Origin of the sequence: Bradyrhizobium sp. SZCCHNS1022, from assembly GCF_032484835.1 — a bacterium.
GTDB lineage: Bacteria > Pseudomonadota > Alphaproteobacteria > Rhizobiales > Xanthobacteraceae > Bradyrhizobium.
Window position 1 is genome coordinate 1 of the sequence record NZ_JAUETT010000004.1, and the last position, 115,049, is coordinate 115,049.

The window sequence follows — 115,049 nt, forward strand, 5'->3', positions numbered from 1 at the left end:
GTCTGCCATCCCCTGTTCGAATCACGGCGGATTCCAACACTCAAGCATAAACTTAACGCCTATGGGGAAGGCCGGGCATCGGCTGATGCCCGTGGCCCCCGTGCGTGAGAAAAGCACGGGGCAGGAACCACAGGTTCAGCCGGAGTGCTCCGGCCTTCCCTGCGCGATGGCTTACGGCTTATACGTGATCTCCTCGGCGCGCCGGGCTGTTTGGCCACCGTGTCGCGACGACGCGCAAAGCGCGTCGCGCTGGATACCAGCGTCGGGGTATCAGGACCACACGATTTCGCCGTCCGCGTTTGTGCCAGTCGTCGGCTGTCACTCACACGTCCACCGCATCCCGCACTCCACGTATCGTGACGACGCGTACGCCCCTCTTCGATGAGGCGGGATGCGCGAGATCATCGTCGTGATTTGCCCGACGCGGCAAGCCCGGCGCGCTGCGACACGTTAACGCGACGGGCAGTCACACAAGGGATCACAGTACGTCGGGGGGCACTTGGGGTGGGCTGCTAGCCGAAGCCAAACAAACAACAGATGTCGTCCCGGCGAACGCCGGGACCCATACCGCGGAATCTCTTTTAGGCCCGCGTGGCTGAGATGAAGCGCTGCAACATCGCACGGTGAGTATGGGTCTCGGCTCAAGGCCGGCACGACAGCGGAGATCTTATCGGCTTCTGTTCACTTCACGCCCGACTCGCGCTCGTGCCGGACGATGCCTCGCGTTGCGGGAAGTTCGTTTGACTAGGACGGGGGTTGATCACATAGCACGGTGCCTCATCGCCGTCATTGCGAGGAGCGGAGCGACGAAGCAATCCAGAATCTTGCCTGCAGGGCTGGATTGCTTCGCTTCGCTCGCAATGACGGATGCTGCAAGCGAACAAATTTGCGCAAGGCGACCTAACGGTACGTCGCGACGATGTCGCTGACGGCGCGCTCGAGCTGTTGGGCCGTGGCACATTGGCGCACGACGTTGCAGAAGGTTTGGTAGCGCGGCATCTCGGAATCGCCCCAGCCCCAGGTCATGCGCCCTTCCGGATTGAGCCAGACCACGCGCTTGGCGCGTTCGGCGATGCGCTTCAAGATGTCGGCGCGCGGATCGAGATTGTTGCTGCGGGCGTCACCAAGCACGATCACCGTGGTCTGCGGCGTCACCGAGGCCATGAACGCCTTCTCGAAATCGGCGAGCGAGGTGCCATAGTCGGAAGAGCCGAAGCCGACCTTGCTCATGATCTCGGCCATCGCTTCCTCGGCCGGCTTGCCATTGAGGATTTCGCTGACCTCGATCAGGTGGCCGGAGAAGGCGAAAGAGCGCACGTCGCTCACCACCTCATGGAGGCTGTGGATCAGCAGCAGGAAGAAGTCGGAGACGCGGGCCACTGAACCCGACACGTCGCAGAGCGCGACGATCTTGGGCTTGTCGCGATGGCGGCGTTTCCAGGCGGTGAGGAACGGAACGCCGCCCCAGGCCGCATTACGGCGGAGCGTTCGGCGCACGTCGAGATGGCCGCGGCGTTGCCGCTTGCGCGGCTTCGAATAGCGCTCGCGCAGGCGACGCGCGATCTGCCGGATCAGGGCCCGCATCTCCGCGATCTGGCGCGGTTCGATCCGGGACAGCGGCGCATTGCGCAGCACGTCATGCCGCAGGTTCTCCGCTTCCTCACGGCCGTAAAGCGCGAGCGCCTGCGCCACCGTCTCTCGCACGGTCTCGCGCAGGGCTTCGGTCGCGTCCTGCAGCCGCTCGGCTAGCGCCGGATTCTGCTCAGCGAGGGCGTCCAGATCATCGCGCAGCCGCTGGATCCCCATCAGGTCGAGCATGCGGCTGGAGAACAGGCCGCGCTGGGTGAAGTAGCGAATCCCGGACAGGCCGGCCGCGGCCGAGGCGTTGGCGAACGCCGCCGACATTTCGGCGCGGTCTTGCGACAGCAGCATCTGGGCCAACGATCCCAGGGCCTGGCTTGTTGCCTCGTCAGCGCCTGCTGAAGGCTGCGGGATTGCATCTAGGCTCTTGTCGTTCGCTTGACCCTGGCTCTCCGGCTGCGATGGCTGAGGCTCGGCAAAGAACAGATCGAAACAGGCGCCGAGCGCCTTCTTCTCGTCCTCGCTCTTGGCGAGCGTCAGCAGCAGGCAGTCGCGTAGCACCGCGCGATCGGCAAGGCCGACGCTCGCGACAGCCCGCATCGCATCGATGCTCTCGGCGGGCGAGACGTGCACGCCGGCGCCGCGCGCGGCGCGAAAGAAGCGATGCAGGTTCTCCTGCATCGGATTTTAGAACGCGTGCTGGCGCTGGGCCTTGGCGACGAAGTTCGTCACCTGCGGCAGCGCCACCTCGATGTCGGACTCGTATTTCAGCAGCACGTTGAGCGTGTCCTTCACCATCTCGTGGCCGAGTTCGGCGGCCTGCAGCAGCACCAGCACCCGCGCCCAGTCGATGGCCTCGCTGACCGACGGCTGCTTCTTCAGGTCCAGCGTCCGGATGTCGTGGATGAAGGCGACGAGCTGGCGGCGCAATGTCTGCGAAATGCCCGGCACGCGGCTCTCGACGATGCGTTCCTCGAGCCTCTGTTCGGGGAAACCGATATGCAGATGCAGGCAGCGCCGCTTCAAGGCGTCGCCGAGATTGCGTTCGCTGTTCGAGGTCAGGATCACGGTCGGCGGCGCGGCCGCGGCGACGGTGCCGAGCTCGGGGATGGTGACCTGGAAGTCGGAGAGGATTTCGAGCAGCAGCGATTCGAACTCGGCGTCGGACTTGTCGATCTCGTCGATCAGCAGCACGCAGCCTTCAGGCTGCAGCAGGGCCTGCAACAGCGGCCGCGGCTCGACGAATTCCTTGGAAAAGAACACATCGCCGAAGCTATGCAGCTGCTCGAGCGCAGCAGGCAGGGTTTGCGCGCCGCCCAGCACCTCGCCGAGCTTGTCCTTCAGGATCTGGGTGTAGAGCAGCTGCTTGGCGTATTTCCACTCGTAGAGCGCCTTGGCCTCGTCCAGGCCCTCATAGCATTGCAGCCGGATCATCTTCAGGCCACGCCAGGCGGCGATCGCCTTGGCCAGCTCGGTCTTGCCGACGCCGGCGGGGCCCTCGACCAGGATCGGCTTCTCGATGGCCTGGCTGAGGTAGACGGCGGTCGCGATCTGGCGGCTGGCGATATAGCCCTGGGCGGCGAGGCCGGATTCGACGGCTTCGATCGAGGCGACGGCGTGGGAGGCGGGCCGGGGATCAGCCAGGGAATTAACCAATGAATGCGCTCCGATCTTACGGGCGAAGCGGCGATCTCTGCGTTTCCGGCCCATGGAATTGCCGACCGCAAGCCGTGGTATTAATGCCCTGGCATGACCGGTCTTTGTGTTATCTCCTGGCTACGCGCCTCGGGCTGGAATGTCCAGCGCACGCGGGGCGCGGGTGCCGGATGTCGCATCACGCCGAGTGGAACATCACGTCGAGTGGAATATGAAACGATCCATCCTGCCTCTCATCGTCCTGTTGGTCCTCGTGGTCGGGGGAGGGTGGATCATCGGCGCGTCCAACCTGCCGGGCCCCTGGTACGGCTCGTTGGACAAGCCGCCGTTCACGCCGCCGAACCGGTTGTTTCCGGTCGCCTGGACCGTGCTCTATGTGCTGATCGCGATCGCAGGCTGGCGGACCTACGAGCGGGTCGGCAGCGGCGTCGTCATGCAGGTCTGGTGGGCGCAGCTGCTCCTCAACTTCGCCTGGTCGCCGATCTTCTTCACCGCGCATCTGATGTGGGTGGCGCTCGGCGTGATCGTGGCGATGTTCGCGCTGATCGTCGCGTTCATCGTGATGTCGTGGCGGGAGGATCGGATTGCGGCGCTGTTGTTCGTGCCCTACGCCCTGTGGGTGGCCTTTGCGTCGGTGCTGAACGCGTCGCTGAACGTGATGAATTTGAGATGAGGGACAATCTGCAGCCGCGATGCGTAGGGTGGGCAAAGGCGCGCAGCGCCGTGCCCACCGGCTTTCGGAATGCAGAACGACCGTGGGCACGCTTCGCTTTGCCCACCCTACGAACTCAAAACCCGCTGTCGTCCCAGCGAACGCCGGGACCCATACTGCTGATAGTCAATGGCTGGAAAAGGCTCGGGGTCGTCCTTCTTAGTCGACAACGGGCGCCGGGGGCTATGGGTCCCCGCTTTCGCGGGGACGACAGTTCGGGGCGTCGCTCGCAGCTGTGCGAGATCACGCCTGATGTCCGGGCCTCACGCCCATGAACCTCAGGCAGCTCGAATATTTCGTGCAGGTTGCCGAGCTCGGCTCGTTCAGCAAGGCGGCTTCCGTGCTCGAGGTGGCGCAGCCGGCGCTGTCGCGGCAGGTGCGGGCGTTGGAGTCCGAATTGAAGCAGCAGCTGTTCGCGCGCAACGGCCGCGGCGTCGCGCTGACCGAGGCGGGCAAGCGGCTGTTCGATCACAGTGTCGCGGTGCTGCAACTGGTCTCGCATGCCCGTGAGGATCTCGGCGCCAGCCGCGATGCGCCGGTCGGGCGGGTGACGATCGGGCTGCCGCCGAGCATCGCCCGGCAACTGACGCTGCCCTTGATCGATCGCTTCAAGCGCGAATTTCCGGCGGCGCGCCTTGCGGTGGTCGAGGGGCTGTCGACCCACATCGTCGAGTGGGTGACGACCGGCCGGATCGATGTCGGCATGGTCTATAATCCGGAGGCGCAGCCGGGCATCGAGATCACGCCGGTGCTGCAGGAGGCGCTCGCGCTGGTCAGCCACGCGCCGAAGGGCAAGCGCCGCGTCAGCGCGCCGCTGCCGATGAAGGAGCTGTCGCGCTATCCGCTGATCGTGCCGGAGCGGGTGCATGCGATGCGCCGGCTGCTGGAGACGCAGGCCGCACTCGCCGGCGTCAAGCTCGACATCGCCTGGGAGGTGTCGAGCGTGCCTTCGATCATCGATCTCGTCTGCGCCGGCTACGGCCATGCGGTGCTGACGCCGAGCGGGGTCGCCGCGTCCGGCCGGGCCGGCGAACTCGCGATCCGGCCGCTGACCGATCCGACGCCGACCAGCGTGCTCTGCCTGGTCACCTCCGCGCACAAGCGCCCGACGCCGCTCGCCCAGAGCACCATGAAGCTCGCCTCGGCGCTGATCCGCAAGCTGCCGCGGTAGCCGCCGGATCTGGCTCGGCTTGGAAGGTGCCACCCGCCCCTGGAGGGCAGGGCGGTTGCATATGGCGTCAAGCAGAGGAGGGGCCTCATGGTTCGAGACGCGTGGCTTTGCCGGCCTTGCCTTGGATTGGAGCCATTCCAATTCCAGCATGGCTTGTGGAAATATTATACCATTTTGGAATATCTGATATAGGCGCCCGGCGCTGGCGCCGGCTTCCGCGCTGCGTCACATACCCCGGTAATCACACATCCGGGCGGAGCCGCCGCGACCTGCGCTCGCCGGATCGAAGAAATTTTTCGAAATCAATCCCAAGGAAGCGCACGACGATGCCTGCGACCAGCCGAGTCGATGTTCAAACCTTTCTCGACGAGCACCCGTTCTCGCCGTTCCAGTGGCTGATCTTCGGCCTGTGCTTCGTGATCGTGCTGCTGGACGGTTTCGACACCGCGGCGATCGGCTTCATCGCCCCGTCGCTGCTCAAGGAGTGGGGCGTCGAGAAGTCGGCGCTCGGCCCGGTGCTCAGCGCCGCGCTGTTCGGACTCGCCGCCGGCGCGCTGTTCTCGGGGCCGCTCGCCGACCGTCTCGGCCGCAAGGTCGTCCTGGTCGGCTCGGTGCTCGTGTTCAGCATCGCCTGCCTCGCCTCCGCCTTTGCGACCAATCTGACCGAGCTCACCGTCCTGCGTTGCGTCACCGGCATCGGCCTTGGCGCCGCGATGCCCAACGCGGTGACGCTGCTGAGCGAATATTGTCCGCAGCGGCTGCGCGCCACCATGACCAACCTGATGTTCTGCGGCTTTCCGCTCGGCGCCGCCTTCGGCGGCTTCCTCGCGGCCTGGATGATCCCGCAATGGGGCTGGCGCAGCGTGCTGCTGCTCGGCGGCGTCACGCCGCTGATCCTGACCGTGGGGCTGGTCGTGATCCTGCCGGAATCGGTCCACTATCTGTTGTCGCGCGGCGCCTCCGTCGAGCGCGTCCGCAACGTGATGCGGAAGATCTCGGAGGCGGCATCAAAGGTCAGCCAGTTCGTGATGCTGGAGCCGGAGCATGCCGAGGTGACCAAGCGGGTCAATGCCAGCGGCATCGGCATGGTGTTGTCGCCGGTGCTGCGCGCGGGCTCGCTGATGCTGTGGATCGCCTATTTCATGGGGCTCGTGATCTTCTACGCGCTGATCAACTGGATGCCGATCCTGTTCAAGGATGCCGGCCTCAATCCGCAGACCGCGACCCTGATCTCGGCGCTGTTCCCGCTCGGCGGGGTCGGCGCGGTGTTCTTCGGCTGGCTGATGGACCGCTTCAACGCCAATCTCATCATCGCCGTGGGCTATGCCCTGACCGCGGTCTCGATCTTCTTCATCGGCCAGGCAGCGGGCCAGGTTGGCCTGCTGATGGCCGCGGTGTTCCTGGCCGGCGTGCTGATGAATACGGCGCAGTCCTCGATGCCGGCGCTGGCGGCGGCGTTCTATCCGACGCAAGGGCGCGCCACCGGCGTGTCCTGGATGCTCGGCATCGGCCGGTTCGGCGGCATCGCCGGTTCCTTCCTGGTCGCCGAGATGACGGCGCGGCAGCTCTCCTTCAGCCAGATTTTCGCGGTGATGGCCATTCCCGGCGCCATCGCGGCGGTCGCGCTTGTGGTAAAGCAGTTCGTGGGACCGGGACGGTCGAGCGACAAGGGGATCGGCGCTGCGGTCGCAGCCCATTGAAACGGCGCGCCTGCCACGCGTTAAAAGGTTAGGGAGAGACTGACGTGATCATCGACGTGCACGGCCATTACACCACGGCTCCGAAGGCGCTGGAGGAGTGGCGCAACCGGCAGATCGCGGGCATCAAGGACCCGTCCGTTGCGCCTAAGGTCAGCGAGCTCAAGATCAGCGACGACGAGCTGCGCGAGAGCATCGAGGCCAACCAGCTGAAGAAGATGAAGGAGCGCGGCAGCGATCTCACCATCTTCTCGCCGCGGGCGAGCTTCATGGCGCATCATATCGGCGACTTCCAGGTGTCCTCGACCTGGGCCGCGATCTGCAACGAGCTGTGCTATCGCGTCAGCAAGCTGTTCCCGGACAATTTCATCGGCGCGGCGATGCTGCCGCAATCGCCGGGCGTGGATCCCAAGACCTGCATTCCCGAGCTGGAGAAGTGCATCAAGGAGTACGGCTTCGTCGGCATCAACCTGAACCCCGATCCCTCGGGCGGGCATTGGACCTCGCCGCCGCTGTCGGACCGGCACTGGTATCCGATCTATGAGAAGATGGTCGAATTGGACATCCCCGCGATGATCCATGTCTCGACCAGCTGCAACGCCTGCTTCCACACCACCGGCGCGCATTACCTGAACGCCGACACCACCGCGTTCATGCAGTGCCTGACGTCGGACCTGTTCAAGGACTTCCCGACCTTGAAGTTCCTGATTCCGCATGGTGGCGGCGCGGTGCCGTATCACTGGGGCCGCTTCCGCGGCCTCGCCCAGGAGCTGAAGAAGCCGCTGCTGAAGGATCACCTGCTCAACAACATCTTCTTCGACACCTGCGTCTATCATCAGCCCGGCATCGACCTGCTCACGGGCGTGATCCCGGTCGACAACATCCTGTTCGCCTCGGAGATGATCGGGGCGGTCAGGGGCATCGATCCCGAGACCGGCTTCTATTACGACGACACCAAGCGCTATATCGAGGGCGCGAAGCTCACGGCCGAGCAGCGCCACCAGATCTACGAAGGCAATGCGCGGCGGGTGTTCCCGCGGCTCGACGCCGCGTTGAAGGCCAAAGGCAAGTAAGTTAGGGACCGCGGATATGAGCACTCCCATGAACAATCTCGGCATCGTCAAGAAGACCATCACCCGCGCCGACAAGGCGGCGGTGGAGAAGCTGTCGCAGTTCGGCGTCGCCACCATCCACGAGGCGATGGGCCGCGTCGGCCTGATGCAATGCTACATGCGGCCGATCTATCCCACCGCCAAGATGTGCGGCACGGCGGTGACCGTGCTGCTGCAGCCCGGCGACAATTGGATGCTGCATGTGGCGGCCGAGCAGATCCAGCCCGGCGACGTCGTGGTCGCGGCCTGCACGGTCGAGAACACCGACGGCTTCTTCGGCGATCTCTTGGCGACCAGCTTCCGCGCCCGCGGCGCCAAGGGCCTCGTGATCGACGGCGGCGTGCGTGACGTGGCAGATCTCACCGAGATGCAGTTCCCGGTGTTCTCGCGGGCGATCTCGGCGCGCGGCACCGTCAAGGCGACGCTCGGTTCGGTCAACATCCCGGTGGTCTGCGCCGGCGTCGCGGTCAATCCTGGCGACGTGATCGTCGCTGATGTCGACGGCATCGTGGTGGTGCCGGCCGCGGTGGCGCATCAGGCGGCGGATGCCGCCGCTGCGCGCGAGGCCAACGAGGCCGACAAGCGCGAGAAGCTCGCCTCCGGCGTGCTCGGGCTCGACATGTACAAGATGCGCGAGCCGCTGGCGAAGGCGGGACTCAAATATATCGATTGAGCACCATGACCAGCGCCTCCAACCCGAGTCCTTCAAACCGATGGCATGTGGGGATCGTCGGTTACGGCGAGGTCGGCAAGATCCTCGCCGAGGACCTGCGCAAGGACGGCGTGCGCGTCTCGGCCTATGACGTCAAGCTGCGCGACGAGCGCGGGAATGCCATGCGCGAGCACGCCGCGCGCATCGGTGTGACGCTGGCGGCCTCGCACGCCGAGCTGGCGGCGCAAGCCGATTTCATCGTCTCGGCGGTGACCGCGAGCCAGGCGGTGCCGGTGGCGCAGGCTTGCGCCGATACGGTGAAGCAGGGGGCCTGGTTCCTCGACTTCAACTCGGCCTCGCCCGGCGCCAAGCAGCGCGCGGCCGTGCTGATCGACGGCTCCGGCGGGCGTTATGTCGAGGGTGCGGTGATGACCTCGGTGCCGCCCTATCGTATCAAGGTGCCGCTGCTGCTCGGCGGCCCCGGCGCGCGCGAGCTGGCACCGCTGCTCAACGATCTCGGCTTCGCCGCCAAGCCCGCTAGCGACAAGCTCGGGGTTGCCTCGGCCACCAAGATGTGCCGCAGCATCATGATCAAGGGATTGGAAGCCATGGTCATCGAAAGCTTCACCACCGCACGCGCCTACGGCGTCGAGGATGCGGTGCTGGCCTCGCTCCAGGAGACGTTTCCCGGCATCGACTGGGAGAAGCAGGGCGCCTATTTCTTCCAGCGCGTGATCGAGCACGGCCGCCGTCGTGCCGAGGAGGTGAGGGAGGTCGCGGAGACCGTGCGCGAGGCCGGGCTGACGCCGTGGTCGGCGCAGGGCACCGCCGAGCGTCAGGCCTGGGTCGCCGATCTCGCCGACGAAGGCCTGTTCGGCGAACGCGGCACGAAAGAGTTCGCCCGCAGCCCCGACTGGCGTACCGAGGCCGACCGCATTCTCACAGACATCAAGTCCAAGGAGTAATGGACGTTATGGAGTTTCAGAAAACCCCGGGTTGGCTGGACTGGTACCAAGGTCCGTCGAAGCCGCATTTTAAGGTGCCGGCAGGCGCGGTCGATGCACATTGCCACGTGTTCGGCCCCGGCGCGGAATTTCCCTATGCGCCCGAGCGCAAATATACGCCGTGCGATGCTTCCAAGCATCAGCTCTACGCGTTGCGCGACCACCTCGGCTTCGAGCGTAACGTCGTGGTGCAGGCGACCTGCCACGGCGCCGACAACCGCGCCATGGTCGATGCGCTCGTGCATGCCAACGGCAAGGCGCGCGGCGTCGCCACGGTCAAGCGCAGCGTCACCGACGACGAGCTGAAGGCGATGCACGAGGCCGGCGTGCGCGGCGTCCGCTTCAACTTCGTCAAGCGGCTGGTCGATTTCACGCCCAAGGACGAGCTCAATGAGATCGCCGGGCGCATCAGTAAGCTCGGCTGGCATGTCGTGATCTATTTCGAGGCGGTCGATCTGCCGGAGCTGTGGGACTTCTTCACCGCGCTGCCGACCACCGTCGTGGTCGACCACATGGGACGCCCTGACGTCACCAAGCCGGTCGATGGTCCGGAGTTCGAGCTGTTCGTGAAATTCATGCGCGAGCACCAGAATGTCTGGTCCAAGGTGAGCTGCCCGGAGCGGCTGTCGGTGAAGGGACCGCCGGCGCTGGACGGCGAACAGAACGCCTATCGCGACGTGGTGCCGTTCGCGAAACGCATCGTCGAGACCTTCCCGGATCGCGTGTTGTGGGGCACCGACTGGCCGCATCCGAATTTGAAGGGTCACATGCCCGACGATGGCCTGCTGGTCGATTTCATTCCGCATATCGCGGTGACGCCGGAGCTGCAGAAGAAGCTCCTGGTCGACAACCCGATGCGGCTCTATTGGCCCGAAGAATCCTAGCGCGAAGAATCCTAACGAGGAGACGATCGATGTCGCTCGACAAACCCTATACCGACGTTCCCGGCACGACCATCTTCGACGCCGACATGTCGCGGATGGGCTATCACCTCAATCAGTTCTGCATGTCCTTGATGAAGGCGGACAACCGCGCCCGCTTCAAGGCCAATGAGCGCGCCTATCTCGACGAATGGCCGATGACGGAAGAGCAGAAGCAGGCGGTGCTGGATCGCGATCTCAACCGCTGCATTGCGCTCGGCGGCAACATCTACTTCCTTGCCAAGATCGGCGCCACCGACGGCAAGAGCTTCCAGCAGATGGCCGGCAGCATGACCGGCATGACCGAAGACCAATACCGCGACATGATGGTGAAGGGCGGTCGCTCGATCGAAGGCAATCGCTACACCAAGGAGAAGAAGTGATGGCCCATATCTCGGCTAGCGTCTACACCTCGCACGTGCCGGCGATCGGCGCAGCGCTCGACCTCGGCAAGACCGGCGAGGACTATTGGAAGCCGGTGTTCCAGGGCTACGACTTCACCAAGCAATGGGAGAAGGAGCAGAAGCCGGACGTCGTGTTCCTGGTCTTCAACGATCACGCCACCGCCTTCAGCCTGGAGATGATCCCGACCTTCGCGATCGGCACCGCCGCGGAATACCAGCCGGCCGACGAGGGCTGGGGTCCGCGTCCGGTGCCGAAGGTGATGGGCCATCCGAAGCTCGCGGCGCACATCGCGCAGTCGGTGATCCAGGACGATTTCGATCTCACCATCGTCAACAAGATGGATGTCGATCACGGCCTCACCGTGCCGCTCAGTCTGGTGTTCGGGCAGGTCGATGCCTGGCCGTGCCCGGTGATCCCGTTCGCCGTCAATGTCGTGCAATATCCGGTGCCGTCGGGGCGCCGCTGCTTCATGCTCGGCAAGGCGATCCGCAAGGCGATCGAGACCTATGACGAGCCGCTCAACGTGCAGATCTGGGGCACCGGCGGCATGAGCCATCAGCTGCAGGGCCCGCGCGCCGGCCTGATCAACCGTGAATGGGACAACAAGTTCCTGGACCGGCTGATCAGCGATCCCGAGGGGCTCTCGAAGGTGCCGCACATCGAATATGTTCGCGAGGCCGGCAGCGAGGGCATCGAGCTCGTGATGTGGCTGATCGCGCGCGGCGCCATGAGCGATGTCAGCGACACCAACAAGGGCAAGGCGCCGACCGTGCGCCACCGTTTCTATCATGTGCCGGCGAGCAACACCGCTGTCGGCCATCTGATCCTGGAGAACAACTGATATGGCCAAGACGATCAAGGTCGCGCTGGCCGGCGCCGGTGCGTTCGGCATCAAGCACCTCGACGGCATCAAGAACATCGCCGATGTCGAGGTGGTCTCCCTGGTCGGTCGCCGGTTCGACCAGACCAAGGAAGTCGCCGACAAATACGGCATCAAGCATGTCGCGACCGAACTGGCCGACAGCCTGAAGCTGCCGGAGGTCGACGCCGTGATCCTCTGCACGCCGACCCAGATGCATGCGGCGCAGGCGATCGAATGCATGAAGGCCGGCAAGCATGTGCAGGTCGAAATTCCGCTGGCGGACTCGCTGAAGGACGCCCAGGCGGTGGTCGAGTTGCAGAAGAAGTCCGGGCTGGTCGCGATGTGCGGGCACACCCGGCGCTTCAACCCCAGCCATCAATGGGTGCACAAGAAGATCAAGGCCGGCGAATTCCACATCCAGCAGATGGATGTGCAGACCTACTTCTTCCGCCGCACCAACATGAACGCGCTCGGCCAGCCGCGCAGCTGGACCGATCATCTGCTCTGGCATCATGCCGCGCACACGGTCGATCTGTTCGCCTATCAGGCGGGGGCGCCGATCGTGAAGGCCAATGCGGTGCAGGGGCCGATCAACCCGACGCTCGGCATTGCCATGGACATGTCGATCCAGCTCAAGGCCGCCAACGGCGCGATCTGCACGCTGTCGCTGTCCTTCAACAATGACGGCCCGCTCGGCACCTTCTTCCGCTACATCGGCGACACCGGCACCTACATTGCCCGCTACGATGATCTCGTGAACGGCAAGGAGGAGAAGATCGACGTTTCCAAGGTCGATGTCTCCATGAACGGCATCGAGCTGCAGGACCGCGAGTTCTTCGCCGCCATCCGCGAAGGCCGCGAGCCGAACGCGAGCGTGGCCCAGGTGCTGCCGTGCTATCAGGTGCTGCACGATCTCGACGAGCAGCTCGCGCAGGGCTGAGCTGTCAATGGCATGAGGTCATCGCGCTGTTCCGGCGCTGGAAGTGCGCTCCCTCCCCCCTTGCGGGGGGAGGGTTGGGGAGGGAGGTACCGCAGGCATCGCTGGTTGTGGCTCACCCCCACCCCCCCTCCCCGCAAGGGGGAGGGGAGAAGAACGGACTCGCTGCGACGGTGATGATCCTCAGACCATCCTGGTATGTAACTACGTAGGGTGGGCAAAGCGTAAGCGTGCCCACCATTTTTCGTGATGACGCGAGACAGCAGGCGCGCGCCGCTGACAGCCGCACCTTCGTCCATTTTACGCCATCTGTCGCTTCGACCCGGGCGGTTCCGGCTGCGCCGACAACAACAAGATCGGACGATGTGGAGGAAGTGAATGCGAATCGCCTCGGCGGTGTTGACCGTCTTGACGCTTGTGTCCGCTCCGATCGTGAGGGCGGAGCCAATGAAAGTCACCCTGCTCGGTACGGGCACTCCGACCCCGCGAGCGAGCAGTTTCAGTGCGGCGACGTTGATCGAGGCTGGTCCCGAAAAGCTGTTGTTCGATTTCGGCCGCGGTTCAACGATCAGGCTCTTTCAGAAGCGCGTCCCTCTGGGGGCTATTACCGCGCACTTCATCACGCACCTGCACTCCGATCACGTGGTCGGCCTCCCGGACATGTGGCTGAGCGGTTGGATCGGCACCCCCTGGGCCTCGCGCAAATCTCCCATGATCGTTTTCGGCCCCAAGGGGACCGTGGCGATGACCGAGAACCTGACCAAAGCTTTCGCCGAGGACATCCGGATTCGGGAGGATGACGAGCATCTTCCTCCGGAGGGCGTCGCCTTCGCGGCCAAGGATATCGAGCCGGGACTGGTCTACGACAAGAACGGCGTCAGGGTAACGGCGATCGAGGTCAACCACGGAGAGAAGATCAAGCCCTCGTTCGGCTATGTGGTCGAGTACGATGGCAAAAAGGTCGTTCTTTCCGGGGACACCAAATATGATGAGCGGGTCGCGAATGCCGCAAAGGGCGCCGACCTCCTCATTCATGAGGTGGCCGTGATCGAGCCGGAACTGTCGAAGAGCTATCCGTCCTATCGCGACATCGAGGCTCACCACTCTTCACCGGAGGAGGCCGGCAAGATATTCTCGATGGCCGGCCCGAAGCTTGCGATTTACTCGCACATCGTGTTCGCAACCTTGAAGCCGGTGCAGGACGTCCCCGAGGACATGCTGATCGCCCGCACCCGAACGACGTATCGCGGCCCGCTCATTATCGGCCACGATCTTGATTCGTTTACGATCGACGATGCCGTGCACGCTTTCGGTCCCAAGGACCAGCCGATCGAGCCGCTGCTCGCGGACAAGTAGCCGGACTATGCGAGCAGGACGCACAGACATCGTGGGGTCGCGAAGCATAGGCGTGCTACCGCAATGTCGGGTCGTTGCGAGGAGTCAACGGGTCCGCGCAAAGCGCGGCTGACGGCGGCTCTGCAACAAAGCAATCTAGACTTCCTCTGGGGCTCTGGATTGCTTCGCTGCGCTCGCAATGACGGACTAAAATTAGTTGCGTATCTTGCTCGGTAAGCTGCGCGTGACAGCCGCTTCGCGCTCAGCGCCCGCTCCGCGCCAGGCGCCGATCGAACGCCTGCCGTGCCGTCTCGACCTCCGGCAGCTTGGCGATGGTCCAGGCATAGAGCGCGCGAAACGGCGGCTGCAGGGTGCGCCCGAGCGGCGTGATCTCGTACTGGACTGCCACAGGCGAGTCCGCGATCACTTGGCGCGACACCAGGCCGTTGCGCTCCAGCCGGCGCAGGCATTGGGTGAGCGCCTTCTGGGTGACGCCCTCGAGTTGCTTCTTGATGGCGTTGAACCGCAACGGTCCCGCATCGAGCACCGCCAGCACCATCATCGACCATTTGTCGGCGATCTGGTCGATCAGCACGCGGCTCGGACACTCCGACGAGAAGTGCTGCGGCTTGCAGTTCAGCATCATGCGTGGTGTCCTCGCGTATACCTGAGCGACTTGGAGTGCCTTATTGACAGAAGGTTTACGAAGTATACTTGGTTCGCTCCGTTTTCAATGGAGCTCTTTCGAATGTCCGACCTCGATACCAGCGTTCTGTTTCGGCCCTTTCGTCTGAAAACGCTGGAGCTGAAGAACCGCATCGTCATGGCGCCGATGACGCGCAACGCGGCGCCGAACGGGATCCCGGGCGACGCCAATGTCGCCTATTACCGCCGTCGCGCCGAGGGCGAAGTCGGGCTGATCCTCTCCGAAGGCACCGTGGTCGATCGTCCGGCCTCCAGGAATGAGCCGGGCATCCCCTTCTTCCATGGCGAGGCGGCTCTCGCGGGCTGGCAGCGCGTCGCTGCCGCCGTTCATGCTGCGGGCGGCCGCATGGGTCCGCAGATCTGGCACACCGGCTCGACCAAGGGCATGAGCGGCTGGCAGCCGGACGCGCCGGTGGAAAGCCCATCCGGACTGTTCGCGCCGGACAAGCCGCGCGGCCAGGCGATGACCGAACAGGACATCGCCGACACCGTTGCGGCCTTCGCGAAGGCCGCCGCTGATGCCAAGCGCGTCGGGTTCGATACGGTCGAGATTCACGGCGCGCACGGCTATCTGATCGACGAGTTCTTCTGGTCCGGCACCAACAAGCGCGAGGACCGCTATGGTGGCGCGACGATCAAGGAGCGGTCGCGCTTTGCCGGTGAGGTCGTGGCCGCCATTCGTGCCGCCGTCGGCCCCGATTTTCCGATCATCCTGCGCGTCAGTCAGTGGAAGCAGCAGGACTATGCCGCGCGCCTCGCTGAGACGCCGGAGCGTATGGCGGACTGGCTGCAGCCGTTGGTCGATGCGGGCGTCGATATCCTGCACTGCTCGCAGCGCCGCTTCTGGGAGCCGGAGTTTCCGGAGATCGATGGCGAGAAGGGCCTGAACTTCGCCGGCTGGGCCAAGAAGATCACGGGGGCCGCCACCATCAGCGTCGGCTCGGTCGGCCTCTCCGGCGACTTCTTCGGCGCCTTCGCGGGTAAGCCGTCCACGACCGCCGATCTCGACAATCTGCTCGAGCGGATGGCGCGCAACGAGTTCGATCTCATCGCGGTCGGCCGCGCCCTGATCAGCGATGCCGGATGGGTCGCCAAGATCAAGTCCGGCGACAAGGCGGACCTCAAGGGGTTCGATGCGGCGGATCTGAGGGAGCTGGCCTGAACGGCAAGTCTGGGTGGTGGGCCAGTTCGGCCCGCCCCCTTCGTTCAATCGCGATTGGTCGCGCTGCGGCCAACGCTCGGGGGTGCAAGCGGACCGCGGAGATGGAGTTCGCTGGGGCTCACCCGCCTTTCACCACCTTCTCGCGAAAGCTCCGCGGTGAAAGTCCCGTCGCGCCGGCAAACACCCGGCTGAAATAGGCGGGGTCGTTGAAGCCGAGTTCATACGCGATCGTCGACACCGAGAGGTTGGTGTAGACCAGATTGCGCCGCGCCTCGCGCACGATGCGCTCCTGGATCAGCTCGGAGGCGGCATGTCCGGTTGCCGCCTTCGTCAGCCGGCTGAGATGGGTGGCCGTGATCGAAAGCGCTTTGGCGTAATCTGCCACCGACCAGTGATCGAGAAAGTGCCGCTCCAAGAGAGTCTCGAAGCGCCTGAACAGGTCCGTGCTTCCCGCGCTGTGCGTGGTGCTCTCATCGGCCAGCTCACGTGCAACGAGCCCGAGGAGCGCTGCCGACAGCGCGCGCAACATGTGCGCGCGTGCGAAATGCCGCGCGCTATATTCTTTGTAGATCTGGCGCATCAGGTCGCGCATCTGCGTTGAGGCCCGGATCACGGTGGAGTCCGCAAGCGCACGTCGCAGGCCTTCCGCCGGGGTCAGCGCCTCGTCGAGCATCTCCACCGCAATGGTCAGCACAAAGCCCTGCATGCCCGGCGTGAAGGAGAAGCCGTGGACGTGGCCGCTCGGAACATTGACGGCCCGCATCGCCTTCAATGGATGGGCGCGGCCGTCCAACGTGGCCTGCCCATTGCCTTTCTCGACCAAGAGGATTTGATGCAGCCGCGCATGCCGGTGGGGGGCGAACTCCCATTCATGCAGCTGCGAACGTGCGGCAATGGTTTCGCAATGCACAACGTCCGGCAGGTCGCCGGCTTCGCCGAACAGGTTATAGGTGCGGATCGAGGCCGGATGGGGCAGCCGACGGGTCATGTTCGATTTGTACAAGACAAAGCGAGTTTGATCCATTCAATCCAGCGAAAAACTGGATCAATTTGTCCAAGAGCAAACAACAGCAGCAGGAGGAGACAATGAAGGTCCAGGTGTGCATCATCGGCGGCGGGCCGTCCGGCCTCATGCTGTCGCAGCTTCTGCATCTGCAGGGCATCGACACCATCGTCCTCGAGAAATCCAGCCGCGAGCACGTGCTGTCGCGCATTCGCGCCGGCGTGCTCGAGCACGGCTTTGCCAAGCTGATGCGCGAGGCGCAATGCGGCGAGCGGATGGACCGGGAGGGCGAGATCCATCACGGCTTCTTCATCGCTCACGACGGGATGCTCGACCGCGTCGACCTGCACAAATATTCGGGCGGCAATTCGGTGATGGTGTATGGCCAGACCGAGCTGACCCGCGATCTCTATGAGGCGCGCGACCGGCTCGGCGGCAAGGTTGTGCACAATGCCGCCGACGTGACGCCGCATGACATCGCCTCCGACCACCCCTACGTGACCTATCGCGTCGGCGACGAGACCATTCGGGTCGACTGCGATTACATCATCGGCGCCGACGGGTTCCATGGCGTCAGCCGCAAGTCGATCCCGAAGGACAAGCTGACCGAATATGAGCGGGTCTATCCGTTCGGGTGGCTCGGCGTGCTGTCCCGCACCAAGCCGGTGTCGCCGGAGTTGATCTATGCCAAGCATGAGCGCGGCTTCGCGCTGTGCTCGCTGCGCTCCCAGGTGCTGAGCCGCTACTACATTCAGGTGCCGCTCTCCGACACGGTCGAAGGCTGGAGCGACGATGCGTTCTGGGAGGAGCTGAAGCGCCGCCTGCCGCCGGAAGTGGCCGCAAAGCTGATCACCGGGCCGTCGATCGAGAAGAGCATCGCGCCGTTGCGCAGCTTCGTCGCCGAGCCGATGCGCTATGGCCGCCTCTTCCTGGCCGGCGATGCCGCCCATATCGTGCCGCCCACCGGTGCGCGCGGTTTGAACTCGGCCGCCTCCGACATCTACTACCTCTATCACGCGCTGGTCGATCACTACAAAAAGGGCGACGACAAGGGCATCGACGGCTATTCTCAGCGGGCCCTAGCGCGGATCTGGAAGGCGCAACGCTTCTCCTGGTGGATGACGATGCTGTTGCATCGCTTCCCCGACCGTCTGCCCTACGACGACAAGCTGCAGGACACCGACGTCGCCTATCTCTTCTCCTCGGAAGCGGCGCAACGATCGCTGGCGGAGAATTATGTCGGTCTGCCGTTCTGAGTTTGTGCTTCGAACGCTAAATCTCTAAATTGCTGATGCTGGCCTCATGGTTCGAGAGGCGTCGCGAATGCGACGCCCCTCGCCATGAGGTTTGGCATGTCGACGAAGTCCCATCCTGAGAAGCCCGCCGAACGTGGGTCGTCCCAAGGATGGGCAAGATATCACTGCCACTGCGAGCCAGTGACAAATGCCCGACGATCGATCGGACAAACAGGGGAAGGAAACGAGATGATACGGATGAGCGCGCCGCGCGCATGCGGCGCAGCATTGATGCTGTCTGTGGCGGTCTCACCGGTGAAGGCCGATGGTTTCGTCGGCGATGCGGCTGCGACCTGCAGCGGGCTTGCTGCTCCGGCACAGGGATCTGTGCATATCGACTCCGCGTCCATGCAAGCGCCGTCGACGTTGTCGGTGGCAGAGAAGGCCGGCTCGCCTGCGGCGCGCATCTCTCCAGCCAATCCCGCCTTCTGCAAGGTGCTCGGTCACATTGCCCCGCGCGACGCCAATGCGCCGCCAATCAAGTTCGAGGTCAATCTGCCTGCCGATTGGAACGGGCGCTCGCTGCAATATGGCGGCGGCGGCTTCAACGGGGTGCTGATCTCGGGCCTTGGCCTGCCGCCTGCCTATCCGTTTGACAAGTCCTCCCCACTGGCGCGAGGCTTTGTCACCTACGGCACCGATTCCGGTCACGAGGCCAAGCCGGGTGAGCCGCCGCAGACCTTTGCGCTCAACGACGAAGCCTTCGAGAATTTCGCGCACGCCGCCTACAAGAAGGTGCGGGACGCTGCCGTCGATCTAATGCAGCGGGCCTACGGCAAGCGGCCTACCAAGATGTACTTCATGGGCTCCTCGGAAGGCGGCCGCGAGGCGCTGACCATGGCGCAGCGTTATCCCGACGATTTCGACGGCATCTTCGCGCGCGTGCCCGTGATCAACTGGGTCGGCCTGCAACATGCGGGAACGCGCAGCGGCCTGGTGACCATGGGGGAGGGCTGGATCAACCCGGCTCAGGTGAAGCTCGTTGCCGCAGCCGTGCTGAAGGCCTGCGACAAGGCGGACGGCGCGGAAGACGGACTGGTCGCGAACGCGGTGGCCTGCAAGGCAAGCTTCAAGCCCGAGACCCTGCGCTGCGCCGTGGGGCAGAGCGGAGACCAATGCCTCAACGACGCGCAGATCAAGGCCATCGACACGCTGCATGACGTCTACCAGTTTCCGTTCGCGCTCGCCAATGGTCTCGACGACTATCCCGGCTGGGGCGTTTCGGGCGAGGGCACACCGCCTGCGGCCTCGGCCGGCGGTTGGATGGCGTGGTGGCTCGGGACGGCGGCACCGACGCAGCCACCGACCCCGGCGAACGGCATCGCCTGGATCTTCGGCGCCGGCGGCATGCAATATGTCTTCGCCCGCGATCCTAAGCTGGATGTGACCACCTACAGACCGGAGGATCACAAGGCGCGGCTGCTCGAAGTCTCCAGCCTGATGGACTCCACCAATCCAGATATCAGTGCCTTCCGCGCGCATGGCGGCAAGCTCATCATGCTCGAGCACATGGCGGATTATGCGCAGAGCCCTTACGCCGGCATCCGCTATTTCGAGAGCGTGGAACGAAAGCTGGGAAAGGCCGAGACCGCGGAGTTCGCCCGACTCTATACCGCGCCGGGCGTCGATCATGTCGGCAGCGGTGCGCCGGCCAATGTCGACATGCTGAGCGTGCTGGTCGATTGGGTCGAGAACGGCAAGGCGCCGGATAACCTCGAAGTGGTCGAACAGAAGATCGAGGCGCCGGCCTTTGCCACCACGCGCGGCCTGCCGCTATGCCGCTGGCCGGCGTGGCCGCACTACACGTCCGGTCCGACCGAAGCGGCGAGCAGCTTTAGCTGCGCGCCCTAAACGGGCCGCAACCAAAGCAATCAAGAGCGATCGATTGAAAGGCGCGGTGGGGCTCCCACCGCGCCTTTTCCTTTGGTCGCTGCTCGGCGGCTGCGTTCGCGCGAACCTCAAAAATGAGTTGCGTACCTCAAATTTCTGGATAAGGTCATCAACCAGAGGGAGAGGCATGAACGCGCCGCTGACATTGCGGGACATTGCGCGGCAGGCAGGGGTCAGCTTGGCCACCGTCGATCGCGTGCTGCACAACCGACCGGGGGTCCGGCCCGACACGGTGCGACGGGTGCGCGACGCCATGGAACGCAGCGCGTTCCACCCCCATGCTGCGGCTTCCGAACTCGCACGGGCCCGCGCCCGGCGCTTTGCCCTCGTGATGCCGTCCGGCGCCAACCTCTTCATGCAGCAGATTTTGTCGCATCTCGGCGAGATGACCGGCTGGGTGGCGGCGCGGCGCTTGACCATCGATACCGTCCTGACCGACGTGTTCGATCCCGCGGTGCTGGCCGCAAAGCTCGAGAGCCTGATCGGGCAGGTCGACGGCGTCGCCCTGGTCGCGCTCGACCATCCGAGTGTGCGCGCGGCGGTCAACGATCTGGTCGATTCCGGCGTCAAGGTGGTGACGCTGGTGTCGGACGTGCCGTCGTCGCGGCGGCATCATTATGTCGGGATCGACAACATCGCCGCGGGCCGCACCGCCGGTGCGCTGGTCGGCCGCTTCATCGGCGGACGCAAGGGCCGCGTCGCCATCGTCGCGGGATCGCAGGGGCTGCGCGACCATGCCGAGCGCATCTTCGGCTTCAGCCAAGTCATGGCATCGGAATTTTTGCAACTCGAAGTATTGCCGGTCGTTGAGGGGCATGATGACGATGACCGCTCAGAACGCATCACGACGAGGCTGCTGAAGGAGTATCCCGATATGATCGGCCTGTACAATGTCGGGGCCGGCACGCCGGGCGTGGCAAAGGCGCTGGCCGATTCCGGGCGAGCCGGCGAGGTGGTGTTCGTCGGCCATGACGTCACCATCGTGACGCGGCGGCTGCTGTTAAACGGCGTGATGGACGCCGCGATCTCGCAAAACCCCGGCCATGAGGCGCGGTCGGCGTTGCGCGTGCTGCTCGCGCTGGCGCGCGGCGAACCGATCTTGAGCGAACAGGAGAAGATCCGCATCGACATCGTGATGCGGGACAATCTGCCGTGAACCGTTGAGGCCCGCGGCCACTTCGGTCGCGCCAAGCGGGGCAGGGCAGGCGAGAAAAAGGCAGGCGAGAAAGTCGAGGCAAGGCGACAGAGATCGCCGGTGACGAACGGATGGCGTGGGAGGAGTTGCGTGTATCTCGGATTGGACGTCGGCACATCCGGCGTGAAAGCCGTGCTGGAGGACGAGACGGGCGCGCTGGTCGCCACCGCCTCGCGGCCGCTTGCGCTGTCACATCCGAAGCCGCTGTGGTCCGAGCAGAATCCGGAAAGCTGGGTCGATGCCGCAATCGGTGCTGTCGACGATCTCGTGCGCGCGCATCCGCGCGAGACGGCAGCGGTGCGCGGCATCGGATTGTCCGGACAGATGCACGGGGCGACGTTGCTTGGCGCCGATGGTCATCCGCTGCGGCCGGCCATTCTCTGGAATGATGGCCGCTCACACGCCGAATGCGCCGAGCTCGAGCGGCGCTGTCCCGAGCTGCACGCTATCGCCGGCAATCTCGCAATGCCCGGCTTCACCGCGCCCAAGCTGTTGTGGGTCGCGCATCACGAGCCGGAGGTCTTTGCAAGAGTAGCGAAGGTGCTGCTGCCGAAGGCCTATGTGCGCTATCGCTTGAGCGGTGAAATGGTCGAGGACATGTCGGACGCGGCCGGCACGCTGTGGCTCGATGTCGGTCATCGCCGCTGGTCGGAAACGCTTCTCGCCGCGACCGGCCTCGATCTCAGTCATATGCCGCGGCTGGTCGAAGGCAACGAGCCCTGCGCGGTGCTTTCTCCTGATCTGGCGCGGCGCTGGGGCATGAGCTCTGGCGTGGTCATCGCCGGCGGCGCCGGGGACAACGCGGCGAGCGCGATCGGCCTCGGCGCGATCGCGCCCGGTGATGCGTTCCTCTCGCTCGGGACTTCGGGCGTGCTGTTCCGTGTCACCGATCGCTTCGCTCCGGCACCGGCTTTGGCGGTACATGCTTTCTGCCACGCGCTCGCCGGGCTCTGGCACCAGATGGGCGTGATGCTGTCGGCCGCGGCGTCGCTGGGCTGGCTCGCGCGTATTCTGGATAGCTCCGAGGCCGATCTTCTGGCGCCGCTCGGCGACGCCGTCACGCGGCCGAGCCAAGTACAGTTCCTGCCCTATCTCGATGGCGAGCGGACCCCGCACAATGACGCGACTGCCGCAGGTGCCTTCGTCGGCCTGCGTAGCGCGGCCGGACGAAACGAGCTGGTGCAGGCGGTGCTCGAAGGCGTTGCCTTTGCGGCGCGCGACATGCTGGTGGCGCTCGGCGACGGCGGACGGCCGATCACGGAGCTGGATTTCGTCGGCGGCGGCTCGCGCTCGCCGCTGTGGGCGCAGATCGCCGCCGATGTGCTCGGCGTGGTCGTGCACCGGGTCGAGGAGGGCGAGGTCGGCGCCGCGGTGGGCGCTGCGCGGCTCGGCCGCCTCGCTGCAACCGGCGCTGATCCCGCCGAGGTCTGCCGACGACCCCTGCGGCTGGCAAGCTACGTCCCGCGCGCGCCGCTCGTTGCCGCCTATGACGACGCCTATGCGCAATGGCGCAAGCTTTATCCTGCCTTGAAGGAGTGTGCCTCGTGAACATCTCTGCTCCATTCTTTCAGACCGGCACGACGGTCTCCTATGGCGGCGCGGATGCGCGCAGTCCGCTGGCGTTCCGCTGGTACGACAAGGACCGTCTGGTCGGCGGCAAGCGCTTGGAAGACCAGCTGCGCTTTGCCGTCTGCTACTGGCACTCGTTCTGCTGGCCGGGCAGCGATCCGTTCGGCGGCGAAACATTCCTGCGACCCTGGCAGCATGGCGATGACGCGATGGCGATGGCGCGCGCCAAGGCCGATGTCGCCTTCGAGCTCTTCCGCCTGCTCGACGTGCCGTTCTTCACATTCCACGATGTCGATGCGGCGCCGGAAGGGGCGACGCTCAAGGAGTCCGTGGTAAACCTGAACGCGATCGCCGATCTGTTCGAGCAGAAGATGGCGTCCGCCAAGGTGCGGCTGCTGTGGGGCACCGCCAACCTGTTCTCGCATCGCCGCTACATGGCGGGCGCCGCGACCAATCCGGATCCGGAGGTGTTCACCTATGCCGCCGGCCAGGTGCGTGCAGCCCTCGAAGTCACGCACCGGCTCGGCGGACAGAACTACGTGTTGTGGGGCGGCCGCGAGGGCTATGAGACGCTGCTCAACACCGACATCAGGCGCGAGCTCGACCAGCTCGGCCGCTTCGTCTCGCTGGTCGTCGAGCACAAGCACAAGGTCGGATTCAAGGGGCCGATCCTGATCGAGCCGAAGCCGAAGGAGCCGACCAAGCATCAATACGATTTCGACGTCGCGACCTGCTACGGCTTCCTGGAACGTTACGATCTGCTCGACGACGTCAAGCTCAACATCGAGCAGAACCACGCCATCCTCGCCGGCCACTCGTTCCAGCACGAGATCGCGCTGGCGCAGGCGCTGGGCGTGTTCGGCTCGATCGACATCAACCGCGGCGACGACCTGTTGGGCTGGGACACGGACCAGTTCGCGATGAACGTTCCCGAACTTGCGCTTGCGTTCCACGAGATCATCAAAGGCGGCGGCTTCACCACCGGCGGGCTCAATTTCGACGCCAAGATCAGGCGGCAATCGATCGACCCCGATGACCTGATCCACGCCCATGTCGGCTCGATGGATGCCTGCGCGCGCGCGTTCCTGGCGGCTGCCGATATGCTCGATGCCGGCGCGCTGACCGCCCCGCTCGCTGAGCGTTACGCCGGTTGGCAGAGCGAGGAGGGGTGCGCCATTCTCACCGGCCAGCGCTCGCTCGCCGATCTGGCCGATCGCGCTGTTGGCTCCGGCCTTGATCCGAAGCCGCGCTCGGGCCGGCAGGAATATCTGGAAGGTGTGGTGAACCGTTACGTCTGACGACCAGAACGACAGCCGAACGTCTGCAATAGACAAACAAAACAACAAATAATCCATGGGAGGACCGCCATGAACACGGCGGCGACCGGACAACCGGTTCTGGAGCTGAAGGGAATCGGCAAGCAGTTCGGCGCGATCCGCGCGCTGCAGGGCGTCGATCTCGACGTCCGTCCCGGCGAAGTCGTCGGACTGATGGGCGATAACGGCGCCGGCAAGTCGACCCTGGTGCGGATCATCGCCGGCAATTTTCCACCGAGCCACGGCGATATCCACTTCGACGGCAAGCGCGTGCATTTCTACCGGCCGGTGGATTCGCGCAGCGTCGGCATCGAGGTCGTCTATCAGGACCTCGCACTCGCCGACAATCTCACCGCCGCCGCGAACGTCTTTCTCGGCCGCGAGCTGAAGCGCAAATTCGGCCCGCTCGCGCTGCTCGACCACAAGGCGATGGAGGCGCGCGCGCTGGAGCTGTTTCGCGAACTGCGCTCGGAGACGCGGCCGCATGATCTCGTCAAGGACATGTCGGGCGGCCAGCGCCAGGCGGTGGCGATCGCGCGCACCCGCCTGTCGAATGCCAAGCTCGTCATGATGGACGAGCCGACCGCGGCGATCTCGGTACGGCAGGTCGAGCAGGTGCTGAGCCTGATCCACCGGCTGAAGGAGCAGGGCATCGCCGTGATGCTGATCTCGCACCGCATGCCCGACATCTTCGCGGTGTGCGACCGCGTCGTTGTGATGCGCCGCGGCGAGAAGAGGGCCGACAAGCCGATCGCCGACACCAGTCCCGAAGAAATCACCGCGCTGATCACCGGCGCCAAGGAGGCTGCGTGATGTCCGTGCCATCAGATGCCCAGATCTCCTTCACCAATATCGGTCCCGTCAGGTGGTGGCACCGCGGCCTGTTCGCCTCGCAGACCGCCTATGTCACCCTGGCGCTGCTGATCCTCATCGTGGTGATGAATTTCGCCAGCCCGTATTTCTTCACCGAGGGCAATCTGCAGAACGTCGCCAAGAACTTCTCGTTCATCGCGATCGCGACCCTCGGCATCACCTTCGTCATCATTACCGGCGGCATCGACCTCTCGGTCGGTTCGATGATGTGCTTTGCCGCGATGATCACCTCGATGGTGATGACGGCGCTGTCCACTCCGGGCGAGCCGCTCGCGTCGTGGTTCGTGCATCTCGCCGCCGACGGCAAGACGGTGGTCGCCAATGTGCCGGGGCTGATCCTGCTGATCTCGGTATTGTGCGGGCTTGCGGTGTCGCTGATCGTCGGCCTCATCAACGGCGTCTGCATCGCGATCCTCGGCCTGTCGCCGTTCGTCACCACGCTCGGCATGCTCTCGATCGTGCGCGGACTGGGATACGTGATCTCGAACGGCAAGGGCAGCTTCCCGGGCGGCCCGGACGCGGACTATTTCTACGCGCTCACCCAAGGCGACGTGTACGGCCTGCCGATCCCCTTCATCTATCTCATGGTGCTCGCAGCGCTGATGGGGCTGGTGCTGCACCACACGAGCTTCGGTCGCCACGTATTTGCGATCGGCGGCAATGAGAAGGCGGCTGAGCTCACCGGCGTCGCGGTGCGGCGGGTCAAGATCGAGGTCTATGTGATCGGCGCGCTGGCGGCCGGGCTGCAGGGCATCATCATCTCCGGCTGGCTGGGCTCGGCGCCGGCGAACATGGCAACCTCCTACGAGCTCAACGTGATCGCCGCCGCCGTCATCGGCGGCGCCAATCTCGCCGGCGGCATCGGCGGGCCGCTCGGCGCTATCGTCGGCTGCGTACTGCTCGAAGTGATCCGCAACGGGCTCGTGCTCGCGCAGGTCAGCTCGTACTGGCAGCAGGCCTTGGTCGGCGTGATCATCATCGCTGCGGTGCTGGTCGATCGCCTGCGCTCGCGGCTGCTGTGACCCCAATACTGGCCGGGATGTGAATGTCAGTCTATCCGCGCCCGGCCAGACAATCACAGGGATAGACATGGAGGGAAGGCTATGAGGAAACTGCTCTATGCGGCTGCAGCGCTCGCAGTCATGCTGGCCCCGGCGCATGCGGAAACAAAATACCGCTTCGTGATCGTGCCGAAGGCCATGAACAATCCGTTCTTCGACGTCGCCCGCGACGGTTGCGAGAAGCGCGCCAAGGAGCTTGGCAATGTCGAGTGTATTTACAAGGGGCCGGTCGAGCACGAGCCCGCGACCCAGGCCCAGATCATCCAAGACTTCATCACCCAGAAGGTGGATGGTCTCGCGATCTCGGTGGCCGATGTCGCCGCGATGACCAAGTCGATCGACGAAGCGACCGCGGCGGGCATTCCCGTCATCACCTTCGATTCCGATGCGCCGGGGTCCAAGCGCATCGCCTATATCGGCACCAACAACAAGGATTTCGGTGTCGCGCTCGGCAAGCAGCTGCTGCAGCTGAAGCCGGAAGGCGGTAAATACGCCATGGTCTCCGGCGGTCCCGGCGCCAAGAACCTTGCGGAGCGTGTCGACGGCGTGCGCGAAGCCTTGAAGGGCTCCAAGTGGGGCGAGGTCGCGGGTTCTCCGACCTTCTGCAACGACGATCCGGCGCTCGCGGTCCAGCAGATGACCGATCTTCGCACGGCCACGCCTGATCTTGCGGCGATCATTCCGGTCGGCGGCTGGCCGATGTTCGCGCCGGAGGGTTACAAGGCCTTCGTCAACCAGAACCGCAAGGACATCAATGCCGGCAAGCTGACGCTCGTGGTCGCGGATACGCTGAAGATGCAGCTCGAATTGCTGCGCGACGGCTATTCCAACGCGCTCACGGGACAGCGGCCGTTCGAGATGGGCGAGAAGGCGATGGACACGCTGCTCGCGATCAAGAAAGGCCAGAAGGTGCCGGAGATCATCTACACCGGCCTCGACCTCGTGACCAAGGACAACGTCGCGCAGCTCTTACACTGAATATTGTTCTAACGCGTTTTCTTTGGGCGAACCGGTAACCACTTCGCTTGAAAACGCTTTGGTTCCTCCCGGGGAAAACTGGCGGCCCTCGCTTCGGCTTTGGTCGATGCTTGGGTCGCCTCTTTTTCTGATGGGCCAGCCGAACCAACCAAGGCTCGTGCTAGACCGCGCGGAGGTGCGCGGCAGGGGGGCAATGAGTCCGGACCAAGACTCAAAGCTCAATTGCGGCCCGCGGGCACCAGGCCAGGCCACTGCGCCAGGAATGGCTGCGAGAGTTGCGGCCCGGTTTCGGGAGCGCGCATTGCCCGTCTGACACGATGAGTCCTGTGAGGCCGGCCGATCGAGCTGGTCGCGTCGCGGGCTATTTCGATACGCGCGATCTGCTGGCGCATGTCGCCGGTGCTCGCGCGCAGTTCGTCGATGCCGATCTGATTGTTCGCCGCAGTCGCCTGGAGGCTGCCCAGCTGGCCCGCAGTGTCTTCCTGTGCCGTGCGCAGGCGGATCGTCAGGCGCTTCAGCATCGCGATATTGGATTCGATCTTATCGGCGGTGTCGCGGCGGCGCACCTCGCTCTCGTCGGCGGCCGTGCGCAGCGTGGCGAGGCCGGTCTCGGCACCGCTGAGGCTGGCGCGGAGCTGGAGGAGCTCTCCGGAGGTGTCGTCTTGACGCTCGCGCAGCTTGGCCGTCTCGGCCTTGAGTTCGCTGAGTTCCGACGTCAGGGCGGCAACGCGCGTCTCGAGGGTGGGCGCCTCGTCGCGTGCGGAGGAGAAATCCTTGGCTCCGCCGGTGCTCCACCACACTGCTCCAGCGCTCACGGCGAGTGCCAGACTCATGACGATTCGTGATGAGGCCGCACCGCGGCTCGGCGGAAGCTGCGGCGTCTTGGCGGGTTTGCGCATCGACAGGTCTCCGGGATTCGATTGAGAGCATTATGATCAAATTAAGGTTGCCAATGTTCTAAGCGTGCCCGGCCAGCGGAGCATTTTCTCCACGTAGATTTGCAGGAGAGCACGTGCTTGGCAGCGCAGCTACAGAGACGTAGCTCGGCGGATATTGGAGGAGTAAATCACTGCCAGAGGTTGAGTTTTCTGTTCGAATAGCCGACGGCTCGTTGAAGGCGGGCGCGGCGAGCTGATGCTGGCGTGCCCATTCCGGGCTCCCGGAAAAAACTCGCACCTCCTCCGGATCATGTTCTAAAATCCGACCATGACCGACACCCCGACACCTGCCGTACCGTCGGCTTTCGACGAACTCGCCGAGGCGATCAGGCACCGCCGCTCGGTCTACGGCCATATCAGCGGCCTGAGGATGGACCGCTTCGCGCCCGGCGAAGCCTGGTCGACCTTGCCTTATCGCCCGGTGTTCGTCGGTGACAGCGACACCGGCGTGATCCATGGCGGCGTCGTCACCGCAATGCTCGACGAGAGCTGCGGCATGGCGGTTCAGCTCGCGCTGGACGGCACGCGCGCGATCGCCACGCTGGATCTGCGCATCGATTATCAAAAGCCGGCAACGCCGGGGTTCGACATCAAGGCGCATGCCGTTTGCTTTCGCGTCACGCGCTCGATCGCCTTCGTACGTGCAACGGCCTATCAGGGGGAGGAGAGCGCGCCGGTTGCCACCGCGACCGCCTGTTTCATGATCGGCGCCAACCGTACCAACATGCTCACCGACCGGCCGGCCTTCACCGGCGCGCCGCCGCCGCTCGAGGCGCCGGAGGATGCGACGTCGCCGTTCGCCACCAGCCCGTTCGCGCGCTGCCTCGGCATCCGTCTCGCCGAGAACGAGACGCTCATCATGCCGTTCTCTCAGCAGATCATCGGCAATCCCGTGCTGCCTGCGATCCATGGCGGCATGACCGGCGCGTTCCTCGAGACAGCTGCGATCGTCACGGTGATGCGCGAGCTCGATACCGCCGCGCTACCAAAGCCGATCGACCTGACCATCAACTATCTTCGCTCGGGGCGGGCGCTCGACAGCGTTGCGTCAGCGTCGATCGTCAAGCAAGGCCGCCGCGTGGTCGCCTTCGAGGCCCGGTCCTGGCAGGACGATCCGGCCAAGCCGATCGCAACCGCATTCGGCCATTTCATGCTGCGGCAGACGCCGGGACAGGATCAGGACTGACGACATCCGCATGAGGCATCGCGGCGCCGGGCCGGAAGTGCCGGCTGCGCTGCCTTCATTTGACCGGCAGGACCCGTCCTTCATGGACGGTGCCCCAGACCGGAATGTCCTTGATCTTCGCTGGATCCACGGTCAGCGGGCTTTCGCCGAGGATCGTGAAATTCGCGAGCTTGCCCGGGACGATGCTTCCAACTTCATTTTCCAGTCGCAGCGCGTAGGCGGCTTCGAGCGTGACCGCCTTGAGCGCGGACAGGCGGCTAATGCGCTGATCGGGTCCTGCCACGCGGCCGGATACGGTGGTCCGGTTGACGGCGCAGTGCATCAGGAATAGCGGCTGGCCGGGGGCCATGGGCATGTCCGAGTGGAGAGAATAGGAGATGCCGGCCCGTTCGACGTCGCCGAGGCGGACCATGTTATCGGCCCGCTCGGGACCGAGCCCTTCCTTGGCGTACACATCCGCCAGTGCGGTCACGTAATAGGGGTTGCCGCTGACGATGGCGCCGAGCCGCTTGATCCGCTCGATCTGATCCTGCTGTGAAATCGCGAAGTGGACTGCGACGGTACGGTGGTCATAACGCGGATGACGGCGCATGTTGGCCTCGAGATTGTCGAGGACCAAGTCCAGGCCTGCATCGCCCGTCGCATGGATGTGGATCTGATAGCCGGCCTCCCAGTAGACCTGGAACGCCCTGGCGAAGAGCTTGGGATCCATGATCCATTGGCCGGGATGCCGATCGAGATAGGGTTCGCGGACCTGCATGGCCAGGGAATAGACAGCGCCGTCGGCGAACAGCTTGATCGCCGTGGGTATCATGACAGTCATGCCCTGGCCCCAGCCGAGCACCTTCTCTGTCTCGCTGATGGCGGTGTCCGGGAAGGCCGCAATGATCGATTTCCCATCAGGGATGAAATAGAAGCGGAAGGGGCTTTCCGGTCGGGATAGGACCGCATTCTGGGCATCCTGCATCCGCTTCGAGTACAGGCCGCCGGGTTCGCAGGCGAGGGTGACGCCGTTGGCGTGGTAATACCGCATGACGAATTCGAGTCCGTGCTGAACCCGTTCGGGAGTCGCAATGGCCGGAAGCAGCTTGGGGACGACCCCGAACATGCCGCCTTCCCAGAAGTGACCTTCGTCCAGATTGGATTGTTTCTGGGCTTCCGTTGACATGGCTCCGACGAACGCCGCATCGATGCCATAGGTTTCGAGCGTCTTGGTGTTCACGATGAACTCGTGGGCGGACCGGTGCCAGACGATGATGGGCCGCGTGCCGCTGAGCTTGTCGAGATCCGAGCGGGTCAGATCACCGTGGAAGCTGGGATCATAGCCCCAGGTGACCAGCAGCTCGTTCGGGTCCTTCAGCTTTGCGTTCGCTTCCGCAAGCCTCTTGCGATAGTCGTTCTGGTTCTGCGCGGCAGGTATGGTGCCGGAAGGCAGCACCCAGTCTTCGATGGCGATGATCTCCGACATCATCGTCAGGCCGGTCAAAAGCGGATGGTCGTGCTGAGCGAGGAAGCCGGGCGCAATCACTTTGTCGGCGAATGTGTCGTCGATGATGTAGGGCTGGCCACCGGCCGCGGCTTTCAGTTCCTCGAGCGAGCCGACCGCGAGAATACGGTCGCCTAGCACCGCGACAGCGGTCGCCGACGGCCGCGCCGGGTCAAGGGTAATGATCTCCTTGGCGCGAAAGATCGTAGCCACCGGCAGCTTTTTCGGATCGAGCTGATCGAGCATATCCTGAAAGGATGCTGTCTCGGCCAGTGCTGCGCCCGATCCAACCGCCTCACATAACAGGGCTCCGGTCGTCATCGTCGCCGCAGATTTCAGGATCTGCCGGCGTGACGACAACGAGATCGTCCGAAGTCCCTCGGCAAATGCCGAATTGCACATGATGCACATGGCGATTTGACCTTCTGGGCTGCTGCAAGTCGGTGGCGAGTGACACGCGAACTATGCCCCGCCTCTGCGAAGGAGGAGATTGATCCATCTCAAAGGCACCTCGGTTGGGGAACTGTCGTCAGGCGCCTAGCTGCTGCCCCGCCCGTAGCCTGCGTCCGTCGTGCACTGCATGCAGTGCGCCTCAGCGTATCGGTGGCGCGAATACTGTGCTATAAGTGCGTTGATCGTAACTTTAGCCGGCAGCGATACTACGCACTGTTGTCGCCGTGACAAAGCTGAGGCTTCTCGAGGGCATCGATGGCCTCGACCTGAAGGGAAAGAAGCCGCGAGACCGATATCACATCCGATGTTCTGCCGGAACCGGACATGGTTGCGGCAATCGGATTGTTCTTGCTGTCCAATGGCGGACAAATCGAGTTTCCCTATGGCAGATCAATCGGTCTCGGCAACCATTGGCGGACTTAGGCTGGAGGGGGCCGATGCCAGAAGACACATCGCTTCTTGATAAACGACAGAGCGCCTTGCTTGCGGAAATCGTGACGGACGAGAAGCGCTACCTTCGCTTTGCAAGATCAAACTATTTCTCGGCGCAAGGATTACTCTGGGCCTCGCTGATTGCTGGGAGTCTAGCCGCGCTTTTTGGGCTCGTTCCATCATTGTCCGACGAGGTCGAGAAATGGCAGCTGGGTTTGGTTTCAGCGTTATCCGTGGCATTCACCACCTTCAGTCGCCAGGTGGGATTTCAGCAAAAGGCGAATTGGCACTATCGGAAAGCGGATGGACTCCGGGCATTGAGGAGGCGGCTCCAATACGAACTTCCAGCCTCGCCAACAGCAGATAACATAGCCGCCGTCTCAAATTCACTGTCGACGATGGATTTGCAGATGTCCAAGGATTGGGAGGACATGAAGTCGGAGCCAGCGGCAGAGAAGCCCCTAAAGCAAACAAGTTGATTGGTGAAGAAGATCCTGAGCGACATATGAGGATGAGGGGGCTGTCGTTGTGGCTGATCTTGCTTGCGACGTTCAATGTCGCGCACGCCGATGACACCGCCTTCAAGGTTGGTGTCACTAAGCGCGATGTCAGACCGGCCGAGCCTTACGACTGGCGAGGGGCCAAGACGCACGTCCTCCGCGCGATGATCTGGTATCCGGCCGAGGCCGATGTGCAAGAGGAGCCGCAATGGATCGGCCCGCCTTTCGTTCCATACTTCAGCGCCGGGCGGGCTGCCCCTGACGCGGTGCCTGCGGCCGGGTTGAAGCGTCCGCTCATTTTGCTCTCTCACGGCGCCGGCGGGACCGCGGCGGGGATCGGCTGGCTCGGCACGGCGCTCGCCGCCCACGGCTTTATCGCGGTCGCAGTCGATCATCCCGGCAACAACGCCCGGGAGAATACCGTCGACGGCTTTTCGCTGTGGTGGCTGAGGGCCGTCGATCTCAGCGTGACTCTTGATGCTATGCTCGATGATAAGACCTTTGGCAGTCGGATCGATCCCGCTCGCATCGGCGCCGCCGGTCATTCCGCCGGCGGCTACACTGTCATCGCGATCGGGGGCGGCATCACCGATCCGGCGGAGTTCCAGGCGTTCTGTCGCTCGCCGCGCGCCGACGAATCGTGCAAGCCGCCGCCGGAATCGTCCGACCTGCAAAAAAGAAGGTTGGTGCGCCTGAACTCGGATCCCGAATTCCGCCAACGCTACGCCGGTGCCACCCGATCCTATCGCGATGAACGTATTCGTGCCGCCTTCGTCATGGCACCGGGGCTGGTGCCGATGTTCACGCCGGAGAGCCTCGGTCGGATCTCGCTTCCAGTTGCGATCATCAGCGGCGATGCCGACGAGATCGTGCCGCCGGCATCCAATGCCTCGGCTCTCGCCAAAGAGATCCCACATGCGACGCTGAAGCTCGTCCCGCACGCCGGCCACTATGTGTTCTTTGGCACGTGCACCCTGGCGGGACGCGTGATGCTCCGAGCTGCCTGCCGCGACCCGGAGGGTGTCGACCGCGAGGCGGTCCACGCCGAAACGGTGCGATCGGCGATCGATTTCTTCACGGCGCATCTACGCTGAGCGTGGAAAGCCAAATTCTCTTCCATTAGCCGTGCACCGCACTTCTGAACGCCGCCGACAGCGCCGCCAACGCATGGCCCCGTCCGTCCTTCGCTCGCGTGTGAAGCAGCACCGGCAGGCGCGGCAGATCGGCCAGCCCGAGCTTGGGCCTGACATCGACAGCGCCGAACGGTAACGTCTGCGGAGCCAGGGCAGCAAACGCCGAGCCCCGCCATGACGGCCGCGGCCTCGCGTTGTCCGCATGGCGTCAGCCGCGAGCGTGAAGCTGCCAGGCTCGGCGATACGGACGAAAACCCGGACGGCATCCAGGTCGAGGGGCGGTTCAGTCATCTTGAAGCGTTATCACTGAAATCAATATCGATAACGTACCAAAATAGTCGGCATCCGACTAACGTGCGGGAACAAGAAAGGACCCGCGATGCCGCTCATTCACATATCTCTCCGCGCCGGCAAGCCGGACGCCTACCGGCAGGCGATCTTCGACAGCCTTTACCGCGCGATGCGCGATGCGCTTGATGTGCCTGAAGACGATCAGTTCATGACGATCACCGAGCATGAGCCTGCGAACTTTCGCTACGGCTCGGCCTTCGGCGTCGCCCGCAGCGACGATCTCGTGTTCATCCGGATCACTGTGCTCGACACCCGCACCGTGGAGCAGAAGAAAGCCCTGTTCCGGCGCATCGCGGAACTGCTTGGTGAAAGCCCCGGCATTCGGCCGGAGGATGTATTCGTGAACGTTCTCGACGCTCCAACAGAGAACTGGTCTGTCGGTCACGGACTTGCCCAATTCGCGTGAGGGTCGTTCAGGGCGCGCGTTCACGCCATCGCCGGCATGTACTCCGCGGCGGCCGCAAGGCACGGCGCCACCACGAGCTCAAGCTGCTGGCGAAGCCAGCGATGCATCGGGTCGTCCTGATGGCGCAAGTGCCAGACCATGTACATCGGCATGTCGGGGCATGCGACCGGCACCGGCGCCACGGCGAGCCCGCGCAGCAGATGCGCACGCAAAAGGCTCGGTAGTGTCGCGATCATCCGGTTGCCGCGCAGGAACGGCCCGACGCCGCCGAAGCCGGGCACTTGTGCGACGAAGCGCCTGATGATGCCTTGCTCGGCGAGCACGTCGTCGATATCGAGGCGGCGCTGCGGCTCGTACAGCACGGTGACGTGATCCGCAGCGAGATAGTCCTCCAGCGTCGTGGGCGCCTCGCGCTGTGTGGCGTCGTAAAACACGCGGTAGATATCCGTAAATAGCCGCTTCTGCAGAATGTCGCTGCCCGCCGGCGGCCGCGGCGTGATGATCAGCTCGCAGTGCTCCTCGCGCAGCAGCTCCGGCGCCGGCGCGCCTGAGCGGATCACGCGCAGCCGCAGGCCCGGCGCCTGCGCGCGCACATAGCGCAGGAAGGACGGCAGCAGGAGATCGCGCTGCAGATCGTTGGCCGCGATTGTCACGGCTTGGGAGATCCGGGCCGGGTCGAACACCGAGGCGTGCGAGAAGCTCCTGAGGTCGTCGAGCAGGGCGCGGGCGCGAACCGCCAGCAATTGCGCATGCGCCGTCGGCACGATGCCGCGGCCGGATTTGACGAACAACGGATCGCCGGTAATCGCGCGCAGCTTGTCGAGCAGGTGGCTCACGGCCGACTGGGTGACGCCGAGCCGCAGCGCGGCACGCGTCACCGAGCCTTCCTCGATGACGGCAAGCAGCAACTGCAGCAGATGGCCGTCGAGGTCCAAATGATCGAATTGGCTCATGGATCAGATCGAAGGCGGCGCCTTTATTCGGGGAGGTCCGGTCGGAATAGTGCAGGGACGAGCGGCGCGGCGTTTGATCCAGCTCAAATCGCGCGTGCCACCATGCGATCAAGGGAGAGGACGATGCCCACACCGAGCGCCCGGCAGCCCGTGCCCGGCACCACCATCTTCGACGGCGAGCAGGCTCGCAAAGGCTATGCGCTGAACAAGATGTGCTACTCGTTCAACGAGGCCGCCAACCGCCGCGCCTTTGTCGAAGACGAAGACGGCTATTGCGCCAAATACGGCCTGAACCCGCAGCAGCGCGAGGCGATCAGGAACCGCAACGTGCTTCAGCTGATCGAGGCCGGCGGCAATGCATATTACCTCGCCAAGTTCGCCGGTATTTTCGGGCTCGACATGCAGGACATCGGCGCGCAGCAGACCGGTCTCACCAAGGAACAGTTCAAGGCCAAGCTCTTGGCGGCAAGGGGATAGGGGGCTCACATGGCCAAGATCGTAGGATGCATCACCACCTCGCACGTGCCTGCCATTGGCGGTGCGATCGCCAAGGGTCTGCAACAGGATCCCTATTGGAAGCCGTTCTTCGACGGCTTTCCGCACGTGCGCGAATGGCTCGGCAAGGTGAAGCCGGATGTCGTCGTGCTCGTGTATAACGACCACGGGCTGAACTTCTTCCTGGACAAGATGCCGACCTTTGCGGTCGGCGCCGCCGATGAATATCGCAACGCCGACGAAGGCTGGGGCATTCCGCAGACGGCGCCGTTCAAGGGCGATTCCGAACTGTCCTGGCACCTGATCGAGCATCTGGTGGCGGAGGATTTCGACCTCACGACCTGCCAGGAGATGGTGGTCGATCACGCTTTCACGCTGCCGATGGCGCTGTGCTGGCCGGACCAGAAATGGCCGGTGCGCGTCGTGCCGGTCGTGGTCAACACGGTGCAGGCGCCGCTGCCGTCGGCGGCGCGCTGCTACAAGCTCGGGCAGGCGCTGGCGCGGGCGATCGAGTCCTGGCCTGGGGATGAGCGCGTCGTCATCATGGGTACCGGCGGGCTGTCGCATCAGCTCGACGGCGAGCGCGCCGGCTTCATCAACAAGGATTTCGACCTGAAGTTCATGGACAGCATGGTCAACGATCCGGCCTGGGCGACGAAATATTCGACCACCGAGCTGGTCGAGCTGTCCGGCACGCAAGGCGTCGAACTGCTGAACTGGATGGTCGCGCGCGGCGCGTTGCCCGAGAAGGTGCGCAAGGAGCATGCGAACTACCACATCCCGATCTCGAATACCGCGACCGGACTGATGGTGCTGGAGCCCGCGTGACGTTCTTCCTCTTCCCGTCTGCGGCATGGCCACGGCGTATGAGGACTTAAGCTTATGGTCATCTGTCTCCGCGTCGTCATGCCCGGGACAAGCCCGGGCATGACGAGTAACTAATTGATATGCTTGTTTATGAGGGAGGCGAGCGCACCCATTCGCCTCGGACCGATGTGGCCCGAGCGCTAGACTAGATCGCCTGGTCGCCGCCGCCTTCCGTCTCGCCCTCGATCTCGGCGAGGGCGCGGTTGAGAATGTCGCTGACGCGCTTGGTCTCGTCCTCGCTCCAGCCGGAAGCATGGAAGGCGAGCGCCATCTTCAGGGTCTGCATGGCCTGGAAGACTTGTTCCGGCGGCCGCATGCCGCCCATGGTCCGCGCCATGATGCGCAAACGGCTCAACAGGCCTTCGATCGCCGCGGCGTCATCCTTCAAGACTTGCCGCCCGGCCTCGGTGATCGCGAACAGCTTCTTGCCGCCGTCGCTCGGCGTCGCTTCGATCTGGCCGAGATCTTCGAGCAGGCTGAGGATCGGATAGACCGATCCGGGGCTCGGCGAATAGGCGCCGCCGACGAGCTGCTCGACCGCCTTGATCAGGTCGTAGCCGTGGCGCGGCTTCTGGCCGATCAGCCAGAGCAGGAGGGCGCGCAGATCGCCGGGTCCGAAGAAGCGCCCGCCGCCGCCGCGGCCGAACTCCTCGCGCGGACCACGGCCGCCGCGTCCAAAGAAGCCAGGGCCGCGATGTCGGCCAGCGCCGGGGCCGCGCTCGCCGAGCCTCGCTTCGTCGGCGCCGTGGTGACAGCCGTGACCATGTCGGCCCTGGTACTCCCAGCCTCGGTCGTCGCGCTCGTCATGTCGGCTGCCGTACCGGAAACCCCAGTGATGGCGATGATGTCTCATGTGAGATAGCCTCCGTTATACACAAACGATATATCGTTTAACGGCTTCATTTGTCAATGCCATCGGAGAGGATTTGCCGAGATATACTCCAAGTCTTTGAAGTAAATGACAAAATAAAAGGGGCGCCTGCTGGGCGCCCCTTTTGATGCTGGTTGGATCAGGTCGTCCGCAAAGCGCCGCTTAATGCGTCGCGCCCGCTGGCAGAGCCTCGGCATGGGCCTCGGTGTGCGCGCCGCGCCGGGCGATCAGTGCGTAGGCGACCGGCACCACGAACAGCGTGAACAGGGTGCCGATGGCGAGTCCGGTCGCGATGACGAGGCCCATATTGTAGCGCGACACTGCGCCGGCCCCGCTCGCCGTGATCAGCGGGATCACGCCGAGCACCATCGCCGCCGTTGTCATCAGGATCGGCCGCAGCCGGATCGACGCGGCCTCGATGATGGCCTCGTTGCGATCCTTGCCTGCTGCGCGCAGCTCGTTGGCGACCTCGACCATCAGGATGCCGTGCTTGCTCACCAGCCCCATCAGCGTCACCAGGCCGACCTGGGTGTAGATGTTGATGCTGGCGCCGCCGATGCCGAGGCTGATGAACATCAGCGCGCCCGCCAGCGACATCGGCACCGAGACCAGGATGATCACGGGATCGACGAAGCTGTTGAACAGGGCAGCCAGCGCCAGGAAAATGATGATCAGCGCGAACACGAAGGTGGTAACGAAGCCGCCGGATTCCTGCTCGAGCTGCCGCGACGCCCCGCCATAGTCGATCGAGTAGCCCACCGGCAGCGACTTCGCGAGACCCTTCAAGGTCGCCAGCGCGTCGCCCATCGCAACACCGGGCATCGCCACGCCGGAGATCGTTGCCGCGTTGATCTGCTGGAAGTGGTTTCGCGATTCCGGAATGGTCTTGTGTTCGAGATGCGCGACCGTCGAGAGCGGCACCATCGAATTGTCGCTGGCGCGGATGTAGTAGTTGAGCAGCTGATCGGTGGTGAGGCGGTCGTTCTGCTTCACCTGCGCGATCACCTTGTAGGAGCGGCCGTCCAGGCTGAAGTAGTCAATGTAATTGCCGCCCAGCATGGTGGCGAGCGCACCGCCGAGATCGCTCATCTTCAGGCCGAGATCGGCGGCTTTTTCGCGGTCGAACACGACCGTGGTCTGCGGCTTGTCGATCTTGAGGTCGTTGTCGAGGAAGATGAACTGGCCGCTCGCCAGCGCCTTGGCCATGAAGTCGCGTGCGACATCGTTGAGCTCGTCGAACGAGCCGGTGGTGCCGATGACGAACTGGATCGGCAGGCCGTTGCTGCCGGGCAGGGGCGCCGGCTGGAACGCGACCGAGCGGGTGCCGGCAATGGTGTTGAGCAGCTGCTGGAACTCCGGCTGCAAGGTCTTGGTGGTCGCCGTGCGCTGATCCCATGGCTTGAGCACCCAGCCGCCAATCACCTGGGTGGAGGTATCGATCTGGAAGACGGTCTTGGTTTCGGGGCGATTGGCGATGAGATCATTCAGCTGCTGATCGTAGAACAGGCGCTGCTCCAGCGTCGCCGATGGAGAGGCGTAAGTCAGAGAGAGCACGACGCCCTGATCCTCATCGGGCGCGAGCTCGCTGGTCGAACTCGAATAGAGCCAGGGGATCATGGCGAGCAGCAGCAGGGCAAACACGGCCACCACCGGTTTCATCCGGAACATCGCCTCGAGACGACGGCGATAGGCGCCGGCGAGCCATTCCATCACGTGATCGATGGCGCGCACCAGGCGGGCTTCGAGATTGGTCGCGTCACGCTCGGTCCGCCGCAACAGCCAGGCGCAATTCATCGGCGACAGCGTCAATGCGATCACCGCCGAGACCGTCACGGCGCCGGCCAGCGTGAACGCGAATTCCGTGAACAGCGCGCCGGTCAGGCCGCCCTGGAAGCCGACCGGGACATAGACGGCGATCAGCACCACGGTCATGGCGATGATCGGGCTCGCCAGGGCGCGCGCCGATTGGATCGCGGCCTCGACCGGCGTTTCGCCCTCGTCGATCAGGCGGTGCACGCTTTCCACCACGATGATGGCGTCGTCGACCACGAGGCCGATCGCGAGCACCAAAGCGAGCAGGGTGAGCAGGTTGATGGAAAAGCCCATCAAGAGCATCAGCGCGAAGGTGCCGATCAGGGACAGCGGGATCGCAATGATCGGGATCAGCACCGAGCGCCACGAGCCGAGGAACAGGAAGACCACGACGATGACGATGCCGATGGCTTCCGCCAACGTATGGACCACTTCACTGATCGAAGAGTTCACGAAATCGGTGGAGTCGTAGATGATCTCGCTGTTGATGCCGTTCGGCAGCTGCTTCTGCAGGTCCGGAAACACCGCCTTCACGCCGTTGACGACGTCGAGCAGGTTGGCGGTCGGCGCCACCTGGATGCCGATATAGACCGCGGTCTTGCCGTTGAAGCGGGTGGCGGAATCATAATCATCATTGCCGAGCGTGACGCGGGCGACGTCCTGCAGACGGATGATGGCGCCGTTGACCTGCTTGACGACGAGATTGCGGTATTGCTCCAGCGAATGCAGATTGGTCGCCGCGGCCAGATCGACCTGCACCAGCCGGCCCCGCGTCGTTCCGAGACCGGAGATGTAGTCGTTGCCCGACAGCGCGGCTGAGACGTCGCTCGCGGTCAGGCCATAGGCGGCGAGCTTGTCCGGATCGAGCCAGGCGCGCAGCGCGAATTTCTTGGCCCCGAGCAGCTCGGCGGTCTGCACGCCCGCGACTGCCTGCAGCTTGGGCTGCACCACGCGGGTTAGGTAGTCGGTGACCTGGTTCGGCGCCAGCACGTCGCTGGCAAATCCGATATACATCGCGTCGATGGTCTGGCCGACCTTCAACGTCAATGTCGGCTGCTGCGTGCCGGAGGGCAGCTGGTTGAGCACCGAGTTCACCTTGGCGTTGATCTCGGTCATCGCCTTGCCGGAGTCGTAGTTCAGCCGCAGGTTCACGGTGATGGTGCTGGCGCCGGTCACGCTGGTCGACGTCATGTAGTCGATGCCGTTGGCCTGGGCGATCGCGTTTTCGAGCGGCGTGGTGATGAAGCCGGCGATGATGTCGGAATCCGCGCCAGCATAGGTGGTCGAGACCGTGACGATGGCGTTCTGGGTACGCGGATATTGCAGGATGGGCAGCGTCGTCATCGAGCGCAGCCCGAGCACGACGATCAGGGCGCTGACCACGAGCGCCAGCACGGGCCGGCGGATGAAGATGTCAGTAAAGCGCATAACGGGGGCTCTCAATCCGTCGCTTGGGAGACGATGCCGGTCTTATTGATCGACGATATCAGGCGCGGTCTCCGCGACCGGCACGTGGGAATTGTCGACCTTGACCGGACTGCCGTTGCGCAGCTTGAGCTGACCCGCGATCACCACCGTCTCGCCCGCTTTCACGCCTTCGGTCACGACGATGTGGTCACCTTTGGCCGGCTTGGTCTTGACGAACATCTGCCGCGCGATGCCCTGGCCGTCCTTCAGATTGTCGACGACATAGACGAGATCGCCATAGGGGTTGTTGACGACAGCAGTCAGCGGCACGGTGACGAGCTGTTCCGGTTTGCCGACGGCAATCTCGACCTTGGCGAACATGCCGGGCAGCAGGCGGGCGGGGTCGTTGTGTAACGTCGCGCGCACCTGCACATTGCGGCTGGTCGAATCCACTTTCGAGTTGATGGCGCTGATCTGTCCGGTGAAGCGCTCACCGGGATAAGCATCGACCTTCGTCGTGACATCCTCGCCGATCTTGATGACTTCGAGCGCCTGCTGCGGCAGGTAGAAATCGACATAGATCGGGTCGAGGCTCTGCAGCGTGACGATGCTGGTGCCGGCGCTCAGATACTGCCCGAGGTCGACGGCGCGAATGCCGAGCCGGCCGGCGAAGGGAGCTTTCAGCGTCTTCTGCTCCACGATCGCCTTCTGCTGCTCGACCAGCGCCTGGGCATTCTTCAGATTTGCCTTGTCGCTGTCGAGCGTCGCCTGGCTCACCGCGCTGAACTTGATCTGCTCTTGGTCGCGCTTGAGCACGATCGCGTAATTCTCGGCGGTCGCCTCCAGCGACTGCAGCTTGGCGATGTCGTCGGTCGCGACGAGCTGCAACAGCGGCTGGCCTGCTGCGACCGTATCACCGGAGTTGAACTGGATGTTCTGCACGATGCCGGAGGCTTGTAGCGCAAGATCCGCGCCGTTGACGGCGCGCAGGGATCCGACGGCGGTCAAGGAGGACTGCCAGGGCGCCGTGGCGGCGACGACAGTGGAGACGGTTTGCGGTGGGTTGGCCATGGCACCAATCGCCTTCTTGATCATGACGCCTTTGAAGACCTGGAAGCCGTAGAGGCCGCCGAACAAGAGGCCCATCACGGCGAGCATGATTGTCATGCGTTTGATCATCGCATTGCTTCCTGGGAATTGCGGTCGGGACCTGAGAAATAGCCGGGGTTTGCGCGCGGCACGGAATCCGGCGTCTGATCGTTGCGTTTCCACCAGCCGCCGCCGAGCGACTGGAACAGCGCCGCGGTGTCGGTGAAGCGCGTCGCCTGGGCCTTGATTCGGGTCACGCGCGCGTTGAGATAGTTCTGTTGGGCGGTGATGACGTTGGCGTAAGGAATCGCACCGGTCTTGAACTGCTCGATCGACATCGCAAGGCTGTCGGCGGTGGCTTTCTCCGCGGCGGCATCGGCCTTCAGCGCCTCGGCGTCGTATTGGACGGCACGCAGTGAGTCCGCGACGTTCTGGAACGCGGTGATCACAGTGCTCTTGTACAACGACAGATCCTGCTCGAAGGTCGCGACATCCGCTTCCTTGGTGTGATAGAGCGTGCCGCCGTCGAACAGCTTCTGCGTGACGCTCGAGGCCGCGCTCCAGACGATCGTGGTCGGCGTGAACAGCCGCTCCGGCGCGTTCGCGCCGTAGCTGCCGGACAGTGTGACCTGCGGCAAGAGGTCGGCGACACCGACGCCGACCGTGGCGGTCGCCTTGTGCAGCGTCGACTCGGCCTGGCGGATATCGGGTCGCTGCCGGACCAGCGAGGAGGGCAGCGAGACCGGAAGCCGGCCGGGCAGACGCAACTCGGCGAGGGTCACGTGCTCGCCGCGGTCCTGGCTCGGCAGCCGACCGAGATAGGCCATCAGCTGATTGCGCTGCTGGGCCAATTGTTTCTGCAGCGGCGCCAGCGTGGCTTTGGCCTGCGCCAGCGTCGATTCCTGCGACAGCACGTCGGCCTTGGTCACCGCACCGACATCGAACTGGCGCTGGATGCGGGTCAGCTGATCGGTCTCGGCCTTGATGATGTCTTCCGTCGCGGCGATCTGATCGCGCAGAGATGCGTCGGTGATCGCTGATGTCACCACATTGGCGGTCAGCGCCAGATAAGTCGCTTCGAGCGTGAAGGCCTGGTAGTCGGCTTGCGCCTGAAGCGATTCGACTTGGCGTCGCGTGCCGCCCCAGAGATCGAGCGTGTAGGATACGCTGACCGAGGCGTTGTAGAGGGTGTAGTTGGATGTCTGACCCGGCCACGCGCCCTGCTGTGTGGTCGAGCTCTGATCATGTTCCGCCGACCCGGTGGCCGAAATCTGCGGAAACAGTGATCCCTGCTGCGACAACGCGTTTTCGCGCGCCGCGCGCAGTGCGAACTGGGCGGCCCGAACGTCCGGATGATTGCGAATGGCTTCTTCGACAAAGGCATTGATTTGTCGGGAGCGAAGCAGCGTCCACCAATGCCCGGGCAGATCGGCGCCCGGCGCAAAGCCCTGCGCGTTGCCGCCCGGCGTCGCCGCGCTTGCTGTCGTCGGCAGACGACGCTCGCTGACATAGCCGGTGACATCGGGCGCCGCCGGTGCAACGAAGTCCGGACCGACTGCGCATGACGCCAGCAGCATCCCAGGCAGCAGGATGCCGGCCGAGCGGCCGCATCTGCGCATGCGGTCGGTGCGCCATACCACACAGGGTTGAGGTGGAGCAGTCATAAAACTAAACCGTTTTGTTTCTGTTGCGGCAACATGCGTTGTGGCCTAAGTGGAGTCAAGTCACAAGGGTGCCAGGAGGAACATGCCCACATCCAAGCTCCAAGCAGCAGCCTCGCAACGCGTGGCGGACGAGCCCGATACCGTCGAGACGACACGCGCCGATCGCAAGCACCGCCAGATTCTCGACAGCGCGCGCACGCTGTTTCTCGCGCATGGATTCGATCCGACCAGTGTGGATGCGATCGCGCGCCACGCGCGCGTTTCGAAAGCGACGCTCTACTCGCACTTTCAGGACAAGGAGACATTGCTGCTTGCGCTTGTCGAGGACGAGTGCCGGAACGTCGGCGGACCCTTGTGGAAGCCCCATGACGGCCCGATCGAACTGGAGAAGGAGCTGCGTGCGATCGCGCGAAGCTTCCTGTCCTTCTTCATGGACGGCCGGGGCCTGGCGATGCACCGACTGATCATGTCCTGCGCGTCACGATATCCCGAGATTGCCGATGTCTTCATGAAGGTTGGCCCGGACCGCTGCGATGCAGAGGTTGCGGCCTTCTTGCGCGCGGCGCAGGCGCAAGGCCTGTTGCACATTCCCGACATCGCGCTCGCCGCGATGCAGTTTCTGTCACTCATCCAGGGCCGGCTGATTCTGAAATGGTCGCTGTCAATGCAGTCGCCGAGCCCCGCCGAATACCGCATGCTGGTCGATGGAGGCATCAAGGTCTTTCTTGCAGCCTATAGAGCGGCTGATCGCAAGCCGCATGCGTGCGCCACCCGAACACGGCGGCAATGAACGCCGCCCCTTAACTAATGGCTGATTCGCAAAGCCAGCGCATCCGGGTTCGCCCGGAGCGCTGTTCGCGTCAGGTGATGGACGATGCGATCGCTGATCGTACAGGCAGATCGCGCTGACGATTCGGCCGCCGCAGCCGGCGGCGGCTCCAGATCAGGACACCGGTGACGAGCAGGGCGAGCAGCGCCAGCGAGATCAACAGGTTGGCGGCGCTGCCGATCAGCGACCAATTGCCTTCGTGCAACAGCCGTGGCCAGTTGCGCGGCAGGGCTGTCATGCCGTCCGCGGTCACGGCGTAGTTGCGCAATTCATCGCCTTCGATGACTCGCGCCATAATCCGTCCGCCGCGGTTGCCGATCGAGTTGACCGCTGCGAGATCATGGTCTCGGGCGACGATCGCAACGGCCTCCGGCAGAGAGATGCGTGTGCCCGGCGCCGCTGCGCCGCCGCTCTGGAACGTCAGCCCGAACGCCATGCACAGGCCGGTGAGCGGACTCAGCAGGATCAGCGGCAGGGTGAACCAGGCGATGCCCTTGTGCCAGCCGGACAGCGTTTTGCGCAGCCTCGGCAGTCCCATCAAGATGCCGATCAGCATCACGATGGCCATGGCGGCGGTGGAAGCGATCACCAGCCAGGACATCGCGATCAGATGCTCGTGCATCATGCGCGCCCATCTGAACAGGCTCGACGTCATCGGCTTCGACGTCAAGCCGCCGTTGGTCAGATCGATTTCGGCGCCCGGGGTGCCCTGCAAGGTCAGATGCTGTGCCGCTGCGTCGATGGTGATGCCGCGCGCCTTGCCGTCAGGATCATACTGCCGGATCAGGTCGATCACGCGTGTCGCATCGATCGCTTGCGGTTTCACCGCTGCGACCTGGACCATCGGCTCGAATGACAGGATCAGGCCGGTCGTAATGATCAGGAGCAGTGGCACTGCGAACGTCAGGCTGATCCAGCGGTGCAGCTTGAGCAGAAATTGCTTGTTCATCGTCGTCTCCCGAAGGATCGTCGCCATCCTGCGACGCGATCGTGCTGCCCTGCTGCGCGCTTCCTCCCCGCCTGTTTGTGTAGCCGCCGTTTCTGTTCGTGTCTGTTAGTTGTGACCGGCTGGCACAGCGACTCGATTGCTGTGCCACAGAACTAGTGGAGCGACGGCGGCTGGAGAAGAACAAAGATATTAATTTTGCGTCATGCGCCGCTTGATCTGCATCATGTCCGATGCAGTTGCGATCCGTCCTATTAAGCGAGAACGATTCTCAATTCGTCGCAGCCGGCACCTCGCCGGCGTTGAGCACCCGCTTGAGGCGCTCGTGATCGAGCGCATTCTCCCAGCGCGCGATGACCACGGTGGCGACCGCATTGCCGATCAGGTTGGTCGGCGTCAGGCCCTGCGACATCAGCCGGTGGATGCCGAGCACCAGCGCGACGCTCGCAACCGGTATCGTGCCGGTGGCGGCGAGCGTTGCGGCGAGCACGACGAAGGCGGCGCCAGCGATGCCGGCAGCGCCCTTGGATGTGACCAGCAGGATGATCAACAGGCCGATCTGGTGCTCGATATCAAGATGCGTGTTGGTGGCCTGCGCCAGGAACACGGCTGCCGTCGCGAGGTAGAGGCAGGTGCCGTCGAGATTGAATGAATAGCCGGTCGGGATCACGAGTCCGACGATGCTGCGTTCGCAGCCCAATGCTTCCATCTTGGCGAGCATGCGCGGCAGCACGGTCTCGGACGAGGTGGTGGCGATGCAGACCAGGATCTCGTCCCTGATGTAGCGGATCAGCTTCCACAGGCTGAAGCCGGAGAGAGCGGCGATCGGCCCGAGCACGACCGCGATGAAGAGGATGCAGGTCACGTAGAAGCCACCGAGCAGGCGGCCGAGGGAGGAAAGTGATCCGAGTCCGAACTTGCCGACGGTGAAGGCGATCGCGCCGAAGGCGCCGAGCGGGGCCGCCCACATCACGATCCGTACGATGCCGAAGATCATCTGTCCGCCGACGTCGATCACGTCGGTGACGACCTTGGCGCGCTCGCCGAGCCAGATCAGCGCGAAGCCGCAGAGAACGGAGATGAACAGCACCTGCAGGATGTTGCCTTCGGCGAAGGCGCCGACGAAGCTGTGCGGAATGATGTTGAGCAGGAACGGCACCAGGCCGACCGCCGCCGTCTGCTTCACATAGGGCTCGACCACGCTGGCGTTTATGGTGGCGGGGTCGATATTCATGCCGGCGCCGGGCTGCCACAGGTTCACCGCTGCAAGCCCGATGATCAATGCGAAGGTCGTGATCACCTCGAAATAGATCAGCGCCTTGACAGCGACGCGGCCGACCCTGGCCATGTCGGCCATATGCGCGATGCCGTTGACCACGGTGCAGAAGATGATCGGCGCGATCAGCATCCGGATCGCCTTGATGAAGGCATCGCCCAGCGGCTGCATCTGAGCCCCGAGCTCGGGCCTGACAGCGCCGAGCACGATGCCGGCGGCCATCGCGATCAGCACCTGGATCCACAGCTCCTTCCACCAGGCGCGGCGCGGACTGCTTTTGCTCTCGGCAGCCAGGGTCGATGCGGTCATCACCAGTTCTCGTCAGGGTTTGCTTGTCGCCATGCGCCGACACCGCGCTGCGGGTGGGCCAGCCTTCATTAAAGCTTCGGGCAGGGGCGTCAAATCCGATGCACGATCCGGCCGAGGGACGCCGGTTCCGAAAGCGGAGGGCAGCCGGCAAGCGTGGCGGCGCCGGGAAAGGACAATGGAACGAGCCCCGTGCGTTACGGTTGGCATTGCAGCGGAGACGCTCGTTTGCGAGTCTCAGGTGTAAGTTTTGGGGGTGAACCTTGGGCCCCGGTCGCGCCGCATGTCGAGAATGATACAATCACAGGGACATTCCGCTTTTTTAAAGGTCGCTGAGATTGTGTTTTGGAGCGAAAGTCTTTCCTACCGTCCGGATGGTGGTCGGGCGTCTTGATCGCGCGATAACCTTTGCGGGATGAAGAAGGAATTCGTGCTTGTTCGCTGGAAAATAGCGGGTTATGGCCTCAGATGAGGCCGATCCATAGAATAAATGGCTGCTCGTGCTGTCGACATTCGCACACATCATCGATCGCAAGGGGCCTAACCGGTTTGTGACCAGGCTGCGCGCGCTGCTGCGCAGCAACGAGTTTTACCTGATTCCGTTGGCGCTGGTGATCGGGGTTGCGACGGGGGCCACCGTGACGGTGATCACTCTGCTCGCGCAGTTTGCCCATGTGTTCATCTTCGGCATTCCGATCGACGTCCGCCTGAGCGCCAACTCCTGGGTCAATCCCGTGATTGCAGTGATTGCGCCTGCCTGCGGCGGCTTGGTGCTCGGTATCATGGAATGGCTGCGCCGGCGCTGGAAGCTCGGCGCCGCCGTCGACCCGGTCGAGGCCAACGCGCTGCGTGGCGGACGGCTGTCCATGCGCGACAGCGTGGTGGTGACCGGCCAGACGCTGGTCTCCAATGGCTCCGGCGCATCTGTCGGCCTCGAGGCCGGCTACGCCCAGATCGGCGCCGGCCTAGCGTCGCTGCTTGGACAATATCTGACGCTCCGGCGCAATGACATGCGCCTGATTGTCGGCTGTGGCGCGGCGGCTGCGATCGCCGCGGCCTTCGGCGCGCCGATCACCGGCGCCTTCTATGCCTGCGAGCTGATCGTCGGCGTCTATGCCGTCGGCAGCGCGGCGCCGATCCTGGCCGCTTCGCTATCCGGCGCACTGACCTCGCAATATCTCGCCGGCGCACCCTATTCGTTGGAGATCGCCAAGGTTGGCTCGGTCGGGCTCGAGCAATATCTGGCCTTCATCGTGCTGGCCCTGATCGTCAGCGGCATCGGCATCGTCGTGATGCGCTCCTCGCCGGCGGTCGAACGGTTGTTCGTACGGATTCCGGTCTGGCTGAGGCCCGCGATCGGCGGCGTCTGCGTCGGCGCGATGGCGATCGTCACGCCGCAGGTGTTGGCGGCCGGTCACGGCGCCATGCTACTCGACCTGCATCGCGAGATGGCGGCCGGCATGATCGCCACCATCATCGTGCTCAAGCTCGCGGCCTGCCTGATCTCGCTGGCCTCCGGCTTTCGCGGCGGCCTGTTCTTCGCCTCGCTGTTCATCGGCAGCCTGCTCGGCAAATTGTTCGCCGCGCTGCTCGCCATCGTCCTTCCAAGCTTCGCCGTCGATCCCATGGTGGCGATGCTGACCGGCATGGCGACGCTGGGCGTGGCGATCGTCGGCGGTCCGCTGACCATGTCGTTCCTGGTGCTGGAGATGACGCGCAGCGTCGACGTCACCGCGGTGGTTTTGGCCGCCTGCATCGTCACCAGCATCTGCGTCCGCTTCATGTTCGGGCATTCGTTCTCGACTTGGCGCCTGCATCTGCGCGGCGAGACCATCCGCAGCGCCAACGATGTCGGCTGGCTGCGCAACCTGACGGTCGAGCGCCTGATGCGCACCGACGTCGCCAAATGTCCGACCTCCACCACGATCGCGGCTGCGCGGCGCGAATTCGTGCTCGGCTCGCGCCAGGCGATCATTGTCGTCAACAACAGTGACGATTATTGCGGGCTGGTGTCGTTGCCGGACCTGTTCTCCGGGGAGCTTGATTCGATCGCGGACGACATCCAGGTGGTCGAACTCGCCAAATATATCGATGTCGCGTTGCTGCCCGAAATGAATGTCAAGACCGCGATGAAGATCTTCGACGACGAGGGCGCAGAGGTGCTCGCGGTGCTGGAATCCGAGAACAGCCGCAAGGTGATCGGATTCCTCACCGAATCCTTCGCGCGCCGCCGCTATGTCGAGGAGATCGACCAGGCGACGCGTGGCGTGCTGGGTGCGCTGTCGTAAGGGCGTCACGCGCGCAATATGTGATCTCGTCAGCAGGAACATTGGCGGCAACCGCGGCTTGAGGGGCGATGACGCGCAACGACGATATGGTGGGATGTGTTCGGGCTTTGGTTGCAGCGGCAGTTGCCGGGCTGACGATCGCCGCAGCCGCAGCCGAGCCCGCCGTGCTCAAGGGCAAGGATGCGTTCGGCAGCTGGCAGAACGATGTACCCGGCACCATCCGCCTGATCCGCCCCGAGGACCTGCCAAAGCCCGGCGCCACGCCATCGGCTGCCAATGTTTCGCGCGTGGTGGCGCGGCCGGCTTCTGCCACACCGCAGGCCCCGGAAGGATTCAAAGTCGCGCTGTTCGCCGAAGGTCTGAGTGGACCGCGCATCATGCGCGTGGCGCCCAACGGGGATGTCTTCGTCGCCGAGACGCGTGCGAACCGTATCCGCGTGCTGCGCCCGAGCGACGACGGATCGAAGCCGGCTTCCAGCGAGATCTTCGCCGACAGGCTCAATCACCCGTTCGGCATCGCATTCTTTCCAGCAAAGGACCCGCAATGGGTTTACGTCGCCAACACCGGCAGTGTGGTGCGCTTTCCCTATCACGCGGGCGACATGAAGGCCTCCGGCGCGCCGGAGACGGTGGTTGCCAATCTGCCGGCCGGTTATGGCCATTCCACCCGTGACATCGTGTTCACGCCGGACGGCAAGCGCATGCTGGTGTCGGTCGGCTCCGTCGGCAATGCAGGGGAAGGGATGGGCGAGCCGCCGGGCGGCCTCGCGGCATGGAGCAGCGCGCATACGCTCGGCGCCGCCTGGGGCGAAGAGACCAACCGCGCCGCCGTCCTTGCCTTCGATCCGGACGGCAAGAATCAGACGCTTTACGCCGCTGGCATCCGCAACTGCGTCGGCCTCGCGATCCAGCCCGCGACCGGCGCGCCCTGGTGCTCGACCAATGAGCGCGACGGGCTCGGCGACAATCTCGTGCCTGATTATGTGACCAGCGTGAAGGAGGGCGGGTTCTACGGCTGGCCCTGGTACTATATCGGCGACAATCTGGACACGCGGCATGAGGGGGCGCGGCCCGATCTGAAGGGCAAGATCACCGTTCCCGACGTGCTGCTACAGGCGCACTCGGCCTCGCTCGGCCTGACCTTCTACGACGCCAGCCTGTTTCCCCCCGACTATCGCGGCGATGCCTTTGCCGCCGAGCACGGCTCCTGGAACAGGTCCAAGCGCACCGGCTACAAGGTGATCCGCATCCGCCTGAAGGATGGCAAGCCGACCGGTGAATATGAGGATTTCGTCACCGGCTTTGTCATCAATGACCGCGAGGTCTGGGGCAGGCCGGTCGGCGTCGCGGTCGCGCGCGACGGCAGCCTTTTGATCTCCGAGGACGGCAACGGCACGATCTGGCGCGTGAGCCGCTGATCCTGATCACGCTCAAATCTCGCGCGCCTGTTTGCGTACCTCGTTTGCGATCGGGCGCAAGGATTCGGCCGGCGCCTGGCCGACCAGGCTATAGCCGATGCCGGCATCGGCCCAGACCAGGCCGCCGACATCGCCCCTCGATTGCGCCATCATCGGCGCGTTCTGATCGGTCTTGTTCATCGGCCGCGTCAGCATCACCAGCCTGTCGCCATGGTCATCGTCGTACATGAACATCGCGGCGGGGCCATGCGACGTCGGGACCAGACGTCCGCCCATCAGCCGGTAACCCGCAGCGGCGAGGTCCGGCACCTTCACCGGCTGGTGCAGACGGTCGGAGACCCATCGCGTCAGTTGCGCGGTGTCGGAGGCGCGAAGCTCCACCGGACGCAGATGGTCGGGCGCATAGACGTGATAGGAATCGGTGGCCTCCTGCGCGAGCGCGATCAGCCCGCCAGGGGCAGGCTGCAGCGAGTTGCGCGCCACCCAGCCGCCGATGCCGCCGATGCACAGCAGCAGTACCGCGGCGGCGGCCCATTGCAGTGGCAAGCGGCGGCGCCGGCGCGCTTCGATCATGCGCGCGAGATTGAGCGTGGCGGGCAGCGGCTCGTCGGCCACTGGCGCCAGCGCCGCGCGCAGCCGTTCGCGCTGGTCGGCATAGCCGAGAATGCGCTTGGCGATGTCGGGGTGGTCCTCCAGATAGGCTGCGACCTCGGCGCGCCGTTCCGGCGCAAGCGCATGATCGACATAGGCGTGGAGGTCATCTTCCGCGATCGGACGCTGGTTCATTTCACGCTCCGAAGTGGCACGACATTGCCGGACAGAGACGCCGTTCCCTCGATCTCCCGCTGCAGCCGCTCCCGCGCGCGCGACAGCCGCGACATCACGGTGCCGACGGGGATGTTGAGGACCTTGGCAGCCTCGGCATAGGACAGATCCTCCACCGCAACCAACAGTAGTACCGCGCGCTGATCGTCCGGCAGGTTGGCGAGCTTGTTGAGCACGTCCTGGTACATCAGGTTCTGATCCTGCGTGGCTGCGGCGCCGAACTCGCCCTCAAGCGTCTCTTCAAGCGCAATATGGACCCCTCGCGTCTTCGTTTGGCGGAAGCGATCGATCGCGAGATGATGCAGGATCGTGAACAACCACGAGCGGACCTCGCCATCGCGCCGTTGCGACCAGCGGCTGATGGCCCGCTCCAGGCAGTCCTGCACCAGATCGTCGGCGCTGGCGCGGTCGCGCATCAGCGCCCTGGCGTAGCGGCGGAGCGCCGGGATCAGCGGCTCGACCTCTCGTAGCATCTGTTCCATCGAACTCAGCTCCGCCGCCTTGATCCGCTCACTCGGCCTGGATCTGCACCACGGCGCCCGGCGTCGCCGGCTCGCCCGATGCGATCACCAGATAGCGCCGCTCGGCACCCCGCGGCTGCGCCACGATCTGGCGGATCGGACCGGCCGCATTCACGATCGCCGATCCCGCCGGATTTGTCATGAAGGAAGACAGCGGTTGCAGCGATCCAGTGCCGTCGGCGCGCTCGGCGAGCGCCAACACGTATTTCTGCTTCGGCTGCAGCCCCGTCACCGAAGCCTGCAGGATCTGGATCAGGCCCTGATCGAACAGCGACACGCTGGTTGCTCCGCTGCCCTCCTTGACGCGCTCCTTCGGCGCGAGCGTCAGATGCGCGACCTGACCGGCGACGCCGATCGGCTGCAGATTCTGGCGATCGTCCGCATTCGGTGCGGCGTTGGAGACATAGGCGATGGCCTGTGGCGCCTGTCCGATCGGGACGTTCGCGATCACCGTGTTGGTCGCGGTGTCGATCGCCGCGAGCGCGTCGGCATTTTCCAGCCCGACATAGATGCGACTGCCGTCGCCGGACGGCCACACGCCATGCGGCAGATTGCCGACCGGGATGGTCGCGACTTGCGAGAAGTCATCGGTGCGGAACACCTTGACTTGGTTCAGCCCACCGACGGTGACATAGGCGAACGTGCCCTTGGGCGTATGGGCGAAGTTGACGTGGTTGGTGATCGGACCGGTGTCGATGGTCTTGAGCAGGTTGAACGGCGGCTTGGCATCGAACACTTGGGTGCGGCCGACATCCTTGAGCGTGAACCAGACCTGGTTGCCGTCCGGCGTCGCGGCGATGTTCGGGCAGAACGGGCTCTCTTGTTTCACCTTGGCGACGATCTTGTGCTCGGCGACCGAGATCACCGCCGTCTCCGGGGTGAAGGACGAGCAGACATAGCCGTATTTGCCGTCGGGTGAGAAGATCTGCATGCCGGGACCGTTCGCCATCTTGATACGCGCCTTCTCCTCGAACGTCTTGGCGTCGATCACGGAGACGTAGTCCTCGCCGCGAACGGTGACCCAGACCTCGCGTCCGTCGGGCGTGTAGAACGCTTCGTGCGGGGAGCGCCCGACATAAGTGATGTGCTTGACCGCGTTGGTCGCCGTGTCGATGAAGGTCACGGAATTGGAGCCGATCGACACCACCGCGAGCGTGCGGTGATCGGGCGCATACCCCATGCCGTGCACGAGCACCTGGCCCTTGTAGAGCGGGCTGAAATTACCAGGCTGCGGATCGCCCAGTTTGATGACGCCGAGCAGCTTGTTGTCGACGGGATCGGTCACGGAGACCGTGTTGGAGAACTGTTCCGCGGCATAGACGCGGTCGTGATGGCTGATCGGAACCTCGGACGCGGCGAGGGTGCCAGGGGCTTGTCCGGCCCACGCGGCGGGACACAGCGCAAGCACGGTGCCGGCCAGAAAGACGGTCTTCAGGGCGTTCATGATGGACTCCTATTTCATGTCTGGCGACATGGTCATTGGCATGCCGTTATGGTGGCCGGAGGAAGCGGTGGGGATTGAGGCCGGCGCCGGTTGGGTGGGCGCTGGCGTTGCGGTGGTCACGGCTTCGCCGATCGCAAGCTTCATGGCGTCGATTTCCTGCAACTGATCGACGATGATCTCCTGCGCGATGCGCCTGAGCTGCTCGTTCTTGCCATAGCGCAACTCGATCACCGCCATGTCGATCGCGCCCTGGTGATGCGGGATCATCATCGCGGTGAAGTCCCGATCGATGTCGCCGAATGGCTTGGCCGCCATGTCGTTCATCATCTTGGTCATGGCGGCGTCATTTTCGTCGAGGAATGCGCGTTCTTCGGTCGAGGCGGCGATCGCGTGGCCGGGATGCGCTTCATGCGCAAAGACGAGGGGAGGCAGCGCAAATGCGATCAGCACGCGCGCGGCAAAGATGGCCTTGGCAGAAGTTGGTCTGAGACAACGCCACATGGATCAGCTCCAGGACGGCTTCAGGTGGACCGGCGCGGACCGCGCGCTGCGGGGGCATGCCAGATGCGGAACGGGGTGGGGCATCTCAAACTCCATGTCGGATGGCACGGATGATGACGCTGGCGGTCCGCTTCTATTCCGTCCGTCACGCCATTTTTCCGCGGCTATCGTCCGAGCGGAGGTGCGGCCGGGGGCGCAACCGGAAGATTGCAGCAGGCTCAAACGGATAGAGCGGGCGGCAGCCCCTCCCGGGAGCGGCCAGTCAGTCGATGACAAGGCGCATAGGAACCAGCCGTGCGCCACAACGTTTGTCGCCAGGGGCCGCCGTGGGAATTGACGGGCGCATGAACATCTTTGATCCGCAAGGACCGATCGCCGCGGCCGAAAAGATCCTCCTGATCGACTCGGTCGCGATCATGCTCGCGATCATCATCCCGACGATCATTGCGATCTTCGTGTTCGCCTTCTGGTATCGCGCGTCCAATGCCAGGGCGAGCTACATGCCGAACTTTGCCTATTCGGGCCGCATCGAGATGGTGGTCTGGTTCATCCCGACGCTCACCATCATCCTGCTCGGTGGCGTTGCCTGGATCGGTTCGCATGAGCTCGATCCCGGCAAACCGGTGCCCGGCACCGGCGTGCCGATCCGTATCCAGGTTGTCTCGCTCGATTGGAAATGGCTGTTATCTATCCGGATCAGCGGATCGCAACCGTCAATCACCTGACCGTGCCTGTCGGGGCACCGCTGCGCTTCGAGCTCACGTCGGGAAGCGTCATGACCGCCTTCTTCATCCCGCAGCTCGGCAGCATGATCTACACCATGAACGGCATGGTCACGCGGCTCGAGCTGCGTGCGGACGAGGAGGGGACCTACAAGGGCCTGGCTGCGCAATTCAGCGGCGACGGCTTTCCCGAGATGATGTTCGACACCCAGGTGATGTCGCAGGTGGCGTTCGACGACTGGGCTCAGTCGACGGCGCGTAGTACCGAGGTGCTCGACGAGACCGCCTACAAGAAGCTTGCACAGCAATCGATCGAGAAGACGAAGACCTATCGCCTCGATGATCCCGAATTGTTCGGCAAGATCGCAACCCAGAAGATTGCTCCGGCACCAGGACCGCAGATGAGCGCGAACGAGGTGAGGCCGGAGGGCGGAGCCCGCAATGTCAGGTGAGCTTGTTCAGATCCCGCTATCTCGCCCGTTTTCTGCATTTCGGCGCGGCTGGGCAGGAGATGCATCATGGCGATGACGGCAACTGCGGCGGTCAGCGTTGGAGCCAATGCCGACCCGCATCAGTTGCGCGTCACCGAGCATGGAGGGCCGGCACCGAAGCGGATCGTGACCGGATTCGGCTTCTGGATATTCCTGCTCTCCGACATCGTGATGTTCTCCTGCTTCTTCGCCAGCTACGCGGTGCTGGTGGGGCAGACGGCCGGCGGTCCCGGCGGAGCGGAGCTGTTCGACCAGAGAAGCGTCGCGATCGAAACCATCTTGCTGCTGCTGTCGAGCTTTACCTGCGGCATGGCGAGCATCGCCGCCGACATGCGCAACGCGCTGTGGTTTCAGATCGCGATGGCGGTGACCGCCGTGCTCGGTGCCGGCTTCCTGTTGCTCGAGGCACGCGAGTTCACAAATCTGGTGGCGCACGGCAACGGTCCGAGCCGCAGCGCCTTTCTGACCGCCTTCTTCACGCTGGTGGGCTGCCATGGCCTGCACGTCAGCGCCGGCATCCTCTGGCTCTTGACCATGATGGCCCAGGTGGTCGCCAAAGGATTCCGCGCCGACATCCAGCGCCGCATCCTCTGCTTTGCGCTGTTCTGGCACGCGCTGGACATCATCTGGGTCGCCGTCTTTTCCGTCGTCTATCTCATGGGGACCGCGGCATGAGCGAGCATTTGGACTACGAGCCCCTCGGCCATCATGGCGACCTCGCACCGGGTGAAGAGGAGCCCATGAGCTTAGGCTCGCGCCTGCTCGGCTATGTCGTCGGCCTCGCGCTTGCGCTGTTACTCACCGCCACGTCGTTCTTCATTGCCAATACGGACCTGGTCTGGCAGCCGTCGATACCGGTTGCGTTGATCGTGCTCGCGATCGCACAGATGGGCGTGCACCTCGTGTTCTTCCTGCACATCACGACCGGGCCCGACAACACCAACAACGTGCTGGCGCTGGCGGTCGGGCTCCTGATCGTGTTTCTGGTCGTCGGTGGTTTGTTCTGGATCATGTCGCATCTGAACCACAACATGATGCCGATGGATCAGCTGATGCAGATGCAAAGATAGGGACTGAGTTTACTTGCTCTTTGGCTCCCTGCAGTTGAAGGCACGCCGGAAGCCGGCAGCGCGGGCGTCATCCTCCGAGCAGAACCAGCGATCGGGCTCGGCCAGAGCGGGATAGCTCGGGCACCCCTGCAGATGGTAGACGCCGACATTGCCGGTGAACCGCGCCCGCACCGCGAACTTGGCCTTGATGCTGCAGCCCGGCGGCATGGCCGGCGCGTCCGGAAACAGCACGGCACGAATCTCGCGGTCGCGGTCGGCGCGGCAGGAGGCGCCGAGCAGCGGGCCGTCCTTCTTATCGCTGCGGAATTCGCTTGGGGTAACGAAGCAGCCCTTCCAGATGCCGCGCCCGCCGTCCTTGGCTGTGGCCACGTCGTCCTTGACGTGAACCTTCGCGGCTGGTTCGGCACTGACGGCGAAGCCAGCGCGCGCGATCTGCTGATTGAGGCTCACGGCATCACTCTCGATGAAGCAGGCGCCGATGCGACGGCCCTTGCGCGCCTTATCCGGACCGAGATCATCGCAGCGCACGGGGCGGCCGCCGATCAGCTTGGCGAGTTGGTCCCGCGCCTCGATGCCGCAGGTCCATGAATCAGCGTGATCGTCGATGCAGAGCTGGTCGAATTCAGGCGCATCAACGCCGTCGAGCCGAAACACGGTGTTCCCAAGCTGGATGGTGTCTCCATCTTTCACGATGGCGCTTGCGGCCGCTGCCGGGCCGCTCGCTTCGAGCAAAATAAAAATCAACGAAAATGCAAAAAGCCGGCTCGGCGCGCGCATGCCTTCCCCCTTGGTCCATGCCGGTCACACGCTAGCACATCAGAGCGTCGCAGAACCAATCGCTGCGTCATGACGGTTGCATCGGCACCGAGGGAGCGAGTGCGTTTCGAATCTCGGGTCATAGTTGCGCGAGTAGCCCCGAAATCCGGAACTGAGTGGGCAAGCGGGCACGCATGTGTGCGCCACGTTAGGCGCGCGGCGTTGGAGCGCAGAGCGCCATGAGCGAATTGCATTCGGTTCGCAACGGATTTGTTTACGAATCTGTCTAAAGAAAGCGGCACGACCGGACCATCCATCGAGGCCCGGCGGGGGGTTAAATGATGCAAACCGACGATCGTTCGTTGATGCGCGCAAAGTTTGCGCCGCCGGCGGAGAAGCCGAAACACGCCGGCATGTCACGCCGGAGCCTGCTCGCAACGGCTGCGTTGCTGATTACGACATCCGGGGCGACCGCCAAGGTCGTCACCAAGGTGCTGCCCTGGCGGCCGAACGAAGTCTATCCGGTGACGCCGGTGGTGCCCGGCGGCTGGCTGTTCTTCACCGCGGATGAAGCCGCTGTCGTCGACGCCATCGTCGACCGCCTGATTCCGACCGACGAACTCGGGCCTGGCGCCAAGGATGCGGGCGTTACCACCTTCATCGACCGTCAGCTGACCGGCCCCTATGGCGGTCATGACTGGCTCTATATGCAGGGACCGTTCTCGTCCAATCCGCTGCCGACGCAAGGCCTGCAATCGCCGCTCACGCCGCGCCAGCAATATCGCCAGGGGCTTGCAGCGCTCGCGGCCTATTGCAAGGCGAACTACGCAGGTCGCGGCTTCATCGACCTCACCAATGAGGAGAAGGAGAAGCTGCTCTCCGGTATGGAAAAGGGCGATGTGAAGTTCGAGGGCTTCTCCAGCCGCATGCTGTTCAGCACCGTTTATGCCAATACCATGGAAGGCTTCTTCGCCGATCCGATCTATGGCGGCAACAAGGACATGGCGGGCTGGAAGCTGATCGGCTTCCCCGGTGTCCGCTACGACTATCGCGATGTGATCGACAATCCGAACAAACCGTACACGCTGCCTCCGGTCAGCATGCAGGGCCGTCAGGCCTGGGGAGAACGCTGACATGGCCCGCCGTCTTCCACACAAGGACGTTGTCATCGTCGGTCTCGGCTGGACCGGATCGATCTTGGCGCTCGAGCTCGCCCGCTCCGGCCTCAATGTCGTCGCCATCGAGCGCGGCCCCTGGCGCGACACTGCCACCGACTTCAACATCGGCACCGCACCGGATGAGCTGCGCTACGCCGTCCGTCACGACATCTTCCTGCGCCCGCGGCAGGAAACACTGACCATGCGCAACAACTCGTCGCAGACCGCGCTGCCGATTCGGCGCTGGGGCAGCTTCCTGCCGGGCAATGGCGTCGGCGGCGCCGGCTCGCACTGGAACGGCCACACCTGGCGCTTCCTCCCCGATGATTTCCGCATCCGCAGCCACATGATCGAGCGCTACGGCGAGAAGATCATGCCAGAGGGGCACCAGATTCAGGACTGGCCGATGAGCTACGATGAGCTCGAGCCGTTCTATGACAGGTTCGAATATACGCTTGGCATCTCGGGCAAGGCCGGCAATCTCAAGGGCGCGGTCCAGCCCGGCGGCAATCCGTTCGAGGGTGTGCGCACCCGCGAATATCCGACGCCCCCGCTGAAGCAGGGCTATGCCCAGGACCTGTTCACGAAGGCGGCGAGCGGGATGGGCCTGCATCCGTTCCCGCGTCCGTCCGCGAACATCTCGACCGCCTACACCAATCCGTATGGCTGCAGCATGGCGCCTTGCACCTATTGCGGCTTCTGCGAGCGCTTCGGCTGCGCCAACTACTCGAAATCATCGCCGCAGACCTGCGTGCTGCCGGCGCTGGTGCGCGAGCCGAACTTCGAGGCGCGTACCGAATGCGAGGTGATGAAGGTCAACCTCAGCGGCGACGGCAAGACCGCCAAGGGCGTCACCTATGTCGACGCCAATGGCCAGGAGTGGGAGCAGCCCGCCGATCTGGTGTTGCTCTGCGCCTACGGCCTGTTCAACGTGCGGCTGCTGCTGCTGTCCGGCATCGGCAAGCCCTATGACGCGGCGAGCGGCGAGGGTGTGGTCGGCCGAAACTACGCTTATCAGACCGGCTCCGGCTCGACGGCGTTCTTCGAGAACGTCAACTTCAATCCGTTCGCTGCCGCCGGCTCGCTCGGCGCGGCGATCGACGACTACAACAGCGACAATTTCGACCACGGCCCGCATGGCTTCGTTGGCGGCGCCAACATCACCTGTGGCTACACCAACGGCCGTCCGATCATGTACCACCCGACACCGCGCGGCACCCCGACCTGGGGCTCCGCCTGGAAGAAGACGGTGCGCGAGACCTATCAGCGGGTCGTCAGCCTCGGCGCGCAGGGCAGCGTGATGAGCTACCGCGCCAACTATCTCGACCTCGATCCGACCTACAAGGATCAGTTCGGCCGGCCATTGATGCGCATGACGTTCGACTTCCAGCCGAACGAGATCAAGATGGCCAATTGGATGGCCGAGCGCTGCGACGAGATCGCCAAGGCGATGGGAGCCAAGACGACGCAGGTCAACCACCTGCGCACGCCGTGGAACGTCGTGCCCTATCAGAGCACGCATAACACCGGCGGCGCGGTGGCGGGCGCCGATCCCAAGACCAGCGTGCTGAACCGCTACCTGCAGTCCTGGGACGTGCCGAACGTGTTCGTCATGGGCGCCTGCACGTTCCCGCAGAACGCGGGCTACAACCCGACCGGCACCGTCGGCGCGCTGACCTATTGGGCGCTCGATGCCATCCAGAACAAATATCTGAAATCGCCTGGGGCACTGGTGTAGCAAATGAGCTCGATCGTGAAGCAACAACACACAGGCCATTTGGGCCGCCTGCGCCCATGGCTTGCCTTGGCCATGCTGGCGCTTCCAAGCGCTGTGCTCGCGGACCCCGACAACTCCGTCGAGCTTGCGCGCGGCAAGGCGCTGGTCACGGCCGGCGACTGCGTCGCCTGCCACACCGCGCCGGGCGGCATGCCGTTCGCGGGCGGGCTCGCTCTGCAGACTCCGTTCGGCGCCATCATGACGCCGAACATCACGCCTGATAATCCGACCGGCATCGGCAGTTGGACTGCCGACGATTTCGCGCACGCCATGCACGAGGGCAAACGCCCGAACGGAACGCGGCTCTATCCCGCGTTTCCCTACACCGCCTACACCAAGGTGACGCGGGCGGATTCGGATGCGATCTTCGCCTATTTGCGCTCGCTGGAGCCGGTGTCGAACAGCGTCAACCGCAGCACGCTGCCGTTCCCGTTCAATATCCGCAGCTCGATGGCGGTCTGGAACGGGCTGTTCTTCACGCCCGGCGAGTTCAAGCCCGATCCGACCAAGTCGGAGGAGTACAATCGCGGCGCCTATCTGGTCGACGGCCTCGGCCATTGCGGTGCTTGCCACACTCCCTTGAACGCTTTCGGCGCCAACAAGGCTGACCGTTATCTGCAGGGCGGCGTGGTCGACAATTGGACCGCGCCCAACATCACCAACGATGCGCAGGCGGGGCTCGGCAAGTGGTCGGTCGATGAGGTCGTGCAATATCTGAAGACCGGGCAGGCGCGCGGTGTGATCGCCTCGGGGCCGATGAAGGATGTGGTCGAGAACTCGACCGCCAAGATGCCGGACGCCGACCTGAAGGCCATGGCGGTGTATCTCAAGGAGCGCGGCGCGGTCGGCCCGTCGGCCCCGAGCCCGCTGGCGGCGAGCGACAGCCGGATGAAGGTGGGCGAGGCGATTTTCATCGACACCTGCGCGGCCTGTCACGTCCGCAGTGGCGATGGCATTCCGCACGTCTTCCCGAAGCTCGCGGGCGCCACGATCGCGACCCAGGAGGATCCGGCCTCGCTGGTCCATATCGTGGTCACCGGCGGCCAGGCGGCGGCGACGGATACGCATCCGACCGCTCCCACCATGCCCTCGTTCGGCTATCGGCTGAGCGATGAGCAGATCGCAGCCGTCGTCACCTATGTCCGCAACAGCTGGGGCAATGCGGCTTCGCCGGTGACGGCCGATACGGTCAAGGGCATTCGCGCCAAAGTGACCGGCGCGGCGGACTGATCCGCTACGCCGCGCGTAACGATCGATCCATCACGGCGAACGAGATCGCCGTGATGGATTTTTTATTTGGAGGCGCCGCCGCGGGCCACTCAGGCCGCCGCAAAGGCGAGATCATCGCTCCGGGTGACGCGCGAGATGCGCGGGAAGATATGGCGCACGGCCAGCTGATGCAGCTCTGCCGACACGCTGGTGCAGAGATCTTCCGGGATGACGACAGCATAGCCGTGCTCCCAGGCCAGGCGCGCCGTGGACTCCACGCCGAAATTGGTCGCGATGCCGCCAAGCACGATCGTCTTCACGCCTCGGCGGCGCAGCTGCAGATCGAGCTCAGTGCCGTAGAACGCGCCCCATTGTCGTTTGACGATGGTGAGGTCTCCCGCCTGCTTGAGATCATCGACCAATGTGCCCCAGTTTTCCGGCAGGCCGCCTTCAGGCCGGGCCATCGGCTGATCGACCGGCTGCGACGGTGCGTCGGCGAAATCGTGTGCAAAGTCCACGCCGACCAGCACGACCGCTGATCCGGCGCTGCGGAAGCGACGGGCCACTTCGCGGCCGCGTTGCGCGACCTCCGTGCCGGGACGGGGAGCGAGGGGCAGGCCGACGATGCCGTTCTGAAGATCGATCAAGACCAGTGCGGTGGTTTGGGGATCGAGCGTGATCATGAGGAACGGCTTTCAGTTCACCCGGCGATCGAAGGAGGTGACCGCCGGGGCGGATAGGCTATATTTGAGGAGCCCCTCAAATAGGGATAGTTGAGGATGTCCTCGCAAAAGTCAAGAGAGGTCCCAGCGGCCGCTCAGCCCACGCGACAGCGGGGCCATTTGCGCGTCGCCGCCATCTTGGACGCCGCAACCGCGCTATTCGCGGCGCGGGATTACGACGCCGTGACCATGACCGAGATCGCGGCGCGCTCGGCGACTGCGATCGGTTCGCTCTACCGCTTCTTTCCGACCAAGGAGCTGCTGGCCGATGCGCTGCTCGCGCGCTATGGCGAGCGCCTCGAAGCCGAGCTGGCTGAATTGGCCGAGCGGGCAGGTCGCCTTTCCGCGGCGGAGTTGGCGGCCGGCATCTGCGACACGATCGAGGCGCGCGCAATCGAACGCTCCGCAGCGGTGACCTTGGTGGAGGCGCGCAGCAACACCGGTGCTCAGCGCGCCCGCATCCGCACGCTGATGCTGGACCGCCTGCGCTCGATCGTCAGCGCTGCCAATCCTGAGCTGTCGATCGGAGATTTGGAGGTGAGGGCGAAGGTGCTGCTCGGTCTCGTCAAGGTGATCACCATCAATGCCGAATGGGCCGACGACGATGTGCGCGCCGAAACCCGACGGCTGATCGAGGTGTATATCGCTGCACGCATCATGCGGTCGTGACCGAACTGTGCTCTTGCGCTGTCTCGGCTTGCTACCCATCTGACGTGGCGAAGGAAATTTCGCCATGTTGGACTTTACCTCTGATTTTCCCGGCGACGGCGTGTCTCCGGCGCAAGCGTCTGACGCGTCGCCCGCCAACGATCAGGCGCTGCTGGACGCCTATTCAAACGCCGTCATCGATGTCACCGAGCGTGTCGGCCCTGCGGTCGTGCGCGTCGAGACCGGGCCCAAAGCAGGGACGACTGCCGGCAGTCGCGGCGAGCGCGGTGGGCTTGGCTCGGGCATCGTGATCTCGCCTGATGGTCTCGTGCTGACCAACAGCCATGTGGTCGGCAACTCCAAGGTCATCCGGCTGCGAGACACCGAAGGTGTGGTCACCGATGCGCAGGTGCTCGGGGTCGATCCCGACACGGACCTTGCGCTGTTGCGTGCCAACCATGCGCGTGACCTCCGCTATGCGGCACTCGGCAATTCCAAGAAGCTCCGCCGCGGCCAGCTCGTGGTCGCGATCGGCAATCCGCTCGGCTTCGAATCGACGGTGACCGCGGGCGTCGTCTCGGCGCTGGGCCGCTCGATCCGCTCGGTCTCGGGGCGCATGATCGAGGATGTGATCCAGACCGACGCCGCGCTCAACCCCGGTAATTCGGGCGGCGCGCTGGTGTCGTCTGCGGCCGAGGTGATCGGCATCAACACCGCCATCATCTCCGGCGCCCAGGGCATCTGCTTTGCAGTCGCCAGCAACACCGCGCAGTTCGTGCTGTCGGAGATCATCCGCCACGGCTACGTGCGCCGCGCCTATATCGGCGTCTCCGGGCAGACCGCGCCGATCCCGCGCCGGCATGCGGTGCTGGCTGGTGTCGAGAACAAGATGGGCGCGCTCTTGATGCAGATCGAGCCGGACAGTCCGGCGGCCCGCGCCGGCCTCTTGCCGGGGGACGTTGTGATCAAGCTCGACGGCGTCGAGATCAACGGCGTCGACGACCTGATCCGCGTGCTCGACCGTGATCGCATCGGCCGGACCTTGGCGATGGACGTGCTGCGGCTCGGACGGCTGCGCGGCATCGACATCCACCCCGTCGAGCGCAAGCCGGCCGCGCGGCAGCCGCTCGCCTCGTGATGTCTCCTTGCGGACGTGGTGATTGCCACGCGATGGCATGGCGCTTGCTTCGTTGAGGCCTTATTCTCTCGCTCTCGCAGGGGGATTTTCGGCCATGACGGATTACGCGCCATCAGCCACGGCAACTGTTATCGCCGAGCCGGAGCCGATCAATCTCGACTGGCCGAAGACCGCCCTTCTAATCATCGACATGCAGCGCGACTTCATGGAGCCCGGCGGCTTCGGCGAGACGCTCGGCAATGACGTTTCCCTGCTTGGCCGCGCGGTGCAGCCGATCGCCAAGCTGCTCGATGCCGCCCGCGACATGCGCATGCTGGTCATCCATACCCGCGAGGGCCATCTGCCCGATCTCTCCGACGCGCCGCCGGCCAAGGTCGAGCGCGGCGCGCCGTCCTTGCGGATCGGCGATCCCGGTCCGATGGGCCGCATTCTCATTCGCGGCGAGCCGGGTCACGACATCATTCCCGAGCTCTATCCGTTTCCGGGAGAAGTCGTGATCGACAAGCCGGGCAAGGGCGCGTTCTACGCCACCGAGCTCGGCGACGTGTTGAAGCAGCACGAAATCCGCAACCTCCTGGTATGCGGCGTGACCACCGAGGTCTGCGTCAACACCACCGTGCGCGAGGCCAATGACCGCGGCTATCGCTGCGTCGTCATCGCGGACGGTTGCGCCTCGTACTTCCCCGAATTTCACGACATGGGCCTGAAGATGATCAAGGCCCAGGGCGGCATCTTCGGCTGGGTCGCGGAGTCCGGCGACGTTCTGCACGCGATGACGTCCTGATCGCGATGGCTTCGGAGCTGCGATCTCAAGCCGGCTGATCGAGATAGTAGCGGAGCAGGGCCTGACCGGGTGCCGACAGCCATTCCGGAGCACCCGTGATGTAGCCCTCGATCAGACCGCCGGTCCCGATCAGATAGGTGATCGGCATCGCCGTCAGCACGAAAGTGGATGCGTCGGGATTGGCCGGATCTGTTGCCGACGCATCCGGGTCGGCAAAGGAGAGGCGGGGCATTGCGACCTCCTGGGCATAGCGTCGGATGGTCCTGAAGTCGCGCTGGTCGGTGCAGACGGCCCAGACGTCGAGCCGCGGCAACTGCATGTGGTCGAGCTTGGCGAGCATCGGCAGATCGGTCTTGCAGGCCGCGCACCACGTCGCCCACAGATTGACGAGCGTGACGTGTCCCGGTTTCGGCGCGAGCACCATGGCCTTGCCGTTCAGGTCCTGAAGCCGGAGGGGCGCAAGAGGCTTGCGGGGCCGGACGATGATGAACTGGCTGCGCGCGGTGCCGAACACCGGCGGGTTCGGCTCCTCCGCGCGCACGCGCCCGGCGAGCAGCAGGGCGAGGCCGATCCCGGCGCCGTCCAGCAGCAGCTGCCGCCGTGCCCGGCCCATCGCCAGCGATGCGAGCTGATCAGCCATGGATGTAGGCCCAGCCCTTCATCTGCAGTTCGGCGACGCGGCCGATTCCGAATGGCACCAGCTGCGCGCCTTCGATCAGCTGGATGGTCATGTTCTCCTTGGCCTCCGCAATCGCTTTCGATGATGCGCACATGCTGAAGGCGATGTTGGGATACATCTGGCGCACGGCCGCCAGCGGCTCCTTGAGCTGCGACTTGTCGGCGCGAAACACGTCGATGCCTGAGCCATTGGCGACGACCTCGATCGGCAGTCTCTGTCGCTTGCTGGCAAAATGCTTGGAAAGATTGGCGGAGTAGCTGATGGCGTGCCCCATCACATGCGGATCGTTGCTGTCGATCAAGATGACGATCCCGGAGCCTGCGCGACGAGGAGCGAGGACGGGGACGGTTGGCGCTGCCGTCCCGATCGCCGCCGGTGCTCCGGCCAGGAAGCCGCGTCGTGAAAGATCGCTTGTCGGGTCACTCATCGAAACGGGTCTCGTCGTGAGAAATGGCCGACGATGGCGGGTCGTCGTCGGCACGCCTTGGCGCGGAGATCTTGAGATCATGATGCGATCAGAAAGAATCGCATCACGATCTCATCTCTTTGATTGAGCATGATCTTTTCGGAAAACCGGTTTCCACTTTTCCGGATCATGCTCTAGCTTCGCGGTTGAACGGGCGCCTTGCGGCTGCGTCCCCACAGTACGAACAGCGACAGCCCGAGCAACACCAGATTGAGCGGCGTGACTGCAGCTTCGCCCCGCGAGACGTGGAAGACGATCGCAAAGCACTGCAAGGTCGCGCAGCCCAAGGCTGCGAGCACCGTGAGCCCAGGCATGATGCGGGTCAGCGCGGGCAGCAGGATGCCAATGCCGCCGGCCAGGTCGATCAAGCCCATCAGCCGCACGAAACTCTCGGAGTGATCGCCGGCCCAGGGGATCATCGCCGCAAGCTGCGGAATCGGCGTCAGCAGCTTCATCAGACCGGCTGAGCCGAACAGCAGGAAGATCAGGGTTTGGGCGATCCACAGGCCGATGCGCAAGGCAAGGGAAGGCTGGACCGGGGTAAGATCGGTGGTCGCGGTGCTGGACATGATCGGTCTCCAGAAGGGATTGCAATGTTGGACCAAGATTGATGATTTCTTCTGGTTTAATCATTATGCTAACGGTTGAGTGATCGTTTCCTATTGGTTGATGATAGATGGATACACTGGTCAGCATCCGGGTGTTCTGCCAAGTCGTCGAGCTCAAGAGCTTTGCGGCGGCCGCCGACCGACTGGGACTGTCACCGGCGATGGCTTCCAAGCATGTGATGCAGCTCGAACGACGGCTGTCGACGCGGCTGCTCAACCGGACCAGCCGGCGCGTCGGCCTGACCGAAGCGGGCATGGTCTATTTCGAGCAAGTCCGTCAGATGCTGGACTCGCTCGACGAAGTCGAAGCGGTCGTGAGCAGGGCCACCGTGATTCCGCGTGGGAGCCTGAAGCTGAGTGCTCCCGTGTGGTTCGCCAATCCGCATTTCGCGCGTGCGCTTGCGGAGTATCGCTCGCTCCATCCAGAGGTTCAGCTTGATATCGATCTGAGCGGCCGATTGGTGAACCTGATCGATGAAGGATTCGACCTTGCCCTACGGGTGACGCCCTCACTCGATGAAGGCCTGATCGCCCGACCGCTGACCAAGATCATCATGCAGTTCGTTGCCTCGCCGCACTATCTCGAGTCTGCGGGCCGTCCGAAGGCGCCGGCCGACCTTGGTCACCACGCCTTTCTGAAATATGCGCATTATCCCGTGCGCGAGATCACGCTGCCTGGCCCTGACGGCGAGGTGACGCTTGCACTCAAGGACGTGCTGCTCAGCGGCAACGAGACCCTGCTGCATCACGCCGCCGTGGCGGGCATGGGGGTTGCTGTGCTGCCAATCTGGCTGATTGCCGACGATCTCGCAGCCGGGCGGCTTGAGCCGGTGCTGCCGGAATGGACCACGATCGAGGCACAATTGTATGCGGTCTATCCAAGTCGGAAATATCTCTCGGCGAAGGTGCGGACCTTCATCGATTTCATTGCCGCTGATCCGCGCATGAAACAGGCTGCCGCAGTCTCATCCGCCACGCAGCCAGCAGACGTCATGATGGCGAAGCGGCGCCCGGTGATCAGCAAAGGCAAGAGACGGGCCTGATGCTCACGGCCGCACGGCCGGGGTCTCCAGCGTCATGCCGTGGGCGCGCGACATCAGGTAGAGTTCGAGCGCGACCATCTCGTCCGAGCCGAAGTCGAAGGCTTGCGCGCGCACGCCGGTCATGCAACCGCGGATGCGCCGGGCGAGCGAGCCCATCGCCTGCCATTCCAGCCGGTAGATCGGATAGCCGGTCGGCTGTCCTTGCGTGATCGCGGCGCCTGCAAGGTGCTTGTCCCAATTGTCGTCGTGGCAATTGGCGCAGGCGAGATTGAGCTGGCCCTCGCGCTGCACGAACAGATCATGGCCCTTGGCGATATAAGGCTCGAGGGCGGGATCGTCGCCTGTCGTGATCGGCAGCCCGCGCGATTGCCGCGCGACATAGGCTGTCAATGCGAGCAGCTCATGACTCTCGGCTGGAAACGGGGGCGCCTGCTGGTGATCCCGGCGGCAGAGATTGATGCGGCTTTCCAGGTCGACGGGATGCTGAAGTTTGGAGTCGAAGGCGGGATAGCGCGCGGCCACGCCTTGCATGCTGGACGCAGCGTCGCCGTGACAATCGGCGCAGGCCTTGCCGGCATCGCCTTGCTTGGCGGTCCATAGCGTTTCGCCTTCGAGGACCGCGAGCATGCCGGGATTGGCGGTGTCGTCATCCTGCATCTTCTTCGTGTCCGAAGACATGAAGCTGGCGCCCGAGCGTCGCTCGGCCGACGGGATCTCCGTCGCCAGCGCCGGCAGGGTGCCGAGCAAAGCGAAGGCGAGAACCGCAGCGCGCAGCCGCATCATTCCACCGTGATTGCGGCGGCGGCATTGGCGACGAAGCCGTTGTCGCCGATCCATTCGAATTCGAACTTGCCGCTCTCCGTCGCGACCGTGAAGAATGACAGGAAGGGATTGGCTGCGATCGCCGGAAACAGATCGGCACGAAAGATCTCGGCGCCGTTGAAGCGGCAGGTGAAGCTGGTGATGATGTCGCGCGGAATCATCTCGCCGGCGGCCGTGCGGCGGTAGCCCGGCTCCATGATGTGGCTCATCAGGGTCTTGATCTCGATGACTGCGCCGCGCTTGGCTTTCGGGGGCACATTGACCAGGGCTGCCATCACGGCACCTCCTCGGTGCAGGCGGCGAGCGTCACGATCACGTCCACGCTCGTCGACCAGAACGAGCCGTCCGACAATTTGGCGATCGCGACCACCTTCTGGCTGTCGGCGAGCCGAATGCGGGTTGTGACCTGCGGGCGGCCCGCCCGCGGCGTCAGATAGAAATTGCCGATGTTCGGCTGCGGGTTCTTCTCGTTGAAAACGTGAATGCTCGTGACGTGGTCCGCATCCGTCATCGGATGGTCGACGCTGACCGTCATCGGCACGGTGTTGCCGTTTTCGACCAATGGCGGGATCTCGAGCTTGACCTTGCCCTGCTGGACGCTCGCTTCGCCGACCAGGTTGCGGATCGCCGAGTTCAGCATCGCCGGCGTTGCCTCGGCGCGACGGACAGTGACGATCGGCAAGCCGCCGCACAGCGCCGCCGTTCCTGCAAACTGCAGGACGTGACGACGTGAAACTTGTGACGTTATGGCCATCCGGTTCATATGGTCTCAGTCGCGCAAGGTTGCGAGATAGGCGACGATGTCTTCGATCTGTTCCGCATCGAGGATCGGCTTGCCTTGCCAATTCCGGCCGACCCGTGTCAGCCCGTCCATGCGATAATAGGACGGCATGATGGTGTCCGGATTGAATTTGGACGCATCGACCAGGCGCAGCCGCAGCTGCGGAATCGTCCAGCGGCCGCCGGCGCCCGCGAGATTGGGCGCGAGATCGCCCTGAAAGCGCAGTTCCGGGAACGGACCGGAATGACAGAGGATGCAGGTGGTCGTGCGGTCCACCACCAGCGCGCGCCCGCGTGCCGCATCGCCCGGCCGTCCGGTCAGCGACTCGGCAATTCCGTCGCCGGTGATCGTGGCGGACGTGCGCGTCTGCGCAGACGCCATATGGGACAGCGCGGCTGCCAGCACGACGATCGCAACCAACCGCCTAACCAAACGCATCACCCGTTAAGGTCTTGAACCAGGTCTCGGCCGTTGCGGCCTCCTTGGCGCGCATCTCGCGTGGCGCATCGAGCGGGCTGGTGCGGCTGCCTTCGACCTCGGCGAAGATCTCGCCCTTGGGCTGATAGACGCCGGCCAGCGAGAACCCGTAGCCGGGCGCGACAATGTTGTAGCAGATGCCGGTCAGCGTCGGCGTCTCCGGCGCCTTGCTCGCGAGATGCGCGACGATGGCTGCGGCGCAAGCTTTGCCCTGCGCCTGCGCCGCCGCCGCCGATTTCGGGATACCGCCGCCGAGGCAGGCATCGCCGATCACATGAATGTCGGGGACGAGCTTCGATGCAAACGTCACGGGATCGATCGGACACCAGCCGGTGTGATCGGCCGCGCCGGCAAGTGCGGCAATGCGGCCGGCCTTCTGCGGCGGGATGATGTTCGCCACTTGCGGATTGTAGTTGCCGAACTCGGTGACGATGGTACCGGCCGTAACGTCGACGGCGGTGACGCGTCCGCCCTGCGACAGCGAGATGCGCTCGATCATGCCGCCATAGAGCTGATCCCAGGCCTGCTCGAACAGCTTCTGCTGCGAGAACGTGTCCTTGGCATCGAGGATCAGCACCTTCGATCGCTGCTTGTTGGCCTTGAGATAATGCGCGATCAGGCTGGCGCGCTCGTATGGCGCGGGCGGGCAGCGCATGGGATTGGCGGGCACCGCGATCACGACGGTGCCGCCATCCTCCATCGCCTCGATCTGCCGCCGCAGCAAGAGTGTCTGCTCGCCGGCTTTGTAGGCATGCGGCATCCTGGCCGACGCTGTCTCGTCATAGCCTTGCAACGCCGTGAAATCGAGATCGATGCCGGGCGAGAGCACCAGACGGTCGTAGCTGAGCGCGCTGCCGTCGGCGAGCGTCACCCTGTGCGCGTGTGCATCGACCGTGGTCGCCGCCTGCACGATCACCCGCACGCCTTCATTTGCGATCTTGTCGTAGGTGAACTGCTGTGCGGTGATGTCGCGCAGGCTGGCGATCACCTCGTTGCTCAGGGGGCAGGAGGTGAAGGTCGGGTTGGCCTCGACCAGCGTCACGTCGAGATTCGGATTCGCCCAGCGCAGCGTCCGCGCGCAGCTGGCGCCGCCAAAGCCGCCGCCGATCACGACGACATGCGCCGAGGCTTTCGCCCTCAACACGTGGGGATAAGCAACGGCGCTCGTGGTCACGGCCATTCCGGCTACGACCTGCCTGCGCGTCAGCGCCTGTTTCGGATCATTCGGCATGAGGCCAGCATATCACGGCGGCGGCATCGAGCGTGAGGCCGCCGCCGGCTCGTATCAGGCGAAGCTGATGTTCTGGTCGCGGAGCGGCACCGAGCGGATGCGTTTGCCAGTGGCAGCGAAATAGGCGTTCAGCACCGCCGGAGCAGCGACGCTGATGGTGGGCTCGCCGACCCCGCCCCAGAAACCGCCGCTCGGCATCAGGATCGACTCCACCTTCGGCATCTCGTTGATGCGCATCGAATTGTAGCTGTCGAAGTTGGTCTGCTCGATGCGGCCGTCCTTCACGGTGCAGCCGCCATAGAAGAGACCGCTCAGACCATAGACGAAGGAGCCCGCGATCTGCCGCTCCACCTGCGCCGGATTGACGATGTAGCCAGGGTCGGTCGACGCCACGATCCGATGCACCTTTATTTTGGTGCCGTCCGTGACCGAGATCTCGGCGGCGGCCGCGACATAGCTGCCATAGGAATGCAATTGGGCGAGGCCGCGATAGACGCCCTGCGGCGCTTCCGTGCCCCAGCCGATCTTGTCCGCAACCGCCTCCAGCACCGCGAGGTGCTTCGGATGGTCCTTCATCAGTTTGCGCCGGAACTCGAGTGGGTCCTGGCCGACCGCATTGGCGAGTTCGTCCATGAAGCATTCCAGATAGATCGCGTTCTGGTTCACGTTCACGCCGCGCCAGAAGCCCGGGATGATGTGCGGATTGCGCATGGAATGCTCGATCAGCAGGTTCGGCACCGAATAGCCAATCATCGCATCGCCCGAGGCATTGAACCCGGCAAAGGTCGCTGGGTCCTTGCCGTTCACCAGCGCGTCGGGGCGCAGGCTGTACAGGATCGACTGGCCGGAGATCCGGATATGCAGCGCGGTGAGGTTGTCGTCGGCATCGAAGCCGCCGGTCAGCTTGCACTGGGTGATCGGATGATAGCGGCCGTGCGTCATGTCTTCCTCGCGCGACCAGAGCAGCTTGATCGGCGTCCCCGGCATTTGCTTCGCGATCAGCACGGCCTGACGGACATAGTCGGTCTGACCACGCCGGCCGAAGCCGGTGCCGAGCATGATCTTGTGCACCTCGCATTTGTCGGCCGGCAAGCCGGTCGCCTCCAGCACCGCGGCGAATGCCGCTTCGCCGTTCTGCGTGCCGCACCACACTTCGCATTTGTCGGCCGTGTAAAGCGCGGTCGCGTTCATCGGCTCCATATTGGCGTGGTTCTGATAGGGATAGTTGTAGACGGCCTCGACCTTCTTGACCGCGCCGGCGAGCGCGGCCTTCACCTCGCCGTTCTCGTTGCCGACATAGGCCGGACCGGAGGCGAGACCTTCGGCGAGCCATTGCGCGATCGAGGCGGAGGACACCTTGGCGTTCGGGCCTTCGTCCCAGACGATCGGCAGCGCATCGAGCGCCGTCTTCGCATGCCACCAGGTGTCGGCGATCACGGCCACCGCGGTGCCGTCGACGGCGACCACCTTCTTGACGCCCTTCATGCCGGCGATCTTGGCCTCGTCGTAGCTCTTCAGCTTGCCTCCGGTGACCGGGCAATCCTTGATCGCGGCATTCAGCATGCCGGGCAGCTTGACGTCGATGCCGTAGGTCATGGCGCCCGTGACCTTGTCGGCGGTGTCGAGCCGCTTCACGCCTTTGCCGATCAGGGTCCAATCCTTCGGATCCTTCAGCTTGACGTCTGCCGGCGGCGAAAGCTTCGCGGCAGCTTCGGCGACCTTGCCGTAGGTCGTGCTCCTCTTTGAGGGCGTGTGGGAGATGATGCTGTTGGCGGCGGCGCATTCGGAGGCCGGCACCTTCCATTCGTTTGCCGCGGCCTGGATCAGCATCATGCGTGCGGCGGCGCCGCCCTTGCGGACATAATCCTGCGAAGCGCGGATGCCGCGGCTGCCGCCGGTCGAGAAGTCGCCCCAGACCCGCTTGCGGGCGACGTTCTGTCCGGGCGTCGGATATTCGGTCGTCACCTTGCTCCAGTCGCAGGCGAGTTCTTCGGCGACGAGCTGCGCGAGGCCGGTCAAGGTGCCCTGGCCCATCTCGGAGCGGGCGATCCGGATCACGACGGTGTCGTCAGGCCGGATCACGACCCAGGCGTTGACCTCCGGCGCGCCGTCGGCGGCGCGTGCCATTTGAGGTCCCCCGAAGGGGATGTCGAGCCCGAGTGCGAAGCCACCGCCGAGTGCGGCCGTGCCGATCACGAAAGCGCGACGATTGAGCCGAGGCGTCACGTGCTGGTTCATGATCGCCTCCTTATGCGTTCGCCGCGGCATGGATCGCCTCGCGGACCTGCTGGAAGGTGCCGCAGCGGCAGATGTTGGTGATGTTGTCGTTGATGTCCTGGTCGGTCGGCTTCGGATTGTCCTTGAGCAGCGCCGCCACCGCCATGATCATGCCGGTCTGGCAATAGCCGCATTGCGGCACGTCGTTGTCGAGCCAAGCCTGCTGCACCCGGTGCAGGGCGCCCTCGCTCGCCAGACCTTCGATGGTGGTGATCTGTTTGCCATCCGCTTCTGAAACGGTGACTCCACAGGAGCGCACCGCGGCGCCATCCAGATGCACGGTGCAGGCGCCGCATTGTGCGATGCCGCAGCCATATTTGGTTCCGGTCAGTCCGGCGTTCTCGCGGATCGCCCAGAGCAGCGGCGTATCGGGCTCGACATCGAGCGTGTAGGATTTTCCATTGATCGTGAGGTTTGCCATCGCATGTCCCCGGTTCGTTCAACGCGCCCGTTGAACTAATGGCGGCACTGTGGCCCGAAGCCTGGAATCCTTCAAATCAAGAATATGCGTTTGAGTCGCGGAAGAGACGTGATCGTGCGGTGTTCGCAATCACGTTGAGCCGTTGTGTGCGTGCGAGCAGCGACCGCCTATGCGTTCCGCGGCGGTGTCACGGCAAGCCGCAGGAAGCTCATGGCGCTGCCGAGCGCGGCAAATCCGGCGCCCAGCGCCAGGGCCAGCGTTGCGCCTTGGTGGCCCGCCAGGCTGAAGCAGAGCGCAGCGAGCGCCGCCCCTGTGGTCTGGCCAGTGAGCCGGGCGGTTGCGACGATGCTGCTTGCGCTGCCGCTGCGGTGCGGCGGTGCGCTCGACATGATGGCCTTCATGTTGGGAGCCTGGAAGAAGCCGAAACCGATGCCGCAGATCAGCATGCGCCAGACGATGTTTGGGATGCTTGGGTTCTCAGGTAAGAGCGCGAGCAGCGCCATGCCAAGGCCGAGCAGGACGAGGCCGATGCCGCCGAGCAGACCGGCCGGGAAGCGGTCGGAGAGCCGGCCGGCGATCGGCGCCATGATCGCAACCGCCAGCGGCCACGGCGTCATGAAGAAGCCGGTCTCGACCTGCGAGCGATGCAGGATGTCCTCGAAATAGAAGGGCAGCGACACGAAGCCGAGACCCTGGACCGAGAACGAGCAGACCGCGGTTGCCGCCGACAGCGCGAACATCCCGCGGCGGAACAGATCGATCGGCAGCATCGGCGCCGGATGCTCGGCATGGCGCCGGTTCAGGATCAAGCCGAGCACGACCGCGCCGGCGAGTTCGATCACGACCGCGAGCGGAGCCGCGCCGTGAGCGGCGCTGCCGATGGCGGTGATGAAGAGGCCAAGGCAGCCGGCCGCCAAGGCGGCGCCAAGAAAATCGAAGCCGTGCGCGGCGCGCGGCGTCCGCGGTAGCATCCTCAAGCCGATGATGATGGCGACCAGGCCGAACGGCAGGTTGACCGCGAACAGCCAGGGCCAGGAGCCGAGCGCGAGAATGCCTGAAGCGATCGTCGGCCCGAAGGTGAAGGCGATCCCGACCACCAGCGCATTATGGCCGAGGCCGCGCCCCAGCATCTTGCCGGGATAGACATAGCGCACCAGCGCCGTGTTCACGCTCATGATGCCGCTGGCCCCCAAGCCCTGCAGCGCGCGGGCCACGACCAGGCTCGGCAATGACCAGGCGAGTGCGCAGCCGACCGACGCCAGGGTGAACAGCACCAGCCCGCCCAGATAGATGCGTTGATGGCCGACGATCTCGCCGAGCGCACCCAACGGCAGCAGGGTTGCGACCAGCGCGATCTGATAGATATTGACCACCCAGACGACATCAGCAGCGCTGACGCGCAGGTCCGACGAGATGGCGGGCAGGGCGATATTGGCGATCGCGGTGTCGAGCGAGGCCATTGCCAGCGCGGTGAAGATGGCGGCGATCGCCCAGCGCCTCCGTCCTTCCGGCAAGCCGTCGGAGGCCGTCTCGCCGGTCGCGGCATGCTTTGGGGCGTGGTGGCGGTTGGACATGCAAGAGCCCTGGGGTATGCCGGCGGCGGATGTGGCGATGTACTACGGAGCCGTCGGTTTCCCCAGCGGTCCCAGCGCATGGCCGTATGCGCGGATGTCGCTCTACCGGCAGTGGCGCGGCAGCGATCCCCATGTTCAAACAACGCGAATTCCAGACATGGAGAGGTGAGCGATGCGGATCGTGGTTCTGCCCGGAGATGGCATCGGGCCGGAAATTGCAGCGGCGACCAGCCAGGTGCTGCGCGCGGCCTCCGAACAATTTCAGCTCGGCCTGGTGCTCGAGGAGCACGCGGTCGGCCATGCAAGCCTCGCACAATTCGGCACCACCGTGCGGCCTGACCTGCTCGACATCGTCCGCGGCGCCGACGGCCTGATCCTGGGGCCGAGCGCGACTTTCGATTTCAAGGACGAGGCGCGCGGCGAGATCAACCCGTCGCGCTATTTCCGCAAGAACCTCGATCTGTTCGCCAATATTCGCCCGGCCCGGACCTATCCCGGCCGTCCCGGCCGCGTCGGCGAATTCGATCTGGTGGTGGTGCGCGAAAATACCGAAGGGTTCTACGCCGACCGCAACATGGAGGAAGGCAATGCCGAGCTGCGGGTCACGGCTGACGTCGTGGTCTCGCTGCGGCGGATCACGCGGCAATGCTGCGAGCGCATCGCGAAGGTTGCCTGCGATCTCGCCATGGCAAGGCGCAAGCGGCTCACGATCGTCCACAAGGCCAACGTCCTTAGAATGGGCGATGGAATGTTTCTCGACGTCTGCCGGGAGATGGCGCTCGGCTATCGGGGCCTCGTGGTGGAGGAGGTGCTCGTCGACGCCGTCATGGCGCATGTGGTGCGCGAGCCGGGCCGCTTCGATGTGCTGGTCACCACCAACATGTTCGGCGACATCCTGTCCGATCTCACCGCCGAGCTATCCGGCAGTCTAGGGCTCGGGGGCTCGCTCAACAGGGGCGCGGATCATGCCATGGCGCAGGCCGCCCACGGCTCGGCGCCCGATATCGCCGGGCAGGACGTCGCCAACCCGGTCTCACTTATTCTTTCGTCCGCTCTGCTGTTGGCTTGGCACGGCGACCGTATCGGCGCACCTCGCTTCGTCTCCGCAGGCGCCGCGATCGAACGCGCCGTGGCGAAGGCGATCGCGGACGGGCAGGCGACCCGCGACATCGGCGGCACGCTCGGCACCGCGGCGGCGGGCGCTGCGATCGCCGCACGATTGACGTAACGCGAAGGGCCGGACCGTGAATTGATCCGGCCCTGCCATTACGTATGTGGTGTGCTATTCGGCACTGCTGACGAGCTTGATGCGCGGCTCCGCCTCATTCATCAGGCTGCGATAGGCGGCGAGATAGTCCAGCGCCATGCGCCGAGCCGTGAAACGGCGCTCGAACTGCGCGCGCACACGGGCGCGGCTGAGATCGGCAAGCCGGCCGACGGCTGCGACCGCGCTGAGCTCGTCCTCGACGATGAAGCCGGTGATGCCGTCGTCGATCACCTCCGGCACCGAGCCGCGGTTGTAGGCGATTACAGGTGTGCCGCAGGCCATCGACTCGATCATGACCAGGCCGAACGGTTCGGGCCAGTCGATCGGCAGCAACAGCCCGAGGGCACCGGAGAGGAATTCCGCCTTTTCGTTGTCGCTGATCTCGCCGATATAGTCGACCAGCGGATTGCCGTTGATCAGGGGATAGATGAGCTGATCGTAATAATCCTGGTCGGCGCGGTCGACCTTGGCCGCAATCTTGAGCGGAATGCCACAGCGCATTGCGATCTTGATCGCGCGGTCGACGCCCTTTTCCGGTGCGATGCGGCCGAGTACGGCAAGATAGCTCGGCGTCGCGGCCTTCGGTTTCAGCAGCATCTCCGGCAGGCCATGCAGCACGGTGCGGACCCAGTTCGCGTTCGGCACGGGGCGGCGCTGCGCATCCGAGATCGAAACCACCGGAACGTCTTTGAACGCGGAGAACACCGGCTGATGCTCGGGCAGGTCAAGCCTGCCATGCAGCGTCGTCAGGAACGGTGTCGGCTGGCGATAGAACAGCGACCACGGATAATAGTCGAGATGGAAGTGCAGTATGTCGAATTCCTCCTCGTCGCATCGCTGCCGCACGTTTTCCAACATCACCATGTGAAGGGCATTGGGGTCGCGGACCGAGCCGTCGAGGCGCAGCGCCCGCGGCCATGTCGCACACAGCTTCGCCGACGTCTGTGAATCCCCGCTTGCAAACAGGGTGACGTCATGGCCGAGCGCGACCAGCTCTTCGGTCAACCAATGAACCACCCGCTCGGTGCCGCCATAGAGCTTCGGAGGTACAGCCTCCGTCAATGGAGCAATCTGCGCAATGCGCATCTCACCGTCTCCCGTCTCTGATCATGGATGAAGATCCCCCGATTGGCACCGGCGTCGACGAAAGCGAGAACGTATTCGCATCTGCGAAGTTCCCTTCAACAATCATTGTTTCTCCGCCACAACGTTTCCACCCGAGGTCTCATTGATGCCATCTCGTCCGCCGAAGCCAGTCGGCTGCGTGCGTGGGACGCCGCTTCGATGGAGATGCAAGTGTCACGGTTCTGACGTTCGTATCATTTCGTGGCGCGCTCATTGACGAGCGTCAGGATCGAAGAACACTAGCAGATTCAAGATTATAGTTTGGCTTTGGATCTGACATTCGCTATCAGAACTCGCCTCCCTACTGTCGCGAATGTCCGATCCGCCACGCGAGTGGAACCGAACAAATGAGTTCGTCGTTGATCTGCTCGGGGCCCGGGCTAGTTCCTCATCAGCCCAAAACGGACATCACATGGACCAGCTTTCAGGTTACGCGCATCGACCTTTTCCCTTCGTCGTGCGCTATCTGCGCCAGCGCCCTGTCTCACACCTCACGATCCTGTCGGCCGTTGTCGGGGCAGTTGCCTGCTCGGTGGGAACGCAATATGGCGTCAAATTTCTAGTCGACAGCCTGTCGGCGGGACCTGGGGGCGTGGGGCAGGTTTGGACCGCCTTTGCCGTCCTGATGGCACTGATTGCGACCGACAACATCTTGTGGCGCGTGGCGAGCTGGATCGCGAGTTTCACGTTTGTCCGCGTCACCGGCGATTTGCGCCGTGACATCTTTCGCCATCTCACCGGACATTCCCCGAGCTATTTCGGTGACCGGCTTCCCGGCATGTTGTCGAGCCGTATCACCGCAACGTCCAATGCCGTGTTCACGGTGGAGAACATGTTCATGTGGAATGTGTTGCCGCCGTGCCTCGCGACGATAGCGGCCATCGTCCTGATTGGAACCGTGAGCGGGGCCATGGCTGCGGGGATGCTCCTGATCGCCGCCGCCATGGTGTTTGCGATGTTCCGCCTCGCTGCCGCGGGCAAGCCGCTGCACGACGACTTCGCCGACAAGGCGGCGATTGTCGACGGCGAAATGGTGGATGTGATCTCCAACATGCCGCTGGTTCGGGCGTTCTGTGGTCTGCGTCACGAGCATGACCGCTTTGACGCCACCGTGGACAAAGAACTGATCGCGCGCGGCCGCAGCCTTCGTTATCTGGAGAAGCTGCGCGTCCTGCACGCGACCGTCACGATCGTACTTACGATCGCCCTGATGGCCTGGGTGATCTCGCTGTGGCAGAAGGGTGGCGCGACCACGGGCGACGTCGTGCTGGTGTGCACGCTAGGTCTCTGCATTCTGAACGCGACTCGTGATCTCGCGGTGGCTCTCGTCGATGTCACCCAGCACGTCGCGCGCATGAGCGAGGCGATTGCCACTCTTCTGCAGCCGCACGAACTGCGCGATCATCCCGACGCCGAGCCGCTGGCCAAGAGCGGGGCCGCGATCGCCTTCAACAACATCACGTTCCAGTATCCCGGCGGCCAGAAGATCTTCGAGAACTTCACGCTGCGGCTGCAGCCGGGACAGCGGGTGGGCCTGGTCGGCCAATCCGGCGGCGGCAAGTCCAGCCTGTTCACGCTGCTGCAGCGGTTCTACGATCCGCAAGGCGGCAATATCACGATCGATGGTCAGGACATCGCGAAGGTTACGCAGCTGAGCCTGCGCGAGGCGATCTCGGTGGTGCCGCAGGACATTTCGCTGTTCCACCGCTCGATTCTGGAGAACATCCGCTACGGCCGCCCGAATGCGACCAACGACGAGGTGCTGCGGGCCGCCATCGCTGCGCGCTGCGACTTCGTCGACAGCCTGCCCGAGGGTCTGCAGACGATGGTGGGCGACCGCGGCGTCAAGCTGTCCGGCGGCCAGCGCCAGCGGATCGCGATCGCGCGCGCCTTCCTCAAGGACGCTCCGATCCTGCTGCTCGACGAGGCCACCGCCGCGCTCGACAGCGAATCCGAAGAAGCGGTCCGCGAGGCGCTGAACCGCCTGATGCGCGGACGGACCGTGGTCGCGATCGCGCACCGGCTCACCACCCTGCGGAACTTCGATCGCGTGGTGGTGCTGAAGGCCGGCAGGATTCTCGAGGACGGTCCGCCGGACCGCCTGATGCAGGGCGAGGGGCCTTATCGCGAGCTTGTGACCCAGGAAATGAGCCGGCTCGCCAAATTCGCGGCCTGACCGATGCACGACACATGAGCGTGGTGTAGAAGGGGACACCTCGCTCATCCGTTTTGCGTTCATTGCCTCCACTCAAAGCGCAATCCAACAACGCACGAGGTCAAGATGTCGGCCGAAGTGGCAAGCAAGCTTTCATCGACGGCGCGCACCGACGAGGCTGTGGCCGAGCAGCCCTTCTATATTCCGATGATGGGGCCCGCGGCGAGGCCGCGGCGCTCGCTCAAGCATGACGACACCTTCATCGTGCTGGACGACCATGGCGACATCGGCGCGTCGGCCGGCGGCCCCGACGGACTCTTCAATGCCGACACGCGCTATCTGGCACGGCTCGAACTGATGCTGGACGAGGTCCAGCCGCTGTTGTTGGGATCGAGCCTGCGTGACGACAATTCGGCATTCACCGTCGATCTGACCAATCCCGATGTCTACAACCAGGGCCGCCTGGTGATGTCGAAGGACATGCTGCACATCGTGCGCACGATCTTCCTCTGGCGCGGCACGGCCTACCAGCGGATTGGGATACAAAACCACGGTGACCGCCGCGCCTCCTTCGATTTGAAGCTGACCTTCGACAACGACTTCGCCGACCTGTTTGAGGTCCGCGGCACCACTCGGCGGCGTCGCGGGACGAGTTCGAGCAAACTGGACGGGCCGGCGGGCGTGCGGCTCGAATATCGTGGGCTCGACGGCGTCACGCGGACGACGGCTCTCAATTTCGACCCGCGCCCGACGCGGCTTTTGGTCAATATGGCAACCTATCATCTGGAGCTGGCGCCGCACGAAACGACCTCTCTCTTCGTAGCGGTCTCCTGCAATACACCGGCCGGCGAGCGGTCGGGACGGTTCTTCCGCAGTCTGCTCGCCCATCGTCGCGAAATGCGCCGCTGCAGCTCTGGCGCGACCTGCATCGAGACCTCCAATGACATCTTCAACGAGGTCCTATGCCAGGCCATGGCCGACCTCAACATGCTGATGACCGATACGCCGCAGGGCCGTTACCCCTACGCCGGCATTCCTTGGTACTCGACCACGTTCGGCCGCGATGGGCTGATTACGGCGATGCAGATGCTGTGGGTGGATCCGCGGATCGCCCGTGGCGTTTTGCGCCGGCTCGCCTTCTATCAGGCCAAGGAGACCGACCCGCTTGCCGACGCAGAGCCCGGTAAGATCCTGCATGAGATGCGGGGGGGCGAGATGGCAGCGCTGCGCGAGGTGCCGTTCGCGTGCTATTATGGCAGCGTCGATTCTACGCCATTGTTCGTCCTGCTCGCCGGGCTCTATTACGAGCGGACCGGCGATATTGATACGCTCCGCGAGCTATGGCCGGCGATCGAGGCGGGCCTACGATGGATCGATGGACCTGGCGATCCCGATCGCGACGGCTTCGTCGAATATCAGCGCGCCTCCGAGCAGGGCCTCGCCAACCAAGGCTGGAAGGATTCCTACGACGCGGTCTTTCATGCGGACGGCAGGCTCGCGGAAGGTTACATCGCGCTTGCAGAAGTGCAGGGCTATGTGTTCGCCGGCAAGCTGCTGGCGGCGCGCACCGCGCGGCATCTCGGCAAGTCGGAGTTTGCCGACGGGCTCGAAGCCCAGGCGGCGCGTCTTGCCGTCCGTTTTGAGGACGCCTTCTGGTGCGATGAACTCAACACTTACGCCCTCGCTCTCGACGGCGAAAAGAAGCCATGTCGCGTGCGCAGCTCGAATGCAGGTCAGCTCCTGTTTAGCGGCATGGCGCGCGACGATCGCGCCCGTAAAGTCGCTGCAGATCTGATGCGGCCGCATTTCTTCTCGGGCTGGGGCATTCGCACCGTGGCCTATGGTGAGACGCGTTACAATCCGATGTCCTATCACAACGGCTCGATCTGGCCGCACGACAATGCCCTGATCGCGCTTGGGCTGGCGCGCTACGGTTTCAAACATGCGGTCGAGCGGGTGTTCAAGGGCCTGTTCGACGCCGCAGCCTATATGGACCTGCGCCGGTTGCCGGAATTGTTCTGCGGTTTCCGCCGGGAGAGAAACCGCGGGCCGACGCTGTACCCGGTCGCCTGTGTGCCGCAGGCCTGGGCCAGCGCAACCCCGCTCACCTTGCTGGAAGCCTCGCTCGGATTGGAGTTCGATGCGGTCAGAGGTGAGATCCGGCTGCGTAACCCGCGGCTGCCGGCGTTTCTGGATTGGGTCGTGCTGCGTGATCTGCAACTCGGATCCTCGATGGTGGATCTGCGCCTGCGCCGTCACGGCGAGGATGTCTCCCTGGAGGTGTTGCGCCGGCGCGGACAGATCCAGGTTTCGATCGTGCTTGCGCATTGACGGTTGACAGGAGCCCGGGAGATCGCATGCGCCGCTGTCACATCGCCTTTGTCACATCGCTGCTCGCAATGCTGGCGAACGGACTGACGCGAGCAGATGAGCTGCCGGCTGCGACACCGTCGCCTGCTCCGACGGAGACGCCAGCGCCGGCTGCAAAGGAACCGGTGCCGCCACCATCGGTCACGATTCTCGGCGCGCGCGACGCGCACAGCATCCTTGGCCGCGACGTGCGCAGCTCCAGCGGTGAGGACATGGGCCACATCGTCGACGTCATCGTGGACCTCACGGGCACGGTCCGGGCGGCCGTGATCGACTTCGGCGGCTTCCTCGGAGTCGGCAGCCGCAAGATCGTGGTCGATTGGACTGCGCTCAATTTCGCGCATCTCGCCGACAAGAGCGATCACATCACCCTCGATCTGAACAAAGAGCAGGTCAAGGCGGCGCCGGAATACAAGGAAGACAAACCCGTTGTCGTGTTGGGGGCGGCGGGCAAGTTGTCACCTTGGCTTTTTGATCATTGAGTTCGTTCTGAGATTCCGGGTCTGACGTGGTGCTTGCGCCGGCCTGGAGGACAGGGTGTCTGCGCCCACCGATCGAGACTCTATATTGAGACACGGAGAGCCATGCTGATTGCGCGGCCGTCCAGATCGATTGACCGAGGCAGTCCCGATCGCCGCGATGACGCGGACAAGCGCGCTCGCCCCAACGCCGGGCTGAGCCCGAGCCCGCCGCCGCCGCGACAGCCGCAGCCTTCTCGGCAGAGCCGGCGTGGTCTCGACTGGTTCATCTTCTTCCTCGCCGATGTGCAGACCGGGTTCGGACCGTTCATTGCGGTTTATCTGACCACCCAGAAATGGACACAGGCTCAGATCGGCCTGGTGCTCTCGATCGGCGGCATCGTCGGCCTGATTGGCCAGATGCCGGGAGGAGCGATCATCGATGCCGCGAAATCGGAGCGACTGGTTGCGGGCCTTGCCGTCGGGACGATCGGCTGCGCGGCGCTCGCCTATGCTGCTTGGCCGATCTTTCCCGTGGTGGCGGCGGCGGCAACGTTGCATGCTGCAGCCAGCTGCGTCTTGGGGCCGGCGATCGCGGCGATCAGCCTCGGGCTGGTCGGACCGCGTGGCATGGCCCGGCGGCTGGGCCGCAATGCCCGCTTCGCCTCGCTTGGCAATGGCGTGGCTGCCGCCGTGATGGGGACCTGCGGCTATCTGCTCTCCAGCCGCTCGGTGTTCCTGGTTACCTTCGTCCTGGCGTTTCCGACGCTCATTGCGCTGTCGCGGATTCGGGATAACGAGATCGATATCGCGCGAGCGCATGGCGAGGCGGGCCCGCGCGACCAGGAAGATGCTTGGTTTGCAAGCCTTTTGAACTTGCTGGGGAAACGGGCACTCGTGATCTTCGCCTGTGGCGTGTTCCTGCTGCAGATGGCCAATGCCGCGATGCTGCCCTTGATGGCGGGCGTGGTGACGACGCGCTCCAGCGAATGGGCCACGGTTTTGATCGCTTTCTGCATCGTGGTCCCGCAGGCTATCGTGGCTTTGACTTCGCCGTCGGTGGGGGCCGCGGCGCAGTCCTGGGGCAGGCGTCCGCTTCTGCTGCTGGGGTTCGGAGCGCTGGTGATTCGCGGGCTATTGTTTGCGGTGGTGCACGATCCCTATCTGCTGGTCGCAGTGCAGATCTTCGACGGCATCACCGCGGCCGTCTTCAGCGTGATGGTGCCGCTGATCGTGGCGGACGTTGCCTTCGGCAGCGGTCACTTCAATCTGGCGCAGGGCATCGTCGGAACCGCGACAGGCATCGGCGCATCGCTGTCGACCGTGCTTGCCGGCTATGTCAGTGACAAATTCGGCAGTCCCACCGCCTTTGCCGGCCTTTCGGGGGTGGCGATGCTTGGCCTCTTGCTGATCGCGCTGCTGATGCCGGAGACACGGCAGCGCCACAACAGAGGGCGTCCTTGAGCGACGGGGGGCAGAGGCGGCTTCAGGCGTCCATGCTGCACAGGCGCTGGCGGTTGCGCAGCACGATCTGGCGGGCGCCCGAGAAGCCGAGAATGCCCTGGCTGTGCAGCTGCGACAGCGCCCGCGACACGGTCTCGAGCGTGAGGCCGAGATAGTCGCCGATATCGCGGCGGCACATCGGCAACGCCATCATGCCGGCGACCGCGAGGCGGCGATCCATTTCCAACAGGAAGGTCGCGACCCGCTCCATCGCGGTTTTGCGTCCCAGGAGCAGCATGTGGTCTTCGGCGTGGCGCAGATCATTGGCCGTCATGGTCCAGAGCTTGCGAGCCACGTTGACGTCGACGGTCGCGGAATGCTCAAGGCTACGGCGCTTCACGAGGCGCACCGTGGTATCGATGATTGCCTCGGCTGCGAGGCGGTGCACGGTCCCGGATTCAAGCCCGAACGCGTCGCCGGGGAGGTGGAAGGCGCCGATCTGGCGGCGGCCATCGGATAGCAACTTGTAGCTGCGGACAGCGCCTGAAATCACCTGATAGACGTATTCGGCCGGCTCGTCCTCGCCATAGATCTCCTCGTCCTTCTTGTAGGAGAATTCGGTGGCGATCAGCCCGGCATGGCCGGTGATCTCGGCAAATTGGTTGACGACAGGAGCTGGAGCAGGCTGGCCGATATTCGTGCTGATGAGCGAACCGGTGAGCGACTGATTGAGCATAACCATCTCCTTTGCGGCGGATGGTGAATGGCTACAGTGCGGCACCCGTTCAGGAAATCTAGCGCGATATCTTAAGGGGGGTCCCTTACGTAGATCTACGTAGGTGGTCAGGCGGCCGGGCCGGGATCGGTATCGATCTGCCGCTCATTGATCGCATTCCGTACCCGTTTGACCAGGTTCTCGTCCAACAGCGGCTTCAGCAGGAAATCGTAGACGCCCGCGGCGGCGGCGCGCGTGGCGAGCTTGTCGTCATAATGGCCCGTGATCAAAACAACCGGTGCCGTGGCGCCGCGCCTGCGCAAGTCGTTGGTCAAGTCCACCCCATTCATATCGGGCATCTTGTAATCGATCACGAAACAGTCGATCGGGGCATGGTCGAGCGCATTCAACAACGCCGTGCCGCTGCGAAAGGTCCGCACGTCGAAGCCGTCGGTCTCCAGCAGGAATTGGAGCGAGCTGAGCACGCCAACGTCATCGTCGGCGACATAGACCTTGGGTTTCGGGATAGCCGACATTGCGAGTGCCGCGCACGTGCATGTTGAAAGGATAATTTTCAACATGCATCCGAATCCAAAAGATCTGCTTGATCTGGCTCAATCCTTCAGTGCACCGGCGCGCATCGCAAGTCGCACCAGCTCGGACAGGCTGTTTGCGCCCATCTTGGTCATGACGTTGGCGCGATAGACCTCGATGGTGCGCGGGCTGATGTCGTATTCGCGGGCGATCAACTTGTTGGACATGCCCGCCATCAATCCATCCATCACCTGACGCTCGCGCGGGCTCAGCGTCGCAATCCGCACGAGAATGTCCTGCGCGGCAGCTTCATTCTTGGCGGCGGGCTCGGCCCGGCGAATGGCCGACTCAATCATGGCGACCAGGCGCTCGTCCTCGAAGGGCTTCTCCAGGAAATCGAGCGCACCGAGCTTCATCGCCTCGACGGCGAGCGGGACATCGCCATGCCCGGTCATGACCACGATCGGGAAGCTGGAATGCTCGACCTTCATCCGCTTCAGGAGTTCGATCCCGTCAATGCCGGGCATCCGCACGTCCGAGACGACGCAGCCGAAGGATAGTTTCGGGAGGGTATCGAGAAAGCTTTGGGCGTTCTCGAACAAGGTGACCTCGAATCCCGAGGAGTCGAGCAGGAAGTTGAGCGAATCCCGCATCGCCTCGTCGTCGTCGATCACATAGACTCTCGCCTTTTCCGCCATTTTGGCTCAACCTTCGTGGGACGCAGCCGGGAGCGTGAAGCGGAACGTGGCGCCGCCCGCATCATTGTTTTCGGCCCACATGCGTCCGCCATGGGCCTCGATGATCGAACGGCTGATGGACAGGCCTACTCCCATTCCACTGTCCTTGGTGGTGAAAAAGGTCTTGAACAGGTTGGGCATGACGTCTTCATGGAACCCTGTTCCGGTATCCGAGACCGCGACCTCGATCAAGTCGTCACTGAACTTGCGGTTGGTGGCCACTAGCTCCCGCCGGCTTGACTGCGCCATCGCCTCCAATGCGTTACGGAACAGGTTCACAAGCACCTGCTGAATCTGCACCCGATCGGCGAGCACCAGGTCGGCCTCCGGGTTGAGGTTGAAGCGGAGCTGGACGTTCTGCTCGCGCGCGCCGGCGAGCCCCAGCGCGCCGGCTTCCTCGATCAGCTTGGACAGGCTTTCGACACGCTTTTCCGACTCCCCGCGCGAGACGAAGTCGCGTAGCCGCCGGATGATCTGTCCGGCGCGAATCGCCTGCTCGGCGGCGCGATCCATCGCGCTCTCGACTTTGGCCGTGTTCGGATCGGTGCTGCCGGCGAGCAGCCGCCGCGAGCCTTTCATATAGTTGCTGATGGCAGCCAGGGGCTGATTCAACTCGTGCGCGAGTGCGGATGCCATCTCGCCCATTGCGGTCAGGCGCGACACGTGAACCAGCTCGGATTGCAGCTCCCGCAGCCGCGCCTGGGTTTGCTGGTGCTCGGTCAGGTCATGGGCGAAGCCGGTGAAATAGGGCTGGCCGCCCGACTGCATTTCGCCGATCGACAGATGCATCGGGAAGGTCGTGCCGTCCCGGCGCCGTCCGGTCACGATTCGCCCGATGCCGATGATGTGGCGCTCATGGCTCGCGTGATAACGCGCCAGATAGCTGTCATGCCGCGATCGGTCCGGCTCGGGCATCAGCTCGCTGACGTTCATCCCGATCGCCTCCGGCTCGCTATAGCCGAACATCCGCTCTGCAGCCGTGCTGAAGAACTGGATAATTCCATGGCCGTCGATCACGATCATCGCATCGGGCACCGTGTCCAGGATCGAGCGGAAATGCCGTTCTCGGATCCGCAGCGCGTCTTCGAGTTGCTTCTCCTGGCTGATGTCGAGCGCAATGCCGCGAAGATAGCGCGCCTCCCCGGTAGGGCCGGCCGCAATTCCGGCCAGCAGGCGAACCCATTGTCCGCTCGTGGCCGCGCCGGGTACCTTGAACGCTATGTCGAAGCCGGCGCCCCGGAGGCGAGCCTGTTCGATCGCCGTTGTCACGGAGGCGCGGTCGCCCTCATTCAGCAGCGACAGGAACGAGGCGAGCGTCACCGGCTGGTCGGCTGCAACCCCGAATAGCTTCCGGGTGGTTTCCGACCAGTACATTTCCTGGGTTACGAGATCGAGGTCCCAGGCCCCGAAGCCCAGGGAGCGGGCATTTTCGGGACGTATGGCTGCGTCGGGAAAGGGTTGGGTTACGCCGCGCACGTTCAGTCGTTCGCCCCATAATTTGTTGCCACCGGTGTTCCCGGTGGGATCTCCATCCTACACCAAATTATACCGTTGGAAGTGTCGCATCGTCCAAAGTTTGGCCATTGATTCAAGGCTTGCCCGGAAGAAATCTCGTCCGCCGTCCGGACGAACCGGTCCGGCTGACCGCCGGTTACATTGATCTATCTCATCACGTTCTCGGATTTCATCCCTAAGAAGGCATGGAAGCAATGTGTGGAGGGATGGGATGACATTCGCAACGGTGATGGTGAGCCTTGCGCTCGACCAGCCGAACGAGGCCCGCCTCCATGTTGCGGGTGATATTGCGGAACGTTTTGGTGCTGAGGTGATCGGGGTGGCGGCGGGGCAGTTCAGTCCGCCGCTGTATTTTACGACCGGCGAACAGGCGCAGGACCTGATCTGGCAGGGCGAAGCGGCGGTGAAGCGCAAGCTCGCAGAGCTGGAAACGGTCTTTCGCGAGAGCCTCAAGACCCGTGCCGGCACCGTGAGCTGGCGCAGCGCGCTCGATTTCCCGACCCGCTACGTGCTGGCCCAGGCGCGCGCCGCCGACATCCTGGTCTGCGGCGGCCAGAGCGCGGCCTTTTCCGATGCCTTCACATCCGCAAGCCCGAAGGACCTGGTGATGGAGTCGGGCCGTCCGTTGTTGCTCGTACCCGACAGCGCCGGCTGGCTCGATCTGCGTAGCGTGCTGGTGGCCTGGAAGGACAGCCCGGAATCGCGCCGTGCGGCGGCAGATGCCCTGCCGCTGCTCAGCAAGGCCAAGAACGTGGTGGTGGCCGAGATCCTCGAAGACAACGGGGAGCGCGATGCGTGCGAATCGCGTCTTGGGGACGTTGTCTCCTGGCTGGGGCGGCACGGCGTGATCGCTTCGGCCAGAGTGGTCGAGCGGACCGGGGGGCGGGATGTGGCCGCCGCGATCGATGCGGTGGCTGACGACGTCACGGCAAGCCTCGTGGTCGCGGGCGCCTACGGCCATTCGCGATTTCGCGAACTCGTGCTCGGCGGGGTCACGGAACATCTCGTGACCCAGGCGCGACGTTGCGTGTTGCTGTCACATTGATGCGACGAATTTGAACAGGATAGCACCTTGTACAGATTTCTCGAAGAGACTGCCGGCAATTACATGATGCGGGGAGTGAAGACGGTCACCCGCGACACGACCGTGCGCGAATTGAGCGAAATGCTCGACCGCGACGATTTCAACTCCTATCCGGTCGTCGAAAACGGCGCGGTGATCGGCATCGTCACCAAGTTCGACATGCTGAAGTGCTTCGCATTCACGCCGAATCAGATGTTGCCGCGTTACAGCGACCTGATGAACCGTGCGGTCGCGGACATCATGACGACGGAGTTCATCTACGTCCGGCCGGATACCAAGCTGACGCGCGTGCTGCAGCTCATGGTCGAGCATCGCATCCGCAGCGTGCCGGTGACGGACGGCCAGAATCATCTGGTCGGCATCATCGCCCGCGAGGACATCGTGCGTGCGCTTGCCGCGGCGGCAGGCGACTAGCGCGGCGAATTTGAAGCCCGGTCAGGTCGTTCGCAGCTCGTCATCGGAAGTTCAAATTCAAAGCCGCCGTGGATAGGGGCGGGATCTCGGACGTCGTGCGAGCTTTACCGTCGATCGGCTCCGAAAGGCTCGGGGGCGAGCGACAACGCGTGCTGCGCCCGCGATCGCGCAACGCGGCTTGACGTTGCCCGTATCGATACGGGCGATCTCGTCATGGACGATCTATCCTGGTCGTTCCGCTGAATACATCGAGAGCAGAGCGTGCATTAGCAGCCTATCTTGATTTCGATCAATTCCCCGTGTGCGCGATTATGGTTGCTGGTCTCGTCTTCTTTCAGCGAGATTCCGCATGAGCGCGTCCTCAACAGCAAAATCAATGACCATCGGCGAAAGTGGGCTCTCGCTCATATTCGCCGTCACCGCTTTCCTGTGCGTCTTCGCCGCGGCGAAAGCGCTGGATCCGGCTTTCGCGTTCCACGCCTCGCTCGGGGCGGCGGCGAGCGCGGCGGCCGTGTTCGTGATTCTCAACCGCTACTTCGAGCGGCCGGCCGAACTGCCCGCCCAGGAGATCAACGGCCGTCCGAACTACAACCTCGGCCCGGTCAAGTTCGCGTCCTTCATGGCGATGTTCTGGGGCATCGCGGGTTTCACGGTCGGTCTGCTGATCGCATCCCAGCTCGCTTGGCCCTGGCTCAATTTCGATCTGCCATGGACCAGCTTCGGGCGCTTGCGTCCGCTGCACACCTCGGCGGTGATCTTCGCGTTCGGCGGCAATGTGCTGCTTGCGACCTCGTTCTACGTGGTGCAGCGGACCTGCCGCACGCGCCTGGCCGGCGATCTCGCGCCCTGGTTCGTTGTGGTCGGCTACAACTTCTTCATCCTGATCGCGGGCACGGGCTATCTGCTCGGCGTGACGCAGTCGAAGGAATACGCGGAGCCGGAGTGGTACTCCGATCTGTGGCTGACGATCGTCTGGGTCACTTATCTGCTCGTGTTCCTGGTGACGGTCATCAAGCGCAAGGAACCGCACATCTTTGTTGCGAACTGGTTCTATCTTGCCTTCATCGTCACCATCGCCGTCCTGCACCTCGGCAACAACCCGGCGCTGCCGGTCTCGCTGCTCGGCTCGAAGTCCTACATCGCGTGGGGCGGCGTGCAGGACGCGATGTTCCAGTGGTGGTACGGTCACAACGCGGTCGGCTTCTTCCTGACCGCCGGCTTCCTCGCCATCATGTACTACTTCATCCCGAAGCGGGCGGAGCGGCCGATCTATTCCTACCGGCTGTCGATCATCCACTTCTGGGCGCTGATCTTCCTCTACATCTGGGCCGGTCCGCACCACCTGCATTACACGGCGCTGCCGGACTGGGCGCAGACGCTCGGCATGACCTTCTCCATCATGCTGTGGATGCCCTCCTGGGGCGGCATGATCAACGGCCTGATGACCCTGTCGGGAGCCTGGGACAAGCTGCGGACTGACCCGGTGCTGCGCATGCTGGTCGTCTCGGTCGCCTTCTACGGCATGTCGACCTTCGAAGGGCCGATGATGTCGATCAAGGTGGTCAACTCGCTCAGCCACTATACCGACTGGACCATCGGCCACGTGCATTCCGGTGCGCTCGGCTGGGTCGGCTTCGTCTCCTTTGGCGCGCTGTACTGCCTGGTGCCGTGGGCCTGGAATCGTCGTGGTCTCTACAGCCTCAAGCTCGTGAACTGGCACTTCTGGACGGCGACGCTCGGCATCGTGCTCTACATCTCCGCGATGTGGGTCTCGGGCATCCTGCAGGGCCTGATGTGGCGGTCCTACACCTCGTTGGGCTTCCTCGAATATTCCTTCATCGAGACCGTCGAGGCGATGCATCCCTTCTACATCATCCGTGCCGCCGGCGGCGCGCTGTTCCTGATCGGCTCGCTGATCATGGCCTACAATCTCTGGATGACGGTGCGTGTCGGTGAGGCGGAAGTCGAATCGCCCGTCGCGCTTCAGCCGGCGGAATGAGGAGCGGTTACACCATGTCTTTCTGGCAACGACACCAAGTCATCGAGAAGAACTCGATCATCCTGGTCATCGGCATCCTGCTGGTGATCGCGATCGGCGGCCTCGTCGAGATCACCCCGTTGTTCTACCTGAAGAGCACGATCGAGGCGGTCGATGGGGTGCGTCCCTACACGCCGCTGGAACTGGCCGGCCGCAACATCTACGTCCGCGAGGGCTGCTACCTCTGCCACTCGCAGATGATCCGTCCCCTGCGCGACGAGGTGGAACGTTACGGCCACTTCTCGCTCGCGGCGGAGAGCATGTACGACCATCCATTCCAATGGGGGTCGAAGCGCACAGGTCCTGACCTCGCCCGCGTCGGCGCCAAATATTCCGACGATTGGCACGTCACTCACTTGACCAATCCGCGCGCGATCGTGCCGCAATCCGTCATGCCCGGCTATCCGTTCCTGAAGGAGACCGAGCTCGACGCCAGCAATATCGCGGATCATCTGAAGACGCTGCGTGAGGTCGGTGTGCCCTATACGGAAGAGCAGATCGCCAACGCCGCGGCCGATCTCAAGGCCCAGGTCGATCCGGACAGCGCCGACGCGGAAGCGCTTATCAAGCGTTATCCGAAGGCGGTGGTCCGCAATTTCGACGGCAAGCCGGGAGCTCCGACTGAGATGGACGCGCTGATCGCCTACCTGCAGATGCTTGGAACGTTGGTCGACTTCAAGCTCTACAACGAAAAAGCCAACCTCCGCTGAGCTTGGGAAGGCAAGAATCATGAAGCCCATCCTTGTGATTGAGAATATCGCGTCGTCCCTGGTGACGACGCTGTGGACCCCGATCTTCGTCGCGATCTTCATCGCGATCGTGACCTATGCCCTCTGGCCTCGCAACCAGGCCGCTTTCGACGAGGCGGCGCGCATGCCGTTGCGGGAGGATTAATCATCATGGCTGACCATAACGAAATCGACACTGTCTCCGGCACCGCCACAACCGGCCATGCATGGGACGGCATCAAGGAGCTCAACACGCCGCTGCCGCGGTGGTGGTTGATCACCTTCTATCTTACCATCGTCTGGGCGATCGGTTACTGGGTCGTCTATCCGGCCTGGCCGCTGATCTCCACCAACACCAAGGGCCTGCTCGGCTACTCCTCCCGTGCGGAGGTTGCGGTCGAACTCGCCAATCTGGAGAAGATCCGCGGGGAGAAGATGGCGGCGCTCGCGACCGCCCCGCTCGCCGACATCGAGAAGGACCCGGCGCTGCTCGCGCTGGCCCGCGCCCGCGGCAAGACCGTGTTCGGCGACAATTGCGCTCCGTGCCATGGCACCGGCGCGACCGGCTCGAAGGGCTTCCCGAATCTGAACGACGACGATTGGCTGTGGGGCGGTACGCTGGACCAGATCGAACAGACGATCCGTTACGGCGCACGTTCCGGCAATGCGAAAGCGCATGAAGGCCAGATGCTCGCCTTCGGCAAGGACGGAGTCCTGAAGCCGGCGGAGATCATTGCGGTTGCCAATTATGTGCGGTCACTCTCGGGCCTGCCCACCCGGCAGGGCTACGACGCTGCCGCGGGCGCCAAGATCTTCGCGGAGAACTGCGCCGCCTGTCACGGCGACAATGCCAAGGGCAATCCGGAGCTCGGCGCGCCAAATCTGACCGACAAGATCTGGCTGTACGGCTCGGATGAGGCGACGTTGATCGAGACCATCACCAATGGTCGGGCCGGTGTCATGCCTGCCTGGGAAGGGCGGCTCGATCCCGCGACCATCAAGGCCATGGCGGTGTATGTCCACTCCCTGGGTGGTGGAAAGTAGCGGAATTCCAACGGAAATTTCGCTTCGATTGAGCTGGATCAAACGCGCGGCCGGAGGCGAGCATACCTTCGGCCGCAAATGCGAGATGTATCCCAGCCATGAACAAGACGGTAAGACCGGAAGACCTGCAGCCGGTTGACGATTCCGGCCCGCTCTACGCGGCGCACAAGAAAGTCTACCCACAGAGCGTCTCCGGGACCTTTCGCCGGATCAAATGGACACTGATGGCGCTCTGCCTCGGCGTCTATTATTTCCTGCCGTTCGTGCGCTGGAATCGCGGTCTCGGCGCGCCTGACCAGGCGGTGCTGATCGATTTCCCGAACCGCCGCTTCTACTTCTTCTTCATCGAGCTGTGGCCGCAGGAGGTCTATTATTTCACCGGGCTTCTGATCATCGCTGCGGTCGCGCTGTTCTTGATGAACGCGATCGGCGGCCGCATCTGGTGCGGCTATCTTTGCCCGCAGACGGTCTGGACCGACCTGTTCTATGCGGTGGAGCGGCTGATCGAGGGCGACCGGCGCGAGCGCATGAAGAAGGACGCCTCGAACGATCCGATGAAGCTTGAGCGCGTCTCCGAAATCGTGCTCAAGCACTCGATCTGGCTTTTGATCGCGTGGTGGACCGGCGGCGCCTGGGTCCTCTATTTCAGCGATGCGCCGACCCTGGTGAAGGATCTCGTCACCTTCCAGGGACCGGTGCTCGCCTATGTCTGGATCGCGATCCTGACCGCGACCACTTACCTGCTTGCGGGCTTCATGCGCGAGCAGGTGTGCGTCTACATGTGCCCGTGGCCCCGCATCCAGGCTTCGCTCACCGACGAATGGGCGCTTAACGTCACCTATCGCTATGATCGTGGCGAGAAGCGGATGTCGGTCAAGAAGGCCGCCGAGCTGCGGGCCCTGGGCGTGAAGGCCGGCGACTGCATTGATTGCCGGCAATGCGTCGCAGTATGCCCGACCGGCATCGATATCCGCAACGGCGCGCAGATGGATTGCATCCAATGCGGCCTGTGCATCGATGCCTGCGACACCGTGATGGCCAAGATCGGCCGTCCAACCCGACTGATCGGTTACGACAACGACATCAACATCCACCGCCGCCAGGAAGGCAAGCCGCCGATCTATCGGCCGGTGCGTCCGCGCACCCTGGTCTATGGCGCGATCATTGCCGGGGTAGGCGGCTTCATGGTCTACACGCTGGCGACCCGCTCGTTGCTCGACGTCAACGTCCTGCATGACCGCAATCCGCTGGCGGTGAAGCTGTCCGACGGCTCGATCCGCAACGCCTATACGATGCGCGTGCTCAACAAGCACGGTTTTGATCGCGTCATCGCCATCGATATCGAGGGGCCGGCGAACGCGACTGTCCACGTCGTCGGCGCCGATTCCGTCACACCGGACCGGCCGATGATCGTGGTCGGACGCGACCAGACCGAAGAGCTGCGGCTTCTGGTCACCGCGCCGGCCGAGAATAATCCGGAAAAGTCGATCCCGGTGAAGTTCCACATCACCGATATCGGGCTCGGCGTAGTCGCCTCCGCCACTGACAATTTCGTCAATCCTTGAGCTTTGAGGATCTTAGGTCATGAGCCGTCATTCCAAGCCATCGAAGCCGCTGACCGGCCGCATGGTGCTTCTGATGCTGATCGCCTTCTTCGGCACCGTGATCGGCGTCAATGTCACCATGATGCGGTTGGCGATCTCCACGCTGCCCGGCACCGAGGTGGACAGCGCCTACAGCGCGAGCCTTGGTTATGAGAAGGAAATCGCGGCAGCGCGAGCGCAGGCCGCGCGCGGCTGGAAGGTCGACGCCCATATCGAGCGTGGCCAGGATGGAGTGGCCGTCGTGCGGGTCGCGGCCCATGACCGCAGTGGCAAGCCGGTGACCGGGCTCGCATTCCAAGGCCGGCTGGAGCGGCCGGCCGACAAGCGTGCCGACCAGGCGGTCGAACTCGATGAAGTCGGCACGGGGGTCTATCGCGGCAGCGCCGGGCAGATCGCGCCGGGCCAGTGGGATCTGGTGCTGGAAGGCGACGCCCGCGGAGAGCGGATGTTCCTGTCCAAGAATCGCGTGCTGTTGAACTGAGAGGGGACTCGTCATGCAGGTGACGCGCGATTTCTCCCATTACGTCAAGGATCTCGGTTCGGGCCTGAAGCATATCGATCTGGCGGTTGAGGGTGTCAGCTGCGCCGGCTGCATGGCCAAGATCGAGCGCGGGCTGTCGGCGCTTCCGGACGTGACCTTGGCGCGCGTTAACCTGACCGACCGCCGCGTGGCGCTGGAGTGGAAGCAGGGCACGCTCGATCCCGCCAAGTTCATCGACCGCCTCGCCGAGCTCGGCTACAAGGCCTATCCGTTCGAGAAGGCCAGCGCGGAGGCGACCGAGGCCGAGGAGTCGCGCTTCCTGCTGCGCTGCCTGGGTGTCGCGGCCTTCGCCACCATGAACGTGATGATGCTGTCGATCCCGGTATGGTCGGGCAATGTCAGCGACATGCTGCCGGAGCAGCGTGACTTCTTCCATTGGTTGTCGGCCGTCATCGCGTTGCCGGCCGCTGCCTATGCCGGTCAGCCGTTCTTTCGCTCGGCGTGGCGCGCCCTCAAAACCGGCAACGTCAACATGGATGTGCCGATCTGCATCGGCGTGATCCTGGCGCTCGGCATGTCCGTGGTGGAAACGTTCCATCACGCCGAACATGCCTATTTCGACGCTGCCATCATGCTGCTGACCTTCCTCCTGGTCGGCCGCTATCTCGACCAGAACATGCGGCGGCGGACGCGTGCGGTCGCCGGAAACCTGGCGGCACTGAAAGCCGAGACCGCGACCAAGTTCGTCGGCGCCGACGAGATCTCCGAGGTGCCCGTGGCGGCGATCCGTGCCGGCGACATCGTGCTGCTGCGGCCCGGCGAACGCTGCGCCGTCGACGGTGTTGTCATCGAAGGACGTTCGGAGATCGACCAGAGCCTGATCACCGGCGAAACGCTCTACGTGCCGGCGGAGCAGGGCACCGCGGTGTATGCCGGCTCGCTCAACATATCCGGGACGCTGCGCGTGAAGGTCTCAGCGGCGGCCGAAGGCACGCTGCTGGCCGAGATCTCGCGCCTGCTCGACAACGCGCTGCAAGCACGCTCGCGCTACATGCGCCTCGCCGACCGTGCCTCGCGGCTGTATGCGCCGGTGGTGCATGCGACCGCGCTGCTCACCGTTCTCGGCTGGGTGCTCGCAGGCGCAAGCTGGCATGACGCCGTCGTCACCGGCATTGCCGTGCTGATCATTACCTGCCCCTGCGCGCTCGGGCTCGCGATCCCGACGGTGCAGACGGTCGCCTCGGGTGCGATGTTCAAGTCCGGCGTGCTGCTCAATGCAGGCGATGCGATCGAGCGTCTCGCAGAAGCCGATCACGTGATCTTTGACAAGACCGGCACGTTGACGCTGCCGGAACTCGAAGTGGTCAACGCGGCCGACATTCCGCCGGATGTGTTTGCGCTCGCGGGTCAGCTCGCGCTGTCGAGCCATCATCCAGTGGCGGCGGCAGTCGCGCAGGCCGCCAATGCCAAGGCGCCGCTGGTCGGCGCGGTGGAAGAACCCGGGCAGGGCGTGCGGGCGACGGTGCAGGGTGTGGAAATCAGGCTGGGGCGGCCCTCCTTCTGCGGCGCTGACGGCCTTGCCGCCGGAAAAACCGATATCGATCCCGAAGCGTCGATCGTGGCCTTCAGCCGTGGCGAGGAGAAATTCCTGTTCTCGGTCCGCCAGGGACTGCGGCCGGATGCAGCCAGGATCATTGCCGGATTGAAGCGCCGTGGTATCGCGGTGGAAATTCTGTCGGGCGATCGCCAAGCGGCGGTCAAAGCGGCCGCCGAAGCCCTCGGCATCCGCGAATGGCGCGCCGGTGTCACGCCGGCCGACAAGATCGCCCGCATCGAGGAATTGAAGCGGCAGGGCGTCAAGGTGATGATGGTCGGCGACGGCATGAACGATGCGCCATCGCTTGCGGCCGCTCACGTCTCGATGTCGCCGATCTCGGCCGCGCATCTCAGTCAGGCCACCGCCGACCTGGTGTTCTTGGGCCGGCCGCTGGCACCCGTGCTCGCGGCGATCGATTATGCCCGCAAGGCGCTGCAGCTGATGCGGCAGAACCTCTGGCTCGCGGTGGGCTATAATCTGCTCGCGGTGCCGATCGCGATCAGCGGCGTGGTGACTCCGCTGATCGCGGCCGCGGCCATGTCCGGCTCGTCGATCCTCGTAATGTTGAATGCGCTACGTGCCCGCAACGTGAGGGAGGAGCAGACGTCATGGAAGTCATGATCATTCTCGTGCCGCTGGCGCTTGCCCTCGGCCTTATGGGACTATGTGCGTTCTTATGGTCGCTCAAGAGCGGTCAGTATGACGATCTCGAGGGCGCTGCGTGGCGCGCGATTGCCGACGACGATGAGCCGACGGAGCTGCCCCGGCAGGCCTCCTCCAGGGGCCGCTGACCGCCGCTACCGGTCCGCCTCAGGCGCGGTTCTATAATCAGCGAATGTTGCTCCGTGCCGCCGCTTGTTTGCAGCGAGCTGATAAGCCAGACATCTGCGAGTTATTTGTTGCCGCTGGTATGCGAAAACCACGCGGTTAAGAGATCGGTTGCAGTTTGCGAGCTAGTTTCACTTCAGTTTCCGAGCCGGTGTCATTGCATCGCCTGCCGTAGCGGCCAGGCGACGATCCCTCGCGGGCAGCCGGCCGACTTTGGTGGCGAAGGCGAAACACCATGCTCGAAGATGGCTCGTTCACGTCCAGGACTGGCGGGGCCAGCCTGAAATGGAGAGTGCTCGCCGGTAATTTGGTGACGGCTCTTCTGGCTCTCACATTCGCCGGGCTGGTCGCGTGGACAGGCTGGACGGATCTGCGCGAACGCGAGCAGTCGGCGCGGGTCCTGACCGCCTTCGAATCGGTGATGAAGGTCAACAGCCAGATTCCGCTCGAGCGCAGCGCCTGGAACCTGCTTGCCGGCGCGGCAGCGGCTTCGACCAGCGAAGTCGCCGGGCTGGACAAGTTGATTGCCGCTACCGATGCGGGCATCCTCAAGGCCAAGGCCGATCTTCAGAAGGCCGGCCTATCGACCAACAATGTCGAGGCCGCCGAGCGCATCTTGAAGCAGCTCCGTGGGGCGGCGCGCGCTGCCGTCGTGCTGCCATTGGCCCAGCGCCCGCAGAACATCCAGGCGACGACCATCGACAGTCTCGGGCGTGCGGTCGATGCCCTGACGGCCGGCACGGACGAAACGCTGATCGAAATATCGCGCACGGCCGGTGACATCGAGAATGTCCTGCCGTCGGTTCAGGTCGCGCAGCTGGCGCAGGCGATGCGAACGGTCGGCGGTGCCAGGTCCGCCGTTCTGCGCTTCTTCATTCAGAACCTGTCCTGGACCCCAGCGCGCCTTGCCGAAGTCACGGAGCAGACCGGACAGGTCGCATTGCTCTGGCAGCAGATCGAGTTGGCGGTCAGGAACGTTCGCGATGCGCCGGAGCTGACGGCCGCTCTCGAGCATGTGCGCTCGACCATGATGAGCGAGGGCAAGCGGCGCTATCGGGACGTCGTCAACGCTGCGCGGGATGGTCGCCCATCGCCGGTCGATGGCGCGCAGTGGGGCCCCTGGACCTCGCCGATGCTGAACAACATTCTGGTGCTCCGCGATGCCGCGTTGAAGTTCGCCCACCAGGCCAATGATCGGGCGATCGAGGCCGCGCGTATGCGCCTGTTCGGCGCGTTCGCGGCGTTCCTGCTCGTCGCCGCTGCCTCGGCCGGCGTAATGATCGCGGTGATTCGCCAGGTGATCCGGCCGCTCAGCGGCCTCACCGCTGTGACGCATCGTCTCGCCAATGGCGAGCTGAGTGCGGAGATTCCGGACGAGACCCGCAAGGACGAGATTGGCGCGATGGCGCGGGCGTTGAAGATCTTCAAAGATGCCTTGATCTCCAAGAAGGAGGCGGACGAGGCTGGTGCGCGCGAGGCGCAGGCGCAGATCGATCGTGCGCGTCGGCTCGACAGCATTACCCGCGGCTTCGAGGCGGCGATTGCCGAGATCGTGGAGACGGTGTCCTCGGCGGCGACCGGGCTCGAAGCCTCCGCCGACCGGCTGACTGCCACAGCCAACCACTCGCAACAGCTCACGACGATGGTTGCGTCCGCATCGGAAGAAGCCTCGGCCAATGTCCAGTCGGTGGCTTCGGCGACCGAGGAGCTCTCGTCCTCGGTGAACGAGATCAGCCGCCAAGTGCAGAATTCGGCTCAGATCGCCGGAGAGGCGGTCGAGCAGGTGCGCCAGACCACCAGCCGGGTCGGGGAGCTCTCGCAGGCGGCGGCCCGGATCGGCGACGTCGTCGAGCTCATCAACACCATCGCCGGGCAAACCAACTTGTTGGCGCTGAACGCGACGATCGAGGCCGCCCGCGCCGGCGATGCCGGCCGAGGGTTTGCGGTGGTTGCCACCGAGGTGAAAGCTTTGGCCGAGCAGACCGCCAAGGCGACCGATGAGATCACCCAGCAGATCTCGAGCGTTCAGGCGGCCACACAGGAGTCGGTCAGCGCGATTCGGCAGATCAGCGAGACCATCGAACGCGTCTCGGAGATTGCCGCAACGATTGCATCCGCAGTGGAGGAGCAGGGCGCCGCGACCCAGGAGATTTCCCGCAACGTTCAACAGGCTGCGCAGGGCACGCACCAAGTCTCGGCGAACATCACCGATGTGCAACGGGGAGCGAGCGAGACCGGCTCCGCCTCGGCGGAGGTGCTTTCATCGGCTAAATCGCTGGCCGGGGATTCCAGCCGTCTGAAGCGTGAAGTAGGGAATTTCCTCAAGGCGCTGCGCACGGCGTGAGGACGGCGGAGCTCGCCAGATCGTCTCGCCAGGCCGTAACGGCGATCCCATTGCGGTGTTCGCATGAAAAAGCTCGAATCGCATCCGGGCTTCTGTTTGCAGCTGTGCTGGAGCTGAGCGCCGGCTACGACGCCACCGTCTTCTGATACAGCGCGCTGTAGCAGGCAGCCGACAGATTCCAGCTGAACGAGCGCCCCATCGCCGAGAGCCGCATCGCGTTCAGTCGCTCGGCGCTCATGAAGGCCGAGAAGGCGCGGCGGACGCCGCCGAGGAAGGATTCCGCCGACGGCTTCGGAAACAGGAATCCGGTTTCGCCGTCGGTGATGGTCTCGGCCAGACCGCCGGTCTGGTGACCGATCGGCAGCGAGCCGAACCGCTGGGCATACATCTGGCTGAGGCCGCAGGGCTCGAAGCGTGACGGCATCAAGGTGAAGTCGCTGCCGGCAAAGATGCGTCGCGCCTGCGCTTCATTGAAGCCGATCGCGACTCCGATGGCATCGGGGCGGCGGCGATGTGCCTCGAGCAGCGCCCATTCGATCGCCGGCTCGCCCGAGCCCGTGACCACGATTTGACCGCCCGCCTCGACGATCTGGTCCGCCGCCTCGAGGACGAGATCGATGCCCTTCTGGTGGACCAGACGAGCGACCAGGCCGAACATCGGCCCGCGCGAGACCGCAAGCCCGAACTGCCTGCGGACGTAAGCGGCATTGGCGCGCTTGCCTTCCCAGTCGCCGGCGCCGAACTGCTGCGCCAGTTGCGTGCAGTAGCGGGGATCCCAGCTCTCGTCGATGCCGTTGAGGATGCCGGTGAGCTCATGCGCATCGGAGCGCTGGCGCAACAGGCCTTCGAGGCCGCAGCCGAGCTCCTCCGTCGTGATCTCCTTGGCGTAGGTGGCGCTGACGGTGGTCAGGTGGGACGCATAGACCAGCCCGCCCTTGAGGAAGGAGAGCTTGTCGTAGAATTCCAGCCCGTCGATATGGAACGAGGACTCCGGTGCGCCGATCCGCCGCAGCGACTCCCGCGGAAACAGGCCCTGGTAGGCAAGGTTATGGATGGTGAGGATCGAGGGTACGTCGACGCCGCGCCAGGCGAGATAGGCGGGCACCAGTGCCGCCTGCCAGTCGTTGGCATGAACGAGGTCGGCTGCCCAGTTCTTGTCCAAGGTGCCTGCAGCTAATTCAGCAGCGGCCGCGGCGAGACGACCGAAGCGGATATCATTGTCCGGCCAATCCTGACCGTTCTCGTCGCCATAGGGATTGCCAGGGCGATCGTAGAGTTGGTCGCAAAGAAGCACGTAGACCGGCAGCCCGTCGCGTGTCGACGATCGCCCGAGCGCGCAGGCCGGCATCTCCGCGAGCGCCTCGCATTGGCCAACGATGTCGATATGGGTGAGTTGTTCGATCACGTCCCGATAGCCGGGCAGCATGATCCTGACGTCGGTATGTGAGCGAAGTGCTCTGGGAAGAGCAGCGGAAACGGCGGCCAGTCCGCCCACCCGGACGAAGTCGTCCATCTCGGTCGTAACGAACAGAACCCTCAAGAGATGCCCTCGATCAAGCCCCATGGAATGCCTATGCAAGAAAAGGTCCAAAGTAACCATCAACCGGAAAGCGAAGGACCGGGAGAACCGTAAGGGCGAAACGCTTTCGGCGAACTACGGTTCGATTTAGGGTGCCACCGCGCCGTGCGCCATGACTGATAATCCGTAAATCCAATACGGACGCGAGGTCGATCTCGCCGGGACGCTGCTGCGCGAATGAGGAAACTCCGGGAATCAGGGAGCTGTGCGTGACGATAGGCGAAAACGATGAGGGGAATTTGACAGGAGCCTTCGCAGGCCTTCGCGTGCTCGACTTTTCGACCACCATTGCCGGTCCACATTGTACGCGGATGCTCGCGGACATGGGCGCCGAGGTGATTAAGATCGAGTCAGGTGAAGGTGAAACGATGCGCACCCGGCCGCCGGTTCGCAGCGGCTGCTCCTCTACCTTCGGCCAGCTCAATGTCGGCAAGAGGAGCGTGGTGCTCGATCTGAAATCGCCGGCCGGTCTCGAGGCGGTGCGTCGGCTGGCGGCCACGGCCGATATCCTGGTCGAGAATTTCCGCCCGGGCGTGATGCCGCGCCTGAAGCTGGATTACGCGGCGCTCGCGGGCCTCAATCCGCGATTGATCTACTGCTCGATCTCCGGCTACGGCCAGACCGGTCCATCCGCCGAATTGCCGGCTTATGCGCCGGTGATCCACGCGGCTTCCGGCTACGACATGGCGCATCTGGCCTATCAGCCCGGGCGCGACCGGCCCGATTACTGCGGCATCTACCACGCGGACGTGGTGACCGGCGCTTATGCCTTTGGCGCGATCGCCTCCGCACTTTACCAGAGGGAGAGGACCGGGCGCGGCCAGCACATCGACTGCTCGATGCTGGAATCGATGCTGACGCTGACCTTGAATGAGATCCAATTGTCGCAGTTTCCCGTTCCGCTCCCGCCGCGACCAACCTTCGGGCCGGTCGAGAGCCGCGACGGCTTTGTCATGATCGCCATTGCCAGCGAAAAGACCTTTCAGAACCTGATGAAGGTGATCGGCCGTCCCGAATGGGTCGAAGATGTCCGCTTCGCGAAATATGCCGATCGCCGCGCGAACTGGGGCGCGCTGATGGATGGCGTCGAGGCCTGGTCGCGCGAGCTGACCAATGCGGAATGCCTGGCGGCGCTGAGCGCCGGTGGCGTGCCCAGCTCGGCCTATCGCACCGTCGCCGAGGCACTGAACGATCCCCAGCTCGCCCATCGCGATGCCCTGGCGGAGGTCGAAGATGACGGCGGCACATTCAAGGTCGTCAATCTGCCGTTCCGCATGTCGGAAGCGAAGGTCGCGGCCGGTCGCCGTGCCGCGTCTCTGGGCGAGCATACCGATGCGGTGTTGAAGGAGGTCGGCCTCGCGTCGATGCGCGTTGAGCAATCGCGCGAGTGATGCGTTCTGATCCGGATAGGCATGAGCGCGGCGTTCAGCGGCGGCCTTGCCGCTCAACAGATTTCCGTCCAATGTCCGCGAACGGTATCAACCAGGTCCGGAACAACCGGACGTGCGGCAGGAGGAAACACCGCAGGGCCCGCCGATGGCTCTCCCCGCGGCCACGTGTCTTCTCCGGCCGTCTGTCAGCCTGCGCTCGTCTCCCATGCGCAGCGCGACCGGAGGGAACATGAAGAGTTTTAAGGTCACCGATTTCAGCGCGCCGCTGCACGAGATCGACGAGCCGACCCCGCAGCCCGCGGGCACGCAGGTGCTGGTCAAGGTCAAGGCAGCCGGCGTCTGCCACAGCGATCTGCACATCTGGGAAGGCGGCTACGATCTCGGCCACGGCCGCAAGCCGCTGTCCCTGAAAGACCGCGGCGTGTCGCTGCCGCGGATCATGGGCCACGAGAGCGCGGGCGAGATCCTGGCCTTCGGCCCGGAGGTGACCGAGGCCGACAAGGGGGGGCTCAAGATCGGCGATGTCGTGCTGGTCTATCCGTGGATCGGCTGCGGCAAATGCGCGACCTGTCTCGCGGGCGATGAGAATATGTGCCTGAAGCCGGCCTCGCTCGGCGTCTATTGCGACGGCGGCTATGCCGACCACATGACGGTGCCGCACCCGCGTTACCTGCTCGACCTCAAGGGACTCGATCCGGTCACGACGGCGCCATACGCCTGTTCGGGCGTCACCACCTACAGCGCGCTGAAGAAGGTCGAGAAGGATTTCGGCACGCCGATCGTGATCTTCGGCGCCGGCGGACTTGGCCTGATGGCGTTGTCGCTGCTGAAGGCGATGGGCGGCAAGGGCGCGATCGTGGTCGATATCGATGCCAAGAAGCGCGAGGCGGCGGAGGCGGCCGGCGCGCTCGCGACCGTCGACGGCAAGGCGCCCGATGCGTTGGAGCAACTGGTCAAGAAGGCTGGCGAGCCGATCCGCGCCGCGATCGATCTGGTCGGCAATGCCGCCACTGCGCAGCTCGGCTTCGACTGTCTGACCAAGGGCGGCAAGCTCGTGATGGTCGGCCTGTTCGGCGGCGGCGCGCCGTGGGCGTTGCCGCTGATTCCGATCAAGGCCATCACCATTCAGGGCAGTTACGTCGGCAACCTCCGGGAGACCCAGGAGCTGCTCGATCTTGTCAGGACGAAGAAGATCGCGCCGATCCCGGTGACGCCGATGCCGCTCGCCAGGGCCAATGACGCGCTTCGCGAACTGCAAGCGGGCCGTTTGGTCGGCCGCGCCGTGCTGACGCCGTAGTACTCACCCGCTCTTTCGTCATTGCGAGGAGCGCGAAGCGACGAAGCAATCCAGAGTCTCAACCTGGGCCCTGGATTGCTTCGCTTCGCTCGCAATGACGACCCTAACTCACTCGGATCGCGAAGAAACCATGCCCACCACCAATGCACTCCACATCGCAGTCCTCCCCGGCGACGGCATCGGCCCGGAGGTCATGGCGCCCGCGCTCGAAGTGCTGCGCAAGGTCGAAACCAGGGCGGGTCTTTCGTTCCGCTTCACGGAAGCCCAGGCCGGCGCCAACAACTATCTCGCCACCGGCGTGTCGATCGCCGACTCCACGATCCGGCTGTGCGAGCAGGCGGACGCGATCCTCCTTGGCGCCTGCGGGCTGCCGTCGGTGCGCTACCCCGACAACACCGAGATCGCGCCGCAGATCGAGCTGCGCTTCCACTTCGACCTCTATGCCGGCGTACGGCCGGCGCGGCTGATCCCGGGCGTGCCGAGCCCGATCGTCGGCGCCGCCGAGCGCGGCATCGACTTTGTCGTGATCCGCGAGTCGACCGAGGGGCTGTTCGCCTCGATGGGGAAAGGCGTGGTCACGCATGAGGATGCGCGCGAGACGCTCGTCATCACCCGCAAGACGTCGGAGCGGCTGTTCAACTTCTCCTTCAAGCTTGCCGCCCGCCGCAAGGCGCGCGGCCGCTCCGGCACCTTGGCTTGCGTCGACAAAGCCAATGTATTCAAGGCCTTCGCTTACTTCCGCAAGATTTTCGATGAGGTCGCTCACCTTCATCCGGATGTGAAGACGGACCATCTCTACATCGACGCTTGCGCTCTCATGTTGGTGAAGCGGCCCTGGGACTTCGACGTTCTCGTCACCGAGAACATGTTCGGCGACATCCTGTCCGATCTCGCCGCCGGTCTCGTCGGCGGCATGGGCATGGCGCCCTCAGCCGACATCGGCGATCGTCACGCCGTGTTCCAGCCGTGCCACGGCACCGCGCCCGATATCATGGGGCAGGGCAAGGCCAATCCGACCGCCATGATCCTGTCGGCCGCGATGATGCTGGATTGGCTCGCCGACGTCAGCGGCATCGAAAGAGCCGCTGAAGCGGCCCAGCGGATCGAGCAGGCGGTCGACAAGGTCTATGCGTCCGGCCTCAAGCCGATCGAGTTCGGCGGCAGTGCCGGCACCGCCGAGGTGACCCGGGCCGTGCTCGATGCGCTGTGAATCCCTTTAGCCGTCCTCGTCAGAAGATCTGGGCGGTGACGACGGCATAGGCGATGAAGACGACGCTGAGGCCCCACACCATTCCGGCGATCCGGCCGCCCCGGCCGAAGGCGAGTTCGAGCGCGACATAGCTGAGGGTGCCCAGCGCCATGCCATTGATCAGATTATTGGTCAGCACGGTGACGAGCAGCATCAGGACAATTGGCACCGCGGTCGCGAGGTCGGTCATGTCGACGCGCGCAAACCCCTGCATCATCAGGACGCCGACCATGATCAGGGCCGGCGCGGTAGCCTGCGGCGGGATGATCACGAAGATCGGCCAGAAGAACAATGCCAGGCAGAAGAAGGCGGCCACCGTCAGCGAGGTCAGCCCGGTGCGGCCGCCGGCCTGCACGCCGGTGATCGACTCGATATAGGCGGTCACCACCGAGGTGCCGAGCAGGGGGCCCACGATCGAGGCCGTCGCGTCGGTCGCGAACACCGCCGTCGCGTTGGGGATCGACCCATCCGGGCGCCGCAGATTGGCGGCACCGGTCACACCGATCAGCGTGCCGAGCGTGGAGAAGAACTCGGCGCACAGGAAATAGAAGAGCAGTGGCAGGGCAATGAGGAAATGGCTGACGAGATAGCCGACGTCCATCGCCATGAACGTGCTTGCCGGCCAGCGCGGCCACGACAGCAGCGTCTGCGGCATCGAGGTGACCATCTTTCCGTTGGCACCGGGCACGACCAGCCCGACCAGGGTCAGAACCGCGATCGAGATGATCAGCGCGCCCGGCACGCGGCGGGCCACCAACACCGGCGTCAGCAGCAGGCCCGCCAATGTCAGCACGACCGGCGGACTGCGCAGCGAGCCCATCGCGACATAGGTCGACTGGCTCGCCACGATGAAGCCGGCCCCGCGCAGCGCAATGAACACGATCAGCGTGCCGACCGCAGCCTGGATACCGATCTTCAGGGTCTCAGGAACGTCCCTGGCGGCACGCTCACGCAATCTCGTCAGGCTGAGGATCAGGAACAGGACGCCGGTGAAGGCGACCATGGCAAGCGCTCCCTGCCAGGGCATGCCCATCTGCTTGACGATGACATAGGTGAAAATGATGTTGGAGCCCATGGCGGGGGCGACCGCGAGCGGCAGGTTGGCCGACAGGCCCATCAGCACCGCGCCGAAGATCGCCGCGAGCGCAGTGGCGCTCACGAGGTCGGCGCGATCCATCCCGGCATTGGACATGATGGCTGGATTGACTGCGATGATGTAGGCCATCGCGGCGAAGGTGGTGGCGCCCGCCATGATCTCGCGGCCGATCGTGGTGCCGCGCGCGGTCAGCTTGAAGAAGCGGTCGAGCACGCCGCCGTCTTGAGCCGATGATCCTCCCGAAGCCGCTGCCACGGATGCCGCAGCGGGTTGCGCCTTCGTCATGTCCTGCATCGCGGTCTCCGTCCTTGCGCGGTCTTTCGACGCCTGATCACCACACCACCGGGTGGGTCTTGCCGGTCTGCACGTTGATGAAGCCGAGCGGTGCCTGCTCGCAGGGGGCGACCAGGACCCAGCTCCAGGGCGCGCAGGTCAGGGTCGCGAACATCAGCCGCTCGGGAAAGCCGGGATACCAGCGCGGCCGGAACGTCGGCTCGTACATCCAGTCGACCTTGCGGCCTTCGGCGTAGAGAGCTTGCATCTCCGCATCGAGCGCCTCGGCGGAACGGCAGCTCATGAGACCGCCGACCTCGAAGCGGACGGTAGCCGCGAGTTCGCCTTCGCGCACGAGCGCCCAACCGCCCTGCTGGGCGACGAGCGCGTTGACGGCCTTGGCCATCGCTGCATCCGACGAGCCGACCACCCAGATGTTGTGCTTGTCATGGGCGACCGAGCAGGCCAGCGCCGTCTCCGGCGTGCGCGGGCCGCAGCCCTTCCAGAACATCTTCGACACCCGGCCATCGCCCGAGAAGCGATCGACAATGGCGAATTTGGTGATGGCGAGGTTCTCGTCGCGCTGTACGGCGCCGTCACGCACGGGCAATTCGAACGAGTAGAAATCGGGATGCCAATGGAATGGGCGGATCACGGCCGCCTGCATCGTCGTGCGCCCGGCGGCAGCCGGCAGCGCGAAATCCTCCGGCATGATTTCGCGCTTGATGTTGATCGTCTTGGTGGCCCAGTCCGGCCAGGCGATGCGGGGCACCTCGCCGAGATAGCGCGTCCCTTCTGAGACCTGGCGGCCGTCGGCCCAGACCTCCGCGATCGTGAGGTTCTCGACGTCCGACAACAGCACGACGTCACCGAATCGGCCGGGCGCGAGGCTGCCGACGAACGGTGTCAGCCGCATATGCCGTGCGGGGTTGATGGTGAGGCACTGGATCGCGATTTCCGGAGCAAGACCGGCCTCGATCGCGACGCGCGCATTGTGATCGCTGGCGCCGAGCGCCAGCGTGTGGCTGGCGCTGCGGTCGTCCGTGGTGAATGCGATCTGCGACCAGTCCTTAAGGCCCTTCTTCAGCAGCCAGGCGACGATCTCGGGCATCGCGTAGATGCGCAGCTCGATGAAGAGACCGCGGGTCAGCTTGTCCCAGGTTTCCTCCGGCGTCTGCACCTCATGGTCGGAGGCAAGGCCGGCGGCGGCGAAGGCGTTGATCTCCGGCAGCTCGCGCAAGCCCGAGGCATGGCCCTCGACGACCCCTCGCGCCGCGAAGGTCGCGCCGATCATGCTCCAGAGCCGCTCATAGGAGGGATTGTCCGGATTCCAGACTGCCGGCCAGTCCATCACCTCGTCGAGGCCGGTGACCATCAGGCTCTCGCGCATGAAGCGCGCCTGCTCCGCGCCGCCATACCAGCCGCCACCCCACTCATAGGCGGTGGGCGGCACTGCTGAGCCCGGCTGCGGAAAGATCTTCAGCGGCGAACCACGGCGGCGCGCTTCGAACCAGAACTCGAGATTGCGTACCCCATTGACGTTCGAGAATTCGTGGCTCGCCTCGCAGGTCCAGGTATTGCCGCGCGGCAGGACCAGGGCTGCCTCCCATTCGGGGGTCAGATGCGAGCTCTCGATGTGCTTGTGCACCTCCCCGAAGCCGGGCACAGCTGCGAGGTCCGGCCGATGCACGCGTTCACCCACCTCGCCCGGAAAGCTTCCGGCCGGGCCGACCCAGGCGATACGCCGTCCCTTGAAGACGATCTCCTGGTCCTCGCTCCAAGTGCGGCTGTGCACGTCGAGCAGGCGGCCGACCTGCAGCGCGCGGCAGGCGGGACGACGGCCCAGCGCGGTCAGGACCAGATCCTGGCGGAGCCGGACCTCTTGCGTGGCATCGATCAGAAGGTCGTCTGCAGTGTCCGGCACGAGCACCATACCAATCGTCCTTGCTATGCCTATGGCTTGGCCGCCCGGCCTTTGCGCGATGATGCGTCGGCGGCAGGCGTCGCCTGCTTCGCAGCAGCCGCATCCCGCCGGCGAACGTCCTTCATGAGTGTCGTCGTCGCCCATTCGATCGCGTCGGCGATCTCGGCGCTCGACATGCCGAAGTCCTCGCGCAGCGCATTCCAGGCCAGCGTATTGTTGAGATAGGCGGCGAGGGCCTCAGCCTGCCGGGCCTCCTTCGGCGTCAAATTCCTGACGAGCGGGGCCATCGCCTTGCGATGCTGCCGGATCAGGCGGCGCCGGAATTCCGCGCGCATGGAGCGGCCGGCACGTGTCAGCGCCAGGGCGCGCGCGAGCTGCGGATGTCGGTCGTAGCGCCGGCACAGCTCACGGAAGGTCGTCGGCAGTTCGTCCGGCGTGCTGAACGGGATGTAGCCGAACACGCTGTTCTCGATCCATTCGGCGGCTGCTTCCATCAGCTCGGCGCGGTTCTTGAAGTGACGGTAGATGGTCCGCTCGGCGATGCCGGCGCGCTTTGCGACGGCGGCCATGGACGTATCGTCGGCAGCCTCGTCCTCGAGAGTCTCGACGAACGCCGCGACGATGCGTTGCCGTGTCATGGCGGCGTATTCGTCCCGGACATTGGTCGGATGTCGCTGAACTGCACTCATGTCAGAAAGGTGACATCTGTGCCCGCAGGGCGGCAAGACGATTTTGCGGGCACGGGCGCCGCAAAATGAAGCGCCGCTTTTGCGTAATGAAGCGCCGCTTTTGCGTCAGGAGCGGCGCGCGGGGGAGCGGCTCACTCCCCTTGGACTGCGGCTTGCGCTTTCCTGCGGAAGCGAGGTGGCCCGTCGCGGTGGTCTTCGGAATCAATGAAAGCGTCGCCCGTGAGCTTGATCGCCCATGGCGCGCCGGCTCTCATCCCTCGGCAACTTGGCGTCGCCATCTCGGCGCCCGAGCGGCGCGATCGATATCGCGAAGGGAGTGATCGGGCGCTTTGAGGTCGATGGAGCTCGGCGCGCCGGTAGCGCCGATTCATCTCGCGTTACCATCAATCATGAGGCGTAAGCGGTCACACGGGGGGGCCAAGCGCCGGACTCCGCAAAATGGTCGCCGCAGCAGCAAAGGCCGCCGGACTGCCGAATGGGCGTCAGGCGAATGACTCCGATGAAACCTAGGGGACGTGACGCCAAAGCTGGCCATTGCGGCCGATAAGGCCGGGGGAGCCCGGCCACTATGGCTTGTCGTCTTGTCAAATGGCTCATCCCGCCGGATGGCCTGTCTTATCGACACCGATGCAGTGAACTCGCTCGAGTTAGCATCATGCTCGGCGCCCCCAAGTCGCGCCCTCGAGCGAAACTACTTCACTGGCATGAGGTGGTCGTATCTGACGACGTCAGATACGGCTCGATTCTATTCCTCGTTGGCCGCGATCGATTCCATCAGGGCCACCAGCTGACGCTGCACGGTCTGGTCCTTGATCTTGCTGTAGGCGCGTAGCAACCGCAGGCTGAAAGCGCTGTCCAGAAACAGGAGGCTCTCGACCTCACGCGCCTTGCCGTCGCCGTCATAGAAGAAGGTGACGGGCACATCGAGCGCGTTGGCAATCTGCTGCAGACGCGCAGCGCCGACGCGATTGACGCCCTTCTCGTACTTCTGAACCTGCTGGAAGCTCACCCCGAGCTTTTCGCCGAGTTCAGCCTGCGAGATCTTTTGTTCCACGCGCCGCAGCCGAATGCGCTTACCGAGTTCAATGTCAGGTTTGCCGGCACTGCGCTGTTTCATTTTTTTTGCCGCTGATTTGTTCATTCGAGTGTTACCGTCCTTCAGTTGAAAATCCCCCGAACAGATGGGTCAGGGGTTCACCCATATATACTGTTTTAAGTTGTTGTGGATGGATGAATTCGTCCTTGAACCACGGGTATTTGCCGGGGTTAAAGGCCTCCACAAGCCAGTCGATCATGTGCCGCACCCTAGGGATGCGGCCGCTTGTCGCATGATACGTCAGCCAGATATCGTAAGACCAGCGCAAATCAACCTCAAGAGGTATAATCTTCCCGCCTAGCGCACAGGCATAGGTCGGAAATACCCCGATTCCGGCCCCATGGGCGACGGCCCAGTAGTTTGCACTCGAGACATTCGTCCTCATCCCTATCAGGTCACGCTGATCATGACCGGGAAACAGGCTCACGAAGGCTTCGTTCGCAGCGGCTTCATCCGCGACCTGCAACACCATGCGGTGTTTGGCGAGATCGTCAACCGTCTTGGGCGATCCGTGTGTTTCCAGATATTTCCGGCTCGCAAAGAACATCAGGTGCATGCGGCCGAGCCTGACCAGCTTGACGTCGAGCGCAGCAGGCCGTGACAGATGAATGGCGACGTCGGCCTCATGCCGCGACACGTCGGCAGATCGCATCGCGCAGTGGAGATCGATCGAGATATTGGGAAACGATTGTTGAAATTCGACCAGGCGCGGCGCGAGCCAGAATGTGCCGAGTCCTTCGGTCACGGCGACCCTGACCTCGCCGGAGGCCGCGTTGGCGACGCTGTCGCCGGCGCGCAGGAGCTCGAAGGCGGCCGCCTCCATGCGTTCGACCGCGGACACCACCAGGGCGCCCTCATCGGTCAGTCTGGCGCCATGCACGTCCCGGGTGAATAGTGTCGCGCCGACCTGACGCTCGAAATCATCGATGCGACGGCGCACCGCATTGATGGAGAGGCTGAGCCGCTCGGCGGCCGAGCGGAAGCTCCCTGCGCGCACGACCTCCAGGAAAATGCGTGCGGCGTCCCAGTCGTGCAAGCTGGGAAGTGGCAGCTTGCCGATCGCGACCTTAGGTGGTCCGGATTTGCCCGCCAGGCCGCGCAGTGGCGGTCTGCCCAGGGCGGGTCCTCCGCCGCTATCAGCGATAGTCGAATCGCCCGGCACAAGCCCCGGTCCCGCAGCCTCTGCAAAGCCCGCCGCATCCAGCGCGGGCTGGTCTGGACCATCGGTCCGGTGTTCCTCCTGAGGAACGCCCCGTTCCCTTGCAAAGCGCATACAAGCCGTCTCCGCCTGATAGACTGATAGACGCCAAAATACGGACATGGTTGGTTCCGCGCCATGGATTTTGAGGCCGATGTTGGCCGATCTGCCATGCCGGAACGAGAGGTGTGTGATCTTCGCCGTACCGTCATACCGGTCTCGGCCAGCCTGCCGGTGTGGCGAATGACGGGATCTTCCGCTGGTTTTGACCACGGATGCTTTTTATCGAGCTGCAACGAAATGGTATTCGAAGGAGATGGCGCGACATGCTATCGTGCTGAACGGTTTGTCAGGTCGACCGACTTGAAGTCGATCGACTTGGGCCGCGAGGCTTTGCACCGAGCGTTCGATCCGTGCGCCCATGGGATGGTGGGCCTGTGGTGCGCGGGCAGGGAGAGGGTGACGCAAAGGTCGGAAGGGGCAGATATGCTGCGTCCGCGGGCCGTGCGCACCAACGGGATCAACCCACTTGTACTTCGTTATTGGCAAAAAACGGAATATGGCTGTGGTTAATTCAGACGAACAGATGCTTGCTGTGCTTGCCACGCTTGAGCAGTGCCGCGCAGCGCTGGCCGCAGCAGGTCAGCGGGATACGGCGCATTTGGTTTCGGTTGCGGTTCTCGACCTCCGGATGAAGCTGAATGATCTCAGCGAGGAGGATTTGCAGGCCCTGTGCGACGAGATGGTCCAGGCTGACAATCCGAACAAGCTGCGCGATCCGAAACTTCAGCCGGGCCAGCGCCGGCGGCCGCTCCTGAGGCTCGTCAAGTAGACCACCACCATGTCTTGGACGCGTTGAATGGCGCGTTTGTGATCGGCGCAACCGGTCCCTTTGGCTGAAGCCCGGTTGAAATGGCTGATAACTCGGTTCACAGGGGCGATGTGGCCGGCCCAACTGTCCGCGCATTCTCTTGCGTATTTCCTGCATCGGCTGCATGACGCGGCGTAGCGCCGGCTGCTGGCGTTCGGCCCCGGCGAGGACTTTGCAGGTACCGCATGATTCAAAACGTGTCGATTCCGGCTGCGCTGATCGCGGGCCTCGTCAGCTTCCTCTCGCCCTGCGTGCTGCCTCTGGTCCCGCCCTATCTGGTCTATCTGACCGGTGCAACGATCGAGCATATCGAGAGCGACGAGCCCCCGGCAGTTTCACAACGCGCCGTGATGATTTCGGCCGCGCTGTTCGTGCTCGGCTTCTCCACCGTCTTCGTCATGCTGGGCGCGAGCGCCTCGCTGATCGGAGAATTGATCCGGACCTGGTCGCAGGAGCTTTCGATCCTGGCCGGTATCGTCATCGTGGTGATGGGCCTGCACTTCCTGGGGCTCACCCGCATCAGCCTGCTGATGCGTGAGGGACGCTTGCCGATTCCAAAGCCTGTCGGACTCTGGGGGGCCTATGTGATGGGGCTTGCCTTCGCTTTCGGCTGGACGCCCTGCATCGGCCCGATCCTGGCCGCGATCCTGTCGATTGCGGCAGCCGAAGCCACCGTCGCGAAGGGCGCCGGCCTGCTCGCGGTCTATTCGGCGGGGCTCGGAATTCCGTTCCTGATCGCAGCCTTCATGATCGAGCAATTCTCCACGCTGCTCGCGCGGATGCGCGGCCACCTCGTCAATATCGAACGCGCGATGGGCGTCTTGATGATCGTCACCGGCATCGGCTTTTTGACCGGCGCGGTGTCGAGCTTCAGCATCTGGCTCCTGGAGACTTTTCCGGCCCTGCAGAGGTTCGGCTGAGACCGCTCACTGCTCCCCGGGGCACTGCTCCAAATCACTGCTCCAGGGCGCAAGTGATGGTGTAGACCACGCCGCGCGGCAGGAAGTCGACGGTGGCCTCGCCGCCGAGCTGGTCGCGGGCGCTGCGCTCGATCAGCCGCGAGCCGAATCCGCGCCGGATCGGCGCGGCCACCACGGGGCCGCCGGATTCGCGCCATACCACCCTGAGCTTCGGGGCTTGCAACTTGGTCACATCCTTGTCGAGAAGCAGATCCCAGGAGAGATCGACCGTCCCGCTGTCGTTGGAGAGCGCGCCATATTTGGCGGCGTTGGTCGCGATCTCGTGCACGATCATCGACAGCACGAGGGCGAGCCGCGGCGACAGCGGCACCTGAGGGCCGGACATCCTGATGCGATCGGGGCTGCTCAGCTGGTAGGGCTTCAGCACGCGCCTGATCACGTCGTCGAGTTCGGAGCCCTGCCATTTCTCTTTGCTGAGCAGGTTGTGCGCCTCGGCGAGCGCACCGAGCCGTCCCTCGAATTTCTCGCGCTCCGTGCGGCTCGCACTGCGGAAGGTCTGCACGGCGATCGCCTGCAGGATCGCCAGCGTATTCTTGACCCGGTGATTGAGCTCCTCGATCAGGAGGTCGTGCAGCATTTCGCCGCGTGCGATCGTGGTCGCCATCCGCACCGCGAAGGCGAGCCCGATGGCGAGCAGCACGCCGCCGATCAGGCTGGTGACGGCGAGGTTACGCCACAGCGGCGCAACCAGCGAGTGTTCGGCAACCCCAGCGCCGATGATCCAGCCGGTGAGTGCGGAATGGGTAAAGCTCGACATCAGCGGCACGCCGTCGAGCGAGACGCTCGACAGCGTTGCTTCCTGCCGTTGCATCATCGCTTCGTATACGGAGTCGGACGCGCGCTTGCCGATCGTATCAGCGGGATTGGGAACGCGGGCGAAGACGATGCCGTCACGGTCGAGCAGTGACAGCGTCCAATCGGTGCTCGGTTGCTGCTTTTCCAGCATGGTCTGGAACATCGCGATCGGCGGACTGAAGGAGATCTCGTAGATCACCTCGCCGTCGCGAAACACCGGCACCTCCACTGTTACTACCTGTTGTCTCTTCATGGCGCCGAAGAACAGGTTCGAATATTGCGGCTGCCGCGTCCTGAAGACCTGTTCGACGATCTCCCGGTTGTTGCGCGCAGGCAGGCTTGCCGTATCGGTCGTTGCGGAGGAGAACAGCTGATGTCCGTCGCGGTCGCAGACGAGGATGGTGCCGTCCTTGCCGTACTGCTCGAGGAAGCCCATCGCGATCGGGCGGAAGCGTTCGAAGTCGCCAGACTTCAAAGCATCGGTGAGCGCGAGGACCTGCACTCCTCCGGTCATCCTCTGCATCTCGGCATCGAGCGTCAAACGGATGCTGTGCACCGTGTCCAGCACGCGTTGCCGGGCCTCGTTGCGGTCCTGTACGTAGTTGTGGAAGACGATGCCACCTGCGAACACGATCAAGGGTAGCGTGGTCCCTGCGACCAGGAGGGCAAGCCGGACGGGCAGGGAGAGCTTCGGCAACGGTGTTCCGTTTCTAATTGCCCCCGATGCGCCCATGGGTGCGGCGACAGGAGACCTTGAGGCATCAGGTCCAGCACGCGCTGGTCTCAAGAAGGCTGCAGGATATCATGCCGGCGCGGCTGCCTCAGCAACACATGTTGCGGCGGGCAGCCGTTCACATCATCGTCAGCATAGGAGGGGCGATCACCATTCGCCAAGCGCTTTACCGCGCAGATGGCAGGTTCCGCGCGCGCCGCCGTTGCAACATTTCTGGTGCTGTCGATCAAAGATTGCTATCTGTGATCGCGGCGTAGACCATGGTACGCAGCTCGCGCCGGATCGGATAGGCGCTCGACGGCAGGACCTGGGTCATGAAGATCGTGATCAGCTCCTCGGCGGGATCGATCCAGAATGCGGTGGAGGCCGCGCCGCCCCAGGCATATTCGCCGGCGCTGCCCGGGATCAGTGTCTTTGCTGGGTCCATCGTGACCGAGAAGCCGAGTCCGAAACCGATGCCGTTATAGGCTGCCTCCGCGAACATCGAGCGCGACATCGCCGGCAGGTCGACGCCACCGGGCAGGTGGTTGGACGTCATCAGCTGCAGCGTTTTCGGTCCCAGGAGGCGCACGCCGCCCAGCTCGCCGCCCTTGATCAGCGCGCGGCAGAAGGTGAGATAGTCAGACGAGGTGGAGCAGAGGCCGCCGCCGCCCGAGATGAAATCCGGCGGTGACAGGAACGTGCTGGTGGCCGGGTCGTCCTGCAGCGTGAGGCCGCCTTTGCGCTCGGCGGCATGGAAGCTCAGTCCGCCGCCCGCATCGGCCGAATAGCATGCGGCGAGCCGGTGCGCCTTGGCGGCCGGTACGTGGAAATCGGTGTCGCTCATCCCGAGCGGATCGAAGATGCGTTCTTTCAGGAATTGCTCGAACGGCTGGTCGGCGATCTTGCCAATCAGGTAGCCGATCACGTCGGTCGAGACCGAGTAGTTCCAGGCTTCGCCCGGGGAGAATTCCAACGGGATTTTTGCGAGGTCTGCGATCATCGACTGCATCGTACCGGCCTTTTCCACCGCGCCGATCTTCGCCTCCCGATAGGCTGCGTCCACGTTGGAGCGCT

Annotated in this window: 104 protein-coding genes (1 of these 104 running past the window's edge); 61 read left to right on the top strand and 43 right to left on the bottom strand. The window is 64.1% G+C overall.

Annotated features, from left to right (window positions below):
- Nucleotides 1-900 precede the first annotated feature (900 nt).
- Nucleotides 901-2,262: a vWA domain-containing protein gene (locus tag QX071_RS22935; RefSeq protein ID WP_315707093.1), complete on the bottom strand. Its 1,362-nt coding sequence runs from the start codon at nt 2,260-2,262 to the stop codon at nt 901-903.
- A 6-nt stretch (nt 2,263-2,268) separates the two neighbouring features.
- The gene (locus tag QX071_RS22940; protein ID WP_409977534.1) at nt 2,269-3,237 is read right to left on the bottom strand and encodes an AAA family ATPase; all 969 of its coding nucleotides are present in this window, start codon (nt 3,235-3,237) and stop codon (nt 2,269-2,271) included.
- 253 nt (nt 3,238-3,490) lie between these two features.
- On the opposite strand from QX071_RS22940, the gene QX071_RS22945 reads away from it, so the two are divergent.
- From QX071_RS22945 to QX071_RS22995, 11 genes are all read left to right on the top strand, one after another.
- Complete coding sequence (locus tag QX071_RS22945; RefSeq protein ID WP_315707102.1) at nt 3,491-3,910, top strand: TspO/MBR family protein; 420 nt, start codon at nt 3,491-3,493, stop codon at nt 3,908-3,910.
- A 310-nt stretch (nt 3,911-4,220) separates the two neighbouring features.
- A complete protein-coding gene (locus QX071_RS22950) occupies nt 4,221-5,120 on the top strand; it encodes a LysR substrate-binding domain-containing protein (protein WP_315707092.1) in 900 nt (299 codons plus the stop codon).
- A gap of 326 nt (nt 5,121-5,446) precedes the next feature.
- Nucleotides 5,447-6,820: an MFS transporter gene (locus tag QX071_RS22955; RefSeq protein ID WP_315707091.1), complete on the top strand. Its 1,374-nt coding sequence runs from the start codon at nt 5,447-5,449 to the stop codon at nt 6,818-6,820.
- A gap of 44 nt (nt 6,821-6,864) precedes the next feature.
- Nucleotides 6,865-7,890 (top strand): amidohydrolase family protein, encoded by a 1,026-nt coding sequence (locus QX071_RS22960; protein WP_315707090.1) that lies wholly within the window; start codon nt 6,865-6,867, stop codon nt 7,888-7,890.
- A 16-nt stretch (nt 7,891-7,906) separates the two neighbouring features.
- On the top strand, nt 7,907-8,602 hold the full coding sequence (gene ligK / locus QX071_RS22965; RefSeq protein WP_315707089.1) for a 4-carboxy-4-hydroxy-2-oxoadipate aldolase/oxaloacetate decarboxylase: 696 nt from the start codon (nt 7,907-7,909) through the stop codon (nt 8,600-8,602).
- Between the two features lie 5 nt (nt 8,603-8,607).
- The gene (locus QX071_RS22970; protein WP_315707088.1) at nt 8,608-9,546 is read left to right on the top strand and encodes a DUF1932 domain-containing protein; all 939 of its coding nucleotides are present in this window, start codon (nt 8,608-8,610) and stop codon (nt 9,544-9,546) included.
- Nucleotides 9,547-9,554: 8 nt separating this feature from the next.
- Entirely contained in the window at nt 9,555-10,469 is a 915-nt protein-coding gene (locus QX071_RS22975; protein WP_315707087.1) for an amidohydrolase family protein, read from the top strand.
- A 29-nt stretch (nt 10,470-10,498) separates the two neighbouring features.
- On the top strand, nt 10,499-10,888 hold the full coding sequence (ligA, locus tag QX071_RS22980) for a protocatechuate 4,5-dioxygenase subunit alpha (RefSeq protein WP_315707086.1): 390 nt from the start codon (nt 10,499-10,501) through the stop codon (nt 10,886-10,888).
- Nucleotides 10,888-11,751, top strand: coding sequence for a class III extradiol dioxygenase subunit beta (locus tag QX071_RS22985; protein WP_315707085.1), 864 nt, complete (start codon nt 10,888-10,890; stop codon nt 11,749-11,751). The genes ligA and QX071_RS22985 overlap by 1 nt, the downstream gene beginning before the upstream one ends.
- A gap of 1 nt (nt 11,752) precedes the next feature.
- Complete coding sequence (locus tag QX071_RS22990) at nt 11,753-12,712, top strand: Gfo/Idh/MocA family oxidoreductase (RefSeq protein WP_315707084.1); 960 nt, start codon at nt 11,753-11,755, stop codon at nt 12,710-12,712.
- Between the two features lie 444 nt (nt 12,713-13,156).
- A complete protein-coding gene (locus tag QX071_RS22995; RefSeq protein ID WP_315707083.1) occupies nt 13,157-14,065 on the top strand; it encodes an MBL fold metallo-hydrolase in 909 nt (302 codons plus the stop codon).
- A gap of 241 nt (nt 14,066-14,306) precedes the next feature.
- Here QX071_RS22995 and QX071_RS23000 read toward each other — a convergent pair whose 3' ends face one another.
- Nucleotides 14,307-14,687: a helix-turn-helix domain-containing protein gene (locus QX071_RS23000; RefSeq protein ID WP_315707101.1), complete on the bottom strand. Its 381-nt coding sequence runs from the start codon at nt 14,685-14,687 to the stop codon at nt 14,307-14,309.
- Between the two features lie 105 nt (nt 14,688-14,792).
- Between QX071_RS23000 and QX071_RS23005 the strand changes: the two genes are divergently transcribed.
- Nucleotides 14,793-15,911 (top strand): NADH:flavin oxidoreductase, encoded by a 1,119-nt coding sequence (locus tag QX071_RS23005; protein WP_315707082.1) that lies wholly within the window; start codon nt 14,793-14,795, stop codon nt 15,909-15,911.
- 118 nt (nt 15,912-16,029) lie between these two features.
- On the opposite strand, the gene QX071_RS23010 is transcribed toward QX071_RS23005, so the two are convergent.
- Nucleotides 16,030-16,935: a helix-turn-helix domain-containing protein gene (locus QX071_RS23010; protein WP_315707081.1), complete on the bottom strand. Its 906-nt coding sequence runs from the start codon at nt 16,933-16,935 to the stop codon at nt 16,030-16,032.
- Between the two features lie 62 nt (nt 16,936-16,997).
- Between QX071_RS23010 and pobA the strand changes: the two genes are divergently transcribed.
- The 8 genes from pobA (at nt 16,998) to QX071_RS23050 (ending at nt 27,091) form a co-directional block, all read left to right on the top strand.
- Nucleotides 16,998-18,170 carry a 4-hydroxybenzoate 3-monooxygenase gene (pobA, locus tag QX071_RS23015; protein WP_315707080.1) on the top strand — a complete coding sequence of 391 codons (1,173 nt, stop codon included), beginning with the start codon at nt 16,998-17,000 and terminating at the stop codon, nt 18,168-18,170.
- Between the two features lie 270 nt (nt 18,171-18,440).
- Entirely contained in the window at nt 18,441-20,060 is a 1,620-nt protein-coding gene (locus QX071_RS23020) for a tannase/feruloyl esterase family alpha/beta hydrolase (RefSeq protein ID WP_409977540.1), read from the top strand.
- A 166-nt stretch (nt 20,061-20,226) separates the two neighbouring features.
- Nucleotides 20,227-21,255 (top strand): LacI family DNA-binding transcriptional regulator, encoded by a 1,029-nt coding sequence (locus QX071_RS23025; protein WP_315707079.1) that lies wholly within the window; start codon nt 20,227-20,229, stop codon nt 21,253-21,255.
- 129 nt (nt 21,256-21,384) lie between these two features.
- Entirely contained in the window at nt 21,385-22,842 is a 1,458-nt protein-coding gene (gene xylB / locus QX071_RS23030) for a xylulokinase (RefSeq protein ID WP_315707078.1), read from the top strand.
- Nucleotides 22,839-24,161, top strand: coding sequence for a xylose isomerase (xylA, locus tag QX071_RS23035; protein WP_315707077.1), 1,323 nt, complete (start codon nt 22,839-22,841; stop codon nt 24,159-24,161). The genes xylB and xylA overlap by 4 nt, the downstream gene beginning before the upstream one ends.
- A gap of 69 nt (nt 24,162-24,230) precedes the next feature.
- Entirely contained in the window at nt 24,231-24,992 is a 762-nt protein-coding gene (locus tag QX071_RS23040) for an ATP-binding cassette domain-containing protein (protein ID WP_315707076.1), read from the top strand.
- Nucleotides 24,992-26,074, top strand: a complete 1,083-nt coding sequence (locus QX071_RS23045; RefSeq protein ID WP_315707075.1) for an ABC transporter permease — start codon at nt 24,992-24,994, stop codon at nt 26,072-26,074. Before QX071_RS23040 ends, QX071_RS23045 begins: the two co-directional genes overlap by 1 nt.
- A gap of 81 nt (nt 26,075-26,155) precedes the next feature.
- Nucleotides 26,156-27,091: a sugar-binding protein gene (locus tag QX071_RS23050; protein WP_315707074.1), complete on the top strand. Its 936-nt coding sequence runs from the start codon at nt 26,156-26,158 to the stop codon at nt 27,089-27,091.
- Between the two features lie 218 nt (nt 27,092-27,309).
- Here QX071_RS23050 and QX071_RS23055 read toward each other — a convergent pair whose 3' ends face one another.
- The gene (locus QX071_RS23055; protein WP_315707073.1) at nt 27,310-27,990 is read right to left on the bottom strand and encodes a hypothetical protein; all 681 of its coding nucleotides are present in this window, start codon (nt 27,988-27,990) and stop codon (nt 27,310-27,312) included.
- A 307-nt stretch (nt 27,991-28,297) separates the two neighbouring features.
- On the opposite strand from QX071_RS23055, the gene QX071_RS23060 reads away from it, so the two are divergent.
- Nucleotides 28,298-29,215: a PaaI family thioesterase gene (locus tag QX071_RS23060; protein ID WP_315707072.1), complete on the top strand. Its 918-nt coding sequence runs from the start codon at nt 28,298-28,300 to the stop codon at nt 29,213-29,215.
- A gap of 55 nt (nt 29,216-29,270) precedes the next feature.
- On the opposite strand, the gene QX071_RS23065 is transcribed toward QX071_RS23060, so the two are convergent.
- Nucleotides 29,271-31,022, bottom strand: a complete 1,752-nt coding sequence (locus QX071_RS23065; RefSeq protein WP_315707071.1) for an amidohydrolase — start codon at nt 31,020-31,022, stop codon at nt 29,271-29,273.
- A gap of 569 nt (nt 31,023-31,591) precedes the next feature.
- Here QX071_RS23065 and QX071_RS23070 point away from each other — a divergent pair.
- The 3 genes from QX071_RS23070 (at nt 31,592) to QX071_RS23080 (ending at nt 33,976) form a co-directional block, all read left to right on the top strand.
- Nucleotides 31,592-32,065 carry a hypothetical protein gene (locus QX071_RS23070; RefSeq protein WP_315707070.1) on the top strand — a complete coding sequence of 158 codons (474 nt, stop codon included), beginning with the start codon at nt 31,592-31,594 and terminating at the stop codon, nt 32,063-32,065.
- 26 nt (nt 32,066-32,091) lie between these two features.
- Complete coding sequence (locus tag QX071_RS23075; protein WP_315707069.1) at nt 32,092-33,180, top strand: alpha/beta hydrolase family protein; 1,089 nt, start codon at nt 32,092-32,094, stop codon at nt 33,178-33,180.
- 418 nt (nt 33,181-33,598) lie between these two features.
- Entirely contained in the window at nt 33,599-33,976 is a 378-nt protein-coding gene (locus QX071_RS23080) for a tautomerase family protein (RefSeq protein WP_315707068.1), read from the top strand.
- A gap of 20 nt (nt 33,977-33,996) precedes the next feature.
- On the opposite strand, the gene QX071_RS23085 is transcribed toward QX071_RS23080, so the two are convergent.
- Nucleotides 33,997-34,929: a LysR family transcriptional regulator gene (locus QX071_RS23085; protein WP_315707067.1), complete on the bottom strand. Its 933-nt coding sequence runs from the start codon at nt 34,927-34,929 to the stop codon at nt 33,997-33,999.
- 123 nt (nt 34,930-35,052) lie between these two features.
- Between QX071_RS23085 and QX071_RS23090 the strand changes: the two genes are divergently transcribed.
- Nucleotides 35,053-35,406 (top strand): protocatechuate 4,5-dioxygenase subunit alpha, encoded by a 354-nt coding sequence (locus QX071_RS23090; RefSeq protein WP_315707066.1) that lies wholly within the window; start codon nt 35,053-35,055, stop codon nt 35,404-35,406.
- A gap of 9 nt (nt 35,407-35,415) precedes the next feature.
- Complete coding sequence (locus tag QX071_RS23095; protein WP_315707065.1) at nt 35,416-36,252, top strand: class III extradiol dioxygenase family protein; 837 nt, start codon at nt 35,416-35,418, stop codon at nt 36,250-36,252.
- 184 nt (nt 36,253-36,436) lie between these two features.
- Here the strand turns inward: QX071_RS23095 and QX071_RS23100 are convergent, their stop codons facing one another.
- The 4 genes from QX071_RS23100 to QX071_RS23115 all read right to left on the bottom strand — a co-directional run bounded on the left by QX071_RS23100 (nt 36,437) and on the right by QX071_RS23115 (nt 43,089).
- Nucleotides 36,437-37,144 carry a PadR family transcriptional regulator gene (locus QX071_RS23100; RefSeq protein ID WP_315707064.1) on the bottom strand — a complete coding sequence of 236 codons (708 nt, stop codon included), beginning with the start codon at nt 37,142-37,144 and terminating at the stop codon, nt 36,437-36,439.
- Nucleotides 37,145-37,324: 180 nt separating this feature from the next.
- On the bottom strand, nt 37,325-40,402 hold the full coding sequence (locus QX071_RS23105) for an efflux RND transporter permease subunit (RefSeq protein WP_315707063.1): 3,078 nt from the start codon (nt 40,400-40,402) through the stop codon (nt 37,325-37,327).
- Nucleotides 40,403-40,444: 42 nt separating this feature from the next.
- The gene (locus QX071_RS23110) at nt 40,445-41,560 is read right to left on the bottom strand and encodes an efflux RND transporter periplasmic adaptor subunit (protein WP_315707062.1); all 1,116 of its coding nucleotides are present in this window, start codon (nt 41,558-41,560) and stop codon (nt 40,445-40,447) included.
- Nucleotides 41,557-43,089: an efflux transporter outer membrane subunit gene (locus QX071_RS23115; RefSeq protein ID WP_315707061.1), complete on the bottom strand. Its 1,533-nt coding sequence runs from the start codon at nt 43,087-43,089 to the stop codon at nt 41,557-41,559. Before QX071_RS23115 ends, QX071_RS23110 begins: the two co-directional genes overlap by 4 nt.
- Nucleotides 43,090-43,216: 127 nt before the next feature.
- Here QX071_RS23115 and QX071_RS23120 point away from each other — a divergent pair, with 127 nt between their 5' ends.
- Nucleotides 43,217-43,924: a TetR/AcrR family transcriptional regulator gene (locus tag QX071_RS23120; RefSeq protein WP_315707060.1), complete on the top strand. Its 708-nt coding sequence runs from the start codon at nt 43,217-43,219 to the stop codon at nt 43,922-43,924.
- A gap of 70 nt (nt 43,925-43,994) precedes the next feature.
- On the opposite strand, the gene QX071_RS23125 is transcribed toward QX071_RS23120, so the two are convergent.
- Nucleotides 43,995-44,912, bottom strand: a complete 918-nt coding sequence (locus QX071_RS23125; protein ID WP_315707059.1) for a PepSY-associated TM helix domain-containing protein — start codon at nt 44,910-44,912, stop codon at nt 43,995-43,997.
- Between the two features lie 268 nt (nt 44,913-45,180).
- On the bottom strand, nt 45,181-46,494 hold the full coding sequence (gene dctA, locus QX071_RS23130; RefSeq protein ID WP_315707058.1) for a C4-dicarboxylate transporter DctA: 1,314 nt from the start codon (nt 46,492-46,494) through the stop codon (nt 45,181-45,183).
- 497 nt (nt 46,495-46,991) lie between these two features.
- Between dctA and QX071_RS23135 the strand changes: the two genes are divergently transcribed.
- Nucleotides 46,992-48,779, top strand: coding sequence for a chloride channel protein (locus QX071_RS23135; protein ID WP_315707057.1), 1,788 nt, complete (start codon nt 46,992-46,994; stop codon nt 48,777-48,779).
- An 86-nt stretch (nt 48,780-48,865) separates the two neighbouring features.
- Entirely contained in the window at nt 48,866-50,197 is a 1,332-nt protein-coding gene (locus QX071_RS23140; protein WP_315707099.1) for a sorbosone dehydrogenase family protein, read from the top strand.
- A gap of 12 nt (nt 50,198-50,209) precedes the next feature.
- Here the strand turns inward: QX071_RS23140 and QX071_RS23145 are convergent, their stop codons facing one another.
- The 4 genes from QX071_RS23145 to QX071_RS23160 are packed head-to-tail and all read right to left on the bottom strand — an operon-like array spanning nt 50,210 to nt 53,488.
- Nucleotides 50,210-50,983, bottom strand: a complete 774-nt coding sequence (locus QX071_RS23145) for an anti-sigma factor (protein ID WP_315707056.1) — start codon at nt 50,981-50,983, stop codon at nt 50,210-50,212.
- Nucleotides 50,980-51,504 carry a sigma-70 family RNA polymerase sigma factor gene (locus tag QX071_RS23150; RefSeq protein WP_315707055.1) on the bottom strand — a complete coding sequence of 175 codons (525 nt, stop codon included), beginning with the start codon at nt 51,502-51,504 and terminating at the stop codon, nt 50,980-50,982. Before QX071_RS23150 ends, QX071_RS23145 begins: the two co-directional genes overlap by 4 nt.
- Before the next feature lie 28 nt (nt 51,505-51,532).
- Nucleotides 51,533-52,987, bottom strand: coding sequence for a YncE family protein (locus QX071_RS23155; RefSeq protein WP_315707054.1), 1,455 nt, complete (start codon nt 52,985-52,987; stop codon nt 51,533-51,535).
- A gap of 9 nt (nt 52,988-52,996) precedes the next feature.
- Nucleotides 52,997-53,488, bottom strand: a complete 492-nt coding sequence (locus QX071_RS23160; RefSeq protein WP_315707053.1) for a DUF305 domain-containing protein — start codon at nt 53,486-53,488, stop codon at nt 52,997-52,999.
- Between the two features lie 344 nt (nt 53,489-53,832).
- On the opposite strand from QX071_RS23160, the gene QX071_RS23165 reads away from it, so the two are divergent.
- The 4 genes from QX071_RS23165 (at nt 53,833) to cyoD (ending at nt 55,771) form a co-directional block, all read left to right on the top strand.
- Entirely contained in the window at nt 53,833-54,213 is a 381-nt protein-coding gene (locus QX071_RS23165; RefSeq protein WP_315707052.1) for a hypothetical protein, read from the top strand.
- Nucleotides 54,165-54,662, top strand: coding sequence for a cytochrome ubiquinol oxidase subunit II (locus QX071_RS23170; protein ID WP_315707051.1), 498 nt, complete (start codon nt 54,165-54,167; stop codon nt 54,660-54,662). The genes QX071_RS23165 and QX071_RS23170 overlap by 49 nt, the downstream gene beginning before the upstream one ends.
- Nucleotides 54,663-54,728: 66 nt before the next feature.
- The gene (cyoC, locus tag QX071_RS23175) at nt 54,729-55,376 is read left to right on the top strand and encodes a cytochrome o ubiquinol oxidase subunit III (RefSeq protein WP_315707050.1); all 648 of its coding nucleotides are present in this window, start codon (nt 54,729-54,731) and stop codon (nt 55,374-55,376) included.
- Nucleotides 55,373-55,771, top strand: coding sequence for a cytochrome o ubiquinol oxidase subunit IV (cyoD, locus tag QX071_RS23180; protein ID WP_315707049.1), 399 nt, complete (start codon nt 55,373-55,375; stop codon nt 55,769-55,771). Before cyoC ends, cyoD begins: the two co-directional genes overlap by 4 nt.
- A gap of 9 nt (nt 55,772-55,780) precedes the next feature.
- On the opposite strand, the gene QX071_RS23185 is transcribed toward cyoD, so the two are convergent.
- Complete coding sequence (locus QX071_RS23185; RefSeq protein WP_315707048.1) at nt 55,781-56,548, bottom strand: thermonuclease family protein; 768 nt, start codon at nt 56,546-56,548, stop codon at nt 55,781-55,783.
- A gap of 344 nt (nt 56,549-56,892) precedes the next feature.
- On the opposite strand from QX071_RS23185, the gene QX071_RS23190 reads away from it, so the two are divergent.
- The 3 genes from QX071_RS23190 to QX071_RS23200 are packed head-to-tail and all read left to right on the top strand — an operon-like array spanning nt 56,893 to nt 60,691.
- The gene (locus QX071_RS23190) at nt 56,893-57,660 is read left to right on the top strand and encodes a gluconate 2-dehydrogenase subunit 3 family protein (protein ID WP_315707047.1); all 768 of its coding nucleotides are present in this window, start codon (nt 56,893-56,895) and stop codon (nt 57,658-57,660) included.
- A gap of 1 nt (nt 57,661) precedes the next feature.
- Nucleotides 57,662-59,422, top strand: coding sequence for a GMC family oxidoreductase (locus tag QX071_RS23195; RefSeq protein ID WP_315707046.1), 1,761 nt, complete (start codon nt 57,662-57,664; stop codon nt 59,420-59,422).
- A gap of 15 nt (nt 59,423-59,437) precedes the next feature.
- Complete coding sequence (locus QX071_RS23200; RefSeq protein WP_315707045.1) at nt 59,438-60,691, top strand: cytochrome c; 1,254 nt, start codon at nt 59,438-59,440, stop codon at nt 60,689-60,691.
- Nucleotides 60,692-60,780: 89 nt separating this feature from the next.
- Here QX071_RS23200 and QX071_RS23205 read toward each other — a convergent pair whose 3' ends face one another.
- Complete coding sequence (locus tag QX071_RS23205) at nt 60,781-61,353, bottom strand: hydrolase (RefSeq protein WP_315707044.1); 573 nt, start codon at nt 61,351-61,353, stop codon at nt 60,781-60,783.
- Nucleotides 61,354-61,449: 96 nt separating this feature from the next.
- Between QX071_RS23205 and QX071_RS23210 the strand changes: the two genes are divergently transcribed.
- From QX071_RS23210 to QX071_RS23220, 3 genes are all read left to right on the top strand, one after another.
- Nucleotides 61,450-62,061, top strand: a complete 612-nt coding sequence (locus QX071_RS23210; protein ID WP_315707043.1) for a helix-turn-helix domain-containing protein — start codon at nt 61,450-61,452, stop codon at nt 62,059-62,061.
- 64 nt (nt 62,062-62,125) lie between these two features.
- Nucleotides 62,126-63,178 carry a S1C family serine protease gene (locus QX071_RS23215; protein ID WP_315707042.1) on the top strand — a complete coding sequence of 351 codons (1,053 nt, stop codon included), beginning with the start codon at nt 62,126-62,128 and terminating at the stop codon, nt 63,176-63,178.
- 94 nt (nt 63,179-63,272) lie between these two features.
- Complete coding sequence (locus QX071_RS23220) at nt 63,273-63,962, top strand: isochorismatase family cysteine hydrolase (protein WP_315707041.1); 690 nt, start codon at nt 63,273-63,275, stop codon at nt 63,960-63,962.
- A 25-nt stretch (nt 63,963-63,987) separates the two neighbouring features.
- Here QX071_RS23220 and QX071_RS23225 read toward each other — a convergent pair whose 3' ends face one another.
- From QX071_RS23225 to QX071_RS23235, 3 genes are all read right to left on the bottom strand, one after another.
- Complete coding sequence (locus tag QX071_RS23225; RefSeq protein WP_315707040.1) at nt 63,988-64,602, bottom strand: TlpA family protein disulfide reductase; 615 nt, start codon at nt 64,600-64,602, stop codon at nt 63,988-63,990.
- Nucleotides 64,595-65,068, bottom strand: coding sequence for a DsrE family protein (locus tag QX071_RS23230; RefSeq protein WP_315707039.1), 474 nt, complete (start codon nt 65,066-65,068; stop codon nt 64,595-64,597). The genes QX071_RS23225 and QX071_RS23230 overlap by 8 nt, the downstream gene beginning before the upstream one ends.
- A gap of 173 nt (nt 65,069-65,241) precedes the next feature.
- A complete protein-coding gene (locus QX071_RS23235; protein WP_315707038.1) occupies nt 65,242-65,676 on the bottom strand; it encodes a DoxX family protein in 435 nt (144 codons plus the stop codon).
- Nucleotides 65,677-65,783: 107 nt separating this feature from the next.
- On the opposite strand from QX071_RS23235, the gene QX071_RS23240 reads away from it, so the two are divergent.
- Nucleotides 65,784-66,758, top strand: coding sequence for a LysR family transcriptional regulator (locus QX071_RS23240; protein WP_315707037.1), 975 nt, complete (start codon nt 65,784-65,786; stop codon nt 66,756-66,758).
- 3 nt (nt 66,759-66,761) lie between these two features.
- Here the strand turns inward: QX071_RS23240 and soxA are convergent, their stop codons facing one another.
- The 8 genes from soxA to QX071_RS23280 form a co-directional block, all read right to left on the bottom strand.
- Nucleotides 66,762-67,541, bottom strand: a complete 780-nt coding sequence (gene soxA, locus QX071_RS23245) for a sulfur oxidation c-type cytochrome SoxA (RefSeq protein WP_409977533.1) — start codon at nt 67,539-67,541, stop codon at nt 66,762-66,764.
- Nucleotides 67,538-67,855 (bottom strand): thiosulfate oxidation carrier complex protein SoxZ, encoded by a 318-nt coding sequence (gene soxZ / locus QX071_RS23250; protein ID WP_315707036.1) that lies wholly within the window; start codon nt 67,853-67,855, stop codon nt 67,538-67,540. The genes soxA and soxZ overlap by 4 nt, the downstream gene beginning before the upstream one ends.
- On the bottom strand, nt 67,855-68,343 hold the full coding sequence (locus QX071_RS23255; protein ID WP_315707035.1) for a SoxY-related AACIE arm protein: 489 nt from the start codon (nt 68,341-68,343) through the stop codon (nt 67,855-67,857). Before QX071_RS23255 ends, soxZ begins: the two co-directional genes overlap by 1 nt.
- A gap of 6 nt (nt 68,344-68,349) precedes the next feature.
- A complete protein-coding gene (soxX, locus tag QX071_RS23260; protein ID WP_409977539.1) occupies nt 68,350-68,799 on the bottom strand; it encodes a sulfur oxidation c-type cytochrome SoxX in 450 nt (149 codons plus the stop codon).
- Nucleotides 68,786-70,069, bottom strand: coding sequence for an NAD(P)/FAD-dependent oxidoreductase (locus QX071_RS23265; RefSeq protein WP_315707034.1), 1,284 nt, complete (start codon nt 70,067-70,069; stop codon nt 68,786-68,788). Before QX071_RS23265 ends, soxX begins: the two co-directional genes overlap by 14 nt.
- Before the next feature lie 54 nt (nt 70,070-70,123).
- Entirely contained in the window at nt 70,124-72,307 is a 2,184-nt protein-coding gene (locus QX071_RS23270; RefSeq protein ID WP_315707033.1) for a xanthine dehydrogenase family protein molybdopterin-binding subunit, read from the bottom strand.
- A 10-nt stretch (nt 72,308-72,317) separates the two neighbouring features.
- Nucleotides 72,318-72,767: a (2Fe-2S)-binding protein gene (locus tag QX071_RS23275; RefSeq protein WP_315707032.1), complete on the bottom strand. Its 450-nt coding sequence runs from the start codon at nt 72,765-72,767 to the stop codon at nt 72,318-72,320.
- Nucleotides 72,768-72,934: 167 nt separating this feature from the next.
- Nucleotides 72,935-74,341, bottom strand: a complete 1,407-nt coding sequence (locus QX071_RS23280; protein WP_315707031.1) for an MFS transporter — start codon at nt 74,339-74,341, stop codon at nt 72,935-72,937.
- A 172-nt stretch (nt 74,342-74,513) separates the two neighbouring features.
- Here QX071_RS23280 and QX071_RS23285 point away from each other — a divergent pair, with 172 nt between their 5' ends.
- A complete protein-coding gene (locus QX071_RS23285) occupies nt 74,514-75,569 on the top strand; it encodes an isocitrate/isopropylmalate dehydrogenase family protein (protein WP_315707030.1) in 1,056 nt (351 codons plus the stop codon).
- Nucleotides 75,570-75,623: 54 nt separating this feature from the next.
- On the opposite strand, the gene QX071_RS23290 is transcribed toward QX071_RS23285, so the two are convergent.
- Nucleotides 75,624-76,694 (bottom strand): glycosyltransferase family 4 protein, encoded by a 1,071-nt coding sequence (locus QX071_RS23290; RefSeq protein WP_315707029.1) that lies wholly within the window; start codon nt 76,692-76,694, stop codon nt 75,624-75,626.
- 451 nt (nt 76,695-77,145) lie between these two features.
- Between QX071_RS23290 and QX071_RS23295 the strand changes: the two genes are divergently transcribed.
- The 4 genes from QX071_RS23295 to QX071_RS23310 all read left to right on the top strand — a co-directional run bounded on the left by QX071_RS23295 (nt 77,146) and on the right by QX071_RS23310 (nt 83,180).
- Nucleotides 77,146-78,909: an ABC transporter ATP-binding protein gene (locus QX071_RS23295; protein WP_315707028.1), complete on the top strand. Its 1,764-nt coding sequence runs from the start codon at nt 77,146-77,148 to the stop codon at nt 78,907-78,909.
- Nucleotides 78,910-79,014: 105 nt separating this feature from the next.
- On the top strand, nt 79,015-81,219 hold the full coding sequence (locus tag QX071_RS23300; RefSeq protein WP_315707027.1) for an amylo-alpha-1,6-glucosidase: 2,205 nt from the start codon (nt 79,015-79,017) through the stop codon (nt 81,217-81,219).
- Nucleotides 81,220-81,287: 68 nt separating this feature from the next.
- Nucleotides 81,288-81,740: a PRC-barrel domain-containing protein gene (locus QX071_RS23305; protein WP_315707096.1), complete on the top strand. Its 453-nt coding sequence runs from the start codon at nt 81,288-81,290 to the stop codon at nt 81,738-81,740.
- Nucleotides 81,741-81,842: 102 nt separating this feature from the next.
- Nucleotides 81,843-83,180 (top strand): MFS transporter, encoded by a 1,338-nt coding sequence (locus QX071_RS23310; RefSeq protein WP_315707026.1) that lies wholly within the window; start codon nt 81,843-81,845, stop codon nt 83,178-83,180.
- 22 nt (nt 83,181-83,202) lie between these two features.
- Here QX071_RS23310 and QX071_RS23315 read toward each other — a convergent pair whose 3' ends face one another.
- From QX071_RS23315 to fixL, 4 genes are all read right to left on the bottom strand, one after another.
- Complete coding sequence (locus tag QX071_RS23315) at nt 83,203-83,895, bottom strand: helix-turn-helix domain-containing protein (protein WP_315707025.1); 693 nt, start codon at nt 83,893-83,895, stop codon at nt 83,203-83,205.
- A gap of 107 nt (nt 83,896-84,002) precedes the next feature.
- Nucleotides 84,003-84,410 carry a response regulator gene (locus QX071_RS23320; protein ID WP_315707024.1) on the bottom strand — a complete coding sequence of 136 codons (408 nt, stop codon included), beginning with the start codon at nt 84,408-84,410 and terminating at the stop codon, nt 84,003-84,005.
- Nucleotides 84,411-84,488: 78 nt separating this feature from the next.
- The gene (gene fixJ / locus QX071_RS23325; protein WP_315707023.1) at nt 84,489-85,106 is read right to left on the bottom strand and encodes a response regulator FixJ; all 618 of its coding nucleotides are present in this window, start codon (nt 85,104-85,106) and stop codon (nt 84,489-84,491) included.
- Between the two features lie 6 nt (nt 85,107-85,112).
- Nucleotides 85,113-86,627 carry a sensor protein FixL gene (gene fixL / locus QX071_RS23330; RefSeq protein ID WP_409977538.1) on the bottom strand — a complete coding sequence of 505 codons (1,515 nt, stop codon included), beginning with the start codon at nt 86,625-86,627 and terminating at the stop codon, nt 85,113-85,115.
- Nucleotides 86,628-86,871: 244 nt separating this feature from the next.
- Between fixL and QX071_RS23335 the strand changes: the two genes are divergently transcribed.
- From QX071_RS23335 to QX071_RS23385, 11 genes are all read left to right on the top strand, one after another.
- Nucleotides 86,872-87,705 (top strand): universal stress protein, encoded by an 834-nt coding sequence (locus QX071_RS23335; RefSeq protein WP_315707021.1) that lies wholly within the window; start codon nt 86,872-86,874, stop codon nt 87,703-87,705.
- A 27-nt stretch (nt 87,706-87,732) separates the two neighbouring features.
- Entirely contained in the window at nt 87,733-88,158 is a 426-nt protein-coding gene (locus QX071_RS23340) for an HPP family protein (protein ID WP_315707020.1), read from the top strand.
- Between the two features lie 349 nt (nt 88,159-88,507).
- Nucleotides 88,508-90,157: a cytochrome-c oxidase, cbb3-type subunit I gene (gene ccoN, locus QX071_RS23345; RefSeq protein ID WP_315707019.1), complete on the top strand. Its 1,650-nt coding sequence runs from the start codon at nt 88,508-88,510 to the stop codon at nt 90,155-90,157.
- A 14-nt stretch (nt 90,158-90,171) separates the two neighbouring features.
- On the top strand, nt 90,172-90,906 hold the full coding sequence (gene ccoO / locus QX071_RS23350) for a cytochrome-c oxidase, cbb3-type subunit II (protein ID WP_315707018.1): 735 nt from the start codon (nt 90,172-90,174) through the stop codon (nt 90,904-90,906).
- A 19-nt stretch (nt 90,907-90,925) separates the two neighbouring features.
- Nucleotides 90,926-91,090 carry a cbb3-type cytochrome c oxidase subunit 3 gene (locus QX071_RS23355; protein ID WP_315707017.1) on the top strand — a complete coding sequence of 55 codons (165 nt, stop codon included), beginning with the start codon at nt 90,926-90,928 and terminating at the stop codon, nt 91,088-91,090.
- Nucleotides 91,091-91,095: 5 nt separating this feature from the next.
- On the top strand, nt 91,096-91,968 hold the full coding sequence (gene ccoP, locus QX071_RS23360) for a cytochrome-c oxidase, cbb3-type subunit III (protein ID WP_315707016.1): 873 nt from the start codon (nt 91,096-91,098) through the stop codon (nt 91,966-91,968).
- A gap of 98 nt (nt 91,969-92,066) precedes the next feature.
- Nucleotides 92,067-93,533 carry a cytochrome c oxidase accessory protein CcoG gene (gene ccoG / locus QX071_RS23365; RefSeq protein WP_315707015.1) on the top strand — a complete coding sequence of 489 codons (1,467 nt, stop codon included), beginning with the start codon at nt 92,067-92,069 and terminating at the stop codon, nt 93,531-93,533.
- A gap of 19 nt (nt 93,534-93,552) precedes the next feature.
- Complete coding sequence (locus tag QX071_RS23370) at nt 93,553-94,053, top strand: FixH family protein (RefSeq protein WP_315707014.1); 501 nt, start codon at nt 93,553-93,555, stop codon at nt 94,051-94,053.
- A 13-nt stretch (nt 94,054-94,066) separates the two neighbouring features.
- Nucleotides 94,067-96,271: a cation-translocating P-type ATPase gene (locus QX071_RS23375; RefSeq protein WP_315707013.1), complete on the top strand. Its 2,205-nt coding sequence runs from the start codon at nt 94,067-94,069 to the stop codon at nt 96,269-96,271.
- Nucleotides 96,259-96,441: a cbb3-type cytochrome oxidase assembly protein CcoS gene (ccoS, locus tag QX071_RS23380; RefSeq protein ID WP_315707012.1), complete on the top strand. Its 183-nt coding sequence runs from the start codon at nt 96,259-96,261 to the stop codon at nt 96,439-96,441. Before QX071_RS23375 ends, ccoS begins: the two co-directional genes overlap by 13 nt.
- A 272-nt stretch (nt 96,442-96,713) precedes the next feature.
- Complete coding sequence (locus QX071_RS23385; RefSeq protein ID WP_315707011.1) at nt 96,714-98,822, top strand: HAMP domain-containing methyl-accepting chemotaxis protein; 2,109 nt, start codon at nt 96,714-96,716, stop codon at nt 98,820-98,822.
- Between the two features lie 124 nt (nt 98,823-98,946).
- On the opposite strand, the gene glgA is transcribed toward QX071_RS23385, so the two are convergent.
- A complete protein-coding gene (gene glgA, locus QX071_RS23390; protein ID WP_315707010.1) occupies nt 98,947-100,362 on the bottom strand; it encodes a glycogen synthase GlgA in 1,416 nt (471 codons plus the stop codon).
- Between the two features lie 248 nt (nt 100,363-100,610).
- Between glgA and QX071_RS23395 the strand changes: the two genes are divergently transcribed.
- The 3 genes from QX071_RS23395 (at nt 100,611) to QX071_RS23405 (ending at nt 104,299) form a co-directional block, all read left to right on the top strand.
- Nucleotides 100,611-101,792, top strand: coding sequence for a CaiB/BaiF CoA transferase family protein (locus QX071_RS23395; RefSeq protein ID WP_409977532.1), 1,182 nt, complete (start codon nt 100,611-100,613; stop codon nt 101,790-101,792).
- 229 nt (nt 101,793-102,021) lie between these two features.
- Nucleotides 102,022-103,089 carry an alcohol dehydrogenase gene (locus QX071_RS23400; RefSeq protein WP_315707009.1) on the top strand — a complete coding sequence of 356 codons (1,068 nt, stop codon included), beginning with the start codon at nt 102,022-102,024 and terminating at the stop codon, nt 103,087-103,089.
- A gap of 130 nt (nt 103,090-103,219) precedes the next feature.
- Nucleotides 103,220-104,299 (top strand): isocitrate/isopropylmalate dehydrogenase family protein, encoded by a 1,080-nt coding sequence (locus tag QX071_RS23405; protein ID WP_315707008.1) that lies wholly within the window; start codon nt 103,220-103,222, stop codon nt 104,297-104,299.
- 19 nt (nt 104,300-104,318) lie between these two features.
- Here QX071_RS23405 and QX071_RS23410 read toward each other — a convergent pair whose 3' ends face one another.
- The 5 genes from QX071_RS23410 to QX071_RS23430 form a co-directional block, all read right to left on the bottom strand.
- Entirely contained in the window at nt 104,319-105,728 is a 1,410-nt protein-coding gene (locus QX071_RS23410) for an NCS2 family permease (RefSeq protein WP_315707007.1), read from the bottom strand.
- A 37-nt stretch (nt 105,729-105,765) separates the two neighbouring features.
- The gene (locus tag QX071_RS23415) at nt 105,766-107,640 is read right to left on the bottom strand and encodes an adenine deaminase (protein WP_315707006.1); all 1,875 of its coding nucleotides are present in this window, start codon (nt 107,638-107,640) and stop codon (nt 105,766-105,768) included.
- A 20-nt stretch (nt 107,641-107,660) separates the two neighbouring features.
- On the bottom strand, nt 107,661-108,269 hold the full coding sequence (locus QX071_RS23420; protein WP_315707005.1) for a helix-turn-helix domain-containing protein: 609 nt from the start codon (nt 108,267-108,269) through the stop codon (nt 107,661-107,663).
- A gap of 796 nt (nt 108,270-109,065) precedes the next feature.
- A complete protein-coding gene (locus QX071_RS23425; RefSeq protein ID WP_315707004.1) occupies nt 109,066-109,461 on the bottom strand; it encodes a helix-turn-helix transcriptional regulator in 396 nt (131 codons plus the stop codon).
- Between the two features lie 7 nt (nt 109,462-109,468).
- Nucleotides 109,469-110,737, bottom strand: coding sequence for a LysR family transcriptional regulator (locus QX071_RS23430; RefSeq protein ID WP_409977531.1), 1,269 nt, complete (start codon nt 110,735-110,737; stop codon nt 109,469-109,471).
- A gap of 406 nt (nt 110,738-111,143) precedes the next feature.
- Between QX071_RS23430 and QX071_RS23435 the strand changes: the two genes are divergently transcribed.
- Together QX071_RS23435 and QX071_RS23440 are read left to right on the top strand one after the other, a co-directional pair.
- Nucleotides 111,144-111,446 carry a hypothetical protein gene (locus tag QX071_RS23435; protein ID WP_315707003.1) on the top strand — a complete coding sequence of 101 codons (303 nt, stop codon included), beginning with the start codon at nt 111,144-111,146 and terminating at the stop codon, nt 111,444-111,446.
- A gap of 224 nt (nt 111,447-111,670) precedes the next feature.
- Complete coding sequence (locus QX071_RS23440; RefSeq protein WP_315707002.1) at nt 111,671-112,405, top strand: cytochrome c biogenesis CcdA family protein; 735 nt, start codon at nt 111,671-111,673, stop codon at nt 112,403-112,405.
- 34 nt (nt 112,406-112,439) lie between these two features.
- Here QX071_RS23440 and QX071_RS23445 read toward each other — a convergent pair whose 3' ends face one another.
- Together QX071_RS23445 and QX071_RS23450 are read right to left on the bottom strand one after the other, a co-directional pair.
- Entirely contained in the window at nt 112,440-113,957 is a 1,518-nt protein-coding gene (locus QX071_RS23445; protein WP_315707001.1) for a sensor histidine kinase, read from the bottom strand.
- A 262-nt stretch (nt 113,958-114,219) separates the two neighbouring features.
- Nucleotides 114,220-115,049 carry the 3' portion of a serine hydrolase domain-containing protein gene (locus tag QX071_RS23450; protein ID WP_315707000.1) on the bottom strand. It continues 445 nt past the right edge of the window, so only the last 830 of its 1,275 coding nucleotides appear in the window; its start codon lies beyond the right edge, outside the window — the gene reads right to left on this strand; the stop codon is at nt 114,220-114,222.

Bases quoted from the DNA above. Each gene is read 5' to 3' on its own strand.
- QX071_RS23090 (WP_315707066.1), top strand. From the start codon at position 35,053: ATGCCCACACCGAGCGCCCGGCAGCCCGTGCCCGGCACCACCATCTTC.
- QX071_RS23055 (WP_315707073.1), bottom strand. From the start codon at position 27,990: ATGCGCAAACCCGCCAAGACGCCGCAGCTTCCGCCGAGCCGCGGTGCG.
- QX071_RS23110 (WP_315707062.1), bottom strand. From the start codon at position 41,560: ATGATCAAACGCATGACAATCATGCTCGCCGTGATGGGCCTCTTGTTC.
- QX071_RS23300 (WP_315707027.1), top strand. From the start codon at position 79,015: ATGTCGGCCGAAGTGGCAAGCAAGCTTTCATCGACGGCGCGCACCGAC.
- QX071_RS23140 (WP_315707099.1), top strand. From the start codon at position 48,866: ATGGTGGGATGTGTTCGGGCTTTGGTTGCAGCGGCAGTTGCCGGGCTG.
- ligA (WP_315707086.1), top strand. From the start codon at position 10,499: ATGTCGCTCGACAAACCCTATACCGACGTTCCCGGCACGACCATCTTC.
- QX071_RS23240 (WP_315707037.1), top strand. From the start codon at position 65,784: ATGGATACACTGGTCAGCATCCGGGTGTTCTGCCAAGTCGTCGAGCTC.
- QX071_RS23115 (WP_315707061.1), bottom strand. From the start codon at position 43,089: ATGCGCAGATGCGGCCGCTCGGCCGGCATCCTGCTGCCTGGGATGCTG.
- ccoO (WP_315707018.1), top strand. From the start codon at position 90,172: ATGTCTTTCTGGCAACGACACCAAGTCATCGAGAAGAACTCGATCATC.
- QX071_RS23195 (WP_315707046.1), top strand. From the start codon at position 57,662: ATGGCCCGCCGTCTTCCACACAAGGACGTTGTCATCGTCGGTCTCGGC.
- QX071_RS23075 (WP_315707069.1), top strand. From the start codon at position 32,092: ATGAGGATGAGGGGGCTGTCGTTGTGGCTGATCTTGCTTGCGACGTTC.
- ccoN (WP_315707019.1), top strand. From the start codon at position 88,508: ATGAGCGCGTCCTCAACAGCAAAATCAATGACCATCGGCGAAAGTGGG.
- cyoC (WP_315707050.1), top strand. From the start codon at position 54,729: ATGGCGATGACGGCAACTGCGGCGGTCAGCGTTGGAGCCAATGCCGAC.
- QX071_RS23405 (WP_315707008.1), top strand. From the start codon at position 103,220: ATGCCCACCACCAATGCACTCCACATCGCAGTCCTCCCCGGCGACGGC.
- cyoD (WP_315707049.1), top strand. From the start codon at position 55,373: ATGAGCGAGCATTTGGACTACGAGCCCCTCGGCCATCATGGCGACCTC.
- QX071_RS23045 (WP_315707075.1), top strand. From the start codon at position 24,992: ATGTCCGTGCCATCAGATGCCCAGATCTCCTTCACCAATATCGGTCCC.
- QX071_RS23230 (WP_315707039.1), bottom strand. From the start codon at position 65,068: ATGAGTGACCCGACAAGCGATCTTTCACGACGCGGCTTCCTGGCCGGA.
- QX071_RS23375 (WP_315707013.1), top strand. From the start codon at position 94,067: ATGCAGGTGACGCGCGATTTCTCCCATTACGTCAAGGATCTCGGTTCG.
- QX071_RS23205 (WP_315707044.1), bottom strand. From the start codon at position 61,353: ATGATCACGCTCGATCCCCAAACCACCGCACTGGTCTTGATCGATCTT.
- QX071_RS23100 (WP_315707064.1), bottom strand. From the start codon at position 37,144: ATGAGACATCATCGCCATCACTGGGGTTTCCGGTACGGCAGCCGACAT.
- QX071_RS23170 (WP_315707051.1), top strand. From the start codon at position 54,165: ATGGCTGTTATCTATCCGGATCAGCGGATCGCAACCGTCAATCACCTG.
- QX071_RS23415 (WP_315707006.1), bottom strand. From the start codon at position 107,640: ATGGTGCTCGTGCCGGACACTGCAGACGACCTTCTGATCGATGCCACG.
- ccoP (WP_315707016.1), top strand. From the start codon at position 91,096: ATGGCTGACCATAACGAAATCGACACTGTCTCCGGCACCGCCACAACC.
- QX071_RS23190 (WP_315707047.1), top strand. From the start codon at position 56,893: ATGCGCGCAAAGTTTGCGCCGCCGGCGGAGAAGCCGAAACACGCCGGC.
- QX071_RS23335 (WP_315707021.1), top strand. From the start codon at position 86,872: ATGACATTCGCAACGGTGATGGTGAGCCTTGCGCTCGACCAGCCGAAC.
- QX071_RS23095 (WP_315707065.1), top strand. From the start codon at position 35,416: ATGGCCAAGATCGTAGGATGCATCACCACCTCGCACGTGCCTGCCATT.
- QX071_RS22935 (WP_315707093.1), bottom strand. From the start codon at position 2,262: ATGCAGGAGAACCTGCATCGCTTCTTTCGCGCCGCGCGCGGCGCCGGC.
- QX071_RS23315 (WP_315707025.1), bottom strand. From the start codon at position 83,895: ATGCTCAATCAGTCGCTCACCGGTTCGCTCATCAGCACGAATATCGGC.
- QX071_RS23065 (WP_315707071.1), bottom strand. From the start codon at position 31,022: ATGACGACCGGAGCCCTGTTATGTGAGGCGGTTGGATCGGGCGCAGCA.
- ccoG (WP_315707015.1), top strand. From the start codon at position 92,067: ATGAACAAGACGGTAAGACCGGAAGACCTGCAGCCGGTTGACGATTCC.
- QX071_RS22990 (WP_315707084.1), top strand. From the start codon at position 11,753: ATGGCCAAGACGATCAAGGTCGCGCTGGCCGGCGCCGGTGCGTTCGGC.
- QX071_RS23355 (WP_315707017.1), top strand. From the start codon at position 90,926: ATGAAGCCCATCCTTGTGATTGAGAATATCGCGTCGTCCCTGGTGACG.
- QX071_RS23215 (WP_315707042.1), top strand. From the start codon at position 62,126: ATGTTGGACTTTACCTCTGATTTTCCCGGCGACGGCGTGTCTCCGGCG.
- QX071_RS23010 (WP_315707081.1), bottom strand. From the start codon at position 16,935: ATGGATCAAACTCGCTTTGTCTTGTACAAATCGAACATGACCCGTCGG.
- QX071_RS23040 (WP_315707076.1), top strand. From the start codon at position 24,231: ATGAACACGGCGGCGACCGGACAACCGGTTCTGGAGCTGAAGGGAATC.
- soxX (WP_409977539.1), bottom strand. From the start codon at position 68,799: ATGCGTTTGGTTAGGCGGTTGGTTGCGATCGTCGTGCTGGCAGCCGCG.
- QX071_RS23305 (WP_315707096.1), top strand. From the start codon at position 81,288: ATGCTGGCGAACGGACTGACGCGAGCAGATGAGCTGCCGGCTGCGACA.
- QX071_RS23370 (WP_315707014.1), top strand. From the start codon at position 93,553: ATGAGCCGTCATTCCAAGCCATCGAAGCCGCTGACCGGCCGCATGGTG.
- QX071_RS23085 (WP_315707067.1), bottom strand. From the start codon at position 34,929: ATGAGCCAATTCGATCATTTGGACCTCGACGGCCATCTGCTGCAGTTG.
- QX071_RS23235 (WP_315707038.1), bottom strand. From the start codon at position 65,676: ATGTCCAGCACCGCGACCACCGATCTTACCCCGGTCCAGCCTTCCCTT.
- QX071_RS23290 (WP_315707029.1), bottom strand. From the start codon at position 76,694: ATGCGCATTGCGCAGATTGCTCCATTGACGGAGGCTGTACCTCCGAAG.
- QX071_RS23105 (WP_315707063.1), bottom strand. From the start codon at position 40,402: ATGCGCTTTACTGACATCTTCATCCGCCGGCCCGTGCTGGCGCTCGTG.
- QX071_RS23320 (WP_315707024.1), bottom strand. From the start codon at position 84,410: ATGTCGGCTATCCCGAAACCCAAGGTCTATGTCGCCGACGATGACGTT.
- QX071_RS23275 (WP_315707032.1), bottom strand. From the start codon at position 72,767: ATGGCAAACCTCACGATCAATGGAAAATCCTACACGCTCGATGTCGAG.
- QX071_RS23425 (WP_315707004.1), bottom strand. From the start codon at position 109,461: ATGAACAAATCAGCGGCAAAAAAAATGAAACAGCGCAGTGCCGGCAAA.
- QX071_RS23220 (WP_315707041.1), top strand. From the start codon at position 63,273: ATGACGGATTACGCGCCATCAGCCACGGCAACTGTTATCGCCGAGCCG.
- QX071_RS23125 (WP_315707059.1), bottom strand. From the start codon at position 44,912: ATGAACAAGCAATTTCTGCTCAAGCTGCACCGCTGGATCAGCCTGACG.
- QX071_RS22955 (WP_315707091.1), top strand. From the start codon at position 5,447: ATGCCTGCGACCAGCCGAGTCGATGTTCAAACCTTTCTCGACGAGCAC.
- QX071_RS23185 (WP_315707048.1), bottom strand. From the start codon at position 56,548: ATGCGCGCGCCGAGCCGGCTTTTTGCATTTTCGTTGATTTTTATTTTG.
- QX071_RS22995 (WP_315707083.1), top strand. From the start codon at position 13,157: ATGAAAGTCACCCTGCTCGGTACGGGCACTCCGACCCCGCGAGCGAGC.
- QX071_RS23050 (WP_315707074.1), top strand. From the start codon at position 26,156: ATGAGGAAACTGCTCTATGCGGCTGCAGCGCTCGCAGTCATGCTGGCC.
- QX071_RS22985 (WP_315707085.1), top strand. From the start codon at position 10,888: ATGGCCCATATCTCGGCTAGCGTCTACACCTCGCACGTGCCGGCGATC.
- QX071_RS23440 (WP_315707002.1), top strand. From the start codon at position 111,671: ATGATTCAAAACGTGTCGATTCCGGCTGCGCTGATCGCGGGCCTCGTC.
- QX071_RS23225 (WP_315707040.1), bottom strand. From the start codon at position 64,602: ATGGCTGATCAGCTCGCATCGCTGGCGATGGGCCGGGCACGGCGGCAG.
- QX071_RS23385 (WP_315707011.1), top strand. From the start codon at position 96,714: ATGCTCGAAGATGGCTCGTTCACGTCCAGGACTGGCGGGGCCAGCCTG.
- QX071_RS23000 (WP_315707101.1), bottom strand. From the start codon at position 14,687: ATGCTGAACTGCAAGCCGCAGCACTTCTCGTCGGAGTGTCCGAGCCGC.
- QX071_RS22975 (WP_315707087.1), top strand. From the start codon at position 9,555: ATGGAGTTTCAGAAAACCCCGGGTTGGCTGGACTGGTACCAAGGTCCG.
- QX071_RS23270 (WP_315707033.1), bottom strand. From the start codon at position 72,307: ATGAACCAGCACGTGACGCCTCGGCTCAATCGTCGCGCTTTCGTGATC.
- ccoS (WP_315707012.1), top strand. From the start codon at position 96,259: ATGGAAGTCATGATCATTCTCGTGCCGCTGGCGCTTGCCCTCGGCCTT.
- dctA (WP_315707058.1), bottom strand. From the start codon at position 46,494: ATGACCGCATCGACCCTGGCTGCCGAGAGCAAAAGCAGTCCGCGCCGC.
- QX071_RS23285 (WP_315707030.1), top strand. From the start codon at position 74,514: ATGCGGATCGTGGTTCTGCCCGGAGATGGCATCGGGCCGGAAATTGCA.
- QX071_RS23070 (WP_315707070.1), top strand. From the start codon at position 31,592: ATGCCAGAAGACACATCGCTTCTTGATAAACGACAGAGCGCCTTGCTT.
- QX071_RS23060 (WP_315707072.1), top strand. From the start codon at position 28,298: ATGACCGACACCCCGACACCTGCCGTACCGTCGGCTTTCGACGAACTC.
- pobA (WP_315707080.1), top strand. From the start codon at position 16,998: ATGAAGGTCCAGGTGTGCATCATCGGCGGCGGGCCGTCCGGCCTCATG.
- QX071_RS23145 (WP_315707056.1), bottom strand. From the start codon at position 50,983: ATGAACCAGCGTCCGATCGCGGAAGATGACCTCCACGCCTATGTCGAT.
- ligK (WP_315707089.1), top strand. From the start codon at position 7,907: ATGAGCACTCCCATGAACAATCTCGGCATCGTCAAGAAGACCATCACC.
- QX071_RS23400 (WP_315707009.1), top strand. From the start codon at position 102,022: ATGAAGAGTTTTAAGGTCACCGATTTCAGCGCGCCGCTGCACGAGATC.
- QX071_RS23005 (WP_315707082.1), top strand. From the start codon at position 14,793: ATGTCCGACCTCGATACCAGCGTTCTGTTTCGGCCCTTTCGTCTGAAA.
- QX071_RS23210 (WP_315707043.1), top strand. From the start codon at position 61,450: ATGTCCTCGCAAAAGTCAAGAGAGGTCCCAGCGGCCGCTCAGCCCACG.
- soxZ (WP_315707036.1), bottom strand. From the start codon at position 67,855: ATGGCAGCCCTGGTCAATGTGCCCCCGAAAGCCAAGCGCGGCGCAGTC.
- QX071_RS22950 (WP_315707092.1), top strand. From the start codon at position 4,221: ATGAACCTCAGGCAGCTCGAATATTTCGTGCAGGTTGCCGAGCTCGGC.
- QX071_RS23310 (WP_315707026.1), top strand. From the start codon at position 81,843: ATGCTGATTGCGCGGCCGTCCAGATCGATTGACCGAGGCAGTCCCGAT.
- QX071_RS23265 (WP_315707034.1), bottom strand. From the start codon at position 70,069: ATGCCGAATGATCCGAAACAGGCGCTGACGCGCAGGCAGGTCGTAGCC.
- QX071_RS23020 (WP_409977540.1), top strand. From the start codon at position 18,441: ATGCTGTCTGTGGCGGTCTCACCGGTGAAGGCCGATGGTTTCGTCGGC.
- QX071_RS23120 (WP_315707060.1), top strand. From the start codon at position 43,217: ATGCCCACATCCAAGCTCCAAGCAGCAGCCTCGCAACGCGTGGCGGAC.
- QX071_RS23280 (WP_315707031.1), bottom strand. From the start codon at position 74,341: ATGTCCAACCGCCACCACGCCCCAAAGCATGCCGCGACCGGCGAGACG.
- fixJ (WP_315707023.1), bottom strand. From the start codon at position 85,106: ATGGCGGAAAAGGCGAGAGTCTATGTGATCGACGACGACGAGGCGATG.
- QX071_RS23025 (WP_315707079.1), top strand. From the start codon at position 20,227: ATGAACGCGCCGCTGACATTGCGGGACATTGCGCGGCAGGCAGGGGTC.
- QX071_RS22970 (WP_315707088.1), top strand. From the start codon at position 8,608: ATGACCAGCGCCTCCAACCCGAGTCCTTCAAACCGATGGCATGTGGGG.
- QX071_RS23295 (WP_315707028.1), top strand. From the start codon at position 77,146: ATGGACCAGCTTTCAGGTTACGCGCATCGACCTTTTCCCTTCGTCGTG.
- QX071_RS23080 (WP_315707068.1), top strand. From the start codon at position 33,599: ATGCCGCTCATTCACATATCTCTCCGCGCCGGCAAGCCGGACGCCTAC.
- QX071_RS23430 (WP_409977531.1), bottom strand. From the start codon at position 110,737: ATGTCCGTATTTTGGCGTCTATCAGTCTATCAGGCGGAGACGGCTTGT.
- QX071_RS23155 (WP_315707054.1), bottom strand. From the start codon at position 52,987: ATGAACGCCCTGAAGACCGTCTTTCTGGCCGGCACCGTGCTTGCGCTG.
- QX071_RS23160 (WP_315707053.1), bottom strand. From the start codon at position 53,488: ATGTGGCGTTGTCTCAGACCAACTTCTGCCAAGGCCATCTTTGCCGCG.
- QX071_RS23165 (WP_315707052.1), top strand. From the start codon at position 53,833: ATGAACATCTTTGATCCGCAAGGACCGATCGCCGCGGCCGAAAAGATC.
- QX071_RS23420 (WP_315707005.1), bottom strand. From the start codon at position 108,269: ATGACACGGCAACGCATCGTCGCGGCGTTCGTCGAGACTCTCGAGGAC.
- QX071_RS23255 (WP_315707035.1), bottom strand. From the start codon at position 68,343: ATGAACCGGATGGCCATAACGTCACAAGTTTCACGTCGTCACGTCCTG.
- QX071_RS23410 (WP_315707007.1), bottom strand. From the start codon at position 105,728: ATGCAGGACATGACGAAGGCGCAACCCGCTGCGGCATCCGTGGCAGCG.
- soxA (WP_409977533.1), bottom strand. From the start codon at position 67,541: ATGATGCGGCTGCGCGCTGCGGTTCTCGCCTTCGCTTTGCTCGGCACC.
- QX071_RS23150 (WP_315707055.1), bottom strand. From the start codon at position 51,504: ATGGAACAGATGCTACGAGAGGTCGAGCCGCTGATCCCGGCGCTCCGC.